This window comes from Bradyrhizobium sp. SZCCT0148, assembly GCF_018129985.1.
In the GTDB taxonomy this organism is placed as follows: domain Bacteria; phylum Pseudomonadota; class Alphaproteobacteria; order Rhizobiales; family Xanthobacteraceae; genus Bradyrhizobium; species Bradyrhizobium japonicum_H.
The window spans coordinates 1-113441 of record NZ_JAFCKT010000012.1 but is presented as its reverse complement, the minus strand read 5'-3'; the positions used below and the strand labels follow the sequence as shown (position 1 = coordinate 113441).

The following is a 113441-nucleotide window of genomic DNA, read 5'->3' as shown; positions in this document are numbered from 1 at the left end:
GCGCTTCCCCGCCACATCCCAGATTGGTGACAGCTATCAGGAGCCAGCCATGACCGACCCAACTTCCCTCTCCTCACTGTCGTCCGCGCTCGCGGATGTGGTGGCGCGCACCGCGCCCGCTGTCGTTTCCGTGCACTCGCATCGGTCCCGCGCCACCGGCTTTGCGTGGAAGCCGGGCCTGATCGTCACCGCCGACGAGGCATTGGCCGACGAGGGCGAGGTCGAGATCGGCCTGCCCGACGGCAGCCGCGCGGCTGCCACCATTGTCGGCCGCGACCACACCACCGATATCGCGCTGCTGCGCGCCGAGGTCGCGACGGCGCCGTTCAAGCTCGCCGCAACGGTCCCGCCACTCGGTGCGTTGGCGATCGTGGTCGCCACCCACCGCGACACGCCGAGTGCGGCACTCGGGATGGTGTCGGCGTCCGGCAGCGGCTGGCGCTCCTTGCGCGGCGGCGAGATCGATGCGCGGATCGAGCTCGACGTCCGCCTGCGCGGCAGCCAGCAGGGCGGGCTTGTGCTCAGCGCTTCGGGCGAAGCCCTCGGCATGGCCGTGCTCGGCCCACGGCGCGTGCTGGTGATCCCGACCGCGACCATCGAGCGCGTCGCGGCGCAGTTGGAGACGCGCGGTCGCATCGCGCGCGGTTATCTCGGCCTTGGGCTGCAGCCGGTCCGGCTCGACGACGGCGTCGGCGCGATGGTGATGAATGTCGACAAGGCCGGACCTTCGGCCGCCGCCGGCATCCGCCAGGGCGACGTGATCGTCGCGGTCAACGACCAGAAACTGTCGGGCGTGCGCGCGCTGTCGCGGACGCTGGGTCCTTCCAGCGTCGGCGCGGTGGTCGATGTCGCCGCACGCCGCGGCGGCGAGCCGGTCAGCTTCAAGGTCACGGTCGGCGAGAGGCCGGAGGCGTGAGCGAGGACAACGCACCGGAGATCGTGCTCGCTCTGGAGATCGACGATCCCGCGCTCGCCGGTCGCCTCGAGGCCTTGCTCGCCGGCGTCGCCGGGCTTCGCCTCGCCGTGTCGGGCGAGACCGCCGCGGCGACGATCGTCGCCCGCGATCCACGCGTCATGCCCGACGACATCGCGTTGACGCAGCGTGAGCTCGACGTTCTGGCGCTGATGGCCGAAGGCGCCTCCAACAAGATGATCGCGCGCCAGCTCGGCATCTCCGTGCACACCGTGAAATTCCACGTCGGCTCGCTGCTCGACAAGCTGGACGCCACCGGCCGCACCGATGCGGTCGCGCATGCGGCGCGCCGCGGCGTGATCGAGCTTTAGGCATCGCGCCTCACGCGCGCTTGCCGCCGTTCTTCTCGGCTGCGCGGCGCATGGCCTCGGCGAGCGCGCCGCCACCACCGGAGGAAGCCTCCTGCTTGCGCGGCGCCGACGACGTCATGCGGGCCGGGTTGCGCGCGCCGGCGTCGCGCTGCATGCCGGGGGCGTCCTTTTTAGCCCCGACCTCGTCGTCGAGCCGCAAGGTCAGCGAGATGCGCTTGCGGGCGACCTCGAAGTCCAGCACCTTGACCTTGACGATGTCGCCGGGCTTCACGACCTCGCGCGGGTCCTTGATGTAGGTCTTCGACATCGCCGAGATGTGCACGAGGCCGTCCTGGTGTACGCCGATGTCGACGAACGCACCGAACGCGGCGACGTTGGTGACGGTGCCCTCGAGGATCATGCCCTTCTTGAGGTCCTTGATCTCTTCGACGCCATCCATGAACACGGCGGCCTTGAAGGCCGGACGCGGATCGCGGCCGGGCTTCTCCAATTCCTTCAAAATGTCGGTGACGGTCGGAAGACCAAATGTCTCGTCGACGAAATCCTTCGGCTTCAAGGTGCGCACGATCTCGCTGGAGCCGATCAGCGCCTTGATGTCGCTCTTGGTCGCCGCGAGGATGCGGCGCACCACCGGATAGGCTTCCGGATGCACGCCGGAGGCATCGAGCGGATCCTCGCCGCCGAGGATGCGGAGGAAGCCCGCGCACTGCTCGAACGCCTTCGGCCCGAGCCGCGGCACCTCCTTCAGCGCCTTGCGCGACTTGAACGGGCCGTTGGCGTCGCGATGCGCCACGATGCTCTGCGCGAGGCCCGAGCCGACGCCCGACACGCGGGCGAGCAGCGGCGCGGACGCGGTGTTGACGTCGACGCCGACCGCGTTCACGCAGTCCTCGACCACGGCGTCGAGCGATTTGGCGAGCTTGGCCTGGCCGAGATCGTGCTGATACTGGCCGACGCCGATCGCCTTGGGCTCGATCTTGACGAGCTCGGCGAGCGGATCCTGCAGACGCCGCGCGATCGAGACTGCGCCGCGCAGGGTGACGTCAAGACCGGGCAATTCTTCCGAGGCGAACGCCGAGGCTGAATAGACCGACGCGCCGGCCTCCGAGACCACAATCTTGGTCATCTTCAGCTCGGCCAGCCCCTTGACGAGATCGCCCGCGAGCTTGTCGGTCTCGCGCGAGGCGGTGCCGTTGCCGATCGCGATCAGCTCGACCTTGTGCTTCATCGCGAGCCGGCCGAGCGTTGCGAGCGACTCGTTCCACTGCCGCTGCGGCTCGTGCGGATAGATCACGGCGGTATCGACCACCTTGCCGGTCGCATCGGTGACGGCGACCTTGACGCCCGTGCGATAGCCGGGATCGAGCCCCATGGTGACGCGGGTGCCGGCCGGCGCGGCCAGCAGCAGGTCGCGCAAATTCGAGGCGAACACGCGCACGGCCTCGGTCTCGGCGGCGTTCCAAAGCCGCATGCGCAGGTCGATATTGAGATGCACCTGGATCTTGGTGCGCCAGGCCCAGCGCACGGTGTCGATCAGCCAGCGGTCGCCGGCGCGCTTGAGGTCGGCGATGCCGAACCGCTTCATGATCTTCAGTTCATAGGCGCTGGGCACGCCCGGCGGCGGCGCCTCGGCTTCGGCCTGAATTTGCAGGTCGAGGATCTCCTCCTTCTCGCCGCGGAACATCGCGAGGATGCGGTGCGAGGGCAGCTTGGTCAGCGGCTCGGAGAAGTCGAAATAGTCGGCGAACTTCTCGCCTTCGGTCTTCTTGCCGTCGCGCACCTTGGAGGCCATGCGCGCATTGGTCCACATCTCCTCGCGGAGCGCGCCGATCAGATCGGCGTCCTCGTCGAAACGTTCGACCAGGATGGCGCGGGCGCCGTCGAGTGCGGCCGCGGCGTCCGCAACGCCCTTCTCGGCGTTGACGAAGGCTTCGGCCACAATCTTCGGATCGTTCGTGGGCTCCGCCATCAACTGGTTGGCGAGCGGCTCGAGGCCGGCCTCCTTGGCGATCTCCGCCTTGGTGCGGCGCTTCGGCTTGAACGGCAGATAGATGTCTTCGAGGCGGGCCTTGCTGTCGGCGGCGAGAATGGAGGCTTCGAGCGCAGCATCGAGCTTGCCCTGCTCGCGAACCGATTCGAGGATGGCCTTGCGGCGGTCCTCGAGCTCGCGCAGGTAACCCAGGCGCTCCTCCAGGGTACGCAGTTGCGCGTCGTCGAGCGCACCGGTCGCTTCCTTGCGATAGCGGGCGATGAAGGGAACCGTGGCGCCACCATCGAGCAACGCCACCGTCGCCTCGACCTGCTCGGGGCGAACCCCAAGCTCCTGCGCAATTTTCTGGTTGATATTGGCCACGGGAGATTCCTCTATCCAAGTACGCGACGCGGCGGCGAACCACCTGTAGCGGGACGCCGCTTATGGACCAACCGGGGTCGGTTCATCAAGGTACGAAGCAGCATCGTCGACAGGGGATTTTTTGTCGAGATGATGCGATCTCGCCACATTCGTGAGGACGCCACTGCTCTCGTGTCCCGGACGCGCTCGAGCGCGCGGCGACATCGGCTCCGGCTCTGCAGCCCACCCATCCGGACGATGCGGCGCATCGCCCGGCCACTGCGCTGCGTCGGGCGCAAGAGCGGAGAAGTTTGGGCCCCTCGCTCCGCGTCATTGCGACGAGCACTTGTGACGCAGCAATCCAGAATCCCTCCGCGGAGAGACTCTGGAACTTCCGCCTTGCTTCGACATGGCGGAGTACGAGGTCACAGCCTGCTTCTCCAAGTGACACTGTCATTCCCCGCGAAGGCGGGGAATCCAGTACGCCGCGGCCTCTCGATTCGACAACCGCCGGCTCGGCGTAATGGATCGCCCGGTCCATTTCGCGCGCCCCGGAATGGCGCGGAGTGTTGCACTTGACAGACGTCTTAGTTCTACGCCTGTTTGATCCCGCCGGGACCACCGAACTTCGAGGAACAGTCATGCCCACAACATCGGTCGGCGTCTTCAAGATCGCGACCAGGGGCCCCGGCGACGTTTCCGGCCTCATGAACTTGATCGCTTCAGGCGCGATCGATCCAGCCGCCATCCTGGCCATTCTCGGCAAGACCGAGGGCAATGGCGGCGTCAACGACTTCACGCGGGAGTATGCCGTTACGGCGCTGTGCACAGCGCTCGCGCCGAAGCTCGGCCTGACGCCACATGAGGTCGAGCAGCGTATCGCCTTCGTGATGTCGGGCGGCACCGAGGGTGTGCTCAGCCCGCACATCACGGTATTCACGCGCGGCGAGGCGGAGCGCCCGACGGGCATCTCCGGCAAACGGCTGAGCATCGGCATGGCGCACACGCGGGATTTCCTGCCCGAGGAGCTTGGCCGCTCGGCGCAGATCCATGAGACGGCGAAGGCCGTACAGGCCGCGATGTCGGATGCCGGCATCACCGATCCCGCCGACGTCCATTTCGTGCAGATCAAGTGTCCGCTGCTCACCAGCGAACGCGTCGAGGCGGCGACCGCGCGCGGCAACAAGACCGCGACGAACAGCTCGTACAGCTCGATGGCCTATTCGCGCGGCGCCTCCGCGCTCGGGGTTGCGGTGGCGCTCGGCGAGGTCACATCCGACATCCGCGATGAGGACGTGCTGCGGCGCTACGATCTGTTCTCAAGGGTTGCCTCGACCTCATCCGGAATCGAGCTCATGCACAACGTTGTCATCGTGCTCGGCAATTCCAACAGTTCAGCCAGCGAGTTCGTGATCGGGCATGCCGTGATGACCGACGCAATCGATGCGCCCGCTGTGGTGTCTGCACTGCAGAGCGTTGGCCTTGAGGCCTTCCTTGGGGTTGCACCGCAGGCAAAAGCAGGTCGCGAGCTCGTCAACATCTTCGCCAAGGCCGAGGCTTCGCCCGATGGCAGCGTGCGGGGCTCCCGCCACACCATGCTGGAAGATACCGACATCAGCTCGACACGCCATGCCCGCGCCGCGGTCGGCGGCTTGATCGCAGGCCTTGCAGGCACCGGAGTGGTCTATGTCTCCGGCGGCGCGGAGCATCAGGGGCCGGCCGGCGGCGGACCGGTTGCGGCGATCGCGCGACTGTCCTAATGCCCCGACCTCTCCGCCCGGCGCAACCCTGCCCCTCGTGCCGGCTCAGTTGATTCACGCGGTCCCTTGCTAAAAAGGTGACGCCGCACCTCAAGGGATCTGACTTCATGACTTTGCCGATGAGCTGGACTGAATGGGCGCAGCACGATGGCGTCGCGCTGGCGGGGCGAGTCCGCAAGGGCGAGCTGACGGCGAAGGAGCTGGCGCGCCAGGCAGCCGCCGGTGTCGCCAAGGTCAATCCGGCGCTGTCAGGCGTGGTGGAGCTGTTCGAGGACGTGATCGCCGATCCCGCGAAGGACGGCGCCAATCTCGCAGGTCCGTTCGCCGGCCTGCCGTTCCTGATGAAGGACCTCGGGCCGACCATGAAGGGCCGGCTCCAGGAAATGGGCTCGCTCTTGATGCGCGGCAATCGCGCCGCGGCCGATACGTTCCTCACCGGCAAATTCCGCCAGGCCGGCCTCAACCTGATCGGACGCACGACCACCCCGGAATTCGGCGTCTGCTCGTCGGCCGACAATCCCGCCGTCTACGTCACCCGCAATCCCTGGAATACCGACTACACCACCTGCGGCTCGTCGGCGGGCAGCGCGGCCATGGTCGCGGCCGGCGTGGTGCCGATCGCACATGCCACCGACGGCGGCGGCTCGATCCGCATTCCCGCCGGGGTCAACGGCAATATCGGGCTGAAGGTCTCGCGCGGCGTGTTCTCGCTGGCGCCGCACATGTCCGACCTCACCGGCCTCGTCTCGATCCAGGGCTGCCAGTCGCGCTCGGTGCGCGACACCGCCGCCTTCGTCGATCACGCCCGCGGTCCCGCGCCCGGCGAGTTCATGCCGTTCTGGACCACGGCGCAGCCCTATTCCGAGATGATCAAGCGCGATCCGTCCAAGCTGCGCATCGCGCTGTCCCATACCTGGGGCGACTACACCGCGACGCCCGAGATCGCCGCCGAGCTGGACAAGACCGGCCGCTTTCTCGAAGGCCTCGGCCATCACGTCGACTATGCCTTGCCTGAGCTCGATTTCCGCGCCGCGTTCGAGGCGCAGACGATGTGCTACATCAGCAATTTCGCGGTGGTGATCTCCAACATGCTCGCCGCGCGCGGGCTGGAAAGGCCACCGGAAGATCTGATCGAGCCCATGAACATCCGGATCTGGGAAGCCGGCCGGCACACGACATTCGCCGAGCGTGCGAAGATGCAGGGCGTGTTCAACACCACGTCACGCGGCTTCGGTGCCTTCTTCGAGCAGTGGGACGTGATCCTGACGCCGATCACCGCACTGCCGACGCCGAAGGTCGGCACCAGGGAATATCTCACCATCTCCGACAACCCTGATGTGCTCGACTGGTTCGGCAATCTCTGGCGCTTCTTCGCCTTCACCCCGCTGGCCAATCTCTGCGGCATGCCCGCGATTTCGATGCCGATGGCGGCGCAAGACCACGGTCTGCCGCTCGGCATCCAGGCGATCGCCAAGCAGGCCAATGACGGCCTGTTGCTGCAACTCGCCGCCCAGATCGAGCGCGCGCTCGACGGCAAGTGGAACGGCGGCAATACCGCGAAGGTGCATGTGACCAAGGCTTAGGCCGAAGCGGAGCCGCTCGCCTCAAACAGGCGTCCTTATTTCTGCAGTCATCCTGGAGACGCCCGCTTTGCGGGCTCCCTCAGGATGAGGTCTGGTTTCGCGGCGCTGTTGCGAAACCCGATCTCAATTCTTCATCGCCGGGATCTCCTCCGCCACCGGCTGCTTCTGGCCCTGCTGGTACATCGCCAGCGCCTTGTCGAGGGCTTCGCGCAGTGCAAGTGCCGCGGCCACGCTGCAACGCAGATGCGCGGTCTGGACCACGTCGACCCTGACGGCCGCGCCGACCGGCATCAGCAAATTCGCGGCGAGCTCGATCTGGATCGCGCCGTTGTGATGGCCGAAACAGGACGCGCCGTCGAAATAGATGATCGGCGCCCGCTCCGAGCTGGAGCTCGAAATGGTGACGGGCCCCTGGTTGTTGGCGGGCGTTTCGGGGTCGGCCATGGGCACTCCTTGGGGCTGGTCGGCGAACGAAGCGCTCACCATCGGTGCTTCGGCCTGCTCTGTCGAGGTCAAACCGGCCCGATCGGGGTCGATCCGGGTTTTGCGCGGCGCCCGACACTGGTCTAGAACGTCCTCATGAGCCCCATACCGACCACGCTTCCGTTCGAGGAACTCGCCGAAGCCATCAAGGGCCGCCGATCCGACTACGGCCAGATCAGCGGGTTGCAGCTCGACCGTTTCGCGCCAAGCGAGGCCTGGTCCAGCCTGCCCTATCGTCCCGTCTTCGTCGGCGACACCGAAACGGGCGTGCTGCATGGTGGCGTCGTCACCGCGATGCTGGACGAGAGCTGCGGCATGGCGGTGCAGCTTGCGCTCGACGGCACGAGCGCGATCGCAACTCTCGATTTGCGCATCGATTATCAGAAGCCGGCCACGCCAGGTCTAGACATCAAGGCGCATTCGGTCTGCTATCGCACCACGCGCTCGATCGCCTTCGTGCGCTCGACGGCCTACCAGGAGTCCGAGGACGATCCGGTCGCGACCGCGACCGCCTGCTTCATGATCGGCGCCAACCGCACCAACATGCTTGCCGATCGCAGGATGGACTTGCGCAGCATTCCGACGCTGGAGGCACCGGACGATCCGGACGGTCCGTTCGCGAACAGCCCGTTCGCGCGTGCGCTCGGTATTCGCGTCAATGACGACGGCACGCTGACGATGCCGTTCTCGCCGCAAATCATCGGCAATCCGATCCTGCCCGCGATCCACGGCGGCATGACCGGCGCCTTTCTCGAGACCACTGCGATCTTCGGCGTGAGGCGCGAGCTCGGCATCGCCGCGCTGCCCAAGCCGATCGGACTCACCATCAACTATCTTCGCTCCGGCCGCGCGCTCGACACCTTCGCCAACGTGTCGATCGTGAAGCATGGCCGGCGCATCGTTGCCTTCGAGGCGCGCGCCTGGCAGGACGATGCGGACAAGCCGATCGCCACCGCCTTTGGTCATTTCATGCTGCGCCCGACGCCCGGACGCGACGAGGAATAGGCCCATTTTGACTTGACGGCCGCAGTTCCGGCCACAACGATGGGACGTCCCCGCGAGAGGTATTGGATGCGGCATCCGCTCGACATCATCGCCATGTTCGCCGCACTCTGGCTGCTGGCCTCGATGATGCTCGACGCGCTGACACCGAAGGAACTGACCGCGATCATGATCGGCGTGGCGATCGGACCTGCGATGGTCATCACGGCCGTATTCTACTATTTGCGCTGTCCGCGAACGGACTTCGCGGTGATGTTCGCAGCACTCTGGCTCATCTCGGACATCGCGATCGCGTTCGTCTCGCCGACGCAGCTGCCGCATTTCCTGATCGTGCTCGGCTTCGTGCCGGCCTTGACGGTCGGCAGCGTGCTGCACTGGCAACGCTTCCAGCGCCGCCACGAGCAACCGCTGCCGGCGCCTTCGGTGAAGCGGGGTTAGCGCGGCAGGAGATTCGTCTTCGCGAGGTCGAGCACCTCGTCGCCGCGGCCGTTCATCACCGCGCGCAGCACCCAGAGACTGAAGCCCTTGATCTGCTCGGGCGTGATGGTCGGCGGCATCGAGAGTTCCTGCTTTGCGGTGACGACGTCGAGCAGCGCCGGCCCGTCATGGGCGAGCATCTCCTTGACGGCGCCGGGCAATTCGCCGGGGTCCTCGACGCGCTTGGCAAAGATGCCCATGGCGCGCGCCATCGCTGCGAAGTCCGGATTCTTCAGGTCGACATTGGTGTCGACGAAGCCCGCGGCCTTCATCTCCAGCGCAACGAAGCCGAGCACGCCGTTGTTGAAGACGACCACCTTCACCGGCAGCTTCTCCTGCGTCAGCGTGATCAGATCACCCATCAGCATGGTGAAGCCGCCATCGCCGGACAGCGAGATTACCTGGCGGCCGGGCTGGGCGGCCTGCGCGCCGATCGCCTGCGGCATCGCGTTGGCCATCGAGCCGTGCACGAATGAACCGATCAGCCGGCGGCGGCCGTTCATGTCGAGATAGCGCGCGGCCCACACCGTGGGCGTGCCGACATCGGCGGTGAAGACCGCATCGTCGGACGCATGGTCGCTGATGACCTTTGCGAGATATTGCGGATGGATCGGCTTGCTGCCCGGGGTACCCCTGGCGAGCGAATCCAGCCCCTCGCGCGCCTTCTTGTAGTGCGCGACGGCGTCGTCGAGATGCTTGCGCTGCGTCTTTGATGTCAGCAGCGGCAGCAGCGCTTCGATGGTGAGCTTGACGTCGCCGACGAGGCCGAGATCGATCTTGCAGCGACGTCCCAGATTCTCGGGACGAATGTCGATCTGCGCGACCTTCGCATCGGTGGGGAAGAACTGCTTGTAGGGGAAATCCGTGCCCAGCATCACCAGCGCGTCACAGGCATGCATGGCCGCGTAGCCCGAGGAGAAGCCGATAAAGCCGGTCATGCCGACGTCGTAGGGGTTGTCGTACTCGACATGCTCCTTGCCGCCGAGCGCATGGACGATCGGGCTCTTCAGCGATTCCGCCAGTTGCATCAGGGGCGCATGCGCGCCGACGCAGCCGCGGCCGCAGAACAGGGTGACGCGCTCGACGCCGTTGAGGAGATCCGCGAGCGCCTGCAGCTCGGCTGCCTCCGGCACCACCTTCGGCGCCGCCACGCTGAGGCCGCGCGTGGTCGACAGCGCGCGCTTGGGCGGGCTGCGGAAAGCGACGTCGCCGGGCATGGCGACGACGGCGACGCCGCGCAGACCGATCGCCGCGCGGATCGCGTTCTCCAGCACGAACGGGAGCTGGCTCGGGTCGGAGACCATCTCGCAATAATGGCTGCATTCACGGAACAGGTTCTGTGGATGGGTCTCCTGGAAATAGCCGCCGCCGATCTCGGACGAAGGGATCTGCGCGGCGATCGCCAGCACGGGAACGCGGCTGCGATGAGCATCGAACAGTCCGTTGATCAGATGCAGATTGCCGGGGCCGCAGGAACCCGCGCACACCGCAAGGCTTCCGGTCATCTCGGCTTCGCCCGCGGCGGCGAAGGCGGCGACCTCCTCGTGGCGGACATGGATCCACTCGATGGTGCCGCGGCGGCGCAATGATTCGGTCAGGGCGTTCAGGCTGTCGCCGACGATGCCGTAGATGCGCTTGACGCCGGCCTGTTCGAGCGTTGCCACGAACAGATCGGCCACGTTGTTGATCGCCATGTCGGTCTCCTGCTGTCGCCAGTCACACTGCGCGATACGTCACATCAGCATCGCGGGCAATATGAGGCACAATAGGTTATGACGGGTTCACGGCTAGTTTATCGTCCGTCAATCTTTCTGAATTGCCCGATCGTAAGCCGTGATTGTCGCCTTCGCGCGCGCGGCGACATCGGCCGCGCTCATGCCGGGCTTGTAGAGGCTGGAGCCGAGCCCGAAGGCGGTGACGCCGCCCTTGATGTATTCGGCAAAGTTCTGATCGGAGACGCCGCCGACGGCCGCGATCATCACGCCCGACGGCAGCACGGCGCGGATCGCGGCGATGCCGGAGGCGCCCAGCACGCTGGCCGGAAAGAACTTCAGGCCGGATGCGCCCGAGCGCGCGGCGAGCAGCGCTTCGGTCGGCGAGAACACGCCAGGCAGCGTGACCATGGCGTATTGATGCGCACGCACCAGCACCTGCGTGTCCACATTCGGCGAGACCATCAGCCTGCCGCCGACGTCGTTGAGACGATCGACATCCGCGGTGGCCAGCACCGTGCCGGCACCGATCAGCACGTCCGGAGGCGCCTGCTTCACCGCGGTTGCGATGGAGCGGAACGGATCGGGCGAATTCAGGGGGATCTCGATCGCGGTCATGCCGGCTTCGATCAGCACGCCGACGATCGCTTCAGTCTCCTCGGGCTTGACGCCGCGCAGGATCGCAACCAGCGGCCGCTTCATCGGCGGAAAGGGAATGCTCATCTCAAAGATCCTTTGATTTCCAGATCGCGGCAGCCGCCATGGACAGGCCGCGGCGAACGGCTTCATCCGCATCGACCGGATGAGCGTTGACCGACAGCGCCTCGAACGCCAGCCGGTACAGCACCGCAAGCCGCCCGGCGGCAATCAGCCTGATACCTGTTTGCGGCACGGAGCCGGAGAGTCCGGCCGCCAGCTCGACGCCGATCAACGTACCTGACAGCGCCTCGCGCGCCGCAGCCGGCGCGCCGCCGAACAGCAGCTGGCGCGACCGCGCGCTGAACAAATGATTGGCAACGAAGGCCGGCGCCTCGTATGCGGCTTTCACCGCCGCCTTGAAGCTCGCGATATCCTCGGCCTCGTCGGCGCCGGCGACCGCGAGCGACAGGATGGTCTCTTGCGAGACGGCGCTGAACAGTTCGCCGGTCATGAAAGTGGAGAAGCGTTCGACGACGCCGTCCTTCACCCGCACCCATTTCGAATGCGTGCCGGGCATGCAGACCAGCGCCTCGCCCATGGCCTCGAGGCCGAGCGCGCCGAGCAGCTGCGTTTCCTCGCCGCGCATGACGTCGGGCGCGCTAACGTCGCGCTGCGCGATGCCGGGCAGGATGCGGATGTCACGCGCTTGGCCCGGAACGCGCACGGCTTGCGTCAGGACGGCCGCGAGCGGTGCCGGCGTGTCGACATAGCCGGCCTCGACCCAGCCGGTTTTGGCGCCGGCCATGCCGCAGACCAGAACCGGCAGATGATCCGGCGCTTCGATCGCCGCGAGATGCGACTGCAGCACGGCCGGAAAGCCGGCCTTGGCGGCCGCCAGCATGCCCTCGCCGCTGCGACGCTCGGCCAGCACCTGGCCGGCACGATCAACCAGCCACAGCCGGAAGCTGCTGGTGCCCCAGTCAACCGCGACATAAGCGGGTTCGGTCATTCTCTCCTCGTCTCACGGCCGGGACGCTGTCTCGCGACAATGAGACGGCATCTTGGAGTCTGACGCCGGGATAACGGCTATTGCGCGGGCAAACCAGCCCTTTCTCTGCGATTTGAAGCCGCCCCGCACTGGCACAGCGCTTGCTCAACCGTCCCCGCTCAACTCCGTCAACGCGCGACAAGACGCGTCAACATCAGATGAGGAAACCCATGGAGATCGGCTATTTCACGATGCCTTCGCATCCGCCGGAGTGCGGCCTGAAGGAAGGACATGATTGGGACCTGCAGGTCCTGCGCTGGCTCGACGAGCTCGGCTACCAGGAAGCCTGGATCGGCGAGCACCACACCGCGCCCTGGGAACCCAATCCCACGCCGGACCTGCTGATCGCTCAGGCCTTGATGCAGACCAAGAACATCCGCATCGGGCCGGGCGGCTTCCTGCTGCCCTATCACCACCCGGCCGAACTCGCCAACCGCGTCGCGATGCTCGACCATCTCTCCGGGGGCCGGCTCAATTTCGGCGTGGCGGCGAGCGGTCTGCCGAGCGACTGGGCAATGTTCAACGTCGACGGCATGAGCGGGCAGAATCGTGACATGACCCGCGAGGCGCTCGAGATCATCCTGAAGATGTGGAGCGATCCCGCGCCCTGGACCTACAAGGGCAAGTTCTGGACGGTGACCAAGCCGGACACGATGTTCGACTTCCTCAAGCCGCACATCAAGCCGTTGCAGACGCCGCATCCGCCGATCGGCGTCGCCGGGCTGTCCAAGAACTCGGACACGCTGAAGCTTGCCGGCGAGCGCGGCTTCATTCCGATGAGCCTCAACCTCAACCCGGCCTATGTCGGCAGCCACTGGGACTCGGTCGAGATCGGGGCGGCCAAGACCGGGCGCAAGCCGAACCGTGCCGACTGGCGCCTCGTGCGCGAGGTGTTCGTCGCCGACACCGACGAGGAGGCCTGGAAACTCTCGACCGGCGACATGATGGGCCGGATGATGGGCGAGTACTTCCTGCCGCTGCTCGGCCATTTTGGCTTCAAGGACTATCTGAAGCACGCGCCTGATGTGCCCGATAGCGACGTCACCGTCGAATATTGCGCCAAGCGGAACTGGATCGTCGGCTCGCCGGCGACGGTCGCCGAGAAGATCGAAAAGATCTACGACGAGGTCGGCGGCTTCGGCGTGCTCTGCGTGTTCGGCTTTGATTACAAGCACAAGCCGGAAGCCTGGCACCACTCGCTCTCGCTGCTCAAGAACGAGGTGATGCCGCGCCTTGCGCATCTCGGCTCCGCAAAGAAGGCAGCTTGACGCTCGGCGGGTGCGGCGCGATCGTGCCGCACCCGCTTCTATTCTCGGAGATGTCCGCGTGACGGTCGACGCCAGTCCTTTCGACGCAAAGGATTTCAAGCAGGCGATGCGCCAATGTGCCGGAGCCGTGGCGCTTGTCACGGTCGGTGCCGAGCACGGCAAGCGCACGGGACTGACGGTAACTTCGGCCTGCTCGCTGTCGGATAGCCCGCCCTCGCTGATCGTCTGCGTCAACCGCAACGCCAGCGCGCATGCGCGCATCCGCGAGGAAAGGGCCTTTGCGATCAACTTCCTGCACGAGGACCACGCGGCGCTGGCGCTGACCTTCAGCGGCCAGAAAGGCGTCAACGGCGACGATCGCTTTGCCTTTGGCCAATGGACTCGCGGGGAAACCGGCGCCCCGGTGCTGACCGACGCGGTCGCCGCGTTCGACTGCGTGCTGGCGCAGGAATTCGAGACGACGACGCATTCGATCTTCGTCGGCGAGGTGCGCGGCGTGTCGCACGGCGCGGAAGCGACCCCGCTGATCTATCTCCGCAGCAGCTTCCACACGCCGCGCGAGATGCGCGGCACCGTCACGGTTGGCGATCTCGACTCGCGGCACCTGAGCTGGAGCGATTTTTCGTAATGAACGGCGCTCTCTTTTCTTCTCCCATCGTGGGGACAGAGATCGCTACTGCGCCGTCTCGATCCTCAGCTGCTTGATCTTCCGATAGAGCGTCGCGCGGCCAAGCTTCAGCGCGCGAGCGGCCTCCGTGACGCGGCCGCCGTGCTTGCGCAAAGCCTCGACGATCGTCGCGCGCTCGGCCGCTGCGAGATCAGGCTCTGCTCTCTCGCCAAACGGCGGCAGATCGAGATCGGCATCGGTGATCACCCCATCCTCCGCGGTGCAGCCGGCGAGCCGCAGCACGTGGCGGAGCTGGCGCATGTTGCCGGGATAGGAATAGGCCGAGAGCTGCGACCACGCTTCGTCCGAGACGCGGCAATTCGGCGCCTCCTCGCGCGCGATCTGGCGGATGACGTCGTCCCGGTCGGCGCGTTCGCGCAGGGCTGGCAGCCGCACCTCCAGGCCGCGCAGACGGAAATAGAGATCGGCGCGGAATGCGCCTTCTTCGGCCATGCGGCCGAGATCGCGGTGGGTGGCGCTGACCAGGCGGATATCGACGGCGACGGGCTTGAGCGCGCCGAGCGGCCAGACCTCGCGGTTCTCCAGCACCCGCAACAGCCGCGTCTGCAGCGCGATCGGCATGTCGCCGATCTCGTCGAGGAACAGCGTGCCGCCGTCGGCCTGCACGATCAGCCCCTTCGAGCCGTCGCGCCGCGCACCGGTGAAAGCGCCGGCCTCGTAGCCGAACAGTTCGGCGTCGATCAGGCTCTCCGGCATCGCCGCACAGTTCAGCGCGACATAATTGCCGCGCGCCCGGCCGCTCGCGGCGTGAATGGCGCGTGCGAACAAATCCTTGCCGACGCCGGTTTCGCCATACAGCAGCACGGGCAGATTGTGATCGCCTATGCTGCGGAGCCGCTTGACGCTTCTGATCAGCCCGGGATCGCGGCCTGCGAGCCTATGCAGCGCGTCGAAACGGTCGACAGGCGCATCGCGGCGCGGTGCAAGCGGGCGCGTCGAGGATCTTGCGCGCAGCGGCGGCGCAACATGACCCTGACCCAGCGCGCTGCCGTCGGCGCGGCGCAGCTCGACGGGCTCGTCAGCGCCGCGGCCTGCATGATGATCGAACTTGACGTAGCGCGACAGGTCGATCCCGGATGCGATCAGACCGTCGGTGAGGCCCAGCAATGCGCGCGCAGAGCGGCAGGCGCCGACGATGCGGCGGTCGTCGTCATAGGCGAGCAGACCGCTGCCGCCGTCGCCCGGCACGGTCGCGATCCAGGCGTTGCGGAAATGATCGCGGAAGATCGCGCCTTCCATGCGCCGGGTCGCCTCCATCGTCACCGCGAGCGCGAGCTGATGCGCAGCGCGCTCGAGATCCTCCCGGCAAGAGGTGATGTTGATGGCTCCGGCGAGGTGGCCCGCATGGTCGAACAGCGGCGCGACCGCGCAGGAGAACATGTGCCACTGCGCGCGAAAATGCTCGTCGCGGTGCACCAGGATCGGCTTCCGCTCGGCGAGGCAGGTCCCCAGACCGTTGGTGCCCTCGCAGGCCTCGGCAAAATTCGAGCCGGTGTAGATCTTCCAGTCCATGAACAGGCGCGCATCCGCCTCGCCCGGCAATCGGCTGAACAGCATGGTCGCGTTGGCGTCAGCGAGATTGACGCAATAGCCGGCGTCACGCAGCACGCGGGCGAGGTCATCGAGTTCGGGCGTAACCAGCCGGATCATCTCCTCCATCGGCTCGGCGACGTGGCGGATCTCGGCTTCGGTCAGCGTCTGCGGTGGCCCCTGCCGGGCGGGATCGAGCTTGTGGCTGATCAGGCATCGCCGCCAGGAGTTGGCGATTCGCGACGAGGCATCGACCTCGGCCACATGATTGGCGACGGACAAGACACGGGCGACATGGTTCGAGGCCGAAAGGCTGGCCATCGCGGACGTCTCCACCCTGTATTTTGTGCAAAGTCTGGCACCACGGGCGGCGATGTCAATCGGGAACCGGGTCGCAGCAATTGCTGCACTGCGCTCACCACGTATCGATGCACGGCCGCTTCTTCCCCGTCCGCGTCGGCGGCTTCGGCACCGACCGCAAGCCCGCCATGATCCAGCGCCGCGTCTCGGCGGGGTCGATGACGTTGTCGATCTCGAACACCGAGGCGATCGAGACCGCCTTGCCGTTGGCATAGAGCTCGGCGACCTTGTTGCGGTAATATGTCTCCCGCTCCTCGGGATCGGCGATCGCCTCCATCTCCTTGCGGAAGCCGAGACGGACATAGCCCTCCAGCCCCATGCCGCCGAACTCGCCGGTCGGCCAGGCCGCCGTGAAGAACGAGGCGTGGAAGCCGCCGCCGATCATCGATTGCGCGCCAAGACCGTAGCCCTTGCGCAGCACGATGCCGAACAACGGCACGGTGAGGCTCGCGCCAGTGACGAACATGCGCGAGACGTGGCGCACGATCGCGGTCTTCTCGGCTTCGGGGCCGACCATGAAGCCGGGCGTGTCGCACAGCGAGACGATCGGCAGATCGAAGGCATCGCAAAGCTGAAGGAAGCGCGCGGCCTTGTCGCCGGCATCGGCATCGATGGCGCCGCCGAGGTGACGCGGATTGTTGGCGATCAGGCCGAACGGCTTGCCCTCGATCCGGATCAGCGCGGTGATCATGCCGACGCCGTAGTCGCGGCGCAGCTCCAGCACGCTGTCCTTGTCGGCGACGAGATCGATCACGCTGCGGATATCGTAGACGCGCAGCCGGTTCTCGGGGATGGCCCGGCGCAGCAGGCGCTGATCGGCGGCCTGCCATTCCGTCACCGCGCCCTGGAAATAGGACAGGTATTTCTGCGCGGCTCTCGTTGCCTCCTCCTCGTCCTCGACAAGGATGTCGATGACGCCGTTCGGCGACTGGAACGAGACCGGGCCGACCTCGGCCGGATGATAGACGCCAAGGCCGCCGCCTTCGATCATCGCGGGGCCGCCCATGCCAATCGAGGCGTTCTTGGTCGCGATGATGACGTCGCAGCAGCCGAGCATCGCGGCGTTGCCGGCGAAGCAATAGCCGGAGACGACGCCGATGACTGGCACGAGGCCGGAGAGCCTTGCGAACTGCACGAAGGAGGGGCCGTCGAGACCGGTCATGCCGAGCCGGTCGGTGTCGCCGGGCCGGCCGCCGCCGCCCTCGGCATAAAACACCAGCGGCACGCGCCAGTCTTCAGCCAAGGTCAGCATGCGGTCGATCTTCTTGTGGTTCATGTGGCCCTGCGTGCCCGCGAGCACGGTGTAGTCATAGGCCACGACGATGCAACGCGCGCTCTCGGATCCGAACTTGTCGGCGTTGACGGTGGCAACGCCCATCACGAGGCCGTCGGCCGGCGTGTTCTTGATGAGATCGTCGAGCTTGCGGCGGCGGCGCTGCGCCGCGATCGCGAGGCTGCCATACTCCATGAACGAGCCGTCATCGACGAGCTGTGCGACATTCTCGCGCGCGGTGCGCTGGTTGGTGTTGCGGCGGCGCTCGACCGAGGTCGGACGGTTCGCATCCAGCGTGTTGGCCTGACGCGCGATCAGTTCGGCGAGATCAGGGCGGATGTAATCGAGGTCGATATCGGCTTCCGCGGCCGTGCTGTCGGCCGCGACGTCGAGAGGCTCGAGATAAAGGATCGCCTCGCCATGCATCAGCGTGGCGCCGTCGCCGGCAGCGAGTTTCATGACGCGGCCGCCCTGCTCGGCCATCACGAGATGCTCCATCTTCATGGACTCGATCACGGCGAGCTGCTGACCCGGGCGCACGATCTCGCCCTCCTTCACCTGAATGGTGACGATGGTTCCTTGCAGCGGTGCCGCGACCATCACAGTGCCTTCAGGCACCGCTTGCGCGACGTGCGTATCGGCGCCGTGCGCACCACCCCGCTCGGACGGGGCGAAATAGAGCGGCTTTGCCGCACCATCGGCGGCCTCGACGAGCCTTGCGATATTGCGATCGATGAAATCGGTCGCGATCCGGTTGGTCCTGAAATCGGGATGCGCCAGCACCGCCTGGAGGAAGGCGATGTTGGTGACAACCCCGTCGATCCGGAATTCGCGCAGGGCACGCGAGGCCTTTGCAACGACGTCGTGCCAGGCTTCGCCCGCCGTATGCACGATGACCTTTGCAAGGAGAGAGTCGTAGGCCGCGCTGGTCTTGTAGCCAGCGTAGCCAAAACTATCGACGCGCACGCCGGGCCCCGACGGCGGCTCGAACAATGCGAGCACGCCGCCGGTCGGATACGTCGCGCCCGTCTCGTCCAGCGTCTCCATGTTGACGCGGAGCTGCATGGCGTAGCCGCGGGGCTTCGGGATCGATCCTTGCGCCAGGCCGAGCGAGGCCAGCGTCGCGCCTGATGCGACCGCGAGTTGGGCGCGGACGAGGTCGAGCCCGAGCACTTCTTCGGTCACGGTGTGCTCGACCTGGAGCCGCGGGTTGGCCTCGATGAAGGCAAAACTGTCCTCGGCCGTGCCGTCGACCAGGAACTCGAAGGTGCCGAGATTGTCGTAAGCCGCCGCCGTCGCGAGCTGCTTCGCCGCCTCGATGATGCGGCCACGCAGGGAATCGCTCAGCGACGGGCTCGGCGCCACCTCGATCAGCTTCTGGTGCCGGCGCTGGATGGTGCATTCGCGCTCCCAGAGATGGGAGATCGCGCCATGGCGGTCGCCGATGATCTGCACCTCGATATGACGCGCCTGCCGGATCAACCGCTCGGCATAGACGCCATCGAAGCCGAACGCCGCCTTGGCCTCCGACCGGCAACGCGCATAGGCCTCCGCGAGATCGGCCGCGTTCTCCACCACGCGCATGCCGCGACCGCCGCCGCCGGCCATGGCCTTGATCACGATCGCCGCATTGCTGCCGAGCGAGGTGAAGAACGCCGCGATCTCCTCCAGCGAGGACGGCCCGCTGGTGCCGGCGATGATCGGCACGCCGCAGCGCTTTGCCAATTGCCGGGCCGCGACCTTGTCGCCGAACAGTTCGAGCGCCGTCACCTTGGGCCCGACGAAGGTGAGGCCTGCGTCGGCGCAGGCTTTTGCGAACGCTGCGTTCTCGCTGAGGAAGCCGTAGCCGGGATGCACGGCATCGCAGCCGACGCTCGTCGCGGCCTTCGCCACCGCCTCGATATCGAGATAGGCCCGGGCGCCGCGGCCGGGGATTTCGACGGCTTCGTCGGCCACCCGCACGTGCAGCGACAGCGCATCATCGGCGGGATGGATCGCAACGGTGGCGATGCCGGCATCGGCCGCCGCGCGTGCGATGCGGATGGCGATCTCGCCGCGGTTGGCGATCAGCAGTTTCTTGAACGACATCCAGCGGTCTCCGTGCCCGCAAGCATGCGGGTTGGCCAATTCGATGATCCTGCTTCATCACTTTAACCGCTGTCGTCAAGGCTGGGGAGCCGGTTGCGACCGCCGCTCCCGCAGGCCGGAATATCAGCCGGCCACACGCGCGGTGATGAGACCAATAATCCGCGCCACGGCAGACGGGATCGGTGCAATGATCGGCACCGTGAACATCGGCTGAAGGTGTCGCGCAGCCTCGCCAAGCGGCCCACCTCCGATGATCACGGCCTCGGCTCCGTCCTGCACGATGCAGGCTTCGGCTGCGCCGGCAAGGGCAGCGCGCAGCCGTTCCGGATCACGCATCAGTTCGTGCGGATCGCCATCGGCGAAGCGCGTGCCCGTATAGCGATGTTCCAATCCCAACGCCTGCGGCAAGGCGTCGATGTTCGCGCCGAGCCGCGGCGTCGTGGTCGCCACGCCGAAGCGGCGGCCGCCTTCAGCCGCTTCAAGCATCGCGGACTCGCCGATACCGACAGCAGGCAGATCCGTGCGGGCCTTGATCCCGGCGAGGCCGGGATCGCCGAACGCAGAAACGATGATGCCATCGCAGGCGCATCTCGCGGCCAGCGCGATCTCCTCGACCTCGCGCGCAGCCGCGTCCAGCGCATCCGCCGAAACGATCATGGGGGGAGCGCGTGTTGCCGTGGCGCCGACGATGTCGAAGCTGCCGGTAACTGCGGACCTCGCAATGGCGACCATCATCGCTGTGGTCGCCTCGAGGCTGTTCGGATTGACCAGGAGGATGCGACGACCCGACATGTCAGGCGCCGGCTCGCGAGCGCGCACCAATCTCCTTGAAGATCGCGGTGAGCTCGTCGACCTCGTCGGCGTCCTGCTTCGGCCGGATCCGCTGTTCCATCTCCTCGATGTGATGACGCATCGCATGGATCGCGCCCGCCTTGTCCCGGGCGAGGATCAACGCCCCGATGTCCGGGTGCGCGTCGGGCGAGCAATCCGGCTCGCCCGGCTGCTCGAACGTCGCGATCGCCAGCGACGTTCGCAGCATCAGCTCGCGCGACATGTCCAACAGAACGCGGTTGCCCGCAAGCTTGGCGACTAGGATATGGAACTCCGCCGTAAGCGACAGCGAGGCCCAGCGGTCGTTGCGATCGTGTCGCGCCTCCAGCTCCATGTGCGCCTTCAGCGCGGCCTTGCCGGACTTGTCCAGCCGGTCGACCGCCGCGGCGACCGCCGCGACCTCGATGATGCGGCGCGCGGCGAAGATGTCCTGCGCCTCCTCCCAGCTCGGCCGGTACACGAAGGCGCCGCGGTTGGGGATCTGCATCACCACCTTGCGCGAGCCGAGATGGGCGAGCGCCTGCCGGATGTGTATCCGCGTCGTGCCGAAGGCGGAAGCGAGCTTGTCCTCGCCGAGCTTGGCGCCCGGCTTCAGCCGCTTCTGGCTGATCGCGGTCAGAATGCCCTGGACCACCGGATCATCATCGACGCTGCGCGGATCGACGGCATCCGGCTCAACGCGCTTCGGCTCGACAGGCTTGGTCTTGCGCTTGAGAGGACGGCTTCGCTTCATGTCTCGCTTTTACAGGATTCCCGGCTGTTGCCGCAGCCCATTTTTTGGACAAAACAGCCGCCCTATCGTTTACAAAACAGACATTAAATTGGCGCCAATCTATGGCGCCATAAATTTTGCTAAGCGTCCCAGCATCTTAGCATGCAGCCCGCACTGGCACGGCGATTGCTAACCTTCCTTCCGCAGAACAATGCGAGGGATGGAGTTGACGTTGAGTGACGTGCGCGGACATTCGCTGGATCTGAAGGGTATCGGCCACGCTTTCGGCACGACTGTCGCGCTCGACGAGATCGAACTTGCCGTCGCGGCCGGAGAACTGATCGCGCTGCTCGGGCCGTCAGGCTGCGGCAAGACCACGATGCTCCAGATCATCGCCGGCTTCCTGCGCCCCTCCAAGGGCGAAGTTCGCTTCGACGGCGCGCGCGTCGAGCACATTCCCGCCAATCGCCGCCGCATAGGCATGGTGTTCCAAAACTACGCGCTGTTTCCGCATCTTAGTGTGTTCGAGAACGTCGCCTATGGATTGCGGGCGCGCAAACGGCCGAATGCCGAAGTTGCCGCGAAAGTCGAGCAGATGCTCGGGCTTGCCCAGATGGCGCAGTTTGCGCGCCGGCTGCCGGGCGAACTCTCGGGCGGACAGCAGCAGCGCGTAGCGCTGGCGCGCGCGCTTGCGATCGATCCGGGCCTCGTCCTGCTCGACGAGCCGTTCTCGGCGCTCGACAAGAATCTTCGTCTCGACATGCAGATCGAGATCAAGAGCCTGCTGAAGACCTTCGGCGTCACCTCCATCATCGTGACGCATGACCAGGAGGAGGCGCTTTCGATGGCCGACCGCATCGTCGTGCTCAACAAGGGACGCATCGAGCAGATCGACAGTCCGGATGCGCTCTACGACCGGCCGGCCAGCCTGTTCATATCGAGCTTCATCGGTCACACCAATTTGCTGCGCGGCGCCGTGACCGAGACCGATCGCGTGCTGCTGGACGCTGGTCCCGAAATCAACCTGGGGCGCTCCGCGCAACGCCGGCGCGGCACGGCGGTGACCATCTCGGTGCGGCCCGAGAACATCGCATTCGGCGCCGCCGACCGACCCGGCGCCATTCCCGTCACGATCCGCGCCACCGTCCCCCTCGGCGCGGTCAGCGTCACCGAGGTCCTGACGACGAGCGGCGAGGCCGTGAAGATCAGTCAGGCGCGTGCCGCGACAACCACGAAGGCGCGGGCCGGAGAGACGGCCTGGCTCGCGATCACCGACACCTCGCGCATCAGCATTTTCAGCACGCCGGCCGACGGCGTCCAGGACCATCAGCAAAGGAGTGTTTGACATGAGCCTATCCCGGAGATCGCTGCTCACCTCAGGTTCGGCCGCGCTCGCGGCGGCAAGCCTGGGATGGCCGACGTCGTCGCGCGCCGCGACCTCGATCGTGGCAACAACCTATCCCGGCAGCTTCGACGAGGCCTTCCGCGCCGTGGTCGGACCGGCCTTCAAGAAGACCAGCGACAGCAGCGTCACCTTTACGCCCCTGCTCGGTGTCGACCAGATCGGCAAGATCCAGGCCTCGCGCAATGCGCCGCCGTTCGACGTGGTGCTGTTCGACGAGGGCCCGCTGATCCCGGCGATCGCGAGCGGCGTGCTTGAGAAATTCCCGGCGGAACAGTCGAAATCCCTTGCCGACATTCCGAGCGCGTTCCGCCATCCCGACGGTTACGCCCCCGTCATCACCTGTCAGTTGATCGGCATCGCCTACAATCCGAAGAAGATCACGACGCCGCCGACCTCGTGGGAAGACCTTTGGAAGCCCGAGTACAAGGGCCGCGTCGGCATCACCGGGCTCGGCTCGAGCCTCGGCACCGCCTTCATGGTCGAGATCGCCAAACTCAACGGCGGCTCGGAGACCAATATCGAGCCGGCCTTCGACGCCATAAAGAAGCTGCTGCCGAACGTCGGCGCGATCGCGGCCTCGCCCGGCGCGCTGGCGGCGCTGTTTCAGCAGGGCGAGATCGATATCGCCTTCAACTTCTGGAACAACGTGGCGCTGCTCGCCGCCAAGGGCGTCGACATCGCCTTCGCCAAGCCGAAGTCGGGTGCCGTCGTGATCCGCACCAGCGCGCAGATCGTCAAGAACAACCAGGACCCGAAGCTGGTGCTCGACTATCTCGACACCGTGATGTCGGTCGCCGCGCAAAAGGGGCTCGAGGCCGCGCCCTGGGTGATGATGCCGACCAACGGCAAGGTGGCGCTGACCGGCGCGAACCTCACGGTGGCCAAGAGCGTCGACGACCTCGTCGCCAACAACGTGCTGCTCGACTGGACCAAGTTCCAGGCGATGCGCGGCGAATGGATCACCCGCTTCAGCAAGGAAGTGAAGATCTAGATGTCGCCGGCCGACACGACCGCGTCCAGACAGTTGCTGCCGGCCCTCCCGCTGGCAGCGCTGTTCTTCGCAGCCTTTGTGCTGCCGCTGACCGCACTCGTGCTGGTCAGCCTGTTTCGGGACCCGCAATTTTCCGACCTCTCCCTGGTCCAATATGTGCGATTCCTGTCCGATCCGTTCAGCCTCAAGGTGCTGTCGGACACGCTTTGGTTGGGAGCGGAGGTCGCTCTGGCGACGCTGGTCCTCGCCTATCCGCTCGCGCTCGTCTATGTCGCGAGCGGTCAGTTCATGCGCACCCTGATCACCTTCCTGATCATGCTGCCGTTGCTGACAAGCACGGTGGTGCGCACCTTTGCCTGGATCGTCATCCTCGGCCGCGACGGCATCGTCAACTCGGCGATGCTGTCGCTGGGGTTCTGGCAGGCGCCGGCGCGACTGCTCTACACATGGGAGGGCATGGTGCTGGCGCTGACGCAGATCCAGCTTCCCCTGATGGCGCTGCCTGTCATCAACAGCCTGCTGCGGCTCGACGGCAATCTGACGCGGGCTGCCGAGGGATTGGGGGCAAGCCGCGCCCGCATCTTCATCACCATCGTCCTGCCTCTGACGCTGCCGGGCGCCATCGCCGGCTGGCTGCTCGTCTTTGCCGCGGCTGCAACCGCCTTCATCACCCAGACGCTGGTCGGCGGCGGGCGCATCATCCTGATGCCGTCCTATATCTACCAGCAGGCCGTCGGCGTGCAGGACTGGCCGTTCGCGGCAGCGCTATCGCTGATCTTCACGCTGGCCGTGACCGGCATCGTCTTTGCCGTCGGTGCGCTCTCCCGCCGCTTCGTGCGAGGCGTCGATGCAGCGTAGTCTTGTCGACCGGGTCTATTCCGCCGTGGTCGGTACGATCACCGGCTTCGGCATGCTCCTGCTGCTGGCGCCGACGCTGATCGTGCTCGTCATATCCTTCACCGGCGGCATCACGCTGAAATTCCCGCCGCCGAGCTGGTCGCTGCGCTGGTATCTCGAGTTGCTGCGATCGCAGGAGATCATGGAGCCCGCCTTGACGAGCCTGAAAATTGCCGCGGCGGCGACAATCCTCTCCGCGGTGCTGGGCGGCGCGGCCGCGCTCGGGCTCGCACGGAGCAGGTTGAAGATCGCCCGCATTTTGGACGCGCTGTTCATGTCGCCGATGGTACTGCCCGCGATGGCCTTCGGCCTGTCGCTGCTGCTGGTCTTCAACCTGCTCGGCATCCGCCTGTCCGCGGCGACGCTCGTGCTCGGCCACACCGTCATTTGTGTGCCCTTCGTGATCCGGATGGTTGGGGCCTCCGTGCAGCAGCTCAATCCGGTGCTGATCACCTGCTCACTCAGCCTCGGCGCCAGCCGCTGGTACACGTTCCGCCGTATCACGCTGCCGCTGATCCGCCGCGGCATCGTCGCAAGCTGTTTCGTCGCGTTCCTGACCTCATTCGACAACGTGCCCGTCTCGCTGTTCCTGGCCGATGCCCGCACCGAGGTGCTGCCGATCAAGCTCTGGGCGATCCTCGAAGGCAGCCTCGACGTCCGGGTCGCCGCCGTCTCGGGCGTGATCGTGCTGGTGACGCTGGCCGGCCTGGTCTGCGCCGAAATCTTCGGCGGCATCAGCCGCCAAATCGGGAACCGATGATCATGCCCATCGAACGCGATCTCCGCGGATATGGACGGGCACGCCCGGATATCATCTGGCCCAACGGCGCCCGGGTCGCGGTGTCGCTCGTGGTGAATTTCGAAGAGGGCGCCGAGCTTGCGGTCGAGCAGGGCGATATCGAGACGGAGCGTTTTGGCGAGGTCGCTTCGACGTCGCCACCGGGGATCCGAGATCTCGTGCAGGAACAGGTCTTCGACTACGGCATGCGGGCCGGCCTGTGGCGTTTCCTCGACGCCTTTGCCGACGCGAATGTCCGCTCGACCTTCATGATGTGCGGCCGCGCCGTCGAGCGTGTGCCCGAGCTTGCGCGCGCCGTGATCGAAGCGGGACACGAGCCGGCGGTGCACGGCTGGCGCTGGTTGCCGCACGCGCGCTACGGCGACCCCGAGACTGAGCGTCGCGATATCGAGCGGACGCGCGACGTCATTGCCCATTTCACCGGCGTCACGCCGGCCGGCTTCATGTCGCGCGGCAGCCAAAGTTCCTGGACCCGCGATCTCCTGATCGATCTCGGTTTCGCCTATGACTCCAACGCACTCGACGACGACCTGCCCTATTGGAGCCGTTCGCCGCGAGGGTCGATGCTGATCCTGCCTTACGGCTTCGACACCAACGACATGAAGTTCTTCCATCCGAATGGTTTCGTGCAGCCGGAGCATTTTTCCGACTATGTCGGTGCCGGGCTTGCGACGCTGGTCGAGGAAGCCGAACGCGGCCGCTCCGCGATGCTGTCGATCGGCTTCCACCTGCGCATTTGCGGCCGGCCCGCGCGTTTCCGCGCCGTAAAGGCCATTATCGCGGAACTGGCGCGGCTCGACCGCCGCGTCTGGGTGGCGACACGGGCCGACATAGCTGCCCATTTCCGCAACGCCGTGCGTTAGGCCGCTTGCACGCCCGCGACGAAAGCACTGACCTCGTTGTCAAGTGAACAGTCCAGCGGCCGCCGAAGCGGAGCCGGCGCATTCGAATCTCAACCTCTTCAAATCTAGAAGCCCTCGATATCGCCCCTGCGAGCGTTGACTTGGAGAGAGCTCCGGCAGAACGATCGACGCTGACGATCGGCGCCGACGGTGGCGCGAGCAGCGAAGGTCCGGAGGCTTCATGCATCCATCGACATCATCAGGGTCTCTCGAGCTTCCAGCGCTCAGCGCCGCGGAGCGACTCTTCATCTGGGGATTTCGCGCCAAGGCACGCAGCGGAGGCGCCGTTCCGACCGCAGCCGACATCCAGGAGGTGTACGACCATTTCCGCGTCGGCGATGCCGTGCTTTCGCTGGAATCCATCATCGAGATCTTCGCCTGCACGGCCCACACCGCGATCGAAGTGCACTGCCCGACCTGTCCGCGCATGTCGGATAGCGAGCAAGGGATTCTGCATGCCATCGCCGCGGCACAACAGGATCGCATCGACATCGTGCGCGAACGGTTCGAGAGCTGGCTGCCGCCTGTCGGTGCCGATTGGGCGCTGGCGCCGGTGCGGGGGCTCGCCACGATCTTCCGCATGGCAGGCCTCATCCTGCCCGACCGCCAAGTGCGATCGTTCGACCATGACCGGACCATGGCGATGAAGAGCTGGCCGGTCGGAAGTCCGACATTGCACTGACGAGACCGTTCATGCCCCCCGATATCTGCGGTTCTGTGCCGGATGCCGGCCAATCGCGGCTCTGCCCGCTCCAGGCCGCGCTTGGAGCGCGCCCCTGCGTCGACAATTACGATGATTTCTGCCGCGTCGCGCTGTCGCTGTTCCGCTTCATCGGAGCGGCCTACGCCACAGGCACCTCGGATTGCTGGGAGGCCGCCTACCGCTTTGCCGACGAGGCGCCTGGCATTGCCGACAGTCCGCTGCTGGTCGCGCGCGTGGCCGCGCTGGTCAGAATCCTGCGCAGCGGCCGGCCATGCGAACTTTGCTTCATGCCGCCGTCCTGTCGTCGCCTGTCGAAGGACGAGACTGAACTGATGCGATTGCTGGCGGTCGCGCGTCGCAAGCAGCCGGGCGAGCTCGAATCCATCGTCTGTGCCTTCGTCGGCTCCGGCCAGGAAGCTGCCGCGGCGCGGGCGGTCACCGCGCTTGCGTTGTGCTGAGGCTTTGGCGGGTTCCGGGCGGCGCAGATCGGATCACTCGCCCGCGACGCACGCCGCCATGATGGCGTCGAGCTCGGCTTTCGAGAGCACGCCGAGCTCGGCGATGAACACGATCCGCGCGCGCGGCACGCCTGCCGCCGGCGCATCGCCCGGGGCCAGCGTGGCGCGACCGGCGGCGAATTGAAACACCATCTGGCGTCCCGGCTGCTCGACGGTTTCGAACAGGCCTTTGGCCCGGGCGAGTTTCGGCGCCAGTCTGCCGATGGCCTGCTGCAGGCGCGGCAGCGAGAGCGGCTGGTCCGAGGTCCAGCTCAGCGTCTCGAAGCGCTGCTCGGTCGGTCGCTTCGGGCCGGGATCGCGCGGCGCGGTCACGCGATCGACATTCGCGGGGAATAGCAGCGCGGACGGGATTTCGCCGTGGTTCGCATCGACCACCACGGCGGGGACGCGTTGCGCACGAATGGCCGCGCGCATCCTCGCACCGGCGCCTTCATCCGCCAGATCCAGCTTGGTCAAGGCCACGATATCGGCAACGCGCAACTGCGAACGCTGGAGGGCATCCTCGAGCGCCGCCGGTGGTGTTGCGGCATCGATCACGCACAGCACCGTCTCCAGCGGCGCCTCGCGCAGGATCACGGGGTCCATCAGGTTGCGGACGATGTCGGCGGGATCGGCGACGCCGCTGGTCTCGATGACGATGTGTTCGGGCTTCGGATCCCGCCGCAACAGCGTCGAGAGCGTGCGCAGCAGATCGCCTTCGAGCGTGCAGCAGATGCAGCCGTTGGCGAGACTGACCACACCGTCGCTGGCGCCCGCGATCAGCTCCGCATCGATGTTGATGGCGCCGAAATCGTTGACCACGGCGGCAATCCGCCGTCCCTGCGCATGCGCCAGCAGATGGTTCACCACCGTGGTCTTGCCCGCCCCCAGAAAGCCCGTCACCAGGAGAATGGGGACCGGCATGGGGTCAGCCCCCGACGACGGGGCGGCGCACCGGCTTGCCCGGCCGCGCCGCGACATCGAGAATGCCATCGGCGATCAATTGCTGACCACTGACCACGAGATGCCGCACGCCTTCGGACGGACGGTTCATCGCCGTGAAGGTGGCGCGGTCGGAGAGTTTTTCGTAGTCGAACACGACGATGTCGGCGTCGGCATCCTTCGCGAGCCGGCCCTTGGCACGCATCGCCGGCGTGCTCTGCGACAGGATTTCCGCCGGGATCAGGGCGCATTTGCGCACGCCTTCGAGCAGCGACACGGTCTTGCGCTCGCGCACCCATTCGCGGATGAAGCGGGTGAAGCAACCGGCCGAGCGCGGATGCGAGGTGGCATCGTCGGGCAGCGGCCAGGCATCGCCGGTGTAGGTCTTGCCGTCCGACGTCGTCCAGGGCATCGCATCGGAGGCGATCGCGCCGCCGGGATACAGCACCGACATGTCGAGCAGGTCGCGGTGATGCGAATTGTTCTCGATGTCGAGGATGTGCCAGAGCACCAGCGAGGACGGCTCTTCGGCTTGCGCCTTCAGGAGCTCCTCGCGGTCGTGGAAGCGATAGCCGTCGGTCACGCGCTGCACCGAATCGTAGCCGGTGCCGTTGCGCTCGACGAATTCGGGGTCGCTGAAGAAGGCGGCGGCCAGCACGGTCGAGCCGGTGCCGTAAGGATAGGCCTCGACCGTGATGGGCAGGCCCTGCGCCTGCGCTTTCGCGATCAGCACGCGGCAACGCTCGACATCGGTCTTGCTCGACGAGTTGAAATGGCAGATGTGCATGTGCGCGCCGGTGGCGCCGGCATAGCCGATCAGGCGGATATAGGCTTCCACGGCGCTTTCGGGGTCGATCCGCGACATGAAGGCGACATGGGTGAAGGTCGGCACGTCCTTGGCGGCGGCCAGCTGGCAGACCGCGGTCAGCTCCTGCACGCCGGCGCCCGGGGCGTAGGCATTGAGGATGCCGATGCCGATGCCGCCCTCGTCGAGGCCACGCCCGAGACGTTCGAGAACGCCCGCGACTTCCGCGTCGGTGGCCACATTGTCCATCCAGCGGCGATCGCGCATGGCGTTGCCGAACGCCTCCAGCGAGCTCTCGGCGTTAGAGCCCGTCATCGCGCCGATGCGCGCAAACGCCCAGTTGGTGGCGGCGCCGTAGTTCAGCACCCGGCCCTTCCTCGCCTGGCGCTCGTACCAGGACCCGACCGGCAGCACGCCAGCCTCGAGATCGAGCGTGGTCGTGACGCCGTCGAACGCCTGCATGCGGTCGGCCGGAATGGACTGGCCATGGGCGTGCAGGTCGATGAAGCCGGGCGCGACCACGAGGCCGGTGGCGTCGATCACCCGCTCGGCGCCGCCGAGGCCCGTGCCGACGGCAGCGATCTTCCCATCCACGACCGCCACGTCGCCGACGGCGTCCATCCCGCTCGCGGGATCCACCACCCGGCCACCGCTGATTACCAAACCGCTCATATCGTCACTCCAGGAAGGCAGAAAGCCGGTCCGTCTGAGGGACCGGCCACACCTCCATCAAGGCAGATTTTGGCGGCAACGACCACCTCCAGCGATGCCAAGGCGGCATGCACAACGACCCACGCCTTTTGAAGGACGCGCGATGGCTCCGCGGCATCATGGCCGGGCTGGTCCCGGCCATCCACGGAGGCGCCGTTGGGGGGAAAGAACGTGGATGCCCGGGACAAGCCCGGGCATGACGGCTACAGTCCGTCGAACCATGCCTTCCATTTCGGCACAGCGGTTGCGAATGTGCCGCGATGGGTCGTTGGGCCGGTGGAGACGGCTTCGACCGCGGGATTGCCGCTGCCGATCGCGCGCTGATAGGTCATGGCGAGCTGGCCCAGCCCGACGCTGATGGCCTCGTCGCTCTCGCCGTAATAGTTGCGGACCGGGCTCTTGACGATCCAGCGATACGCCTGGGTTTGCGCGACCAGGCGCCCGTAGGCCGATGCCGCGAAAAACTGCGGATCGAAATAGTCGGCGCGGATCAGCTTGTGCAGGTCGGTGGGGACGTCGGCCGGATTGAAGGGTTCGCGCATATAGGCCTTGCGCGACACGTCGTAATAGGCATCCGCGATCAGCGAGCGCGCGAGCCCCGGCACACCGTAATAGTTCTCGAAGGAGAACGCCGTCAGGATGAACAGCGAATTCACCCAACTCGCATCGTTCTTGCGCGGGAAATTGAGAAAGCCGTTGAGCGCCACGAATGCGTCGACCGGCGCGCTTGCGGTGGCGACGGCGTCGACCTTGACGCCCGATTGCTCGAGTTTCTCGAGCATGGCCATGGTCACGAACCCGCCTTGCGACCAGCCGGCGAGAAACAGTTTCGTCGTGGTGAGCTTGAGATGATCGAGCACGGCGCGGCTCGCCATCAGCATGTCGGAGGTCGCCTGCTGGTGGCTCGCCTTGACCATGTAGCCTTCCGGCTCCGACGACGTGCCCAGCCCGAAATAGTCGGCGCCGATCACGGCGTACCCTTGGCCGGCGAACTGGGCGATCATCAATTGCGTTTCCGGTGATTGCAGCGGAAACGAGGGGACCTCCTGCCTGCCGTAGACGGTGCCGTGCTGATACGACACCATCGGGAACGAGGTGCCGCTGTCCTCGGGGATCGCGAGCAGTCCGGAGGCGATCGTAGGCTTGTTGCCGCGCTCGGGCACGACGGAGGAAAAGGTCACGCGATAGAGCCGGACGGCGTTGCGCGCCGGGCTGTAAGTTGTGGTGATCCCGGCGAAGGCGGGCGTGTCGACCTGGAGGATCTTGTTGAGCTGGTCGGCATCCCAGCGCGCGATGCGCTGATATTCGATGCTGGCCGACAATTTGACGACCTGGCCTTCCTGAGCTTGGGCGGAAATCCCCGCGAGGAGCTGGACGAGAAGCAGGAGAGAGAGACGCCAAGCCGATGTCATGCAGGAGACCCGTCGCAAGAGACTTTGGAATGAGCAAGTGACAGGCCTAAGCGGGTTCGGTTGAGATTTTGTTGCACCTCTCCCCGCGCCAAGCTGGAACCGGACTGCCGAACCGTGCGCGATTGTCGCAGGTCGCCGAGGCACGCGGTTGCGGTCTCGCGGCAATGATTTGCCCGAGCTGTGCTCCTCGTCACACCCTCTCGAAAGACAGGGTGCAGGGAAGGCCGGGCGCCGGCTGGCACCCATAAAGACCCCCGTGCTGAACAGATGCACACGCCGTGCACAGGGGAGATGCAGGGCAGCCGATACCAGGCCTTCCCTGCGCGATGGTCTGACGGCCAGTATGCCGCGCTCTCCCGGGAGCCGAACTTTCCTTTTGGCCTCCCTCGCCATTCGAATTGACGATGCCGTTCGCCCGGTTGAGCTTGCGCATCTTCGAACAGCTTGACCGTGGCAACGACGGCCAGGACGACGCGGTTTTGCCGTACGCAGGAGCGCCGTTCGTCTTCGCGGGTCACGCGCGCTCACGAGGTTCTCTCGCCCTGCGCGCGCAAGCTCCGCCTTGACGCCGCCTGCGTCCACCGCAACTCCCAGCTCGCGTTCGAAACGACGTACGACCGCCCCTCAAGTGAGCTGGGATGGCCGACACATACGATAAAACCGAATTTCGGTAAAGTGGAATATTTTCGAAGAGAGGGGTTGACAGTGAATTGGGCTGTTCTGCCGACGAGGCAGCGACCGAGCGCTGGGATGTTTCGAGGGTGACGCGACAAAGCAGGCGCTTCGCACTTGGTGCGCTCTCCATTCGATCGACATCACGCACTGATCCGACGGTCGTCCGAACGCCGTGACGAACCGACCGCGAAGCCGCTCCGCCGTCTTCTCGCCTGCATTGTCATTCAGGGACTGGGCGGGGCGTTGTTTTTGGTGGGCAAGTTCCCAAAGGTTCCATGTGATCGTCAGATCTCTTCTGCAACGCGACTCCCGCCATGCTGTTTCGCGCCGCGCCATCCTGGGCGGACTTCTGTCGGCAGGGAGCGCCGTCGCTCTCGGCGGATGCTCCGGGCTGGGTGCGACCGGCGCGCGCTATGACGCGTCGTCGCTGTCAGCTGATCCCACAGTGCTCGTCGCCACCACGCGCAAGCCCGCGAGTGGCGGCCGCGCGAAACCCTGGTTCGGGCCGGAGCGTGGGACGGGCATGACGATCGCGCGAGCGAGGCTGGTGGCCCCGGACGAGAGCCGTCTGTCTCTCGCCTCGGTCGGAATCGGCGATTGGCGCCTCGACCGGGTCGAACCGGCGTCGGCCGATGCCGGCGAGCTCGCTGCCGAGACCGGCGGAGGCGACGTGCTGATCTATGTGCACGGCTTCAAGCAGACCTTCGAGACGGCAGTGCTGGATGCCGCCCATCTCTCGGACGGAATCCGATTCCGCGGCCGGACCATGGCGTTCTCCTGGCCCTCCAGGGCAGGATTGTTCGACTATGCCTATGACCGCGACAGCGCGATGTGGTCCCGCGACGAGTTCGAACGCGTGCTTTCCGCGCTGGTGTCGGCGCCAAGTGCGGGCGCGTGCACATCGTTGCCCACAGCATGGGAACCATGCTGACGCTCGAAAGCCTGCGTCAGCTCTATGCGAAATACGGCGACACGGTCACGGGCAAGATCGGCGCGGTGGTGTTTGCCGCGCCCGACATCGACATGGACGTGTTCTCTTCGGCGATCCAGCGCATTGGCCCGCTGGCCGGCAAGATCACCGTAATTGCGTCGACGAACGACCGCGCACTGGCGCTGTCGGGTCAGCTCGCCGGCGGCATGACGCGGGTCGGCGCGGCCGAAAAGGCCGTGATCGCGCGGCTCGGCGTGCGCGTGGTCGACGCATCAGCGGAAGGCTGGGGCATCGTCAATCATGATCTGTTCCTGTCGAACGCGGAAGTGCAGAAGGTGATCCGGCGATCGATCGATGGGACGACGGCTTGAGTGCGAGCGGCGGCGCCGCGTGACTTTAACGCAAAGTGATCAATGATTCCCAAGCGACCAACTACGGCGGCAATTTCCGCTCGGCGATGATCCGCACGGGCGGAAAGGCAACGCAGTCCGCCACGTCGAACAGCACTTCAATGCTGCGATCAAATGCCCGCGCAAAGGCCATCGCTTCATCGCGCCGTTCATCGGCGACGGCAGTACCGAGCGTGCAATGTGGCGTCCAGGCGCCGGGCCGGTAATGGGGACGGCAATGCGCTGGATCGATTGCCGCGCTGATGGCGCCGTGGATGCGATTCAGGGTGTCATCGGCCTCCGGCTCCGCCCAGAGAACGAGGGGAGCCCCTTCGAACCAGCGAATTCGTTTGAACGCGATCCGCAGTTGCCTCACGCCGGCAATGGCTGCCTGCATCACGTCCCACGCGGTCTTCTCATCGATCGCAGGTCCGTCATAGATCGCAAACGTAAAGTGCGGCCGGTACCTTAGGGCGCGCATCGATGGCTCGACCTCGAACGCGGCAACCTGATCCCACAGGCTCTGGATCTCATGGGCTGAATCGTCGTCGGCCCGGATATTGATCGCCAATGCCACAGGCTCACTCCTTGGACGGCACAATCAAATCGAGCCCCCTGTCTCGCCGGTCCGCCAACTGCGAGACTAACGCGGGCAGGCTGCGAGAAACCAGATGAATTCCCGTCGGAGTTTCAACTCCCCATCGAACCGACGACGCCTGGTCGTTAAGTGGGAGATGATCCGCGCGGTCGACGGCACGATGGCGTAAGAGAGCGCCTGCGCGGCGTCGCTCTACGCGATCAGACGCTGCACCAAGGCGGACTCGCTCGAATACGTCAGCAGCGCTTCGTGGGTCGCCCGGGTCACCCCGACATAGGTCAAGCGGACGCACTCCTCGACGGTCTCGCCGTGGCGGCCGAGCAAGCCTAGGCCGGCGATGGCGACGCAGGGAAACTCCAGTCCCTTCGCAGAATGCATGCTCAGGAACCGCACGGCCACCCGCTTGACCGAAACCCGGTTGCGATTGTCCTTGGCCATATCGATCGGCACGCCATGCTTGGCCAGGATCTGGGCGACTTTCCCTCCGATCCAGTGCTCCGGATAGAGACAGGCCAGCTGCGACCATTCGTAGCCGGCCTTTTTCCTGTCGAGAAACCATTCGGCGACGCAGTGTGCTTCTGCGTCGACGCTCACGCACCGTCGAACGTCCGGCTCCAGCCCTTGCCGGCCCGCATCTTCGGGCAACAGGATGGCGTGCTCGTCGTCGGCCGTCGTGCCTGGAGCGCCAATGACGTCGGCCGCGAAGCGGCGCGCGAAGGCAACGATCTGGGCCGTGTTGCGGTAGTTCACCTTCAACACGGTGGTCCTGCCCTTGGCTTCGATTCCGAGCTGGCTCCACACCGGGCGCTCCCGTCCTTTGTAGATGGCCTGAATGTCGTCGTAGACGACCATCAGCGCCTTGGTGCGCGGGTTCACCATCTTGGCCGCAAGCGCGAGCCATTGCGGCTCGAAGTCGTGGGCCTCGTCGATCAGGACGGCGTCGTATTGCTCCGCTGGAATATGCCCCTGATCCACCGCCTTCATGACCTCCGCGACGCTCGCAGCCAACCGTTCTGCATAGTCCGGATAGTCACGCTCTGACGGAGGTGCGATCCCGTAAGTCCGCAGCATCCGGTAGCACCAGGAATGAAAGGTGAGGACCTGCACACGATTCTCTACACCTCTGTTTTGCATCGCGTCCTCGAGCCGCCCGGCGATGCCATTGGCGTAACAGAGGATGAGCACGGGCTTTGCCGCCGCACGCGCCAGATATTCGGCTCGAAAAGCAAGGATCAGCGTCTTGCCCGATCCCGCGACGCCGCGAATGATGCGATGCCCTTCTCCCAGACTGCGCGCGAACTGCTCCTGGTGCAGGTCCATCACCGCAAGCGTACGGTCCGAGGGATCTGCCGCCGGCGCGTCGTCCAAGGGCAAAGCAATCTGTCGGATGCGAATCTCCGGAAAGAGCAGCGCGCGAAGCCGATCGAACTGCGGCATCGACAGAGGTTCTCCAAGACGCGGATGAACCATGTCCCACAATCTGGATCGGAATTCCTCAGGAGGTGAGCCCTCGGTCATTTCATCCTTGAACAGACAGAGATGCTCGGCCATCACCTCCTTGAGATTGGTCTGCTGGAATTGCTTGCGCGTGATGTTGGTAAAGACGGCCCCGAAGCCGAACGGTACGATGGGCTTACCCATGAAGCGATGACCGGGTGGAAACAGCAACTGCCCGTCCCGGTCCAGCGTGCGCACGACATCGAACGCATATCTGCGCGCCTGCTCGAGCGGATTGCTCTCTCGCACGATGCCACGACTGGTCAGCAGCTCGACCTTCGTCTTGTCCGCCGAAACGATCGTCTCCAGCCGCCAGTCCTTCACCTCGAGCACGAGCAGGCCGTTCGCGGGATGAATGATGATGAAGTCCGGATGCCGGTTGAGCGGGCCGACGGGGAGGTTGTGCCAGACGACGGCGTTCTCTTCGAGGAAGTCCTTGAGCCGTTCCGCGAGTCGGAGCTCCCCACGGCTGTCGAAGCGCGCGAAGCCCAGGCTGGGGATCAGGATTGCCATGTGACGACCGCGAGCACCATTGCGGACCGCCTTGCAAGGCTACATGCGTAGCATGGCGGTTTTACTCCAAGGCGGACATCGTCGCCTAGAGGATACAGGTTTTCAATGGCTTAGGATTTATCTGGCGCTCCCTAGGGGAATCGAACCCCTGTTTCAGCCTTGAGAGGGCCGCGTCCTAACCGCTAGACGAAGGGAGCGTGATGGCTAGCCAATAACCTCGAAATTTGTCCGCCGCAAGGACCCCGACCGGCCTTTTACGGCTCATTGGCGAATTTCAGCTTTCCGGCCGGCTTCAGGGTATGGGCGTCGAAGGTGCGGATCTCGACGACGCCGCCGACGTCCAGCGTGACCACGAGGCGGTCGCCGGCGAGGCCGGTCGAGACGATTTTGGCGCCCTTCGGCAGGATGGCGGTGACGTCGCCGGCGGGCTCGGCCGCCCTTCCCTCGGACTTGAAAAGGCGGTAGCCCACCGCGATCAGCACGGCGCAGATCGCCAGCGCCGTGGTCAACCCCGCGATCAGCATCATCCGCCGCACCCGCGCGAACAGCGCGGCCTGCTCGGGGCTCGGTTCGGGAACAGCGGTATCAGACGTCGTCATGGAAAAACTTGATCCTAAGGGTCTTGGCTCTGCGCAGAAGTTGGAGGTTGTCGTCGAAGGCAACGAGGGCTCGGCCCGGCTCGACCGCGTGCTGGCGGCACACCTCACCGACCTGTCGCGATCGCGGCTGAAAGCCCTGATCCTGGCGGGCGCGGTGAGCCTGAAGGCCGCCGCGATCCGCGACCCCGCTTATCACGTCACATCCGGCGATACGATCACAATCGACGTGCCGGAAGCGGCCCCGCCGGAGCCCAAGGGGGAGGATATCGCCCTCGATATCGTGTTCGAGGACGACGACATCGTCGTTCTCAACAAGCCGAAGGGGCTGGTGGTGCATCCCGCCGCCGGCCACGAGACCGGCACGCTGGTGAACGCGCTGATCGCCCATTGCGGCACCTCGCTCTCCGGCATCGGCGGGGTACGCCGGCCCGGCATCGTGCACCGGCTCGACAAGGACACCACGGGGCTGATGGTGGTCGCCAAGAACGACCTCGCCCATGCCTCGCTGACCGCCCAATTCGCCGACCACGGCCGCACCGGTGCGATGCGTCGCGGCTACATGGCCTTTGCCTGGGGCGTGCCGGGCCGCCATCGCGGCACCATCGATGCGCCGATCGACCGGCATCCGCATGCGCGCGAGAAGATGGCGGTGCGCCAGGGCGGCCGCGAGGCCGTCACGCATTGGGACATCCTGGAGAGTTTCAACGGGCGCGACGGCAAGCCGATCGCCACGCTGCTGGCCTGCGAGCTTGAGACCGGGCGCACCCACCAGATCCGCGTCCACCTCGCCCATATCGGCCACCCCCTGATGGGGGATGCCGTCTATGGCCCGCATTTCAAGACCAAAGCGAACCAGCTCGGTAGCGAGTCCCAAGGAGCCCTCGCCGCGCTTGGACGGCAGGCCTTGCACGCCTATTTGCTGGTATTGGAACACCCGCGAACCGGAGAATTACTCCACTGGGAGGCGCCTCTACCGGAGGATTTGCTTCTCCTGCAGCGCGCTCTGAAAGCGGCGCTATGACGCAGGAGCCTTAAGAAAAGCGTTACATTACAAAAAGTTATAGCTGCCACACGGGGACGTGACGTCAGCAATCCTTCCCTTTTTGGCCCCCGATGGGGTATATTGCGCCTGCGTTGGAAGTGACCAACGTGGAACATCGCAGCTACGGTCGGCTTTAACAAAGCGGTCGTCTGCCTGGCCCGCCGCTATCGGGGGCCTGAACCTTTGGAGGGCTTTCAGCATGGCCCGTACCGCTACTTTGCCGGTCCTCAACGGAGAATCCGGCCTCTCTCGTTATCTCGCCGAAATCCGCAAGTTCCCGATGCTGGAACCCCAGCAGGAATACATGCTCGCCAAGCGTTGGCGCGAGCATGACGATCGCGACGCGGCGCATCAACTCGTCACAAGCCACCTCCGTCTCGTGGCCAAGATCGCCATGGGCTATCGCGGCTACGGCCTGCCGATCTCCGAGGTCGTCTCGGAAGGCAATGTCGGCCTGATGCAGGCGGTGAAACGTTTCGAGCCCGAGAAGGGCTTCCGTCTCGCCACCTACGCGATGTGGTGGATCAAAGCGTCGATTCAAGAGTACATCCTGCGTTCCTGGTCGCTCGTTAAGATGGGCACCACTGCGAACCAGAAGAAGCTGTTCTTCAACCTGCGCAAGGCGAAGAGCAAGATCAACGCGCTGGACGAGGGCGATCTCCGCCCCGACCAGGTCAAGATCATTGCCAAGCGTCTCGGCGTCACTGCCCAGGACGTGATCGACATGAATCGCCGCCTCGGCGGCGACGCGTCGCTCAACGCACCGATCCGCGACGACGGCGAAGCCGGCGAATGGCAGGACTGGCTGGTCGACAATACGCCCAACCAGGAAGCCATGCTGGCCGAGCACGAGGAATATGACGAACGCCGTGACGCGCTGAACGGCGCCATGGGCGTGCTCAACCCGCGCGAACGACGCATCTTCGAGGCTCGCCGCCTCGCCGATGAGCCGATGACGCTGGAAGACCTCGCTGCCGAGTTCGGCGTGTCGCGCGAGCGCGTCCGTCAGATCGAGGTCCGCGCCTTCGAGAAGGTGCAGTCCGCGGTCAAGGGCACGATCGCAAGGGCCGAACAGGCCGCGCTGGAAGCCGCCCACTGAGCGGGGCGTTTCCGCGGAGAGACATTGGCGGATCGACAAGAGAGAAAAAGCCGGCGGCAACGCCGGCTTTTTTGTTGAATGTGATTTGCTGCATGTTCGCCAAGCGGCCTTCGCGACCTCTTGAACGCCTGTGACGGGTCGCCCGACACATGATGGTCGGGCTACATCCACAACAGCGGACACGCGCCGTGTCGATCATCCTGCAATCCACCGTCGGCGGCTTCTCCGCCCAGTTCATGCGCAAGCTGCGCTTGGTCGAGCAGGCGATGCGCGAGCATGGGCTGGAGCCGTCGGAGTTCGTGATTTCGAAGGATTATGCGGGCACGGCGACAATCCCGCTGATGGGCCCCTTTTTCTATAGCTACAGCGTGTTCTTCGGCGAGGAGCAATTCACCGTCATCGAACCGAACGACATGGTGTTTCTGGATTACTTCTTCAAACGCGTGCTCGCGGCCGACGAGCCGCCGGAATTGCCGCGACGGCCAGGTCTGATGCGGCGGTTCTTCGGCTGGATGGCGCAGCCGGTGTGAGATTGCGCTCGACGTGTCGCCGTTATCCTGCTTGTCCCGGCGCTGGGGCTGGTGTATGTGCTGCGCCCCGGCGCAATAGCGCGCCGCTTTGTTCACGCTCTTCAAGGGAGGCGGCATGAAGTTGAGATCGACACGTTCCGACCGCCGCCCTCTCGGGGTCGCCGGCAGCCGGCCATGAGCTGAACGCCGCTTCGCGGCTGTTCTTTCTATTCATTCAATCAAGTTGCGAGGGGCGTGACGCACGGCGTCGCGCCGTGTCGTCATGTATTTGCGGTTCGTTACACCGCTCATCCACCCGCACAGCCGCGTGGAGAGCGGCTTCTTCCGTGCGTCCTGGTATCTCGATCGAACCAACTGTCCCGACTGGATTCGGCACGAGCTATCGAACCAGTTCGACTGGTTCGGGCGACATCTGCCGATCCCTGGCCGTATCGCGCGGCACTTCAAGCGGCGCAATACGATCTGGGGCATTTGCTGGTTCGATCCTCAGGCCCGTGAGGCGGTCAGCCGCGCGCGCTATTGCGCCTGGCTGCTCGAGGAAGGCGGCCTGCCGGTGCGTGCGATCACGACGTCGAACCAGCGTGAAGTGATCTGGCGCGATGCGCATCAGATCGTCACGAAGCCTTCGGCTGACCTTCCCAAGGCGTTCGCCTGAACGGAGAATGCCTCGTTCACGCTGGCCGTTCGGCGCCGGCGGCTTCGGCCGCCGGTTGCCCGAACGCCGTCATTCACCCCACATCCGCGCCAGCGTTGCGAGCCAGCAGCCTTCGCAATAGCGGGCGTCTTTGTAGTCGATCCAGTTGTGGGCATAGACCTGATCGAGGGGAATGTCGTAGCGCGCGCGCAGCAGCTTCACGAGCACGCGCCACGCCGCGACCTGCGCGTCGGTCGGACCGGTCGTCACATCCGGGTAATTGCCGGCGAACTCGACACCGATCGAATTGTCGCGCACGACCCGCCGATAGGTCGTGCTGTTGTCGATGAACTTGTTGTCGTTGCGATTGGCGCCGTCGCCATGGGTCGGCACCAGATTTTCGGCGACCGCCCAATAGACCGTGCCGTCGGTCTCGACCCACACGGTGACGCCGCGCCGCGTCGGATTCTTCGACTGCTCCGCCGCCCCGCCGCGCGCCGAGCCCGCCGGCCCCTCGGTCTGATGCACGATGATGTGGCGCCAGGGTCTTGCGTTGCGGACGTCACCCCAGGGCGCCAGCCAGACCATCTTCAGGCCGAGAATGTCGGGCGTACCGGAGGCGCGTGCGAGCTTTGCGAACTCGGCATCCCCGGCAGCGGCAGGCGCGATCAGAAAGAAGGCGGCGAGAACGGCCGCGAGCAAGCGAGCAATCATCATGCGGGTCCAAAGGAGACCCAACCTAGCATGGTCTCAGGCGAAAATGCGCGCGGCCTCGCCCCGTCCGATCGGCTCAGGCGAGAGCGGCTGCGACGGATCGTAAATGGCAAAATCGTTCTTGCCGTTCTTCTTGGCGGCATAGAGGGCGTGGTCGGCATTGGCCATCAGGCGATCCGGGTAAGCGCCGATGCCGCGATCCCATTGCGCGACGCCGATCGAGATCGCGATCGGGATCTCGCTGCCGGTGCAGGTCTCGGCATCCTGGCGGCAGACCTCGAGCACGCGGCGGGCGATTGCGGCGGCCTCGCGCAGGGACGACGACGGCAGCACGACGCAGAACTCGTCGCCGCCGGTGCGGGCCAGCATATCGCCCGGCCGCAACCGCGTCTGCGCCATCAGGGTGAAGTGCTGCAGGCAGGCATCGCCGGCGGCGTGGCCGTGGGTGTCGTTGATGGTCTTGAAGCCGTCGAGATCGATCACCAGCAGCGAGAACGGCGCGCCGCTGCGCTCCGAACGGGCGCATTCCTCGGCGAGGCGCTGCAACAGATGCCGCCGGTTGGCGACGCCGGTGAGATCGTCGAGCAGCGCGAGGTCGGCGACCTCGGCCCGAAGCCGGTCCATCGCCATCAGCAGGAAGCCGAAATTGAGCGTCATCGTCAGGAACAGCAGCCCCAACACCATGACGGCATGGGTCTGGCCGCCGGCCTTTGCCGAGAGATCCTGGCCGAGCAGATTGCCGATGGTGCGGGCCACCAGGATCGCGATGATGGTGAGGATGACGATGCCGGACAGTCGCGCGCCCGGGCTGACGCGCCCTTCCTGCGGCGACAGCAGCAGACGCAGCGCCAGGACCAGCGGCAGGGCCTGACCGAGCGTGTAGCTGAGCATGCGCAGCTGCATGTGCTCGAAGCCGACCATGAAGACCACGACGCCGGCGAGGCTCAGGCCTCCCGTAATGGTCATCAGGCGCCATGAGACCGGGCGGCCATAGAAGCGCTGAATGCCCATGGCGGCGAGGCAGCTCGCGGCGATGACGCCGGCCGCGCCGAACATGAGCGGGAGGGGAGAGGAGACGAACAGTCGGACCAGCGCCGTCATCGCCCCGATCGCGCCGACAAAGGACGACGCCATCCAGAACCGCGCGGCGGCGAATTTCGGATAGGAGCGCGTCACGTAGGCCCAGATCACGCCGAGCGCCAGGAAGTTGACGACGAAGACGGTCCAGAGCGTCGGTATGTTCAGCATGGCGCGTGCGGTATGCGCAGCGTCACGCTCCCCGTCCCTGGTAGCCGACCGTCCATGACCCATCCCCGTTTTCTTGCGGGGAGGATGCGGTCGTTGCGCTTAATGGAGTCTCACCGCAACCTTCGAAAGTTCCGCCTTGGTTTTGGATTCATGAAGGGCGCGGGTTGTTGGGGGATCGTTAAGCCTATCGCCGGCGATGGTATCGCCGACGCCGTGATGCGGATTCGCGCTCCGAAATCACCCGAAAATGCATCTGAGCTGTGGATAACGCGATGACACGGATGTGACAGCGCGGGGCAGCGAGCTGCGAATCTGCTGAGCTTGTGGTCGAGGATGTTGCGAGGCTGGCCCTCCGCCGAGCATCCCTCGTGTCGCGTTTCACCATTAACCCTGAAGAGGATCCTATGGCTAAGAAAGCGAAGAAGGCTGTGAAGAAGAAGGCGAAGAAGGCCAAGAAGGCGGCGAAGAAGAAGTAACGAGCCTTCTTTTTCTTTGCCCGGGTGGAGCCTCGCTCCGCCCGGGCGTCGGGTCAGCGTTGCGAGTGTGTGAAGGTGGCGGGCGCGAGGCCCGCTTTTTTATTGGCTCGCTCGCAAGGGCCAATAGCGGCTGCACCTGAACGCACGCCTCGTCCTTCGAGACGACCGCCTCCGACGGTCTCCTCAGGATGAAGCTCAGCGGCACTGTGCCCGTTGAAGCAGCCGGTGCACACTCCGTCCTCATCCTGACGAGCCCGCCTAACAGCGGGCGTCTCGAAGGATGGCCGCAAGTGCAAATGCCTAGCCGCGAGCGACTTGCAGAAGAGCCTACCGCTCCGCAAAGGCCAGCTTGGCGCCGAGCGCGGCGAAACCGGCGGCGAAGCTGCGGCGCAGCCAGGCCATGACGCGCGGGCGGGAGATGACGTGCTCGCGCACCGAGGCGGCGCAGAGGCCGTAGACGACAAACACCGCAAGGGTCATCGCCATGAAGGCGCCGCTCAATTCCAGCATGCGCGCCAGCACATGGGCTTCGTCCGCGGCGATGAACTGCGGCAGGAAGGCGAGGAAGAAGATCGACAGTTTCGGATTGAGGATGTTGATGAGACAACCCGTGACGATGACGCGGCCGACCGAACGCTCGCTGATGTCGCCCTCGACCGCTAGCGCCCCCTGTTCGCGCAGCGCCTGCCAGGACATGTAGAGCAGATAAAGCACCCCGCCCCATTTCAGCGCGGCAAAGGCGAGCGCGCTGGTGTGGAGCACGGCGGCGAGCCCGAGCATCGCCGCCATCATGTGCGGGACGATCCCGAGCGTACAGCCGAAGGCCGCCGCGAGGCTGGCGCGCGAGCCGCGCGTCAGCGCCGCAGCCAGCGTGTAGAGCACGCCGGTACCGGGGGATGCGACGACGATGAGCGAGGTGAGCAGAAACGACCAGGACATGGCCGGACCATAGCAGGACGCCTCGCGGTGAGGAAGCTAGCTCGGGCGTGACGGGCCGCGAACGCTCACGTCCAGCTGCGCCAGCTCCGCTTCGCGCAGCACGTCGAGCGGGGCCCAGGGCTTGGCCCAGAACTTCGCGCCGTCGGGCAAGGGCTGCATCAGCGGACGGCCGGAGGTGACCACGACGTCGAGCCCGGGATTGCGGTGCTTGGCGACATGGGCGAGCTCGACGCCGGTCATGCGCCCCGCCAGCTGGACGTCGGTCATCATCAGGCACAGCGCGCCGGCGCTCTTGTCAAGCACGAGTTCGGCGGCCTCGGCGCTTTCGCACTGGATGACCTGGTAGCCGCTCTCTTCCAGAAGCAGGCTCAGCATCTCCCGCTGCATGGCATCGTCTTCAACGATCAGCGCAGTTGCGCGAAATGGCTGTGCCTGTCCCATGACCGTCTCCAATTTTTGCTTGAGTACATATGTTAAGGAGCCAATTCGCCTGCGGTTCGGTTCCATTCTGAAAAAATCTAAAGCATAGTTCCTCTCTCAGGGCTTGACCGGGGACGAACATGACTGCAATTCGCGGCGCTGCCGCCATTACGGGTGCTGCAAGCGGCATCGGCCGCGCACTGGCCTTCGAGCTTGCGCAGCGCGGCTGCGATCTCGCGCTGGCCGACCGCGACGAAGCGGGGTTGAAGACGCTGGCAGCGGAGATCGGTTCGACGCGCAAGGTCAGCATCCACCGCGTCGACGTCGGCGAGCCCGACGACATTGCCCAGTTCGCGAATGAGGCGACCTCCGCGCATCCCGCGCTCGGCATCGTCGTCAACAATGCCGGCGTGGCGCTGATGGGCTCGTTCGAGGAGATCGACCAGGCGCAGATGGACTGGCTGTTCGACATCAATTTCTGGGGCGTGGTGCACGGCACGCGCGCCTTCCTGCCGCATCTGAAGACGAGAAGCGAGGCGCACATCGTCAACCTCTCCTCGATCTTCGGCATCATCGCCCCGCCCGGCCAATCGGCCTACGCGGCGGCGAAATTCGCGGTGCGCGGCTTCTCCGAGAGCGTGCGACACGAGCTCGCAGTGGCGGGCAGTCCGGTCAGGCTGTCGGTCGTGCATCCCGGCGGCGTCGCCACCGCGATCGCGCGTAACTCGCGCACCGGGGTCGGCGTCACCGACAATTCCCGCCGCGCGCAATCGATCGAGCGGTTCGAGAACGCGGCAAGGACCACGCCGAAGGATGCCGCGCTGCGCATCATCAGGGGTATCGAGAAGAACGAGCCCCGCATCCTGATCGGCAACGACGCCCGCTTCATGGACCTGTTGCAACGCTTCCGCCCCGCAACCTATTGGGCGCCGCTGCAGCGGAAGCTGGAGAAGATGGCGAAGGGGACGGCGAAGTAGCCGTGGAGCGACGGCATCGCGTCTCACTTAGCTGTCATTCCCCGCGAAGGCGGGGAATTCAGTACGCCGCGCCTTCTCGATTCTGGCCGCACCGTCTCTGGAACACTGGATCGCCCGCCTTCGCGGGCGATGACGCCGGGTATCTGACCCTCACTGCCCCGCCAGCCGATCTGCGAAATAGCCGATGGTCTTGCGATACACCACCGCCCTGTTCCACTCGCGCATCGCTTCGAAATTGGCGGTGCCTTCGCCGTAGGGCTGGCCCATCTTGAAGCCGTTGGTGTGGAGCAGATTCGCGGTCGAGGCGAGCACGTCGGGGATGCTGTGGCGGAGATCGACATGGCCGTCGCCGTCGAAATCGACGCCGTATTTGATGTAGGACGACGGCAGGAACTGGGTCTGGCCGATCTCGCCCGCGAAGGCACCGATGAGGTCGCGCAGCGGCAGGTCGCCGCGCTGTACGATCTTCAGCGCAGCGAGCAGCTCGCCCTGGAACAGATCGGTGCGGCGGCAATCATGCGCGAGCGTCGCCAGCGTGCGGACCACCGGCATCTTGCCGATGTCGCCCTTGCCGAAATCGCTCTCCAGTCCCCAGATCGCGACCAGGATGTAACGGGGCACGCCGAACTGTTGCTCGATGCGCGAAAGCAGCGCGGCGTGGCGCTGCAATAGGGCGCGACCGCCATTGATGCGGCCGGGGCCGACGCGGGTCGAGACGTATTGCTCGAAGCTCTTGTTGAAGGTGTGACGCTGACGCCGGTCGAAGGCGAGCACCGCAGGATCGGGAGTGACGCCGCTGAGCGCCGTATTGGTCACGCTCGCCGAGACGCCGGCGGCCTGCGCCTCCTGCGCCATGCTGGCGACGAAAGCGTTGAAGTCGCCGCCGCAGCGCGCGGCCTGAGCCGACCCGCCGGCCAGACAAAGAACGGACGCGGCGGCGAGAAGCAGTCTCAGCATGTGGAGCAATCCTATGAGGGAAAATCGTCGCTGCGAAGCAGCGCGCGGATCATGCCCGGGAAAGCAGGGAGCGTCAAAGCACCAGACTTGATCCGCATCAAACTGTCTCAGTTCCTGCTTTCTAAACTGAGACGACAGGAGCCGCCCAGGAGCACCACATGACCGGAATTACCTTGAGCACCGAGCAGATCCGCAAGGCCCCCGCAGCCGTGCGGCAATGGATCGAGCAGGAGGTGATCAATTCGCTCGGCCTTGCGGCGCCCCGCGCGGCCGTGACCATCCCGCCCCAGGCCTCCCATCTCGTCGCCTGCAGCGTGGAGGACGTCGCCGGCGTGCTCGAGCACATCAGGGGCGTACTGCCGGCCGTCAACGTACTGTTCGAACTCGGCCGTCCCGGCATCAGCTTCGGCCAGCCCGCGGTGATGACCTTCCGCCTGATGGACATCCTGCATCACACCCGCCTGCACGATGTCGGCGAGGCCATCACCTGCCTGGAGATGATCAACCAGGCACTGATCGAGGTGAAGAAGGACCCATCGGTGCGGTTCTGCGGTTTCGACAACGAAGGCCACTGCCTGATCGTCCCGCAGACGCAAGCGAGCATCGCAACGCTCTGGCAGACCCTGATGGAGCGCCAACAAGCGGCGCAGGCGCGCGCGGCTGCCGAGCGCGCGGCGCCGGCGGCGTGAGGTTTCCCACCGCTCGTCATTCCGGGCGCGCGCAGCGCGAACGACGATGCTCAATTGCGCATCTGAAGATCCACCAAGCGACAGGGACGGTGGCACAATGGATTCTCAGGTGCGCAATTGCGCACCATCGCTCGCGCTGCGCGCGCCCGAATAACGAATGAGAGGGTCTGCGCCTTATGATATCGTTGCCTTCGTCGCACTATCAGTCACCGTATTGAGCACCGATGCACCAGCAGCAGCCTCAACTTCGCCCTACCCTCCTCCGCATCCCGCTGTTCCGCCTGCTCGCCATCAACCTCGCGATCGGCGCCTGCGCCGCGGCGCTTCTGGTCGGCGGCCTGCTCTGGCTGAACCCCGGGCGCCTGCGCGAGCTGATCTTCGCCGACAGCTCGCCCGGCATTGCGCTCGCGCTGCTGCTTGCTTCCTTCCTGATCACGTTCGGCTCGGCCGCGATGGGCAGCGCGATCATGGCGCAGGGACGCAACGAGGACGCCGGCAGGAGCGGCGGACACGGGTCGCGGCTCGCCGTGCAGGAGGTGGCGCGACACACGTGGCCAAAATGATGCGCGCGCCGAGAAGCGTGAGGCCCGCTTACATATGCTAGCTCACATCATCTTCTCGTAGGCGGGAAGATGTGCAGGCTGGTGCGTCTTTCGACACGGCGCGCCACGCACGTTGCATTGCGTGGGCCGGCAGGATGAACAAATTCGTTTGACGGCCGAAGCAATTGCTTCAATGTGAATCGAAGCCGCGTGCAGCAGCCGACGCATATCTGATCCGCCCGCTGCGACATCGACGCCGCCATGATTTACTTGCCATCGCAGGGCGCCTTCTATAGCCTTCTATTTTAGGTTGTCGCCCCGCCAGCCCCGGGCGACGCTGAAGACCAAAAATAAACGGCGGGCTTCGGCCCGCCGTTTATTGAAGCGAGGGTCTTCCATGCAGCGGATCGGCGGCCCCGGCTCCGCGCCGACCCCGGCGACGCGCAAAGTCATTTGACTGCGGCCCTCCAATCGACGACAAGCCGCCATGGCCAAAAAACCCGGAACCAACCCCAAAGGCGAATTCGCCTTCTTCAACGTCTTCTATAAGGACGATTCCCAACGCTCCAACCGCCGCGTTCCCTCGGAACTGCTCGGCGGCCTCGACGGCGACGAACCCGCCCGCGCGTTCATCATGGAGCAGGACCGCGAGATCGCCGAAAAGAGCGGCAAGCCCGCGCTCGAGATCAAGCGGCTCGAGCGCGTCGGGGTGAAGAAGAAGTAGGCCTTCAGCTTCATTCACGGCAAACAAAAACGGCGGGCCTGGGCCCGCCGTTTTCGTTTTGAAGGATGCTCGGATCAATTATCCAGGAAGCTCCGCAGCTTCCTTGACCGCGACGGATGCTTCAGCTTCCGCAGCGCCTTCGCTTCGATCTGACGAATACGCTCTCTCGTCACGCTGAACTGCTGGCCAACTTCTTCCAGCGTGTGGTCGGTGTTCATGCCGATGCCGAAGCGCATGCGGAGCACGCGTTCTTCGCGCGGCGTCAGAGACGCCAGCACGCGCGTGGTGGTTTCGCGCAGGTTCGACTGGATCGCGGCGTCGATCGGCAGGATCGCGTTCTTGTCCTCGATGAAATCGCCGAGATGTGAATCCTCTTCGTCGCCGACCGGCGTCTCCAGCGACAGCGGCTCCTTGGCGATCTTGAGGACCTTGCGGACCTTCTCGAGCGGCATGCCGAGCTTTTCGGCGAGTTCTTCCGGAGTCGGCTCGCGGCCGATCTCGTTGAGCATCTGGCGGCTCGTGCGCACGATCTTGTTGATCGTCTCGATCATGTGCACGGGGATGCGGATGGTGCGGGCCTGGTCGGCGATCGAGCGCGTGATCGCCTGCCGGATCCACCATGTCGCGTAGGTCGAGAACTTGTAGCCGCGGCGGTACTCGAACTTGTCGACCGCTTTCATCAGGCCGATGTTGCCTTCCTGGATCAGGTCGAGGAACTGCAGGCCGCGGTTGGTGTACTTCTTGGCGATCGAGATCACGAGACGGAGGTTGGCTTCCACCATCTCCTTCTTGGCCTGGCGTGCTTCGCGCTCGCCCTTCTGCACGGAGTGCACGATCTTGCGGAACTCGATGATCTCCAAGCCGGTCAGCGCAGCGAGCTGATGCACCTCGTGGCGAAGGTCCTTGATCCGGTCCTTCTCGTGATGGACGAAATTCTTCCAGCCCTTGGCCGAAAGCTTCGAGACACGGTTGAGCCAGCGCGGATCGAGCTCCGAGCCGGTGTAGTTGCGCAGGAAGTCCTCGCGCGCGACGCCGTGGCTGTCGGCGAGACGCATCAGCCGGCCCTCGTACGAGACGAGGCGCTTGTTGATGTCGTAGAGCTGCTCGACCAGTGAATCGATACGCGCCTGGTTCAGGCGCAGCGATTTCACCTCGACGATGATCTCGTCCTTGAGCTTGCGGTACTTGCGCTCCTGGTGCGGCGACAGCGAGGGCCCGTGCGAGGTGCTCTCGAGCTGGTTCTGGATGTCCTGCTCCTGCAGCTTGCGGAGCTTCTTGTAGCTGTCGGCGATCTTGTCGAAGATCTCGACCACTTTCGGCTTGAGCTCGGCCTCGATCGCCGCAAGCGACATCTGGTTCTCGAACTCGTCGTCCTCGTCCATGTCGGCTTCGGCGGCGGACTCGGCCGGATCCTTGGCCTCGCCACCCGGGCTGCCGCCCGGAGCGGATTGCCCGGCGCGGAACGGGGTCGGCGCCGGCGGCGCGGCGGGCGGGGCGACATGCGCGGGTGCGCCAGTCGCGGCGGCCTGGCCGCCCTCGGCGGACGCTTCACCGTTCTCGCCGGTGGGACCCGCGATCATCGCATTGTTCATGCCGGCCTTGGCGTCGGGGCCGGCATAGGTCGCTTCGAGATCGATGATGTCGCGGAGGAAGATCTTTCCTTCGTTCAATTCGTCGCGCCAAATGATGATGGCCTGGAAGCTCAGCGGGCTTTCGCACAGACCTGCGATCATCGCCTCGCGGCCGGCTTCGATACGCTTCGCGATCGCGATTTCGCCTTCGCGGGAGAGCAGCTCGACCGTGCCCATCTCGCGCAGATACATGCGCACGGGATCGTCGGTGCGCTCGCCCGGCTCGCTCTTCTTGACTTCGGTGACGGCCTTCTGCGTGACCTCGACGAGCTCGTTGTCGGTCTCGTCCTCGCCGCCCTCGTCCTTGTCCTCTTCGCCTTCGCTATCGTCGGCTTCGGTGACGTTGATGCCCATATCCGAGAGCATCGACATGATGTCCTCGATCTGCTCGGGCGAGGTCTGGTCGGACGGCAGGACTTCGTTGAGCTGATCGAAGGTCACGAAGCCGCGCTTCTTGGCCTGCTTGATCATCTTCTTCACTGCCGCGTCGGACAGATCGAGCAAGGGAGACGGCGCGTCCTGGGAGTCCTTCTCCGGCGCGTCCGCTGCCTTGTCGTCTTTTTCCTTGTCCTTCGCCTGCAGCGTCTTTGCCTTGGTGGCCATCCATTGCTCCTAAACGCGCTTCATGCAGACGGTTGCCACGCCCGCGTGAAATCACTTGAACCTGTTGCTCGACGCTCTCGCTTCGCCAGATCTCGACACGGAAAGGGCGGCGCGCATATCTCTCGCCACCCCGACCCTTCTCTCGCCGGATTTGCCTAACGCTTCGTGAGCCTCTTTGTCGCAGCGGATGCAGGTGAAGTGCCAACAGCGATTGCGCGGATTCATTCCTGACGCGTCTGTTCTGCCTGCGGCCGCCTGGGGGCCAAAGTGCTACAAGACCGTTAAGCCTCGATTAACCCTGTTTTTGCCGCCAAACCTTGGATTTGGCGAGTCTTTTAGCGGTTCCAGCCTCGGCCGTCCGCATGATTCTTTCCTCACACGCTCTTCTGGAACCGGCCCGACAGCTCGCCAAAACCCTCGATCAGGGCCTCGGTGCCGTCGACCTCGGCCAACCGAGCCTTCACATCACGCAGCCACGCCATATTGGCCTCGCTGGGATCGTCCCCCAAGGCCAGTTCGGCGTCCTTCAGCTCTCTAAGTAGTGAATGGTACTGCCGATGCAAGGCAACCAGCTGGTGCCAGGTGGCGAGAACGTCGTCGGGAGCCGCGCCCTCGCGGGCGCCCCACACGGCCTGCGTCGTGATCCCATTCTCAACCCTTTGGAGAACTTGAGAAAATCCGCCCTTGGCGAGGTCGCTGCGCATCTTTTCGGCGAGCTCGCCGGGGTCCGGGGAGTGGTGATGATCGTTGGCAAAGGCGGCGATGATGCCGGCCCGGAGTTTGTGGGCCTCGGGATGGGCTAGCTCCAGGGCGGCGACCTCCTCGAGGTGGTCGTGCAGCAGCCAGGGGTGATTCATCAGAATTTGCAGGATCAGAGCCTCCCGACGGGAGATGGCGCTGCGCTGGCCGCGCATGATCGGGCTCGCCGCCAGCTGAGGACTCGCCGCCTGATAGGGGCCTGACGGTAGCGGGGTGGGCCCCGGCGGGCCACGGCGCGCTCCACCAAATCCCTGGCCACCGAATCGATTCGCGCCGCCCGCAGCCCGGAGCTGGAATTGGCGGCCGCCGAGACCCTGGCGGAAATTGCCCCGGCCGCCGAAGCCGCCACGCCCGCCCTCGGGGGCAAAGGCGCGCTGCAGCCGCTCGACGAAATCGTCGCGGTAGTAGCGCCGCACCACCTCGTCGCGGATCCCGTTCGCGAGCTCCTTGATGCGTGCCTCCAGCGCGGCGCGGCGCTCGGGGGTGGCGAAATTGCCGCCTTCGAGCTCGCGCGACCAGAGCATCTCGGCAAGCGGCTTCGCCGCTGCGATGACGTCCTCGATGGCGCCGCGGCCGCCCGAGCGCACGAGATCGTCGGGATCCTGCCCCTCCGGCAGCAGCGCGAAACGAAGGCTCTTGCCGGGTGCGAGGAAAGGCAAGGCAAGGTCGGCGGCACGATAAGCCGCCTTTTGGCCGGCGCGGTCGCCGTCGAAGCAGAGGATCGGCTCGTCCGCCATCTTCCAGAGCAGCGCGAGCTGGTTTTCGGTCAGCGCGGTGCCGAGCGGCGCGACGGCGCCGGCAAAACCTGCAGTGACCATGGCGATGACGTCGACATAGCCCTCGACCACGATCAGCGCGCTGCCGTCATGGGTGGCTTTGCGCGCGGTCTGGTGGTTGTAGAGATTGTCGCCCTTGTGGAAGAGCGGCGTTTCCGGCGAGTTCAGATACTTGGCCGGGACGTCCTTCTCCAGCGCGCGCCCGCCGAAAGCAATGACGCGGCCGCGCAGATCGGTGATCGGAAACATCACGCGATCGCGGAAGCGGTCGTAGGGTACGGGAATGTCCTCGCCCGCCACCAGCAGGCCGGTCTCGACCATGTCCTCGACGGACACGCCGAGCTTGCCGAGATGCTCCTTCAGCGCGAAGCGATCGGGCGAGGCATAGCCGAGGCGGAACTGCAATTGCGTCGCCGGCGAAATGGCGCGGTCGGCGAGATAGCCGCGCGCCTTGGCGCCGACGCGCGAGGCCAGCGTTTCCGCGAAATAGGTCGCGGCCAGATCCATGACGTCATGCAGCGTGCGGCGGCGCTGCTCCTGCCGCGCCGCATCCGGCGTCACCGCCGGCAGCGCCAGGCCCGCCATGCTGGCAAGCCGCTCGACCGCCTCGCCGAACGGCAGGCCGTCGGTCTCCATCAGGAAGCTGATAATGTCGCCGTGCTTTCCGGAGGAGAAGTCATGGTAAAAGCCCTTCTGGTCGTTGACGTAGAAGGACGGCGTCTTCTCCTGCTGGAAAGGCGACAGCCCTTTCCACTCCCGCCCCGCCTTCTTCAGCTTGACGCGCTTGCCCACGACTTCGGAGACCGAAAGCCGGGCCCGAAGCTCGTCGAGGAATTGGGGCGTGAAGCGCATGGGGTGAGTTGAGCCGAGCGTTTGAGTCGGGCGAACGATCAGGGATATAGGTGCGGCCAGGCTAAAGGTTAGGTTTGTCGGGCTTATACGCGCTGTTCACAGCCCCCTCCGTCATTCCGCGGCGAGCTATGATGTGCGATCTCACGTCTGAGAACCATTTGTCCCGGTTTTCCGTCCGGGAGATGGATTCCGGGCCCGCCCCTTCAAGGCACCGCGAAGGACGAGCCCCTTGAACCCGCCCCGGTTCCACGCTTCCATAGCCCCATGTTCAGGACCTTTCGGGGCGGCCATAGCGGGGGCTGGCGGGTGATTTCGGTTGCACCCGTGACGGGCGAGCCCCTGCCCTTCATGCCGGCGCTGTCGGTGACTGACAGCGAGGCCGTCTCGTTGCCGCTGGTGCCCTCGCGCAACGCCTGGCGGCTGGTCGGCGCCCCCAGCAGCTTGCGCTACACCGAGCGGGCCGAGAAGCAGCAGCTGACCGCCGTGCAGGCCGGGCTCGGCCGGCTGGAAGCCACCAGCGCGGCATTGATCCCGATCCGCAAATCGCAAGCGTGGTGGGACCTGACCCAGGAAGAGCGCCGCAGGATCTTCGAGGACAAGTCGCACCACATCGCCGGCAGTCTTCGTTTCCTGCCCGCGATCGCACGCCAGCTCTATCACAGCCGCGACCTCGGCGAGCCCTTCGATTTCCTGACCTGGTTCGAATTCGCCCCCGCGCACGCCTCGCTGTTCGAGGAGCTGGTGGGGATGCTGAGGCGGACCGAGGAATGGAGCTACGTCGAGCGCGAGGTCGACGTGCGCGTGGTGAAGGAAGTGCTGTAGGCTTAGTGATCGAGAAACCGCCCGGACTCGATGATCGGGAAACCGGTGACGGGCCAGTTGTAGACGTAGGTCCAGGCCTTCTCGGCGGCGCCATCGGGCAGCGTCACGTCGACCAGCTCTCGCAGATATTCGGTCGGCTCCGGAAAGCCCTCGCCGCAGGCCTCGTACATGTCGAGTTCGCCCAGCAGCTCGTCAGGCACGCGCATCCGGAACAGCTCGCCGTGGACGATGTCGGAGGCTGCCCCCGACGGCAGCAGGCCCGGATAATGCTTCACCAGGACCAGCCGGCCGCGGCAGGTCGCTGCGCCCAGGAAATCCGCATGTCCCGCAAGCAGCCGGGCCATCGGGTGGTCGAAGCCGCGCATCAGGGTGCCGTAGACGAAGAGGCGATCGGAAGTCATGCTGTTCTAACGTTGCGACGTCGTTGCAATGGCGTTACTCCGTTTAGACACGTAATCGTTTCATAGGCAATCAGGATGGACCTGCAAACGGCCGAGGCGGCCGATCGACTGCTCGGCGAGGGCGACACTCCGCCCGTGCACGAGGTGAATGCGGCGGGGCCTTCGCCCTTCCTGCTCACTGCGGATCACTACGGACGGATGCTGCCGCACGCGCTGGGCGATCTCGGCATCGCGGAGAGCGAACTTGTCAGGCACATCGGCTGGGACATCGGCATTGCCGGCGTCGCCGAGCGACTCGCAAAGCTGCTCGATGCGCATCTGATCGCACAGCGCTATTCGCGGCTGGTGATCGACTGCAATCGCCCGCCCACCGCAGCAAGCTCGATTCCCGTGATGTCCGAGGCTACCGCGATCCCGCGCAACGAAGGGATTTCGGACGGCGAGCGCGCGGCACGGCGGCGCGAGATTTTCGAGCCCTATCACAATCGCATCGAGGCCGCGATCGACCGCCGCATGCATGACGACCGGCCGACGGTGCTGGTCTCGCTACACAGTTTCACGCCAGTCTATGCCGGCGTCGCGCGACCCTGGCACATCGGCGCGCTCTACAACCGCGACACCGTGCTGCCGCAGCTGCTGCTCAAGCATCTGCGCGCAGAGGGCGACCTCGTCGTCGGCGACAACGAGCCCTATGCGGTGAACGACCTCACCGACTACACCATCCCCGTGCACGGCGAAGGGCGCGGCCTCGTGAGCACCGGCATCGAGATCCGGCAGGATCTGATCACGGACCAGTCCGGCCAACAGCAATGGGCCAAGCGGCTGGCGCGGATCTTCGCCGAGATCGAGGTGGAGCTGCGGGCGGAGCGGCTGGTCATCTAGCCGCCGCGTGTGGCGACGAACAACGCCAGCGCCGCGAAAATCGCGGCGATGCCCCACAGCACGAAAGCCATGCGGCCGTCGCCGCGGGCGTCGAGCGTGGCTTCCGCCGGATTTGCGGGATTGACGCGGACCTCGACGGTCGCGCCGTCCTGGTAGCGCGCCATGAGCCTTCGCAGCATCTCGTCGGAGGCATCAGGCGTTCCCGCCGCGACGCGCGCGCATTCATTGGTGTAGCTGACGTTCTGATACTGATAGGTGTAGGTCACCCGCCTGCCGAACATCTCGGTGCCGCGCCGCTCGCCCGGTTCGCTTGCCCGGCGATAGTCTTCGATCCCCGACAGCTTGATGGTGCCAGGCACCACCGGCCAGCGTGTCGCCATCGACGCCTGTCTGTGCACCGCATACCCCATCAGCGCGATGACCAGGCCGAAGGCGGCAAAGGCGACCACGAGGCCTGCAAGATCGGGCCGTCCGACGTGGTTCGAGAGATAGGCATAAGTCTGGTTGAAGCCGAAGGCCGATCCGAACACGACGCCAAGCACGATCACCGTGCCGATGCCGAGGCAGCCCCACAAGCCTTTGGGCAGGTCGCGCTCCAGCACGGCCTGATCGGGATGGCGCGGATTGTAATAGACGGTCACGACGCTGCCGGCCGGATATCTTGCGAGCCGCTCGGCGACCTGGAAATTACCGAGGTCCTCACCGATCGAGATGCGGTTGCAGCGCAGCTTCCGCCCGCCGACCGAATATTCGTAAGTCACGTTCGCGAAATTGCGGCGCTCGAGGCGGGAGCCCCCCTCGCGATCGTCGTCGAAAACCTTGACGTCGCGCAACTCGGCGACCGAGGTCACGACCTTGCCCGGCGCCTGCGGCCAGTTGCGCGCCTCGCGCACCTGCCAGGTCTTGACGATGGCAGCAACCAGGATGAGCCCGAGCGGCGCAAGCAACATCGCATAGACGAACCCGGGGAGATCCGGCACGGCAACTTCCTTCGTCGGCGGCAATGCCCGATTGGACGCATTGCGGCCGCGAAGGGTTCAAGCCGGGACCGGCCTTGCAGCGGTTATTTTGCCCGCGTCAGCGCCAGCCATATGCCGCCGCCGATCATGAAGCCGCCGGAGATACGCGACATCATGCGGGTACGGCGAGCCGAGAAGAATTTTCGCGCGCGGCCTGCCGCGATGGCGTAGAGCGCATCGGTCATCACGGCGGTGACCATGAAGGTCGCGCCCAGCAGGGCGACTTGCGGAAAGTGCGGCTGGTTCATGTCCATGAACTGCGGGATGAAGGCGCCGAAGAACACCAGCACCTTCGGGTTCGACAGCAGCACCAGGAAGCCCTGCAGGAAGAAGCCGCCGCGCGGCGGCAACGGCGGCTCGTCGACATTGACGCCCTCGACCGGCGCCCAGATCAGCTTGATGCCGAGCCAGACCAGATAGGCAGCGCCCGCAAACCGCACCCAGTCGAACCAGTAGCCCATGGTCGCCATCAACGAGGTCAGGCCGACCGCGACGATGCCGATGACGATGGCAAGCCCGGCTTGCGCGCCCGCCACATTGGTGAGCGCGGCACGCGTGCCGTGACGCAGGCCGTTGGCGATGACGAGGGTGACGATCGGCCCCGGCAGCAACGCCAGCGCAATGCAGGCGGCGAGGAAGGCGAAATAGGCTTGCATGGACATCATGGGGAGGACTCGGCTCGTGGCGGCTTGCGGGTATTAATGCATGGGACGGGCGGGAACGGAAGCTGGATGAGCGCAACGTCTACGCCTCATCACGGGTGTCATCCCGCCTTCGCGAGGAATGACAAAGGAGAATGCGGTCGCGGGCATACGGCATCGACGCCTCATCGCCTCGCTCTGCATCGTCAATTCCTCGGCAGCCCGGCGGCGGCGCGTGCCGCCCCGGTCAGCTCCAGGATATGCAGGCCGGTATTGGCGCGGTCGACGATGTAGATGTAGCCGCGGTCGTCGGTCTCGACATTGTTGGTCTGGATCGCGACCTTGCAGCGCTCACCGCCCTCGATCGGGATGCAGCGCTTGTCGGTCGCGGCCGTGATCGAAGGAATGAAATGGCCGACTTCCTTCGGGTGATAGGGATCGCGGATGTCGAGCGCGCGCACGCCGGCATTGAAGAAGGCGATGAAGGCCATCTTCTTGTAATAGACCGGCGCCATGCTCTCGTTGGAGGAATGCGCGCCGAACCGGCCGCCGCGCTGGCAGAACCGCCCGCTAGCCTCCGGCACGGTGTAGCTCGAGATCATCATCGGCCGCGTCTCGGTGGTGACGTCGGCGAACCACACCATCTGCCGCGCCTCCCCGCATTCGTTCAGGATGGCTTCGTTCACGATCATCACGATGTCGCGGGTCTTGCCGTCCTTGTCCTCGGCGAATTCGGCGATGGGCATGTCGAGCATCGGAAACGTCGTATGCGCGCCGTTGAAGGCCGACATCCGCAGGCGCGAAATCTCGGGATAGCGCAGATTGTCCGGCGTCGGCTCCTTCGCCCCGCTCAGCAGCTTGTCGCGGTCGACGATCTGCAAGAGGCCGTCCGTGTCGGTGCCGTAACCGAAATAGACGCGGTTGCCATTGGGCCCGGTCGAGATCGGCCCGTGCAGCTCGGTCGGCACCGCGCCGGTCGAACCCGGCTCCTGACCGGGCAGTCCGAAGTCGCGGATCTTCTGCGGGCGCGCCGGATCGGAGAGATCGTAGATCTGCGTCATGCGCCGGGTGCGCCAGTCCGGCGCGCCCGAGACCAGATAGGCAATGCCGGTGTCGCATTCCCACCAGCTCTTATGCGTGTCCTTCAGGCCGCCGATGCGCGTGATGAGCACCGGGCTGGCGGGATCGCTGACGTTCCAGATTTCATGCGCCTCGCTGCCGAAGGTGCGCAGCATGTAGACCGCGTTGGGCTCGCCTTTCGGCAACGCCTTTCCGTCGCAGACCCGCACCATCTGCGCGCCGCCGGATTCGTACTTGCCTTCCTGTCCCGGCAGATGCCGCAGATATTTCGGACGCGCGGGATCGGTGACGTCGACGATGGAGGTTCCGTTCGGCTCGGCCTTTCCCGTCATCGGATTGAAGGGCGCGGGCACATCATCGGTGCCGCCGTGATGGCCGATATAGGCGATCCAGCGATTGCCCTGGTGATGGATGGTCGGCTGATAGGCGCTGCGGGCCTGGAGATCGTTGCTGCCGACGAGCTTCATGTTGGAGGCTTCAGGCGGTGCGCCGACGGTTTGCTGCTGCGCCTCGGCCGCGGTGCTGCACGCGAAGAGAACGAGGGCGGCAGCAGTCAAGACGCAGCGGACCATCAATGTCTCCCGGAACCCATCTGTGCTGGCTGAGCTTCAACGGTAACACAGCCGAATGCGTACGCCAAAGACATCATCTTGACGTGCAACCATTTGGTTGTCTATTATGCCGATCATGGATGAGGTCTTCAAAGCGCTCGCCGATGCGTCACGACGATCGCTGCTCGACAGGCTTCACGCCAGGAACGGCCAGACGCTGAACGAGCTCTGCGACGGCCTTGCAATGACGCGGCAGGCCGTGACCAAGCACCTTGCGATTTTGGAGGAGGCCAATCTCGTCACCACCTTCAGGCACGGCCGCGAGAAGCTGCACTACCTCAACCCGGTGCCGATCCATCAGATCGGCGAACGCTGGATCAGGAAATTCGAGCGCGGCAAGCTGGCCGCACTCAGCGAGTTGAAACGCCAGTTGGAGAAGCGTGATGAGTAAGCCGGAATTCGTCTATGTGACCTACATCGAGACCACGCCGGAAAAGCTGTGGGAGGCGCTGACGTCGAGTGAATTCACCAGGCAATACTGGTTCGGCGCCGAGGTCCGCTCCGACTGGAAAGTCGGCTCACCCTTTGCGCTCACGCTCGATGGCGAGGTCACCGACTCCGGCCAGATCCTCGAAGCAGATCCGCCGCGGCTTCTGTCCTACAGCTTCAAGCACCGGAAGTTCGAAGAATTGCGCGGCGAGCCGATCTCGCGCGTGGTCTTCACCATCGAGCCGTTCGGCGCGCTCGTGCGCCTGACCGTGTTGCATGACGGCTTCGTCGAGGGCGGCAAATATCTCGGCGCCGTCTCCAATGGCTGGCCGGCGATCCTGTCCGGGCTCAAGAGCCTGCTGGAGAGAGGCAAAGTGCTCGCCATTCCGCGCGCCGCGCTCAACAAGGGATTCGACGCAAAATGAACCTCGACCAATTCAAGCCGCTCACGGTCTACACCATCTACATCGCGTCCACGCCGGAGAAGGTCTGGGCGGCGCTGACCTCGGCCGAGTTCAGCCGTCAATACTTCTCGGGTTTTGCGGTGGAGATGGAGCCGAAGCTCGGCGGCAGCTTCATCGTGCGCGCGCCTGACGGCTCCGAGCATATCTCCGGCGAAGTCTTCGAATACGATCCGCCGAAGAAGCTCACCGTGAGCTGGAACGTCAATTGGCCCGACCTCGTCGCGAAGCTCGGCGCCACACTCGTCACCTACGAGATCGAGTCCGCAGGCGAAGCCGTCCGCCTGACCATGAGCGAACGCCACGACCGCGAGCTCGGCGACGACATCCTCGAAGGCGGTCGCACCGGCTGGCCCGCGATCCTGTCGGGGCTGAAGAGCCTGCTGGAGACGGGCACGGCGCCGCAGATCAAGATGGCACCGCCAGCGCGGATGCTGGCGGCGCTGAAGGCGATGGGGATCAAGACGCCGTAGCGTCCGGAATCTGTACCCTCACCGCTTCTTCTTCACAGGAGGCTGAATCTCGTCGATCCTGCGACGGCAATCCCCTTCCGAATCGTGCGGGCCCGAGACAAAGGTCCCGCTGACCTTGATGGCGTACCAGCCTGACTCCACGCCGAGCCGAAGTGCTTCGTCTGTTTTGACCTGGCGTGGCGAGAGAGCTTGTATCGGTTGAGTTTGCATCGGTGCTTTCGGTTGACGTTCGATCTCATATCGAACGAATGTGGAAATCTGTAACGCAGCCGTGGACGAGCCACGCCGCATCCAACTTGCTCGTAGGAACGGGCAATACCCGCAAAGATCGCCGTGACGACGGCGTGACGAACAGGCTCCGCCGGTGCGAGGAATGAGCCTCCGCGCGTGCAGCGTCGTGGCGCCACCTGTGCGCAGAGACGACCGCTCTTTCCGACATTCACGCACCGTGCGCGCAATCGCGGCAATTAGCTATCGTTTTCTCGTTCGCGCCGCGCTTTTGAGGTGCCAAATGCCGCTCCCGATCGAATAGGGCCGTGGAAGCCTTGTGTTCGACCGCTTCGTAGCCATCTTGAGAGCTCAGCCAAGGGAAAGTATTCGTATGAAGCTCCGCGTCGGGTTCGAGATGCTGTACGAGTTCCCGCAGCCGACGCCCATGATCATGGTGCTGGGCACGCACTTCACGCGCGCCTCCGACGTGATCGTGCCCGATCTGCTGACCACCAGCCCCGCCGTGACCATCAGTCCCTATCGCGACCTCTTCGGCAATTGGTGCAGCCGCCTCGTGGCGCCGGCCGGCAATTTCCGCCTTTTCGGAGACGGCGTCGTTCGCGACGGTGGCCTTCCCGACCCCGTGTTTCCGGAAGCGTGTCAGCATGCTGTCGAAGCGCTGCCAGCCGATACGCTGGTCTATCTGCTCGGCAGTCGCTACTGCGAGACCGATCGCCTGTCGGATATCGCATGGAAATTGTTCGAGCGGACGCCGCCCGGCTGGAAGCGGGTTCAGGCCATCTGCGATTTCGTTCATCGCCACATCACGTTCGGTTATGAGCACGCGCGCGCCACGAAGACGGCCCGGGAAGCTTACGACGAAGGCAAGGGCGTGTGCCGCGACTACGCCCATCTCGCCATCACATTCTGCCGCTGCATGAACATCCCGGCGCGTTATTGCACCGGCTACCTCAGCGACATCGGCACGCCGAAGCCCTGGGCTGCGGGAGATTTCGCCGGCTGGTTCGAGGCCTATCTCGGCGGAAGCTGGCACATGTTCGATCCGCGCAACAACACGCCGCGGATCGGCCGGGTGCTGATCGCGCAGGGACGCGACGCCTCCGACGTCCCCATCACTCAGACCTTCGGTCCGAACAAACTGCTCAATTTCAAGGTATGGACCGACGAGGTCGTCTGATGACGGACAGCACCGCCGCGCTCAGCGCCGACGAATTTGCGTCGCTAACCGAAATCGGCAAGGGCGAGGCGCAAGGCGACATTCCGCAGGCGCACGGCGAGCGCCTGGTCAACCTGGGTTATGTGATCAGGCGGCTTGGCGAACTCGAACTGACCTCCTCCGGCATTCGTCGCCTGGCAGCCGGCCAATAGTGCGCCGCCGCGACATCCGCCTCCCCTCTTACGCCACCGGCGCCACCAGCCGCCGATAGAGATGCCATGTCGCATGGCCTAGCACCGGCAGCGTTACGACCAGCCCGAGAAAGTACGGCAGCGCCGAGACGATCAGCAGCATCACGATCACGGCGGCCCATGTGATCATCGGCAACGGACTCGTCACCACCGCCCGCACGCTCGTCACCATCGCCGTCACGAAATCGACATCGCGGTCGAGCAGCAGCGGAAACGACACCACGGTCAGCGAGAACAGGATCAGCGACAACACCGCACCGACGGCATTGCCGATGCCGAGGAACAGCAGGCCTTCATTCGTGGTCAGCACCACGGTCATGAATTCCTGAAGGCTGGAGAACGAGGCGTGCAGACCGAGCAGCAGCGCGATCAGGAGCCGCACCTGGTACATCCAGACCACGAACACGAATAACGTCACGAACGCCATCCAGCCGATCTCGCTGCGCGAGCGCACGGCGGACCAGATCGCACCGAAGGAGACCGGCTCGCCGCGCTCACGGCGGCGGCTGATCTCGTAAAGGCCGATCGCCACGAACGGTCCGATCAGGGCGAAGCCTGCCGCCAGGGGATAAACGAGATAGACCATGCCGAAGGCCGTGAAGCACAACATGATGGCGATTCCGCCGGCGGCGTAGAGCCCGCCGAAGCAGAGACCGTAGAACGGCAGCGCCTGGAAATCGCGCAGGCCCTCGACCAGCGCCTCGGCGATGTCGGTCGCCGCGACGGGACGCACAACCGGATCGACCTTGCCCGAGATGGACATCAGCTTCCTCCACACGTCGGCGCGATCTTTCGTCGCGCGCTTGTAAGATATTAGCTCCGCCGCGCGCCGGCGCAACTTGATGCCGGCCGGCACGAGGCGTCGCAGCGAGGCGACAATGCTCGCGGTGCGAAATGCTTGACCGGTGGTGCATTTTGCCGCCAATGGCTATGGACTGGGCAGACGATCGTGCCGCAAATTGTACCTCCGAGCAGATACGCCTGAGAGCGGACCGCCTCACCGATGAGCCTGCGTACCCGGTTACTGATCCTCGTCATCGCCGCCATGCTCGTACCGGCAATCCTGGTCGGGCTGCGCTTCGTGCAGAATCGGGCCAGCGAAATCGACGCGGCGCTGGCCAATCTGGCCGCGTCCGCCGACGACATCGCCGCCGACCTCGACGAGAAGATCCAAGGCACCGCCCAGCTTCATTATGGGCTCGCCCGCGCCCGCGATCTCGACACGCGCGACAAGGCGGCGTGCTCGGCGTTTCTGTCCGATGTCCGCGAAGAATATCCGCAGTTCACGGGTATCCTGACCATCGATCCCGACGGCAGCCTGTTCTGTGACTCGCTGCGAACCAACCGCACGCTCGACCTGAACGACCGCGGCTATTTCAAACAGGTCAAGGGGCTTACGGGCGTCGTCGCGGTGGAGCCGGTGTTCGGCCGTCTCACCGGGCTTTCGGTGCTCCAGATCGCCTATCCCGTGCGATCGGAGACGGGCGCGCTGAAGTTCGTGCTGCTCGCGTCCTTCAACCTCAACAAATTCGTGGAGTTTCACGACAAGCGGCTGCTCGCCGAGAAGGACATCCTGCTCGTCGACGCCAAGGGGACAGTCCTGGCCGCCCCCAAAGGCGGCGGCTGGAGCGAGCCCGTCGGTGGGTCGATTGCCGGCTCCGACCTGTTTCGGTTTGCGGCAGCGCCCGATGGCGAGCCATTCCGGGAGATTACCGACCGCGAGGGCCGCACGCAGATCTGGGGTGTCGCCCGCTCGCCGTCGGTCCGCAAGGCCGGCCTCTACATCCTGGTCGGACGCTCCAAGGACAAGCTGGTCGCGGCGGCGAACCGCCGGCTGTACGAGGACGCGGCGATTCTCGGACTGGCCTCGCTGCTCCTGCTCGCCGGCCTGTGGATCCTCACGACCATGAGCATCGGCCGCCAAGTCGGGCGGCTCGCCACGATGGCGAAGAGGCTGGGGCGCGGCGATCTCAGCGCGCGCATTCCCGAGCCCCATCCGGGCGGCGAACTCGGCGGGTTGATGAACCTGCTCAACAGCACCGCCCAGTCACTCGAACAGCAGCGCGCCGCCATCGCCGATCTCAGCCACAAGCTCAGCCAGTCCCAGAAGATGGAAGCCATGGGCCAGCTCACCGGCGGCGTGGCGCACGATTTCAACAATCTGCTGACCGTCATTCTCGGCAATTCGGAGCACCTCGCCGACAGGCTTGCGGGCAACAAGGAATTGCGCCGGATCGCCGACGACATTGCCACCGCCGCCGAGCGCGGATCCGACCTGACGCAGAGCCTGCTCGCCTTCGCGCGCAAGCAGCCGCTGCGGCCGCGCGAGATCGACATCGCCGAGCAGGTGACCGGCATGAAGCAGCTGCTGCGCCGGACCCTGGGCGAGCACATCGAATCCAGCTTCACCTTCGCACCCGATCTCTGGCTCGCCAGCGTCGATCCCGGCCAGTTGGCGACCGCCGTGCTTAACCTCGTGCTCAACGCGCGCGATGCGATGCCCGACGGCGGCAAGCTGACGGTCGAGGCGGCCAACGCATCGCTCGGCACGTCCGATCTCGACGTCAATGGCGAGCCGAAGCCCGGCGACTACGTCATGCTGGCTGTGACGGATACCGGAGCCGGGATGAGCAGCGATGTCTTGGGACGCGCGTTCGAGCCGTTCTTCACCACCAAAGAGGTCGGCAAGGGGACCGGCCTCGGCCTGAGCATGGTCTACGGATTCGTGCAACAATCCGGCGGACTCGTGCAGATTCAGTCCGAACAGGGAGAGGGCAGTACCATCAGGCTGTTCTTTCCCCGTCTCGCGACACCGCCGGGCGAGGACCCGCGCCCTCCGCAGGCGACTGTCACACACGTGGGACACGAGACCATCCTGCTCGTCGAGGACGACGACATGGTGCGAGCCTATGTCGAGAACGAGCTCAGGGCGCTGGGTTACCGGGTCATCGCGACGTCGAACGGACCCGCAGCGATCGAGGTGCTGCGCCAGCCCGAGGACATCCAGTTGCTGTTCACCGACGTCGTGATGCCCGGCGGCATGTTCGGGCCGGAGCTTGCGAGGCAGGCAGCCGAGCTTCGGCCTGATCTCAAGGTGCTCTTCACCTCCGGCTACAGCCATGATCCGGTCAAGACGCCGGACGGACTCAACGCCCGCATTCTGACCAAGCCGTTCAAGCGTCAGGAGCTTGCCGCGATGCTCAGAGCCGCGCTCTCGGAGCCGTCGCGATGAATTCACCTATCTGCAACGGGGAGAGCTGATCCAGTGTCGCAAGCTAGCCCTTCGCCCGCAGCTCGCGCCGCAGCACCTTGCCGGTCGCCGTCATCGGCAGCGTCTCGGCAAACTCGACGAAGCGCGGATATTCATGCGCGGCGAGCTGCACCTTGACGAACTCCTGAATCTCGCGCGCCAGCGCGTCGGTGCCGGTAAAGCCCGGACGCAGCACGATCCAGGCCTTGATCGACTCGGTGCGGATCGGATCAGGAATGCCGACCACCGCGGCCATCGCCACCGAGGGATGTTTCATCAGCGTATGCTCGATCTCGGACGGACCGACACGATAGCCGGCGGTGGTGATGACGTCGTCCTCGCGGCTGACGTACCAGAAATAGCCGTCTTCGTCCTGCACGCCGAGATCGCCGGTGAGCAGGAATTCGCCGGCATATTTCTTCGCCGTCGCCTCCGGATTGCGCCAGTATTCCAGCATGGTGACCGGGCACGGCTGGCGCACGCCGATGATGCCGCGCTCGCCGCGCGGCAATTCCTCGCCCTTGTCGTTGACGATGCGAACGTCGAAGCCCGGCGTCGCCTTGCCCATCGATCCCGGGCGGATCGGGAACAAATTGGAGTTGCTGCCGATCACGAGATTGCACTCGGTCTGGCCGAACACTTCATGTGCATCGATGCCGAAAGTCTCGCGCACCCAGCCGAGCAGCTCGCCGCCGAGAGACTCGCCGCCGGTGAAGATGCTGCGCAGCCTGACGCCCGGATGCTTCACGCCGGCCTGTCGCATCAGCTTCAGCGCGGTCGGCGGCAGAAAGACGTTGCGGACGCCGAGGTCGGCCATCATCTGCATCGCCGCCTGCGGTTCGAATTTTCGCGCGCGATGGCCGACCAGAGGAATGCCGTGATACCAGAATGCGAGCAGGCCGTTGACGAGGCCGCCGATCCAGGCCCAGTCCGCCGGCGTCCACATGAGATCACCGTGCCTGGGCAGGAAGTTGTGGCACATCTCGACATTGGGCAGATGGCCGAGCACGACGCGGTGGGCATGCAGCGCGCCCTTTGGATTACCCGTCGTACCCGAGGTGTAGATGATCAGCGCGGGATCATCGCATGAGGTGTCCACGCGCGCGAAATCGGACGAAGCGGCCTTCAGCGCGTCCCAGAACGATGTCGTGCCGGCGGGCGCGCGCTCGCCGACGACATAGACATTCTTCAACTCCGGCAGGCGGTCGCGGATCTTGGAGAGCTTCTGCCAACCGCCCTCGTCGGTGACGATGGCCTTGGCTTGCGAGTTCGACAGGCGGAATTCCAGCGCGTCCTCGCCGAATAGCGCGAACAGCGGGATCGAGATCAGGCCGGAGCGGAACGCCGCCATATGCGCAACCGGCAACTCCACCGATTGCGACAGGAACACCGCGACGCGGTCGCCGCGGACCAGCCCATCCGCCTTCAGCACATTGGCAAAGCGCCGCGAAGCTTCGGCGACCTCGTCGAAGGTGGTGCGGCTGGTCGCACCGTTCTCGTCGACATAGATCAGCGCCAGGCGGCCGGTGCCGTCGGCATGCCGGTCGCAGCATGCCTCCGCCATGTTGAAACGCTCAGGAATGTCCCAGCGGAAATTGCGGACGAGCTCGTCGTAGGTCTTGGCTTCGGTGAGCATGGCTTGGTCGTTTCCCAGCAACTCCGTCAGGGCCGGGCTTGTCCCGGCCATCCACGTTCTTCTTGCTTTGGCGACACTCTAAAGCCGTGGATGTCCGGGACAAGCCCGGGCATGACGGCCGAGCGCGTAGCTACCGCAACGTCGCAAAGAACTTCCTGACATCGCGCAAGAACAGCTCGGGCTGCTCGAACGCGGCGAAATGGCCGCCCTTCTCCATCTCGTTCCAATGGGTGATGTGAGGGAAGTTCGGCTCCATCCAGCGCCGCACCGGCGTGATGATCTCCTTGGGAAATACGGCAACACCGGTCGGCACGTTCACCTTCGGTGTGGTGCGGCGTTTGCCAAAGCTTTCCCAGTAGAGCCGCGCCGAGGAAGTCGCGGTCTCCGTCGCCCAATAGAGCATGACGTTGTCGAGCAGCTCGTCACGGGTGAAAATGTTTTCGGGGTGGCCGTCGCAATCGGTCCATGCCCAGAATTTCTCCAGGATCCAGGCCGCTTGTCCGCTCGGCGAATCCGTCAGCGCGTAGCCGAGCGTCTGCGGGCGCGTCGACTGCTGCTTGGAGTAACCGGAGTCGAGATCGACATAATGCTTGAGGCCGGCGAGCGCGCGCTTCTCCTCCGCCGTCGGCTCGCCCTCCACCTTCGGCGTTGCGTTGAAGGCCAGAGTGATGTGGATGCCGGCGCAATGAGCGGGGTCCTGCGCGCCAAGCGATGTCGTCACCGCCGAGCCCCAGTCGCCGCCTTGCGCGCCATAGCGCGTATAACCCAGCCGGTCCATCAGCTTGGCCCAGGTCGCGGCGATGCGGTCGACGCCCCAGCCGGTGGTCCTGGGCTTGGCCGAGAAGCCGAAGCCCGGCAGGGAGGGACAGATCACGTGAAACGCATCGACGGGGTTGCCGCCATGCGCGGCCGGATCGACCAGCGGCGAGATCACCTTCTGGAATTCGACGATCGAGCCAGGCCAGCCATGTGTGATGATCAGCGGCAGCGCCGATGGCTCCTTCGAGCGCGCATGGATGAAGTGGATGTCGAGCCCGTCGATTTCGGTGGTGAATTGCTCAAAGCGATTGAGTTTCGCTTCGCGGGCACGCCAGTCGTAGCCACCAGCCCAGTAGGTGCAGATGTCCTGGATCCATTGCAGCGGCGCGCCCTGGCTCCAGTCGTCGACCAGCTCCGCCTCCGGCCAGCGGGTGCGGGCGAGACGCGACTTCAAATCGGAGAGGGTGTCGTCGCTGATGGCAATGCGGAATGGTTTGATGGCAGTCATCGGTTGCCTCCCCTTGTTCTTCTTGTCATTCCGGGGCGCGCGCAGCGCGAGCCCGGAATCCATTGATCAACAGAGATGGCGGCGTGACAGATTCCGGCATCGACGCCGAGCGTCGCCCCGGAATGACGACCTAGCTCGACAGCGCCGCCTTCACCAAGCCGCTGGCCTTCCCGAAATCCATCTGCCCGGCGTACTTCGCGCGCAGCACCGCGATCACCTTGCCCATGTCCTTCATGCCGGCGGCACCCGTCTCGGCGACCGCATCCGCGATCGCCTTCTTCACCTCGTCCTCGGCCATCTGCTTCGGCAGGTATGCCGAGATCACCGCGATCTCCTCGCGCTCCTGGGCTGCGAGCTCGGCGCGGCCGCCTTTTTCGTAGAGCTCGACCGACTCCTGCCGCTGCTTGATCATCTTCTGGAACACGCCAAGCAGATCGGCGTCCGAGAGCGGCGGCTTGCCCTGCCCGCGCGCGTCGATGTCTGCGTTCTTGATGGTCGAATTGACCATGCGCAGCGTGGACAGCTTGCGCTCGTCCTTGGCCTTCATGGCCTCCTTGACCGCATTGTTGATGTCGTCGCGCAACATGATCGTGATCCCTGTGAGTATCCGACGCCTGATCTAGGCCGTTCGCGGCCTTCAGACAACTAGCTTCCAAGCCATTCGGAGAGCGCGCGCACCGTCGCTTCCGGCTGTTCCGGCTGCGGCAGGTGTCCGCAGCGATCGAGGATCACGAGCCTTGCGCCGGGGATGCCCTCGGCCATCTCCTTCGAAAGCGCATTCGGGATGGTGCTGTCGGCATCGCCCGTGAGCACCAGCGTCGGGCATTTGATCGTTGCAAGCGTCGAGCGCGAATCCACCCGTGCGATGATCGCGGTCTGCTGCCGCAGATAGCCCTCCACGCCGACATCCTCATCCTGCGCATGCACCAGCTTGAGGATGTCGGAATCGTCGCGCCGTGACGGATGCACCAACTCCGGAAAGCTCTCCTCGCGGATCGCGCGAAGCTCGCCGCGTTTTGCGCGCTCCATCAGGCCGCGGCGGCGCGCGGTCGCCTCCGGCGTGTCGGGCCGCGCCTGGGTGTTGATCAGCGCGAGCTTGATCACCCGCTCGGGCGCCTGGCGCATGATCTCGAACGCGATGTAGCCGCCCATGGAATGGCCGGCGAGTGCAAAGCGCGGCGGCGCCTCGCTCAGGATGCGGCGGGCGATCGCCGCCATGCTGTCGTCGCGGATATGGTTGGCGACCATGACCGGGCCGAACCGCCATAGCGCCGGGATCAGGGGGGCATAGATCCGGGCCGAGGAGGCCAGCCCCGGAACCAGCACAATCGGGGTCGTCGGGTCCATTATTGCCTCGCAAGCCCGGGAATTTGCCGGAAATTGTGCGACCGAGCTTAAGTGCCGGGGACGGCCTGTCAAATATGCAAAAACGCATGTGAATCCGCCCTCTCCCGCTTTGACGGCAGCCCGCGCGAGGACTATGAAACGCGCTCATGACACAACATGACAACGATACCGCCTGGCCGGACCATAAACCGACCGCGCTCCTCGTGCTTGCCGACGGCACGGTGCTCGAAGGCTTCGGTCTCGGCGCCGAAGGCCACGCCGTCGGCGAGGTCTGCTTCAACACCGCGATGACCGGCTATGAGGAGATCCTCACCGATCCCTCCTATGCCGGCCAGCTCATCACCTTTACCTTCCCGCATATCGGCAACGTCGGCACCAACGACGAGGATATCGAGACGGTGAACATGGCGGCAACGCCGGGCGCGCGCGGCGTGATCCTGCGCACCGCGATCACCGATCCCTCCAACTATCGCGCCACCAAGCATCTCGACGCCTGGCTGAAAGCGCGCGGCATCATCGGCCTCTCCGGCATCGATACGCGTGCGTTGACCGCGCTGATCCGGTCAAAGGGCATGCCCAACGCCGTGATCGCGCACGCCAAAAACGGCGAGTTCGACCTGCATGGCCTGAAGGAAGAAGCGCGCGAATGGCCCGGCCTCGAGGGCATGGACCTCGTGCCGATGGTGACGAGCGGCCAGCGCTTCACCTGGGACGAGACGCCCTGGCTGTGGGACAAAGGCTTTGGCCGCCAGGACAAGGTCGAGTTCAACGTCGTCGCCATCGACTACGGCATCAAGCGTAACATCCTGCGCTTGCTCGCCGGCGTCGGCTGCAAGGTGACGGTGGTGCCGGCGACGACTTCGTCGGAAGACATTCTGGCAATGAAGCCGGACGGCGTGTTCCTGTCCAACGGTCCGGGCGATCCGGCCGCGACCGGCAAGTATGCCGTGCCCGTGATCCAGGACGTCATCAAATCGGGCACGCCGACCTTTGGCATCTGCCTTGGTCACCAGATGCTCGGCCTCGCCGTCGGCGCGAAGACGAAGAAGATGCACCAGGGCCATCACGGCGCCAACCATCCCGTCAAGGACGAGACCACCGGCAAGGTCGAGATCACCTCGATGAACCACGGTTTTGCCGTGGATGAGGCCACGCTGCCGAAGGGCGCGACGCAGACCCACATCTCGCTGTTCGACGGCTCCAATTGCGGCATCCAGCTCGACGGCAAGCCCGTGTTCTCGGTGCAGTATCATCCCGAGGCCTCGCCCGGTCCGCGCGACTCGCACTATCTGTTTCAGCGCTTCGCCGAATTGATGCGGCAGAAGAAGAGCGCTTAGGACGCAAGACCGCCCGGCGGATCAATCCGCCGGGGCCCGCCGTCACGGACGCATGAACATGAAGTCCGTGTCGGGATCGCAGTTCTCGGCGATGAAGCGCAGCTCGGCCTGAATGTCGGCGATCGACCGCGTCTCCAGATATTTCGAAATCACGAGACTGAGCAAAGCGCGGCAAACGGCTTCGTGCCCGAGGCCGGAGGTCTCCGCCTCGGCAACGGCCGCCGAAAAATGGCGCTGCGCAACGTCGGATGCGTACATGACGTTCCCTTTTTCTTTCGCTCGATGTGCGTGCCCGCCATTGGCCGCGCGTGCCTTGATCTCCGTCAATCCGGCTCGCGGACCGGCAGGAACAAACCGGGCGAGCATCGTCTTTATTTCGTGACCGTTGTGACCGGAGCCCCGCCATGTCTGCCGTCCGAGACAACGCCGAGCCGCTCGCCATCGTGTTCGAAGACGACGGGCTCGTGCCGAACAACATCCTTCCCTTCCTGGTCTATCAGGACGCGGTGAAGCTCGATCCCGCGCGACCTGAAGAGTCCATCGAAGATCTGTTCGCGGCAAACGGCTGGGGTGGCACATGGCGCAACGGCGTCTACGACTATCTGCATTATCACGCGACGGTTCACGAGGTGCTCGGCGTCGCGCGGGGAAGTGCTCGCGTCCGCTTCGGCGGCGACCACGGCCAGGAGCTCGAGATCAAGGCGGGTGATGTCGCGATCCTGCCAGCCGGCACCGGACATCAATGCATCAGGGCGAGCGACGATTTCTGCGTGATCGGCGCCTATCCGCCGGGCGGCAAGATGGAGATCACGCGCGCAACGCCGGAGAACCACGCCAGGGCGCTGAAGACGATTCCAGAGGTCGCGATGCCGCCGGCCGATCCGGTGACGGGAAAAAATGGAGCGTTGCCGAGATTGTGGCGAGCGGTAGCTACAAGCGCGGTGCCGTAGGGTGGATTAGCGCAGCGTAATCCACCTTTTCTGTTGCCGCGGTGAAAGACGTGGTGGGTTAGGCCTCGGGCTAACCCACCCTGCACATCCCACTACGCTTCGTTGCCGCCTTCCTGGCGCGTCGCCTCGAACAGGAACCACGTCCGGCGCTCGGTCTCGTCGATGAAGTTCTCGAGGAGGCTGGCGCTCGCCACGTCTTCGGCCTTGTCGCAGACGTCGTGCGCCTTGCGCATCGCGGCGGCGACATGCTTGTTGTCCTGCATCAATTCACGCAGCATCTCGCGCGGCGGGACGTAATCCTCGTTGTTGTCCTTGATGGTCTGGAGCTTTGCGATCTGGCTGATCGACTTCAGCGTGGTGCCGCCGATCTTGCGGACGCGCTCGGCGAGCTGGTCGGTGGTGGCGAAGATCTGGTCGGACTGCTCGTCGAGCAGCAGATGGTAGTCGCGGAAATGCCGGCCGCTGATGTGCCAGTGGAAATTCTTGGTCTTCAGATACAGCGCAAACGCGTCGGCCAGAAGCACGTTGAGCGCCTCCGAGACCTTCTTGACCCCGTCGGGCGACAGATCGGTGGGGGTATCGAGATCGGGCGAGACCTTGTTGCTGGTTTTGCTCACGGGGGACCTTCCTGTTAGGACGCGGACATTGACGGCGCGCCGTCGCACCCCTAACGCAAGGCGGGCAGCGCGGTTCCAAGATAGGAACCTCCGGGCGGGATACCATGGACGATTGGATCGATTATTACGACTCGACGCACACGATCTATGTCAGCAAGCTGCATCGCGACTTGCATTTCCAGATCATCGCCCGGGACATCATCGGCTACATCCCCTCGCCGGAGGCGACCGTGCTGGACTATGCCTGCGGCGAAGCGCTGTCGGCAAGCCAGGTGGCATCGGCTTGCGGCAAGCTGATCCTCGCCGAGCCCGCACCCGGCGTGCGCGGCAGGCTGATCGCGCGGTTTGCCCCGAACACGAAAATCCGCGTCCGCTCGCTCGACGACGTCCGCAAGATGCAGGACCAGTCGATCGACCTCGTCGTGATGAACTCGGTCGCGCAATACATGTCGCCCGACGAACTCGATGCCGCGCTCCGCACCATCAGGCGATTGCTGACGCCTTCCGGCAAGCTGGTGCTCGGCGACATCCTCCAGCCCAATGTCGGCATGTTCAGGGACGTCATGGCCCTGCTCGGCTTCGGCCTGCGCCACGGTTTCCTGAAGGACGCGCTGGTCGGTCTGATCAGCACCGCGCTGTCCGATTATCGTCATCTGCGCACGCGTATCGGGCTGCAGCGCTACAGCGAGGAGGAGATCACCGCGAAGCTGAGAGCGGCGGGGTTCGCGGTCCAGCGCGCCCACACCAATATCGGCCATAATCGCTGGCGCATGACCTTCATGGCGCGACCGCCGCTGGTTCGTTAAGCATAACAATCAGCCGTTGTGGCTTGTCTCACTGCAATCGGACATGATCGCCGTGGCCCGGTGGCGGAAGCGTCTACGCGAGGGCGGTGCAACGCTCTTCATCCTGGTTCAAATCCAGGCCGGGTCTCCACGCTTCGCCCTGCGGGGCTACGCGTGGCGCAGCCACACTTGACCCGAAGCGTTCCGGTGTAGCTGGAGCGCAGCCGGACTGCTCGCTCGAACCTCAACCCGCTTGAACCACGTCCCCCTCCGGCAGCAACTGAAGCCGCGCGGCATCCTTGCTCGCGGATTTGATCACCGCATCGAGCAGGCCGGGAAAACGCGCATCCAGATCCTCGCGGCGCAGCCGCATGAAGCGGTTGGTGCCGGCCACCCGCGTCAGCATCAGACCGCATTCGCGCAGCTTGGCGAAATGGTAGGCGAGGTTGGACTTGCCCGCGAGGCTGTAGAAATCGCCGCAGCAAAGCTCGCTGCTGACATGTTCCTGCCGGGCGAGCTGGTAGACGATCGCCAGTCGGATCGGATCGCTGAGGCAATCCAGAACCATCGGCAATTCGATCTGTTCACGGGTGGGATGAAGGGGTGTGCGGCTCATGATCCGGGAAACATAGCGAAGCGGCCGTAATGTTCAATAGTTCTTGAACCAATTGACAGGGATCCTCACACCCAATAGTTCAATAACCGTTGAACATAGGGATATCGTCCGATGAGCGTATTCTGGCTGGCCTTGGCGGCCTTCGCGATTGGCACCGAAGGCTTTGTGATTGCGGGACTTTTGCCAAGCATTGCATCTGATCTGCAGATTTCGGTCGCGGCCGCCGGGCAGTTGGTCACCGCCTATGCCCTCACCTACGCCGTGGGTTCGCCGATCCTGGCGGTGTCGCTGAACAATATCGACCGCCGCACCGTGCTGGCGCTGGCGCTGACCACCTTCATCGCCGGCAACCTCGCGGCCATGGTGGCCTCCAACTACGCCTTGCTACTGGTTTCGCGGATGCTGATGGCGCTGGGGTCCGGCCTGTGCATGCCGACGGCACTCGCCGTGTCGGTCGCGATCGCCTCGCCCGAACGGCGCGGTCGCGCCGTGGCGCTGGTGACCTCGGGCCTGACGGTGGCGACCGTCATCGGCGTCCCCATCGGCAATCTCGTCGGCAGCCTGTTCGGCTGGCGCGCGACGTTTGCCATGGTGGCCCTGATCGGCGCGGTCGCACTCGTCGCCCTCCTGTTCGGCCTGCCCCGCGGCTTGCCGCGCAACACGGCCTCGCTCGGCGAACGCCTGGCTGTGGCGCGTCACGGCCATGTCCTGACCGCGCTCGTGATCACGATCCGGTGGGCGCTCGGCGGCTTCACCGTGTTCACCTATTTCGCGGTCCCGCTGCATGGGCTGGGCTTCGATGCCTCGCAGATCAGCCTTGCCCTGCTGGTGTTCGGCGGCGCCGCCGCGATCGGGAACATGCTTGGCGGCTCCCTGGCCGACCGGCTGGGGACGCTGACGACCGCCGCCCTCGGGCTCGCCGGCATGGCCAGCGCCCTCGTCCTGCATTCCCTGGTCCTGAAGCTGATGCCCGGACAGGCGCATTATGCGGTGCTGGGCACCATCTTCCTCTGGGGCATCTCCGGCTGGGCATTCTATCCGGCCCAGGTTGCCAGCATCATCCGGATCGAGCCGCAGGCGTCGATGATCGCGCTGTCGCTCAACGCCTCCGCCATGTATCTCGGCTTCGCCATCGGCGGGGCGCTGGGCGGCGCGGTGCTGGCCACCCTGTCGCCGACCGACCTGGGCTGGATCGGCGGATCGAGCGTTGCGGCCTCACTTCTGGTGCATCTCGCCCGCGGCTGGCAGGCCCGGCCAAAACCGTTCAAAATTGCCGGTTGATGGGCGTTTTTCGGGGTTTCGCCGCTCCGGAATCTGGTCTAAGACCCACCCGCGCGCGAGGGAGACCCCCGCGCTCTCGGCCTCAGGGGACGCGCGGCAAGCGCGCCCTTTTTTTGTGCCCAAATTCCAGTCTGGCGAGAGTTGATGCCCAAACGAACAGACATCACCACCATCCTGATCATCGGCGCCGGTCCCATCGTGATCGGCCAGGCCTGCGAGTTCGACTATTCGGGCACCCAGGCGGTGAAGACGCTGAAGCAAGAGGGCTATCGCATCGTCCTCGTCAATTCCAATCCGGCCACGATCATGACCGATCCGGAATTGGCCGATGCGACCTATATCGAGCCGATCACGCCAGAGATCGTCGCCAAGATCATCGAGAAGGAACGTCATGTCATTCCGGGCGGCTTCGCGCTGCTGCCGACCATGGGCGGCCAGACCGCGCTGAACTGCGCGCTGTCGCTACGCCAGCAGGGCACGCTGGAAAAATTCGACGTCGAGATGATCGGCGCCACCGCCGACGCGATCGACAAGGCGGAGGACCGCCAGCTGTTCCGCGAGGCCATGACCAAGATCGGGCTCGAGACGCCGAAGTCTCGGCTCGCCAACGCCTCCGCCCTGAAGAAATCCTTCCGCGAGAAGTACCAGGCCGAACGCGCGAAGGCTTCCGGCGCAGCGCTCGAGGAGCTGGAACGGCAGTGGGCGCTGGGTGAGAGCGACCGCCGCAAGCGCTATCAGGAATACGCGATGGGACAGGCGATGATGGCGCTGTCCGAGATCGGACTGCCCGCGATCATCCGCCCCTCCTTCACCATGGGCGGCACCGGCGGCGGCATCGCCTACAACAAGGAAGAGTTCCTCGACATCATCGAGCGCGGCCTCGATGCGTCTCCGACCAACGAAGTGCTGATCGAAGAATCCGTGCTTGGCTGGAAAGAGTACGAGATGGAGGTGGTGCGCGACAAGAACGACAATTGCATCATCGTCTGCTCGATCGAGAACCTCGATCCGATGGGCGTGCACACCGGCGACTCCATCACGGTCGCGCCGGCGCTGACGCTGACCGACAAGGAATACCAGATCATGCGCGACGCCTCGCTGGCGGTGCTGCGCGAGATCGGCGTCGAGACCGGCGGCTCCAACGTGCAGTTCGGCGTCAATCCCGAGGACGGCCGCATGGTCGTGATCGAGATGAATCCGCGCGTGTCGCGCTCCTCCGCTCTGGCTTCGAAGGCCACCGGCTTTCCGATCGCCAAGGTCGCGGCGAAGCTCGCGGTCGGCTACACGCTCGACGAAATCGCCAACGACATCACCGGCGGCGCCACCCCGGCTTCGTTCGAGCCGACCATCGACTACGTCGTCACCAAGGTGCCGCGCTTCGCCTTCGAGAAATTCCCTGGCGCCTCCACCACGCTGACCACGTCCATGAAGTCGGTCGGCGAGGTCATGGCGATCGGCCGCACCTTCCAGGAAAGCCTGCAGAAGGCGCTGCGCGGGCTCGAGACCGGGCTCACCGGCCTCGACGAGATCGAGATCGAGGGTCTCGGCCGCGACGACGACAAGAACGCGATCCGCGCCGCGCTCGGCACGCCGACGCCGAACCGGATTCTCCAGGTCGCCCAGGCCATGCGGCTTGGCTGGTCGAACGAGGAGATCTTCAACTCCTGCAAGATCGACCCCTGGTTCCTCAGCGAGATGCGCGGCATCGTCGACATGGAGGAGAAGGTCCGCAAGAATGGCCTGCCGGGCAATGCCTTCGGCATGCGCACGCTCAAGTCCATGGGCTTCTCCGACGCGCGGCTTGCCGTAATCGCGCAGACGACCGAGGCCGAGGTGACGGCGAAGCGCCACGCGCTCGGCGTTCGCCCGGTCTACAAGCGCATCGACACCTGCGCGGCCGAATTCGCCTCGCCCACCGCCTACATGTATTCGACCTACGAAGCGCCCTTCGCGGGCGCCCCGGCGGACGAGAGCACTCCGTCCGACAAGAAGAAGGTCATCATTCTCGGCGGCGGCCCGAACCGCATCGGCCAGGGCATCGAATTCGACTATTGCTGCTGTCACGCCTGCTTTGCGCTGCATGATGCCGGCTACGAATCCATCATGGTCAACTGCAACCCGGAGACGGTGTCGACCGATTACGATACCGCCGACCGGCTCTATTTCGAGCCGCTCACCGCCGAGGACGTGCTGGAGATCATCGCCAAGGAGCGCAGCAACGGGACGCTGCACGGCGTGATCGTGCAGTTCGGCGGCCAGACCCCGCTGAAGCTCGCGCGTGCGCTGGAAGCCGCCGATGTGCCGATACTCGGCACCTCGCCCGACGCCATCGACCTCGCCGAAGACCGCGACCGCTTCAAGCGCGTGCTCGACAAGCTGCGTCTGAAGCAGCCCAAGAACGGCATCGCCTATTCGGTCGAGCAGGCTCGCCTTGTCGCGACCGATCTCGGCCTGCCGCTGGTGGTGCGCCCGTCCTATGTGCTCGGCGGCCGCGCCATGCAGATCATTCGGGAGGAAAACCAGCTCAGCGACTATCTGCTCGGCACCCTGCCGGAGCTGGTACCGGCCGACGTCAAGGCGCGCTACCCGAACGACAAGACCGGGCAGATCAACACGGTGCTCGGCAAGAACCCGCTGCTGTTCGACCGCTACCTCTCCGATGCCACCGAGATCGACGTCGACTGCCTCTGCGACGGCAAGGACACATTCATCGTCGGCATCATGGAGCACATCGAGGAAGCCGGCATCCATTCCGGCGATAGCGCCTGCTCGCTGCCGCCGCACTCACTCGACGCCAAGATGATCGAGGAGCTGGAGCGGCAGACCCGCGAGCTCGCCCTCGGCCTCGACGTCGTCGGCCTGATGAACGTGCAGTACGCCATCAAGGATGGCGACATTTACGTGCTCGAGGTCAACCCGCGCGCCTCGCGCACGGTGCCCTTCGTCGCCAAGGTGATCGGCACGCCGGTCGCCAAGATCGCCGCGCGCATCATGGCCGGCGAGAAGCTCGCCGACTTCAAGCTGAAGAAGGCGGACTTCAAGCATGTCGGCGTGAAGGAATCGGTATTCCCGTTCGCTCGCTTCCCGGGCGTCGATACCGTGCTTGGTCCCGAGATGCGCTCGACTGGCGAGGTCATGGGCATCGACCGATCCTTTGCGGTTGCGTTCGCCAAGAGCCAGCTCGGCGGCGGCACGCGGGTGCCGCGCAAGGGCACGGTGTTCGTCTCGGTGCGCGAGAGCGACAAGACCCGCATCGCCGAGGCCGTCCGCGAATTGCATTCGCTCGGCTTCAAGGTGCTGGCGACATCGGGCACGGCGCGCTTCCTGACCGACCAGGGCATCCCCACCGAAAAGGTGAACAAGGTGCTGGAGGGGCGGCCGCATATCGTCGACGCCATCACCAATGGCGACGTCCAGCTCGTCTTCAACACCACGGAAGGCCCGCAGGCGCTCGCCGACAGCCGATCGCTGCGGCGCGCGGCCCTCTTGCATAAAGTACCGTATTACACCACTCTTTCGGGGGCCGTGGCGGCCGCGCAGGGCATCCGCGCCTATCTCGGCGGAGACCTTGAGGTACGTACCCTGCAGAGCTACTTTTCGGAAACCTGATCGCGAGCGGCAGGCTGGGCCTCGAGGGGCTAAGCCATCCGCTAAGTGACTGGCAAGGAAGCCACAATGGCCGGAGGAACTGTCCGGCCATGGTGGTTGTTCTGTTCCGGCGCCAAGCCCACATAACGTTCCGGTGGCCGCCGTGTTCAGCGCCGGGAATACCGACGAATCAAGGTTTCCGCGCCCGCTGTTTGTGGGGGGCGCGTGACCGAAGGACGAGAGAAGAGATGGAAAAGGTTCCGATGACAGCGGGCGGCTTTGCCGCGCTCGGGGAAGAATTGAAGAAGCGCCAGTCCGAGGACCGTCCGCGCATCATCGAGCATATCGCTGAGGCGCGGTCGCACGGAGACCTGTCGGAGAACGCGGAATATCATGCCGCGAAGGAAGAGCAGTCCCACAATGAAGGCCGCATCGCCGAGCTCGAGGACAAGCTTGCGCGCGCCGATATCATCGACATCTCGAAACTGTCCGGCGACACCATCAAGTTCGGCGCCACTGTGACGCTGGTCGACGAGGACACCGAGAAGAAGACGGTGTGGCAGATCGTCGGCGAGGTCGAGGCCGACGCCAAGAAGGGCCGCATCTCCATCACCTCGCCGCTCGCCCGCGCGCTGATCGGCAAGAAGAAGGGTTCGACCGTCGAGGTCAACGCTCCCGGCGGCGCCAAGGCGTATGAGATCACCAAGGTGGAGTGGCGGTAAGCATTTGCCGCTGCGCCGACGTTCGAAAAAGGCCGCGCCCAGCGCGGCCTTTTTGTTTCGGCGTGTTGCTTGCGTGAGCAGCGCTCTCTCCTCGTCATTGAGCGAAGCTAAGCAATCCAGACTGTCGCCGCGGAAAGATTTGGATTGCTTCGCTGCGCTCGCAATGACGGTGTGTGGAGCAGCAGCCGTGCCTACTCCGGTGTCCCGAGCGCGGCGCAGCACATCGTGACGCTGCGCAGAACCGGAACCGAGCAGGCGGCACGACACGTGGTGACATGGGCCCCGGCTCTGCAGCGCATCACTTCGTGCTGCGCAGCGTCCGGGGCACCGAACCGCCTTACCTCCGCCCCTTCACATCCAGCGGGACGGCTGCCTCGTACTTCGAATTATGCAGCACCAACGATGTCCGCACATTCCGCACGTGCGGCGCGGCGGTGAGATGGGTGACGAAATCCTGGAAGGTCGCCATGTCGGGGGCGACGCATTTGAGGATGAAATCGACCTCGCCCGAGAGCATCCAGCATTCCCGCACCAGAGGCTCGGCGCGGACGAACTCCTCGAAGGCGCGCAAATCCGCCTCGGCCTGACTGGACAGGTGCACGGCGGCGAACACGGTGACGTCGAAGCCGAGCTTGCGGGCGTCGAGCAGGCCACGATAACCGTGGATGTAGCCCTCCTCCTCCAACGCCCGGACGCGGCGCAGACAGGGCGGCGGCGAGATGCCGACCCGCTTGGCTAGCTCGACATTCGTGATTCGACCGTCGGCCTGAATTTCGGTGAGAATTTTCAGGTCGATCTCGTCTAGGTTCCGCGACACGTGATTGGAACTCCTGGCCTTTGCGGCGGTATTGGTGGGTTTCTTCGCAATCCTCATAGCCAGTCCGCGCGCGTAGCGCAATTTTATTGCGCGTGCAGCGCAATCGACTTTTGTTCCCTGTTGGAAAAATCCGCCGAGAGGGAATGCAATTCTTGCATAGCTCACCAGAAGGCTTAGATTAGCTCTGATATTTCAGCGCCTCCGCGAGGCCTCCCGGCACGTTCCGCGCCCGCGCTGCGAATCCCCCGTGAAAGGCGTCCGTCGAAATGTCCGCTCCTGTCCATGCAAAGGTCGTCATTATCGGCTCCGGCCCCGCCGGCTACACTGCGGCGATCTACGCCGCGCGGGCGATGCTCGAGCCGATCCTGATCCAGGGCATCCAGCCGGGCGGCCAGCTCACCATCACCACCGATGTCGAGAACTATCCGGGCTTCGCCGACGTGATCCAGGGCCCCTGGCTGATGGAGCAGATGGAGAAGCAGGCGGTGCATGTCGGCACCAGGATCATCTCCGACCTGGTGATCAAGCTCGACACCTCGCAGCGGCCGTTCCGCCTCACCTGCGACTCCGGCGACGTCTATCTCGCCGACGTGGTGATACTCGCCACAGGCGCCCAGGCACGCTGGCTCGGGTTGCCGTCCGAAGTCAAATTCCAGGGCGGCGGCGTGTCGGCCTGCGCCACCTGCGACGGCTTCTTCTACCGCAACAAGGAGGTCGTGGTGGTCGGCGGCGGCAATACCGCGGTCGAGGAAGCGCTGTATCTCACCAATCATGCCTCTCAGGTCACCATCGTGCATCGCCGCGATCACTTCCGGGCCGAGCGCATCCTGCAGGAGCGTCTGTTCAAGCACCCGAAGATCCAGGTGATCTGGGACAGCGCCGTCGACGAGATTTGCGGCACCGAGAATCCCAACAAGGTCACCCATGTCCGCCTCAAGAACGTCAAGACCGGCGCGCTGACGGATTTGAAGACCGACGGCGTCTTCATCGCCATCGGCCACGCACCGGCGACCGAGCTCGTGAAAGACCAGATCAAGCTCAAACCGTCGGGCTATGTCGAGGTCGCCCCGAACTCGACCGCCACCTCGGTGCCCGGTCTGTTCGCCGCGGGCGACGTGGCCGATGAAACCTATCGCCAGGCCGTCACGGCCGCCGGTCTCGGCTGCATGGCAGCTCTCGAGGCCGAACGTTTCTTGGCCCTGCGCGCCAGCGAGCGCGCAGCAGCGGAATAAAGATCATGCCTCGAACACGCGACGGATTTACGGATATGGACTGGGACAAGCTGAAGGTGTTTCACGCAGCGGCGGAAGCTGGCAGCTTCACGCATGCGGGCGAGCAGCTCGGCCTGTCGCAATCGGCAGTGTCGCGCCAGGTCTCGGCGCTGGAACAGGAGCTTTCGGTCTCGCTGTTCCACCGCCATGCCCGCGGCCTGATCCTCACCGAGCAGGGCGACCTATTGTTCCGCACCGCGCATGACGTGTTCATGCAGCTTCAGGCGGCGCGCGCCAAACTGACCGACAGCCGCGAGCGGCCGAGCGGCGACCTCAAGATCACCACCACCCCCGGCGTCGGCATCAACTGGCTGATCCCGCGGCTCGGCGAATTCACCGCGCTCTATCCGGAGATCCGGATCTCGCTGATCGTCACCGACGAAGAGCTCGACCTGTCGATGCGCGAGGCCGACGTCGCGATCCGCACCCGCAAGCCGACGCAGCCGGATCTCATCCAGCGCAAGCTGTTCGCGATGGGCTTCCACGCCTATTGCTCGCCGGAATACATCAAGCGCTTCGGCACGCCGCGCACGCTCGAAGAGCTCGACTCCCACCGCATCATCACGCTCTCGGACGGCAACTTCGCGCCGCATCTGCAGAACCGCAACTGGCTGGTCGAAGCCGGACGCAACGGCTCGGGCCCGCGCGAAGCCTATTTCAGGGTCAACAACATTCTCGGTCTGGTCCGCGCCTGTCAGCAGGGTCTCGGCATCGCCGCGCTGCCCGACTACCTCGTCGAGGAACAGAGCAAACTCGTGCAGCTGTTCGGCGAGTCGGATTCGATCCAGCTCGATACGTATTTTGTCTATCCCGAGGAGCTGAAGACGGTCGCGCGCGTGCAGGTGTTCCGCGACTTCGTGGTCAGCAAAGCGCAGCGCTGGCCGTCCTGATTTCCGCATGACTGACATGCGGCCTCGGCTGTTGCTGCGGGCCGCTCGTCAAGCTCATACTGTTTGCACGCTGAGCCTTCGCGTTGCGCATTTGTCCCCCTCCTCCAGTGGCGCGGGAGTTCAGTAATCCCTCTTGGAAGGTGATTGTGTCGGCCTCACGTGGCCAATACCTTAAGCCGGGCTCTCTGGGCCCGGCTTTTTTTCGTTCAAATTCGCCGTCGCCCTCCGCGTGTATTGACAGTTCCAGGCATACCCCGCATCATTTGCAAATGATCACGAAGTCGTGCGCAATCTCGTCGAAGGCGATCGCCTCGAAAAAAGGCCCCCACCCGGGGACCTCGGAGTTTTGCGCGCGCTAGACCGACTTCGTCATCGCTGCAACCCCGAAAACCCCGCCGCCTGGACGGGGTTTTTTCATGTGCCCTCCGTCTCAGGTTTCCCGAGAAGGAGATGGAAACATGACCGGACTTGAAGATCATTTGCACGGGCTGTGGCTGCCGCTGGTGACGCCGTTTCAGGGTGGCGCGCTTGACGAGCGATCGCTGCGGCGGCTGACGCGACACTACAGCACGCAAGGCATCGACGGCTTCATCCTGGGGGCGACCTCCGGCGAAGGCATGACGTTGCGCGAGGCCGAGCTGGAACGTCTCGTCGCCATCGTGCGTGACGAGATGGCCGCGGGCGGGCGCACCTTGCCGATCTGCCTCGGACTATCAGGCGCGGACACCTCGCGGCTGCAGGATCGTCTCGACGAGACCGCGGACTGGCCGATCAACGGCTACCTGATCGCAAGCCCCTATTATGTGCGGCCCTCGCAGCGCGGATTGCTGGCGCATTTCGAGACGCTTGCCGATCACGCAGCCTGGCCGCTCGCGCTCTACAACATTCCCTACCGCACCTCGGTGAACATCACCAACCAGACCATGCTGCGTCTGGCCGAGCATCCGAACATCGTCGGCCTGAAGGATTGCGGCGCGAGCCGCGAGCAATCGATCGCGCTGTTGCGCGACCGCCCGAAGGCATTCCGCGTGCTCACCGGCGAGGACGCCAACTATTTCGAGGCGCTCGGCGACGGCGCCGACGGCGGCATCGTGCTGTCGGCCCATGTCGAGACCGCGACGTTTGCGGCGGTGTATGCCGAAATGAAGCGCGGCAACCACGACGCGGCGCTGGCGCGCTGGCACGAAGTCGCTGATCTGACGCGGCTGCTGTTCACCGAACCGAGCCCGGCGCCGGCGAAGTACTGGCTGTGGCGATCCGGCCTGATCGACAGCCCCGAGGTGCGCCTGCCGATGGTGGAAGTGAGCAGCGAGCTCGCCGCCGCGATCGATCGCGAGATCGAGCGGCGGGCGAAAGTCGCTGCGTAATCTCTCCACGCGCGCGGCGTTCCCTTTCCCCTTGCGGGAGAGGGACAAGCGCCGCCCTTGGTTAACCGCGCCCCAACGGCCTTCGCTGCCGCCGCATGGCGCATCCACGGCTCGTTTACGCAATCGCGCCTATCGTTTCCTGCAGGACTTCTCACGAGGGGCTCACCATGGAGCATCGCAACCGGCCGACGGCCGCGCAGCAATTCGCGCCGGCCGATCTTTTTGAGGGAATTCTCGTCGTCTCGTCGTTCGGATTCTGGGCTGTGATGCTCGGCCTGATGCCGGTGCTGCTGTTCCGCGTCTGGCTTGCGTGAAGCGGCGCCTCGCGCGGATGGTTAAGCCGGGGTCACAAATGCGCTCAAAATGCGAGCGGGATTGCCAGCCGGAATTTTAAAACATCCGGTCTATGGTCACGCCCAAGCGAAGAAATCGCGGGGGGCATTTGTGAATAGTCATAACGAAGTGGCGTCGCATTACGACGCCGGTGAGCAGAGCTTTACCACCGAGGACATTCTCTGGGCCGTCGGCATCTGGTCGGTGATCCTGACGCTGTCGCCGGTCATCGTGTTCTACATGCTGATGGTGGCGTAGCTCTTCTTCAGCAGATCCTGGAAACGCAAAACGCGCGGACAGTCCCGCGCGTTTTTCGTCCGGGGAATGATTTATAAAAAATTATGCAGCCTGCTTGTGCATTGCGCCGGACGCCGACGCCGTTCCGCGAATGGCCTTGACTGAACGCTCGATCGCCGCCCACAGCCTTGCAATTTCCTGAGCCGCACGACTCTCGGCCTGATATTCCCGTGCGCCTTCGCCGTGGCTCAACGCCATCAGCAGATCCGAACGGTTGGTGATCTGGCCGCCCCACACCGGAGCCCGGAACTTCGCCAGCGCTTCGCGGGCGATGGTGACGATCGGGCTTTCGGACTCGTCGCGGCGCGCCGGGGCACCGTTGAGCACGACCGCGTAGGGCTTGCGCGCGGCGCGGCACATCTGGATGGTTTCCTGCACCGCGTTGACGTCGAACACGCCCGGACGCGCCGGAATGACCACCATCGTCGCGTTCCTGATCGCGTCGTCGACGACGGCCGAGAGGTTCGGCGGCGTGTCGATCAACACCCATTCATAACCGTCGCGCTTGGCAGCGGAGACGATACCGCTGACGGAGTTCACGGCCGCCTTGATCGGCGGTTCGTTGGTGCCGCGCAGCTTGTGCCACAGCGTCAGCGAGCCCTGCGGGTCCGCGTCCACGAGCATGACCTGCTTGCTCGCCTTTATCTGTGCGGCAAGATGTGCGGCGAGGGTACTCTTGCCCGAGCCGCCTTTACGCGATGCGAAAACAATAACGTTCATACCTTCGGCCTCCAGATTGACCCCAGACCGCGAAAATGAATCACCACGCTGATTCGTGAAAGAAAAATTTATCGAGGGTTGCGTTACGGCCACGAAATAACAAGGCGTGTTGGCTTTTGAGTCACACTGCAACGCAGGACGAGACGCCAACTGCAGCGAAACACCGGTCGCACACGCATCTGAGCGTTTCTTGAGCAGCCCAGCGCGGCGAAGCGGGATGCAACCTTCCCGGGCAAACCTTGATCCGCCCTCTTTCAATGCCGCGTTCGTAATTGCCGCAGGCAGACGCACGGCTCACGCGAACAAAAGGAGTCCGCGGGCTGGCGCGGAGCTTGATGGCCGTCGATGAACAAAGGTTTCGGAAAGGGAACGCGGATGCCCTCAGCCGTCGGTGGTCTTTTTCTTCTTGGCCGCCGGCTTGGTGCTCTTCTTCGCGGTCTTGGGCGCGATGTTGGTCGGCCTGCCGGCGCGGGCCTCGCCGGGCTCGGGTCCGCGGCGGAAGAACACCGCGCATTGCGGCGACAGCTGCGCCTTCTTCCTGATCATGCAGGCGGTGATGGCGTCGACGTTCGGAACGAACTCGCCGCACAGCCGCATCGCATCCGGCGAGCAGGCCTGCTGCTCCTCCTGAGTATAGGCGAAGCCGGTACCGGGCTGGATCAGCACGGCCAGGGCCATCCCCAGGGTTGCAGCAGCCAAGGATGTCTTGAAGCGAAGCGCCGGCATCGATACCCCCACATGTCGAGTCGGAGGGAATAGTGGGTGAACGGCGGTTCGTTGGCAACGAGGGGGGACGCGAAAGCCGCGACGTGTGCGGTCTCGGCAACAGGGTGGGCAGCCTTCCCCCCCAGGAGAGCGGGGCGCGACCGCGAGCACAGACCCACCCAACGCAAAATTTGCGAAAACAACCCCATGCACAGTAGCCAAGTCCCGGTAATGCTTAGGTATTTCCCCGCAACTTTTAGGATTTTACGAAGTCGAATTTGACTCGTCGGGCAAAACGGGGGCATGATGCCATCATCAAAAAGATGCGCGTGGGGTGGTCGGCCTGTCTCCTGCGCTGGTCGAACAGCGCACGAGGGGAAGCGATTGCATGGCAGGGAATGAAGCGGAGCTGCCGCTGGCGGGCGTTACGGTGGTCTCGCTGGAGCAGGCGATCGCGGCGCCGCTGGCGAGCCGCCACCTGGCGGACTGGGGCGCGCGCGTGATCAAGATCGAGCGGCCAGGCGCAGGCGACTTCTGCCGCGACTACGACCAGGTGATGAACGGCATGTCGAGCCAGTTCGTCTGGACCAACCGTTCCAAGGAAAGCCTCGCCATCGACATCAAGAGCGAGGACGGCCGCAAGGTGCTCGATGCCCTTCTGCCGCAGGCCGACGTGTTCATCCAGAACCTCGCGCCCGGCGCCGCCGAGCGGCTCGGCCTCGATGCGGCATCGCTGCTTCGGAAGCACCCGCGCATCATCGCCTGCGACGTCTCGGGCTATGGTACCGGCGGTCCCTACAGCGACAAGAAGGCCTATGACCTGCTGGTGCAGTGCGAGGCGGGCGTGCTCGCCATCAACGGCACCGAGGCGGAGCCGGCCAAGGTGGGGCTGTCGGTGGTCGACATCGCCACCGGTATGTACATCCTCAACGGCGTGCTGATGGCGCTGTATCGCCGCGAGCGCACCGGCAAGGGCACGGCGTTCCAGGCCTCGCTGTTCGACTCCATCACGGACTGGATGAGCTATCCCGCCTTCTACACCCACAGCACGGGGCGCCCGCTGCCACGCACCGGCGCGAAGCATGCGACCATCGCGCCCTACGGGCCGTTCCGGGTCGGCGACGGCAACACCATCTTCTTCGGCATCCAGAACGACCGGGAATGGCGATCGCTGTGCCGCGTCGTGCTCGGCGACGCCGGCTTCGCCGATCATCCGAGCTTCCGCACCAATCCGCTGCGCATGCAGAACCGCGACGAACTGCAAGGGCATATCGAGCGGCGCTTCGCGTCGATGATGAGCGAGGAGGTGCTGCGGTTGCTGGACGAGGCTTCGATCGCCAACGCGCATCTGAACTCGGTCGAGGCGTTCCTGGAACATGAACAGCTCCACACGCGATCCCGCGTGCAAAGCGTGGGATCCCCGTGCGGACCGGTGATGAGCTTCCTGCCGGCGCTGACCATTCCGGGCGTCAAGCCGCGGATGGATCCGGTGCCGGATGTGGGCGAGCACAACCAGGCCATCCTCGGCGAACTCGGCCTGGCGAAGGACGCGTGACGATGACACAGCAACGACCAACGCGGGCCACCCTCGCCGTCCCTGCGCATCGCGCCCGTCTTGTCGCAAAGGCTGCGGCCTCAGCGGCGGACGCGGTGTTCATGGATCTCGAGGACGCGGTGCCGCCGTCCGAGAAGAGCTTCGCGCTGCACGAGGCCGTCCAGGCGCTCGCCTCGCTCGACTGGGGCCACAAGCGTGTCACGGTGCGGATCAACGCGGTCGACAGCCCCTTCATCGCCGGGGAGATCCGCGCGCTGGCGGCGCTGCCGCGGCTGGATGCGGTGATCGTGCCGAAAGCGGAACGCATGAGCGATATCGTTGCAATCGCCGATCAGCTCCGTGCCGCCGCGCCCGATCGCGCCGCGCCGGTGGCGCTGGACTTGCTGATCGAGACCGCGCTCGGCCTCGTCAATGTCGACGCGCTCGCCGCGTGTCACGACAGCGTCGCGGCGCTGCATCTCGGCGTCGGTGATTTCGCGGCGTCGATCGGCGCCCGCTCCTCCGACATCGGCGTGTCGCCGGATGGCTACCGGCTCGTGGGATCGGCGCAAACCGGCTACGCCTCCGCCCCGCTCGATCTGTTCGCTTATCCGATGATGCGCGTGCTGGTGGCCGCGCGGGCGTTCGGCCTGATCGCCATCGACGGCCCCTGCGGCGCGTTCCGCGATGCAAGGTTGACCGAAAGCGCTGCGCAAAAGGCCGCGGCGATGGGGTTTGACGGCAAGCAGGTCATTCATCCCGACCAGATCGAGCCGACGCTGCGTGCGTTCATTCCATCGGCCGACGAACAGGCGCAGGCGCGCCGGATCGTCGAGGCCATGGAGCAGGCGGAGGCGCAGGGACAGGGCGCGGTGACGCTGGACGGCAAGATGATCGACTATGCCAATGTGCGGATGGCGCGCCGGATCATTGGCCTGGGGTCGTAGCGGCGATGTCGCGGCCACATCGCCCGCTTGGCGGTCTCCTTATGATGAGGCTCCGCGGCAATCGAGCCTGTTGAAACGAGCGCAACGCACCCGGTTCTCATCCTGAGGCCTGCCAAAGCCGGGCGTCTCAAAGGATGGCCGCGCGGCGGCGCCAGATGCGAGGCCGGTGATCACGGCCCCCGCAACACGAGCCGGCCGAGCAGCGCCGCAAGTTCGCTTTGCCTGGATATGCCGAGCTTCTGGAAGACGCGCTTCAACACGTTGCGCGCCGTCTCTTCCGCAATCCCGAGCCGGCCGGCAGCCTGTCTCGGTGGAACGCCCGAGCCCACCAGCGAGGCGATCCTGGCCTCCCCGAGCGTCAGGCCCAGGATGTCCCGCACGATGGCGGGATCTGGAGGCTCGGCGGATTTCAGCTCGATCGCAAGCACGATCGCGCGCGTGCGGGTCAGGAAGTGGCTGTCTGAAAGTGCGCCGGCGGTGATCGGGAGCAGGTAGATGACGAAACGCCGGCCTGTGGCACCCGCCTCGACGAGAATGGGTCTCGGCTCGGCGAGCAGATCGCGCGCCTCGGCGCGAAGCGTTTGCGTCATGGCGGTCTCGAACGGCGCCCGGCCGGCCGCCATGCGAACGCGCAGACGATCGTTCACGAGGTCGAACACCTCACCGTAAAGGCTCTCCCCAATCGGATTGGCGAACAGCACTCGCGCCGACGAGTCCAGCGCGAAGACGCCGATGCCGATCCGCGCGAGGGCGTCGCCAAGGCCGAGATTGGCCAGTTCGGTATCGAGCAGCCTGATCGACAGCCGCAACGATTTCTCGGCATGGCGCCCGAGCGTCCCGATCAGCTCCAGCTCGGCCTCGGAGAATTGCGGCTTGGCGAAGCCTCGCTGCACGCTGAGCGCCACGAGGATCCGTGGGTCCGGTGACACCCCGATCGAGCCGAACCAGCCCAGACCGTGCTTCGCAAGGAATTCCCTGCTGAAGGGATGGTTGAGGTAGGCGTCGTCGATCGGACCGATGTGTCGATCGGTGAAGGGCTCTCCGCTGACGTAAAGGCCGGACGAGACGCAACGTTCGGCCTTGAAATCCTGCTGCGCCCAACGCGTCCCATAATCGGCGAGCGCCGCCGCGAGGCTTTCGGAGGCGATGGCGCCGAACGCTCCGTCGTCCCTCCGCCATTGCAGGATCGCGCCGGCATCATCGAAGCAGTCGGCGATCTTGCCAAGAGCGGACGGCCAGAGTGACGGGCTCGCTGCCGTATCGTAGATCGCTTCGACGGCAGCAAGGAGACGGTCGGCGGCGAGGGCCATGGGGTTCCGATGATGAGACAATGTGTTCACGTTACACGAGATTGCCTCCCGGCAATTGCCGTTCTGACGCTTTCCGGGATTTCTCCCGAATTTCTGAAAAAGGGATCGGTTACGGTGGCGGTGCACAAATTGTCTTTGATCGGCCTTGCGGCTAACGTGCGTTTTGCAGTGCGGGGGTGCACTGTCACCGTCTTCGGGGCACGGTGACGCTGGAAGGTTGATGATCGACGATGCCGATGTGGGCAACGCACACGGGGATCATCGAGCCAGGGTTGTAGGGGCGCATGGCTACGCTGTTGATCGTTGCACCGGTGTTCGCGTTGATCGCGGCCGGCTATGCCGCGGTGCTGTTTCGCTTTGTCTCGGAGGGCGCGCACAAGGGCATCAGTGAATTCGCCTTCAGCATTGCGATCCCCGCCCTCCTCTTCCGCACCATCGTCGTCTCGGAATTCCCCGACGTCAGCCCCTACCGGATGTGGGGCGCCTATTACGGCGCGCTGGCGCTGACCTGGATCGCGGCCCTGGCGCTCTCCGCGCTGCTGCGAGCGCGGCGCGAGGACCGCGAGGACGGCGTCGTGTTCGCGATCGGCTCGGTCTACGGCAACATCGTGATGCTCGGCATTCCCCTCGTGCTTTCGGCACTCGGCAACGAGGCCGCCGGCCCGATGGCTCTGATCCTGTCGGTGAAAACGCCGCTGCTCTGGCTCTGCGGCATTTTGCAGATGGAGCTGGTCAGCAGGAAGCGCACCGGCTCGGCCTTCTCGGTGATCCGCCCCGTGCTCGCCGACCTCGTTCGCAATCCGCTGATGATCGCGATCGGCTTCGGCGTGATCTGGCGCTTCACCGGTTCCGGCCTCACACCCGTCGTCGACCGCACCATCGAGCTGCTCGCGCAGGCGGGCTCACCGACCGCGCTGGTCGCGCTTGGCATCAACCTGTTTCGCTTCGAGGTGAAGGGCGAGAAGCTGAGCATCCTGGCGATGTGCGCGCTGAAGCTCGCGGCCATGCCGGCAGCCGCGTTCGTGCTGACCAGGCTGCTCGACCTGCCAGCGGTCGCTGCCGGCGTCGTCGTGCTATTTGCGGCGATGCCGACCGGAGCAAACGCCTACATCTTCGCGGTGCAGTATCAGCGGCTGGTGAACCCGGTGTCGGGCGCGGTTGGGCACGCTGCTGGCGGCGATGACGCTGCCGGTGGTGGTGTGGACGGTGGCGGCGAGATAGCGCGTTCAGGATTGCGCGCCAAGGCCCGCGGACACGCCACGCGGCCCTGGAGGCAATCGACTTCGATCAGCGCAGGCCGATGAACGACAGCACCGCACCGACCACAACGACGAGTCCAACCAGATAGATAATCCCGTTCATGTCTCAGCTCCCTTGCTTCATCCTGCCGCAGTCCAACACGCAAGGGGCCGAAAAGGTTCGCCTCTACTCTCAGCTGTTTTCTGCCGGCATCACGGAACGAAAGCTGACAATCCCGCCGGCGCCCCGCGCCATCGTCCGATCGCCTGCCATTTTGCCTTTGCACGCAAAGGTCGCTAAGCTGCCCTGATACGTGTTGCAGGGAGGGTGACATGGCAAGCCGCGAAGACATGCTCGCATTGATCAAAGACGCCTATGCCGCGCGCGATGGCGCCGACACCGACAGGCTGGTGACTGCCTTCCATCCCGAGGGCGCCTTCACCCTGATGGGCGACAAGAACGCGCTCGAATTGACGGGACGGATGGAGGGCCACCCGACGCTGCACGCGGCCTTCACGCAATTGACCGCCGGCTTCGGCTTCGAAGGCCGAGAGATCCTCGCCGAACTGGTGGATGGCGATCGCGTCGCCATCCATTGCCGCGTCAATGTGCGATACCACCCGACGGGAAAGACGGTCAGCACCGAGATTCTGGACCTGTTCAGATTTCAGGACGGCAAGATCGCGGAGCTGATCGAGTTTGCCGATACGGCGCTGATCAAGGCGATGATGGGGTGAGGGGCGGGCCTGCGCAAGGTTCGTGCATTGTCACCGGCATTCCGATGACGGCCGAACGGGCTATTGAACGCGCCGGCCCGCGCGCCAGGCCATTTCCCAGAAGTCTGCCTCGAGCCGGGTGGCTTCCTTGAAGATCGCAACCAGCTCGGCCTCGCGGGCCGGCGTGGCGTAGCGATCGGCGAGATGCTCCATATGTGCCTGCGCCTTGGCAGCGACCTCCTGGTACGGCGCGCCGGCATATTCGGCGATCCAGACGCGATAGGCATTCGTCGCAGCGTCCGCACCGGGCAGCGCGGCGAGCCGCGTTGCGATCTCCGCGTACCCGATCACGCAAGGCGCAAGCGCCACCTTGAGCGCCAGCAGATCGCCGCGCATGCCGGCGTCGAGCACGTAGCGCGTATAGGCCAGCATCTCGGCCGCCGGAGGAGCCTGTTCGAGGTCGGCCGGAGACAGGCCCCAATCGGCACAAAGGTTCACATGCAGGTTCATCTCGACATCGAGGATGGCCGACAGGCCGGCCGCGGCTTCACGCATGTCGGCAAGGCTGGGCGACTTGTAGACCGCGAGCGCGTAGGCGCGCGCAAACTCGATGAGGAAGAGGTAGTCCTGGACCAGGTAATGACGAAACGCAGCTTCGGGGAGCGAGCCGTCTGCCAATCCGTTCGTGAAGGGATGCTCGGTGTAGGCCCGCCACTCAACGGATGCTGCTGTCTTGAGGCGGTCGAAGAAGGTCACGATGCTTTGGCCGGGGGTTGGGTGTCGATGAACGTCTCTAGCGCGCTACCGATAGCGCATAGCGGGCTGACGAGCTATGGCCGCGGTACAAATTGGCCTTGAGCGGGGTCGCGGATAGGAAACGCGGCGCGTCGAGATGTATATTCCGTCATCTTCAGCAGCGATGCTCAATTTTGGATCGGTGGGCTCCCTCTCTTCGCGAGCAGCGGAATGGCCTTCGTCCGAGAGGCGTCGGCAAGAGCGCAAGACAAGAACGCCGTGATCCTGCGCTTTTTTTGCCGACCGCTGTTTCTACACAGACCGACTGACGCGGCTGCCGGGCATGCCGAACACGATCGCTTGCGGCCGCGCTAATTCGCCGCCTTGATGATCATCTCGGAGACCTCTTTCGGGAACGACAGCATCACGACGTGACTCGAGGGCAGCTCGACCGCCGTCGCCTTGGCCGCTTTCACCTGGTCCCGCTCCATCTCCGGCGGAATTATCGCATCATTTGCCGCGACGACCATGAAAGTCGGCTTCTCACGCCAAGCAGGCCGGCTGATCGGAGCGGTCAGCGTCCTGATGTGGAAGGGCCCCTGGGTCGCCGCGACGACGGCCTGTTCATTCGGCGGAAGGTCGGCCGCGAAAAATTTCCGGATTCCTTCGTCGCTGATCGTGAGATAGCCGTCCGGGTCCTTGACGAAGTCCTTCAAGCTCTCTGGATCAGGATATTTCGAGGCGGCGCTTTTCACCGACTCGCCTTTGTCAGGCGCGTAGGCCGCCACATACACGAGCGATTTGACCTTCTCGTCATTTCCCGCCTCGGTGATGACAGCCCCGGCCCAGGAATGGCCGACGAGAACCACAGGACCTTCTGCATTCCGGATCGCCCGCTTGGTCGCGGCAACGTCGTTGTCCAATGAGTCGAGCGGATTCTGGACGGCAATGACCTTGAGCCCGGCCTTTTCGAGATACGGAATGACTTTCCCCCAACTCGACCCGTCCGCGAACGCGCCATGGACGAGGACCGCAGTCTTGGCTTTCTGCTCGGCAGCCGACACCGGATGGCCGACGGCCATCATCGCAGTCAGGACGCTCAGGCCGATCGCGGTCTTGCAGGATCTCATAGCAAAATTCCTTCATCTGGCGGAGGTCTCGGTATTGCCGCTTCCGCAATCGGCACGAGACAATCGAGGGCTGCAAGCGACCGCCCAATGATCAGCACTCGGCCTCGGCGCAGATGTCAGCGCGCACGCAGACCGGCCGTTGCGAGCATCGCCAGGGATTCGCATTGCCTCGAAACGTCGGCCACGAAGCAAATCATTGTCGTGATCGTCCCGTCGAGCCGCAGTCCGTGCCGCCAGTAGATGCATCCGGCCGGGATAAAGCCAGTTAAAAGAGGTAAAAAGCTTGGTGCCGAGAAATTGGGCCGGCCGCCATTGGCGTCGTCGCGCACGCGAGCGCTTAACTCCGCATGCGCCGGATCATCGTTCGCAGACGCCGATCGCGCGTTTGGCACGAGGTGTCTGGAGCTTATCGCCAAAGTGATCATCGCGGAGTTGGAGTAACCGACCAGCATCGCACCAACCCGCACGTCGGCTGACATGATCTTCAGAGGATGAACGAGCGGCGCGCCGCTTGGCGATCGAAGAAATCGATGAGAAGGCCACCAACAGTTGTAGATGATTATTCGGTTTGAGCCGGGTCAGAACTCTGTTGAGAACATCGACGTCCCGCCAAGTTGGCTCGTATCGCAGGACCACGTTAGTCGACGTCCAGTACGGGGATTGGATTTGGTGTGTGCGTGAATTACTGCGCTGGAGACATGCTCCTCTGACAGCGCCGCTGGTAGAGCGATAATGGGAAGTCCGGCGGAAGTCGTGCCCTGCAATGCAATTCTGGTGCGGATTGCAAAAAGCGTCCGACACCCAAGTTGCTACCTAAACGGCGCGAACAGACCGGGCACGAAGCTATCTGGGCGAATTGGTTGGTACAGTTGGGTGGGCTCGAACCACCGACCTCCTGTTCCACAGACAGGCGCTCTAACCAACTGAGCTACAACTGCATCCTTGCGAGCCGCCTTGGGCGCCTGAACGGGCCGTCGACCTAAGGGGCTGGACGGGGCGGAAACTAGGTGCAACGGCCGTTTTTGGCAAGGCCGCAAACGGACGAAAAACCGGGGTAAATCACCTTCAGCGCAATGAAATCGGGCTTGATGGCGACCGAAGCGAGGTTGCGGTCGCCTCGGCTGCCTGGCGGCGACACCCCCGTGGGGAGAGAGCCCTCTCCCGGCCTCTCCTGCAAGCGGGAGAGGCGAAGAAAGAACCCGGGCCTTGCGACCCGGGTTCTCTCATTCAAACCTGCCTCACCGCTCAGGCGGCGGGCGGCATGTACTTCGAGGCGCTGGCCTTGATCGGCTCGGCGGTCTCGGCGGCGACGCGCTGGGTGAGCTCGACGAGCTCCTTGGCCTGGGACTGCAAGGTCTCGAACTGCTTGCGGGTGTGGCCGGTCCACAGCTCCAGCGCTTCCGTCGGCGACTTCAGGCCGAACAGCTGCTGGGCGAAGTCCAGCTGCGCGCTGGTGTTGGCCTTCATGAATTCCACCAGCTTGGCGGTGTACTCGCTCGCGCCCTTGGAGGCGGAGGTGAACACGGCCTCGACGGTGCCGTTGTGGGTCTCGGCGGCGTCCTTGAACTTGGCGTAGCTCTCGCGGGCCTGCGCGGCGCCCTTTTCGGCGAACGCACGCATCTGCTCGGGAACCTCGAACGGAATGATCGAGGCAGAAAACGGATCAGTCGCACCTGTCATGGTTGTCCCTCACGCTAATTGAAAAAATGGAGTGAGCCTTCTGGCGCGCCCGCCGGCCAACCGGGGCCTTGTCTCAGCATTGAAAACTGGCGGGAACGAAGACTGGAAACGCGAAACAAACGAGATGGCTCGTCCAGTGCCCAGCATTATGACTGCCTATCATGTCAACATTGTGCAGCGCAACGCGCCAACAGGGTGCGGTGCGAAATTTAATCTAGGTTAGGATGAGGTTCCGGTATGGGGGAACCGGGGGTTGAAGGTGCATCCCATGGGCGGCATAGGGGCTTGCGCACCGGAATCACGTCGGAGATCGCCTCTCCCGAATCCCTTGGATGAACCGGGCAGCGGCTTGCGGGGTTGGCCGGATTAAGGTTATCGCGGCTTAGGGCCTCCGCCGGGGCGCGAGGCCGTGGACCTGCCCGCGGGCGCGGGCGATACTAACCCTTTCTTAAGGCTGTCATTCCCGGCAGCCGCCAGCTTCACGCGCGAGACACAGCCGGTCGGATGACGAGTTCGGATTTCCAGTTGCGAGGTGTGGGCGATCCCCGGCTGGCCGTGCATGCGACCTCGCCGCTCGCGACCTGGCTGTGGGCGATCGACGGGACGCGCGTGCTGTGGGCCAATCCGGTCGGCGCGAGACTGTTCGGCGCGGCGAATGGCTCGGTGCTGGCGGAGCGGAGGTTCGGCCCGGCGGACGGCCATCGCCGCCAGATCGCCCGGCTCGCCCGGCAGTTGCCGGCCAACGGCACCGTGCGGCTCGAACGCCTGCGCGGCTTCGGCGCCCGGCTCGGCACGCTGATGACCTGCGCCTGCGCCCGGATCGACTTTGCCGATGGCGGACATGCGGTGCTCGTCACCGCGATGGACCCGGCCTTGCGCACCATGCCGCTGGTCGAGCGGCTGCATCGCCTGGTCGAAGGCGTGACGATGCCGATGGCGGCGTTCGCGCCCGACGGCCTGTTCGTCGGCGCCAGTGCGGCCGCCCGCGCCCTGCTCGGCTTTCGCGATCTCGGCGAAGCGGGCCTCGAGCAGGCGCGCAGCGATGCGCTTCGCGACGGCCGCGCCGAGACGCCGATCGGCATCGGCCAGATGGTGCTGCAGCGGGTCGGCCGAGGCGCCGATGTCGGCCTGGTCGCACTGATCGAGCCTGCCGCGCAGATGGCGTCGGAAACAGCCGTGCCAGAGAAGACGCCCGAGGTCGCGGCAAGCGACGTGCCGGTCGATCCCGCGCCGGAGACCGAGGAAATGCCAAGCGAGCCGCCGCCATCGCAGGATGCGCAGGCCGGCATCGCCCTGTTCGACGCCTTCGCCGAGCCGGTCGAGACAACAGCGGCCGCAGCACTGCCATGGGGCGAGGCGGCGGCCGAGATCGCAACGGACGAGCCAGCCGCCGTGGATCCGGTCGCGGAGACTGTGCCCGAGCCGGAGCCGGATGCGCACGAGCAGAGCGCTGATGCTGCGCCCAAGACTCCGGTTGAAAATCCGGCTCAAGCCATCGTGTCGCCGCAGGCTGCGCCGATCACATCGGGCATGGTGAAGCCGCCGTCGGGCCAGGACTTGTCCGGCCGGGATTCGTCGGGCCATGAGCCGCCCGCACCGCGTCAGCATCCGCTGCGCTTCCTCTGGCAGATGGATGCAGAGGGCCGCTTTGTGCTCCTTTCCGACGACTTCATCCACCTGATCGGCGCGCGTACCGCGGCAAGCTTCGGCCGCCCGTGGCGCGACATCGCCGCGCAATTGTCGCTCGATCCTGATGGCCGCGTCGCAGAGGCGCTTGCCAGCCACGACACCTGGGCCGGGATCACCGTGAACTGGCCGGCCGACGGCGGCGAGCATCTGCCGGTCGAGCTCGCGGGCCTGCCGGTCTACGATTCCTCGCGCAACTTCGCCGGCTTCAAGGGCTTTGGTGTCTGCCGCGATCTCGACGCGCTCAACCGTCTGGACGCGCTGAGGCGTTTCGAGCTGATGGCCGAGCCGCCGGCGCAGCACGCCCCGCCGGCCGACCCGGTCGCGCCCGAGCCCGAACCCGAGCCCGAGCCAGAGCCGGTCGCGGAGGCGCCGCCGCCGCCGATCGAGCCGCCTGCAGGCGAGCCCGAACCTGAGCCGACATCCGAACCTGAACTGCCAGACTCCACCAGCGACGCGAATTCACACCCAACCGATCCGGACAGACACGTGGAAACGCCAGTCGAAACCCCTCCGAATGTCGTGCCGTTCCGCCCGCACGGCGATGCCAGATCATCAGGTGATCCGAGATCGCCGACGCTGACGCCGGTCGAGAACAGCGCGTTCAACGAGCTCGCCCGGCAATTGTCCGAACGCCTCGAACGCGAGCGCGAGACGATCGCCACCGAGGCCGCCGCGCCCGTGGTGGACACCACCACCGAGCTGCCGGCGCCCGAGCCCGAGCCGCCGCACGCGCCGGCCGAATGGCTGACCGAGCCCGCGCCGCCGGCGCGCGGCGCCAGCGCGCGCGACCGCGCCCTGCTCGACCTGCTGCCGACGGGCATCCTGATCTATCGGCTCGACCGGCTGCTCTACGCCAACCCGGCGTTTCTCGCGCGCATGGGCTATTCCGGCCTGAGCGCGCTGGAGGACGCCGGCGGGCTCGACGCGCTCTATGTCGAACCCGGCGTGTCCTCGGCCAGCAGCACCTCGCAAGCCGGCACGCCCGTCACGATCAGCACGACGCTCGCGACCGGCGAGCAGCCGCTTGCAACCACGGAAGCACATCTGCACACGATCGACTGGGACGGCGAGAGCGCACATGCGCTGATCTGCGCTTTGCCGCAGGCGGCGCCCGTCGTCGCCGAGACGATCGTTGCCGAATCCGTCGTCGCGGAATCATTCCCCTTCGCACCCGAGCTGGACTCGCCTGCCGGCGAAGCCGAGGCCGAAGACCTCGCCGCGATCCTCGACACCACGGCCGAGGGCATCGTCATGTTCGACGCCGAGGGCAACATCCACGCCTGCAACCGCAGCGCCGAGGCGCTGTTCGGCTATGACGGCGAAGCGTTGCTCCAGCAGAATCTGGTGACGCTGTTCGCGCCGGAGAGCCAGCAGATCGTCACCGACTATCTCGACAGCGTGAAGAGCCAGGATATCGCGAGCCTGCTCGACCACGGCCGCGAGGTGCTGGGACGCGAGAAGAAGGGCGGCGTTCTTCCGCTCGCGATGATCATGGGCCGCACGCGGCCCGACGGCCCGAACTTCTTCGCCGTGTTCCGCGACTTGTCGCAGAGCAAGAAGGGCGAGAACGAGCTGACGCAGGCCCGCCACCTCGTCCACGACGCGGCCAACGCCAAGGCCGACATGCTGGCGCGGATCAGCCACGAGATCCGCACGCCGCTCAATGCCATCATCGGCTTTGCCGAGGTGATGATCTCGGAGCGCTTCGGCACGCTCGGCAACGATCGCTACGGCGAATATATCAAGGACATCCGCGCCTCCGGCGAGCGGGTCATCGCCATCATCGACGATCTGCTGGAGCTGTCGCGGATCGAGACCGGCAAGCTCGACCTGACCTTTGCGAGTCTGAACCTCAACGACCTCGTCGAAGCCTGCGTGACCGTGATGCAGCCGCAGGCCAATCGCGAGCGCATCATCATCCGCACCTCGCTCGCGCATGCGCTGCCGCAGGTCACGGTGGACGCGCGCGCGATGCGGCAGATCACCATGAATTTGATCTCGAACTCGATCCGGCTCGCCAGCGCCGGCGGCCAGGTCATCGTCTCGACCGCGCTGTCCGACCGCGGCGAGATCGCGCTTCGCATCCGCGACACCGGCCATGGCCTTTCCGAGCGCGAAGTCGCCGCAGCGATGGAGCCGTTCCGGACCCCGCCGCCCGGCGATGCCGGCGACAGTGCGGCGTTGAGCCTGTCGCTGACCAAGGCCCTGGTCGAAGCCAACCGCGCCCGCTTCAACATCAAGAGCGCGGGCCACGGCACGCTGATCGAAGTGGTGTTCGCGCCGGTGACGGCGGGGGCGTAGCATTCACCACAAGCTCGTCATGCCCGGGCTTGACCCGGGCATCCACGTTCTTTGTACGGCGAGTAAGACGTGGGAGGCCGGGTCAAGCCCGGCCATGACGACACGACGCGATCACGCCGCGCGCACCGTCTCCAGGAACCTGCCTACCTCGATCTTCAGCCGGTTGCTGTCGTTGGACAGCGACTTCGCCGCGGAGAGCACCTGCGAGGACGCCGAGCCGGTCTCGGTCGCGCCCTGCCGCACGCTGCTGATATTGGCGCTCACCTCCGTGGTGCCGGCCGCCGCGTTCTGCACGTTGCGCGAAATCTCGCTGGTGGCGGCGCCCTGCTCCTCCACGGCGGCTGCGATGGTCGACGAAATCTCGGACAGCCGCTCGATGGTGCCGCCGATGGTCCTGATAGCGCCGACCGAATCCTCCGTCGCAACCTGGATGCTGGAAATCTGCTGACCGATGTCGCCGGTGGCCTTCGCGCGGTCTGCTCGGCCAGCGCCTTCACTTCCGAAGCCACCACGGCGAAGCCGCGCCCGGCTTCACCGGCACGCGCGGCCTCGATGGTCGCGTTCAGCGCCAGCAGATTGGTCTGGCCGGCGATCGCGTTGATGAGCTCGACCACGTCGCCGATGCGCGCGGCCGCCTTGGACAGCTCGCCGACGCGGTCGTTGGTCTGCCCGGCCTGGCTGACGGCCTCGCCGGCGAGGCGCGCGGAGGCCTGCACCTGCCGACTGATCTCGTTGACGGACGCCGTTAGTTCCTCGGCGGCCGAAGCTACCGACTGCACGTTGGTCGCCGCCTCTTCGGACGCCGCCTCGACCAGCGTGGCGAGCTCGCTCGAACGGCCGGCCGTCGTGGTCAGCGACGTCGCCGACGCCTCGAGCTCGGTCGCGGCCGACGACACCGCCTCGACGATCTGGCCGACCGCCCGCTCGAAATTGTCGGCCATCCGGATCATGTCGCCGCGGCGAAGGTCGGCCGCGAGCTTGTCCTGCCTGATTTTCTCCTCGGCTTCGTCGCGCGCCTTCTGCTCGGCATTGACCTTGAACGTCTCGACGGCCTGCGCGATCTCGCCGATCTCGTCGGGACGGCCGAGCCCGGGCAGCACGATGGCGAAATTGCCATTGGCGAGCTCGATCATCGCCGCCCGCATCGCCGACAGCGGCTTGGAGACCGAGCGGCCGATGAAGATGCCGAGGCCGAGCACGCTGGATGCGATCAGCGCGATCGCGACGCCGATCCACCATTGGATGCTGTCGCGCTGGGCATCGTTCAGCCGGTCGGCTTCAGCGCGGATCTGGTCGACCGATGTCGACACCTGCTCGATGACGGGCTCGACGGCGGAGAAGGCCTCCGACATCGCCTTCAATTCCGTCGCCAGAGTCAGTGCAGTCTCCATCCAGGCGAAGAAGTCACGCTGGTAGTCGGCGAGCTTCTGGCGCAACTCGGCCTTCGCATCGCCGGGGATGGAGGGGTCGTCGAGGCCGGTCAAAAACTCGGCCGCGCGCTTCCTGATGTCGTCGCCGTATTTGGCGTCGCGGCGCAGCATGAAGTCTTTCTCGTGCCGGCGCATCATCAGCATCGTCACTTTGAGCGACGGATTCCGAAGCTCATCGACCTTGGTCTCGATGCCGTGGACCGAGGCCCGCAAGCGGCCTTCGAGACCGGACTTTTCGTCGAGCCCGAGCCGCTGTCTCTGCTCCACCACCGCGGCGAAACGGGCCTGATAGGTCTTCAGCGATGCTGTCATCGCGTCGATCCTCGCGACCAACTCGGGCTTGCCGAGGGCCGAAATCCCGGCGCGAAGCTTTTCGATATCGAGGGAGGCCTGCTGGCTGATCTCGGCCTGGCGCTGCGCCTTGGCCGGCTCGCTGCGCAGGAGGAAGTCCTTCTCGGCGCGCCGCCCCTCGAGCAGCTCGACCGCGATCCTGCTGTTCAGCTCCTGGATTGCGCGCGCATTCTCGGCGGCGTTGCGATAGACCGCCATCGCGTTCTCGCCATAGAGATGGATGCCGCCGATCAGGACGACCCCAACGACGCCGACGATGCCGATCGCGGTGATTTTGTGCGTGAGGCGCAGGGAGAGCAATCGCATCTGACGAATACCCGATGGTGGCAGATACGGTTGATGAAGCGATAATGAGCAAAAACTTCCGTTAATATCCGGACACGTATTAATACGTGTACCTGCCCAACAATTCGCCTCTATTCACGTTCGAGTGCATACCTATGGCCTATTGCCGATTTTTCCCAACAGGAACCGAATGGCCTGTCGCGGCTTAAAGGCACACTTGCTTGACCCCACTTGTTTTCTCCTCACCTGCCCTTCCGCCATGACCCAGCCTCTCAACGACTCCTGGTCCTGATGCCCGGCCGAGCGAAATCAGCGGCGACCAAACCTGCACCCGTGACGCGGGCTGCGAGTGACGCCCAGCGGAAGCCGCTGCCCTCCGGTGCGGGCGCGCGCATGAATGCCCGCATCGTACTTGCTCTGGCGCTGGCCGCGCTCGGCCTGTGGACGGCAGCCGGCTTTCTGCCGGCGCTGATCTGGGCCGCAATCCTCGCAACGACCCTGTGGCCGCTCTACACCACGTTCGCACAACGCATCACATCCGGCCCTTCCACCGCGGCCGCCCTGATCTTCACGCTCATCGTCGCGCTTGTGCTGTTCACTCCGATGGCACTTGCGATCTATCAAATCGCCGAACAGGGCGACGTGCTGGTCAGCTGGGTGAAGCGTGCCGGCGAGAGCGGGGTTGAAGTGCCCGACTGGCTTGCCCGCCTGCCGATCGCCGCCGAGAGCCTGCAACAATGGTGGCGCAACAATTTGTCGGATCCCAAGGCTGCCACGGCCTGGCTCAAGACCATCAACATGGACGACGCGTCGAACCTGCTGCGGACGTTCGGCGCGCAATTGCTGCACCGCCTGTTCCTGATGTTCTTCTCGCTGGTTGCCCTGTTCGTCCTGCTCCGCAACGGCCGCCTGCTCGCAAGCCGCTTTCTCGAGACGTGCGACAAGCTTTTCGGCGAAGCGGGCGAGGGTTTGATGGAGAAGATGGTCCATGCCACGCGCGGGACCGTCAACGGCACCGTCCTGGTCGCGGCCGGCGAAGGCCTGCTGATCGGCGTCGGCTACCTGATCGCCGGCGTCCCCAATGCCATCATCTTCACAATCCTCACCACGGCGTTGGCAATGCTGCCGTTCGGCGCCTGGGCCGCCTTTACCGCCGCAGCGCTGCTGCTGGCCTCGAGCGGCGGCAGCGGGGTCGCAGCAGCAGCCGTCTTCTTCTGGGGGGCGATCGTGATGTTCGCCGGGGATCATTTCGTCTGGCCCACCCTGGTGGGCGATTCCGCACGGCTGCCGTTCCTGCTCGCTTTCGTCGGAATCTTCGGCGGCCTGGCCGCGTTCGGCTTGATGGGCCTGTTTCTGGGCCCGGTCATCATGGCGGCATTGATGGTGGTGTGGCGCGAGTGGATCTTCCGACCTGTCGTCAGCGATACCGCAGCTTGATCCGGCGCGGGCGCTTTTGCGCCGCGCCGGATCGTTGCAAGCCTCAGCTGTAGATCTCGAACAGGCCGGCGCCGCCCTGGCCGCCGCCGATGCACATCGTCACCACGCCCCACTTGGCCTTGCGGCGCGCGCCTTCCTGCAGCAGGTGGCCCGTGCAGCGCGCACCCGTCATGCCGAAGGGATGCCCGATCGCGATCGAGCCGCCGTTGACGTTGTACTTGGCGGGATCGATGCCGAGTTTGTCGCGCGAGTAGAGGCACTGGCTGGCGAAGGCTTCGTTGAGCTCCCAGAGATCGATGTCGTCGATCTTCAGGCCATGACGCTTCAACAGCTTCGGCACCGCGAAGATCGGGCCGATGCCCATCTCGTCGGGCTCGCAGCCAGCAGTCGCCCAGGCGACGAAGCGGCCCATCGGCTTGAGACCGCGCTTCTCGGCGTCCTTGGCTTCCATCAGCACCACCGCTGCGGCGCCGTCGGAGAGCTGGCTGGCATTGCCGGCAGTGACGAACTTGCCCGGGCCCTTCACCGGCTCGAGCTTGGCAAGCCCCTCCAGCGTGGTCTCGGGCCGGTTGCACTCGTCGCGGTCGACGACGTAGTCGACGATGCTCTCCGCCTTGGTCGCCTTGTCGACGACCTTCATCTTCGTATTCATCGGGACGATCTCGTCCTTGAACTTGCCGGCCTGCTGCGCCGCCGCCATGCGGCGCTGGGATTCCAGCGAATACTCGTCCTGGTATTCGCGGCTGAGCTTGTAGCGCTCGGCGACGATGTCGGCGGTGTCGATCATCGCCATGAAGATGTCGGGCGCAACCTTGAGCAATTCGGGATCGATCGATTCCTTCGGCGTGCCGCCGCCGGGCATCGAGATGCTCTCGACGCCGCCTGCGACGATGCAGTCGGCACCGTCGGAACGGATCGAGTTGGCGGCCATCGCGATGGTCTGCAGCCCCGAGGAGCAGAAGCGGTTCACCGAGACGCCGGCCGTGGTCTTCGGCAGGCCGGCGAGCAGCGCGGCCTGGCGGCCGATGTTCGGCGCGCCATGGGCGCAATTTCCGAGATAGCAGTCCTCGACATAGTCCTTCTCGACGCCGGCGCGCTTCACCGCGTGCTTGATGGCGTGGGCCGCGAGCGACATCGGCGGCGTGATGTTGAACCCGCCGCGGCCGGCTTTTGCGAGGCCCGTGCGCGCATAGGAAACGATGACGGCTTCACGCATGTGTTTCTCCCTTGTCGAACGATTCTGAACGGAGCGTGGATACGAGGCGTTCTGGGCGCCATTGGTACACAAAGAATGCAGGCTACGGAAAACAAAAACGCCGCCTCCGGTGAGGGAGGCGGCGTTGTTCCGCGGGTCGGAATATGTCCGTGACAGTCGCCAGCGAGCCCCACTCTGCCCGCTCACCGTGCCACCTCTCCCCAGCGGGGAGAGGTGAAGGATTAGAACGTCAGCGCCTTGGCCTGCTTGACCTGCGGCAGTGCCTGCACCTTGGCGAGCAGATCGGCCGGCACCGCACCATCGACCTCGACGAGGGCGATGGCATCGGCGCCGGGGGCGACGCGACCGAGATGGAAGGTGGCGATGTTGAGCTTGGCATCGCCCAGCAGGCTCGCGAACTTGCCGATGAAGCCCGGCTTGTCCTCGTTGGTGATGTAGATCATCGACTTGCCGAATTCGGCGTCGACACGGATGCCCTTGATGTCGACGAGCCGCGGCTTGCCGTCGGTATAGACGGTGCCCGAGACCGACCGCTCCTGCCGTTCGGTGGTGACCGTGACGGTGATCAGGCTCTCGTAGTCGCTCTGGGCGGCGCGGACGATCTCATCCACCACCATGCCGCGTTCCTTGGCGACAACAGGCGCGGAGACCACGTTGACCTCGCCCAGCATCGGCCGTAGCAGGCCCGACAAGACGGCAGAGGTGATCGCCTTGATCTTCATCTCGGCGACCTGGCCCTCGTAGGTGATCTCGACCTTGAGGATGCCGCTCTCGGTAAGCTGTCCGGCGAACGAGCCGAGCTTCTCGGCGAGCGCGATGAACGGCTTCAGCTTCGGCGCCTCTTCGGCCGTGATCGAGGGGAAGTTGACCGCATTCGAGATCGCGCCGGTGAGCAGGTAGTCCGACATCTGCTCGGCGACCTGGAGCGCGACGTTCTCCTGCGCTTCGGTGGTGGATGCACCGAGATGCGGCGTGCAGATCACGTTGGGATGACCGAACAGCACGTTCTTGGTCGCGGGCTCCTCGACGAAGACGTCGAAGGCGGCGCCGGCGATGTGCTTGGAATTGAGCGCATCGACCACCGCCTGCTCGTCGACGAGGCCGCCGCGTGCGCAGTTGATCAGGCGCACGCCCTTCTTCATCTTCGCGATGGCGGAAGCGTCGATGATGTTTTTGGTCTTCTCGGTCAGCGGCGTATGCAGCGTGATGAAGTCGGCGCGCTTGAGCAGATCGTCGAGCTCGACCTTCTCGACGCCGATGTCCTTGGCGCGCTCCGGCGACAGGAACGGATCGAACGCGATCACCTTCATGCGCAGGCCGAGCGCGCGGTCGGCGACGATCGAGCCGATGTTGCCGCAACCGACGACGCCCAGCACCTTGCCGGTGATCTCGACGCCCATGAAGCGGTTCTTCTCCCACCTGCCGGCCTGGGTCGAGGCGTCGGCCTGCGGAATCTCGCGGGCCAGCGCCAGCATCAGGGTGATGGCGTGCTCGGCGGTCGTGATCGAATTGCCGAACGGCGTATTCATCACGATGATGCCCTTGGCCGTAGCGGCGGGAATCTCGACATTGTCGACGCCGATGCCGGCGCGGCCGATCACCTTCAGCTTGGCAGCCTTCTCGAGGATCTTCGCGGTTGCCTTGGTCGCGGAGCGGATCGCAAGGCCGTCGTAATTGCCGATGATCTCGGCAAGCTTGTCCTTGTCCTTGCCGAGGTTGGGCTGGAAGTCGACCTCGACACCGCGATCCTTGAAGATCTGGACGGCAGCGGGCGAAAGCGCGTCGGAAATGAGAACTTTGGGTTTGGTCATGGGAATGATCCGTGGTGCGAGGTGCAGTTACGGAGCGTCATCCGCGGGCAAAAGCGCGAAGCGCGTTTTCGCGCTGGAGACCCGCCGATCCAATCTTTTCGATGGATGGCCGGGTCAAGCCCGGCCATGACGAGATGAGGTGACGAGCGAAGCTTGCTTACGCTGCCTTGGCGAGCTGCGCCTTGGTCTCGGCGAAGGCCCAGTCGATCCACTGCGTCAGGATCTCGACGTCCTTGGCCTCGACGGTGGCGCCGCACCAGATGCGCAGGCCGGCCGGCGCATCGCGATAGTATGCGAAGTCGTAACCGGCGCCTTCCTTCTCGATCAGCGCGACCAGCTTCTTCGAGAACTCCGCCTGGGCGTCGTCGGAGAGCGAGGTGATCGCGGGATCGGTGAACTTCAGGCACACCGAGGTGTTGGAGCGGATCGCGGCGTCCTTGGCCAGGAAGTCGATCCACGGCGTCTTCGCCTTCCAGTCGGCGAGCACCTTGGTATTGGCATCGGCACGTGCGATCAGCGCCTTGAGGCCGCCGATCGACTTGGCCCAGTTCAGGGCGTCGAGATAATCCTCGACGCAGAGCATCGACGGCGTGTTGATGGTCTCGCCGACGAAGATGCCCTCGTTGATCTTGCCGCCCTTGGTCATGCGGAAGATCTTCGGCAGCGGCCAGGCCGGCTTGTAGGTCTCGAGCCGCTCCACCGCGCGCGGCGAGAGGATCAGCATGCCGTGCGCGGCTTCGCCGCCGAGCGCCTTCTGCCAGGAGAAGGTGACGACATCGAGCTTGGCCCAGTCCAGCGGCTGCGCGAATGCGGCCGAGGTGGCGTCGCAGATGGTCAGGCCTTCGCGGGTCGCGCTGATCCAGTCAGCGTTCGGCACGCGCACGCCGGAGGTGGTGCCGTTCCAGGTGAAGACCACGTCGCTGTTGGGATCGACCTTGGAGAGGTCGGGAATCTCACCGTAAGCCGCATTCAGCTTGGTGACGTCCTTGAGCTTCAATTCCTTGACGATGTCGCTGACCCAGCCCTCGCCGAAGGACTCCCAGGCGAGCGTGGTGACGGGCCGTGCACCGAGCAGCGACCACAGCGCCATCTCGACCGCGCCGGTATCCGACGCCGGCACGATGCCGATGCGATAATCGGCGGGCACTTCAAGCACTTCGCGGGTCAGATCGATCGCGAGCTTGAGCTTGGTCTTGCCGACCTTCGCGCGATGCGAACGGCCGAGGGCTGCGTCCTTGAGATTCTGGGCATTCCATCCGGGGCGCTTGGCGCAGGGGCCGGAGGAAAAATGCGGCACGTTCGGCCGCGCAGCGGGCTTCGCTACAGTCATATTCTACCCTTCCAGATAGTAAGCCTCCCGTTGGGGGGAGGTGTCCCGCCGCGGCTGATACGGGAAACGGGAAGAGTCGTCAAGGAAGTTCCGAGACCTCACGCGCCAGTGATGGCTCATCCGGTGCAATAGCGGGGGATTCCACCGCGCCAAGCGCGTTGAGCAAGCCGGTGGCTTCGGTGATCAACTGCGCAGCACGGCGGCGGCTGCCGACCTTCAAAATGCATTTGTCATTGGCCTGCACAACGTAGTCGTTGCCGACCTTGATCATCGAATAGCTTGTCATCGAAATCCCCGAACCGACAGAGCCCGGTTTGCAGACGCTGCGTAGCACCGTTCGTTCCCGGTTCCACGTGAACGAGGGCTGGGTAGTTTACCCACTCTTAATATGAACGAACGCGCGATCCGATTCCGCTGATCGCGCAACCCTCGCGAGGTGCTGCCTCAAAAGCGGACAGTCATGCCGACATGGCTCGATGAAAATCCGAGCCGCTTGTAGAAGCGCTGCGCGTCGACGCGGCTCGCATGCGTCAACAATTCGACCAGATTGCAGCCGCGCGCCTTCGCTTCCGCGATCGCCCATTGCACCAACCGCTCGCCGATGCCGCGACTGCGACAATCGGCAGCAACGCGAACGTCTTCGAGCAGGCCGCGCACGCCGCCCTGCGAGCTGATGCCCGGCAGGATCGCGAGCTGCAGGCAACCGACCACCCTGCCCTCGCTCTCGGCAACCACGAGCGCGAGATTCGGATCGCGCTCGACCCGGGCGAAGGCGTCGTAGTAGCCGGCAGGCAACGGATCCTCGACGCGTTCGCGCGCGCGGCCGAGATGATCGTCGGCAAGCATCGCCACGATTGCCGGAACGTCGTCGCGGCGGGCGCGGCGAATGGAGACGGATTCGGCGTTCATGTCAGACAAACTCCAAGCTCAGCGCGCCGGCGGGAGGCCGAGAAATGCTTCGACCTCGCCGATCCAGCGGCGGAGAGCGGCATAACTGCCGAGATCGAAGCCGCCTTCATGTGCCACGCGGGTATAGGCGAGCAGCGAGACGTCGGCGAGCGAAACGTCTTCGCCGGCGAAGAAGCGGCTGGCCGAAAGATGCTGCTCCATGCGGTCGAGCGCCGCATAGCCGCGCTTGACCTTGTCGGGGTCGAGCTCGGATGCGTCCTTGCCGAGATAAACGAGGAGAAAGCGGCATACCGCGATATAGGGCTCGTGGCTGTATTGTTCCCAGAACAGCCATTCGTCCATCTTGGCCGCCGTAAAGGCGTCGCGCGGAACGAGCGCGCTGTCGCGGGCGAGATAACGGATGATCGCGTTGGACTGCGCCAGCGAGCGGCCGTCGTCGAATGCGACGGCGGGCACCTGGCCGGCGCCGTTCATCTTCAGGAATTGCGGCGTGCGCGTCTCGCCCTTGCGGGTGTCGATCTCGATCCACTCATAGGGCAATGCGAGATGATCGCAGACCCATTTCACCTTCAGGCAATTGCCGGAATTGCTGTCGCCGTAGATCTTCATCGCTGCCGCCCCGCATCTGGAACGACAGAGCATCAGGGCTCGCGGGCGCTGTCAATCGGCGCCATGCGCGCCGGTCAGAACTTGTAGCCGAGCCCGGCTCGGACGGAATTGACGTTCGACTCGATGTCCGACGTCACCCGCTGGTATTCGTATTCGGCACGGAGGAACAGGCCGCCCACCACCATGACGTCGACGCCGAGGCCGGCGGAGTATCCATAGACCAGCTTGCTCTTGCTCGCGAACGTGGTCGCCGGCAGCACCGGCGACGGAGACGCCGAAGCGTAGCGATCGACGGTCTGGCTGCCGACACCGCCGCCGATGAAGGCATAAGGCAGGAAGCATCCCCAGGCATAGCCGGCCCGCGCGCGCAGCGATCCGAAGTCGGAGACGCCGACCACCGCGGATGTCGCGGCGGTGGCAACGAGGACATTGAAGGCGTTGTACGTCTGTCCTACCGAGCTCGACGTCGACTTGAAGCCACCGTGAATGTAGTTCGCCTCGATACCGAGCACGACATCGTCCCATTGCCCGTTATAGCCGGCGAACGCGCCATAGCCGGCGCTGTTGCTGTGCGCGAACGCGAGCGATTGCCAGTTGTAGGCCGGCCCCGGCGAAACGAAGGTCGACTGGATATCGCTGTTGATGCCGGGAGAGACCTTCGACGTGATCGCGCCGTACTCGCCCTGGCCGCCGACATAGTAGCCCTGCCAGTTAACCCTGGCGTTGCTCAGCCCGTCCGTGACGCTGCCGCGCAGGATCGGCAGATCCGGCATGTCGGCCGCATGCGCGGCAGACACCGTCCCCAACATCACCGCCGCCAACAAAAGCCCACGCATCGCAACGCTCCATCGAACTCGAACTTTCACCCGTGATCATGGCTCGTTAACCTTAACCAATGGTTGCGTCGGGCACTTTCATCGCTGTTCGCCATGAAAAATACGCACAGCAAAACGGCGCGGGATGATCCCGCGCCGTTAAGAAGTCTTAACCGATCAGTTTGTCGATCAGCCCTTGGTGACGAGCGGCGGCATATAGGCCGGCGGGCTGTTGAGATCCCAGCGCACGCCGATCTTGACGTCGTGCGAGGTAATGTCCCTGATCTTGATCGAGGTGGGGCCGGAAGCGCTGTTGTCGAACAGGCGGTAGTTGCCGGGCGCACCGTCGCCGAGGTTCATGTAGCTGTAGGCCAGTTCGACGGTGAAGCCGGGATTGACCTTGTAGGCGAGACCGGCGTGGGCGGCCCAGGCCAGGTTCCACTTTCCGTTGTCGGCGAAGTAGGCGACGCTGTTGTTCAGACCGGGGCTGTACGACACGCCGTCGTCGCGGAAGCCGCTGATCTTGTTGTAGGAGCCGCCGACACCGGCGCCGATGAACGGGGTGATGCACCACCAGGTGCCGAGGTCGACGTAGGCGTTGGCCATCACGACCCACTCGGACTTGCTGCCGGTGTAGTTGTTGACGCCGACGAAGCCGGGGCCGACGACGTTGTCGCTGCCGTGCATATTGGATTTGCCGCGATACTGGCCGATCACGTCCGCGCGGAACCAGTTGTTGAAGCGATAGCCGACGCCGAGATCGAACAGTCCCGCCGAGTCGAAGCCGAGGCCCTCGGTCGACTTCGAATACCCCGCCGGCAAGGCGCTCTCGATGCGCTTCGCGCTCTGGTTGGTCATGCCGACGTCGCCGCGCAGATACCAGCCGCCGAAATCGGCGGGCGGAGCCGGCGGCGCGTACATGGGAGGGGGAGCCGCGATCGGCATGTCGGCGGCGAACGCCATCGACGAGATCAGGGTTGCCGCACCCGCGGCAAGGAGAGACTTAACGCTACGCATTGGCTTCGTCCTTTTGGCCGGTGAGGCAAACACGCAGGCCTCACGTTCTGGAAACTCACGAAGCGGACGATGCCAGCAAATGTTTAAGCGCCACTTAACCCTAATTTTTAAGGTTGATTTTTCCTGACTGCACGCGCGCATGGACGGCAAGCGTTGCAAAAATGCAGCGCCTCGCCGCAATTGCTAACGATGCGTAAAGCCGCAATGCAGCGGAGGAGATTCCGTTAACGCACGTGCCGCGGCAGTTTGGGCAGGAACACCGCAAGCAGGCCGATCGCGGGCAAATAGGCGCAGACCTGGTAGACGAACTCGATCGAGGTGTGGTCGGCGAGCTTGCCGAGCACGGCGGCGCCCAAGCCACCGATGCCGAACGCAACGCCGAAGAACACGCCGGAGATCATTCCGAACCTGTGCGGCACCAACTCCTGCGCGAACACGATGATCGACGACGTCGTCGAGGAGATGATCAGGCCGATGACGACTGAGAGCACTGCGCTGCCGACGAGCCCGGCATAGGGCAGCGCTAGCGTGAACGGCAGCGCGCCCAGGATCGAGATCCAGATCACGATCTTGCGGCCGAAGCGATCACCCAAGGGACCGCCCAGAAACGCCCCGACCGCGTTCGCCGCGAGAAAGATGAAAAGGTACATCTGCGCGGCCTGCGTCGACACGCCGAACCGGTCGATCAGGTAGAAGATGTAATAGCTCGACAGGCTCGAGACGTAGAGCTGCTTCGAGAACAGCAGCGCCACCAGCACGAGTAGCGCAATCACAACGCGACGCGAGCTCGGTGCGTCGGGATGGGCCTGCATCGCCGCCGTCTTCTTCGCCTTGATCTGCGGCGCGTACCAGCGGCCGATGCGCCAGAGGATGAGGATCGCGAGGAACGCGATCGAAGAGAACCAGGCGATGCTACCCTGCCCGAACGGCACCACGATCAACGCTGCCAGCACGGGCCCCATCGAGGTGCCGAAACTGCCGCCGAGCTGAAACACCGATTGCGCAAAACCGTAGCGCCCGCCGGAGGCCAGCCGCGCGATGCGCGCGGACTCCGGATGAAACACCGCCGAGCCGAGGCCGACCAGCGCGGCGGCCACGAGAATGACGAGATATTGGTGCGCGGCGCTGAGCAGCAAGAGGCCGAAGAAGGTCGAGGCCATGCCGATCGCCAGCGAATAAGGCTGCGCCTTCTTATCGGTGTAGTGGCCGACCACCGGCTGTAGCAGCGAGGCCGTGAACTGGAAAGCCAGCGTGATCATACCGATCTGCGCGAAGTCGAGCGCGTAGGTGTCCTTCAGGATCGGATACACCGAGGCGATCAGCGATTGCATGGTGTCGTTGAGGAAGTGCGAGAAGCTGATGCCGGCGAGCACGGGCCCGGCGGCCTTCGCAGCAACAGGCGCCACGTCGCTGACGACGACGGGCTCGGTCAGCGTTTCCTCGGAGACGACGACAGGCTTGTTCAATGGCGCATCCCGGCGCGGCAGATTGCCGCGACTTGCTCAATACGATGCAGGCGGCGGTGGAGCCACCATCAATCGCAAATGGCTGGGATGCGCTCTCCTGCCCCTCTCCCTTCAGAAGGGGAGAAGAAAGAATTCAGGCGGCCGCCTGACCCAGCGCGGAGACGATGGTGTCGACGACGTCCTCGACCAGGATGCGGTCCTCGCCCTCGCCCATGACGCGGATCACGGGCTCGGTGCCGGAGGAGCGGATCAGGAGGCGGCCGTGGCCGTTGAGGCGCTTCTCGCCGTCGGAGATCGCCGATTTGACGTCGGAATCGTCGAGCGGCTTGCCGCCCTTGTGGCGGACGTTCTTGAGGATCTGCGGCAGCGGATCGAAGCGGTGGCAGACCTCCGATACCGGCCGGCGCAGCTTCTGCACCACCGCCAGCACTTGCAGCGCAGCGACGAAGCCGTCGCCGGTGGTGGCGTAGTCGGACAGGATGATGTGGCCCGACTGCTCGCCGCCGAGATTGTAGCCGCCGTTCAGCATCTGCTCGAGCACGTAGCGGTCACCGACGGGCGTGCGCACCAGATCGAGCCCCTGCCCTTTCAGGAAGCGCTCGAGCCCGAGATTGGACATCACGGTGGCGACGATGCCGGGACGCGAGAGGCGGCCGTCTTCCTTCCAGCTCTGCGCGATCACCGCGAGCAACTGGTCACCGTCGACGACATGGCCGCGCTCGTCGACCAGGATGACGCGGTCGGCGTCGCCGTCCAGCGCGATGCCGATGTCGGCGCGCATCTCGCGCACCTTCCGCGACAGCGCTTCCGGCGAGGTCGAGCCGCAATCCTTGTTGATGTTGAAGCCGTCGGGCTCGACGCCGATCGGCACCACGTCGGCTCCCAGCTCCCACAGCGCTTCGGGCACCACCTTGTAGGCAGCACCATTGGCGCAATCGATCACGACGCGCAGGCCATCGAGCGAGAGGTCGCGCGGCAGGGTACGCTTGGCGAATTCGATGTACCGGTCATGCACGCCGTCGATACGGCGGGCGCGGCCCAGACTCGCACTTTGTGCGAGCCTCTTCTCGATGGGCTCGTCGAGCAGCTGCTCGATCTGTTTCTCGACGTCGTCGGAGAGCTTGAAGCCCTGCGGACCGAACAGCTTGATGCCGTTGTCCTCGAACAGATTGTGCGAGGCCGAGATCATCACGCCGAGATCGGCGCGCATCGACTTGGTCAACATCGCGACCGCCGGCGTCGGCATCGGCCCAACCAGCAGCACGTCCATGCCGACCGAGGTGAATCCGGCGACCATGGCGTATTCGATCATGTAGCCGGAAAGACGGGTGTCCTTGCCGATCACGACCCTGTGGCGGTGGTCACCGCGCTGAAACGCAAGCCCTGCGGCCTGGCCGACCTTGAGCGCGAGCTCCGGCGTGATCAGTCCGTTGGCGCGGCCCCGAATCCCGTCCGTCCCGAAATATTTGCGGCTCATATCGTCCCCCAAGCAACAACCAGGGGATCCCCTCGACAACCACGGGCTGCCCGAACGGGACCCGCATCCCTGATTTGCTGGGGTCTTATAATGCTTGCGCGGCTAACTTGGCTTCAAAAAATATGATGAATCATTACGGAACCGGCGGGCCCGCCTATTCGGTAAGATATTGTTAATACTGTATTTCCTTCCTACCGCGCCGAAACAGGACGGAACCTGCTCTAATCGCTGCGCTTCACATGGCCGTCGCCGCGGCTCGGAGCCGGCTGGGTGACGTTGACGGGGTCGGAGCCGGGAAAGGTCTCTTCCAGCCCCTCTTCCAGGGCTTGCTCGAGATCATGCTTCTCCTTGATTTCTTCCGGCGAAGGTCCGGCGTGCGGCTTCGTCATGACGCCCTCCTGCAAAACGGTCTGCAAACGGATTTGGCTGTGCAGCCAACCATGCTAGATGACCCCGAAATCTTTCGATGCAAGACTCTGGGTAGAAGACGGGCCGGGGAACGATCATGAAGCATATCACCTGTATCGACGATCTTCGCGCGCTGCATAAGCGCCGTGTGCCGAAGGCGTTCTTCGATTATTGCGACCGCGGCTCCTATGCCGAAGAGACGTTGCGGGCCAACCGCGAGGACATGCAGGCGATCAAGTTCCGCCAGCGCATCCTGGTCGACGTTTCCAGGCGCGACACCTCGACCACGATCCTCGGCGAGGCCTCGACCATGCCGCTGATGCTGGCGCCCGTCGGCCTGCTCGGCATGCAGCATGGCGACGGCGAGATTCACGCCTGTCGCGCCGCGCAGGCGGCCGGCATCCCGTTCACGCAATCGACCATGTCGATCTGCTCGATCGAGGACATCGCCGCCAATGTCGAGAAGCCGTTCTGGTTCCAGCTCTACGTCATGAAGGACCGTGGCTTCATCAAGGAATTGATTGAGCGCGCGATGGCGGCCAAGTGCAGCGCGCTGGTGCTCACCGTGGATCTCCAGGTGATCGGCCAGCGCCACGCCGACATCAAGAACGGCATGACGGTGCCCCCGGAGTGGTCGCTGTCGAAACTGCTGGACTTCGCCAGCAAGCCGAGCTGGGTCTCCGGGGTGCTGCAAGGCAAGCGTCGCACCTTCGGCAACATCGCCGGCCACGTGAAGAATACCGAGGATCTCAATCGCCTCGCCGAATGGACGGCCTCGCAGTTCGACACCTCGCTGAACTGGAAGGACGTCGAGTGGGTCCGCAGCATCTGGCCGGGCAAGCTCATCATCAAGGGTATCCTCGACGTCGAGGATGCCGAGGAAGCCGCCAAGACCGGCGCGCAGGCCCTCGTCGTCTCCAACCATGGCGGCCGTCAGCTCGACGGCGCGCCGTCCTCGATCGAGGTTCTGCCCGAGATCGCGGATGCGGTCGGTGACAGGATGGAGATCATGTTCGACGGCGGCATCCGCTCCGGCCAGGACGTGATGCGTGCGCTCGCGCTCGGCGCAAAGTCCTGCATGCTCGGCCGCGCCTACGCCTATGGCCTCGGCGCCGGCGGCCAGGCCGGCGTCGCCAAGGCGATCGACATCATCCAGAAGGAACTGCTCACCACCATGGGCCTGTGCGGCGTCAACCGGATCGACGAAATCGACGACCACGTCATCGCGATGTGACGCATCGAGGCGCGAAACGCGGGCTTCGATCAGCACCGTCGTCCCGGCCAGGCGGAGCTGCAGGCAACGCGCTAGCGTTGCCTAGGACGTGGACTCAAACCGCACCCATAGGCGGGTTGCGGCTAACAATACGGCGGCCAGGAAATTGCGAGCGGTCTTGTCGT

The 113441-nt window shown here is 65.0% G+C and carries 102 protein-coding genes, 3 tRNA genes and 2 pseudogenes; 51 read left to right on the top strand and 56 right to left on the bottom strand.

What is annotated here, in order from left to right:
- Positions 1–49: 49 nt before the first annotated feature.
- Both JQ580_RS27255 and JQ580_RS27250 read left to right on the top strand, forming a co-directional pair.
- Positions 50–916, top strand: a complete 867-nt coding sequence (locus tag JQ580_RS27255; RefSeq protein WP_212283421.1) for a S1C family serine protease — start codon at positions 50–52, stop codon at positions 914–916.
- A complete protein-coding gene (locus JQ580_RS27250) occupies positions 913–1284 on the top strand; it encodes a response regulator transcription factor (protein WP_106948981.1) in 372 nt (123 codons plus the stop codon). Before JQ580_RS27255 ends, JQ580_RS27250 begins: the two co-directional genes overlap by 4 nt.
- Before the next feature lie 10 nt (positions 1285–1294).
- On the opposite strand, the gene JQ580_RS27245 is transcribed toward JQ580_RS27250, so the two are convergent.
- Positions 1295–3637 carry a Tex family protein gene (locus tag JQ580_RS27245; RefSeq protein WP_212283419.1) on the bottom strand — a complete coding sequence of 781 codons (2343 nt, stop codon included), beginning with the start codon at positions 3635–3637 and terminating at the stop codon, positions 1295–1297.
- Positions 3638–4257: 620 nt separating this feature from the next.
- Between JQ580_RS27245 and atzD the strand changes: the two genes are divergently transcribed.
- Both atzD and JQ580_RS27235 read left to right on the top strand, forming a co-directional pair.
- Positions 4258–5376, top strand: coding sequence for a cyanuric acid amidohydrolase (atzD, locus tag JQ580_RS27240; RefSeq protein WP_212283417.1), 1119 nt, complete (start codon positions 4258–4260; stop codon positions 5374–5376).
- Positions 5377–5483: 107 nt separating this feature from the next.
- Positions 5484–6959, top strand: coding sequence for an amidase (locus JQ580_RS27235; RefSeq protein ID WP_212283414.1), 1476 nt, complete (start codon positions 5484–5486; stop codon positions 6957–6959).
- 123 nt (positions 6960–7082) lie between these two features.
- On the opposite strand, the gene JQ580_RS27230 is transcribed toward JQ580_RS27235, so the two are convergent.
- Complete coding sequence (locus JQ580_RS27230) at positions 7083–7403, bottom strand: hypothetical protein (RefSeq protein WP_212283412.1); 321 nt, start codon at positions 7401–7403, stop codon at positions 7083–7085.
- A gap of 135 nt (positions 7404–7538) precedes the next feature.
- Between JQ580_RS27230 and JQ580_RS27225 the strand changes: the two genes are divergently transcribed.
- Both JQ580_RS27225 and JQ580_RS27220 read left to right on the top strand, forming a co-directional pair.
- Positions 7539–8447, top strand: a complete 909-nt coding sequence (locus tag JQ580_RS27225) for a PaaI family thioesterase (RefSeq protein ID WP_212283410.1) — start codon at positions 7539–7541, stop codon at positions 8445–8447.
- A gap of 66 nt (positions 8448–8513) precedes the next feature.
- Positions 8514–8882 (top strand): hypothetical protein, encoded by a 369-nt coding sequence (locus JQ580_RS27220; protein WP_212283408.1) that lies wholly within the window; start codon positions 8514–8516, stop codon positions 8880–8882.
- On the opposite strand, the gene poxB is transcribed toward JQ580_RS27220, so the two are convergent.
- The 3 genes from poxB to JQ580_RS27205 all read right to left on the bottom strand — a co-directional run bounded on the left by poxB (position 8879) and on the right by JQ580_RS27205 (position 12281).
- Complete coding sequence (poxB, locus tag JQ580_RS27215) at positions 8879–10615, bottom strand: ubiquinone-dependent pyruvate dehydrogenase (protein ID WP_212283407.1); 1737 nt, start codon at positions 10613–10615, stop codon at positions 8879–8881. The genes JQ580_RS27220 and poxB overlap by 4 nt on opposite strands.
- A 108-nt stretch (positions 10616–10723) precedes the next feature.
- On the bottom strand, positions 10724–11356 hold the full coding sequence (locus tag JQ580_RS27210) for a 2-dehydro-3-deoxy-6-phosphogalactonate aldolase (protein ID WP_212283405.1): 633 nt from the start codon (positions 11354–11356) through the stop codon (positions 10724–10726).
- A 1-nt stretch (position 11357) separates the two neighbouring features.
- Positions 11358–12281, bottom strand: a complete 924-nt coding sequence (locus tag JQ580_RS27205; RefSeq protein ID WP_212283403.1) for a 2-dehydro-3-deoxygalactonokinase — start codon at positions 12279–12281, stop codon at positions 11358–11360.
- 209 nt (positions 12282–12490) lie between these two features.
- On the opposite strand from JQ580_RS27205, the gene JQ580_RS27200 reads away from it, so the two are divergent.
- Together JQ580_RS27200 and JQ580_RS27195 are read left to right on the top strand one after the other, a co-directional pair.
- Positions 12491–13588: an LLM class flavin-dependent oxidoreductase gene (locus JQ580_RS27200; RefSeq protein WP_212283523.1), complete on the top strand. Its 1098-nt coding sequence runs from the start codon at positions 12491–12493 to the stop codon at positions 13586–13588.
- 58 nt (positions 13589–13646) lie between these two features.
- Positions 13647–14216, top strand: a complete 570-nt coding sequence (locus JQ580_RS27195; RefSeq protein ID WP_212283401.1) for a flavin reductase family protein — start codon at positions 13647–13649, stop codon at positions 14214–14216.
- 45 nt (positions 14217–14261) lie between these two features.
- Here JQ580_RS27195 and JQ580_RS27190 read toward each other — a convergent pair whose 3' ends face one another.
- The 4 genes from JQ580_RS27190 to JQ580_RS27175 form a co-directional block, all read right to left on the bottom strand.
- A complete protein-coding gene (locus JQ580_RS27190; RefSeq protein WP_212283399.1) occupies positions 14262–16127 on the bottom strand; it encodes a sigma-54-dependent Fis family transcriptional regulator in 1866 nt (621 codons plus the stop codon).
- A gap of 94 nt (positions 16128–16221) precedes the next feature.
- Positions 16222–19527: an acetyl-CoA carboxylase family protein gene (locus JQ580_RS27185; RefSeq protein WP_212283397.1), complete on the bottom strand. Its 3306-nt coding sequence runs from the start codon at positions 19525–19527 to the stop codon at positions 16222–16224.
- A 123-nt stretch (positions 19528–19650) separates the two neighbouring features.
- On the bottom strand, positions 19651–20319 hold the full coding sequence (locus JQ580_RS27180) for an aspartate/glutamate racemase family protein (RefSeq protein WP_212283395.1): 669 nt from the start codon (positions 20317–20319) through the stop codon (positions 19651–19653).
- A 1-nt stretch (position 20320) separates the two neighbouring features.
- The gene (locus tag JQ580_RS27175; RefSeq protein WP_212283393.1) at positions 20321–21091 is read right to left on the bottom strand and encodes a GntR family transcriptional regulator; all 771 of its coding nucleotides are present in this window, start codon (positions 21089–21091) and stop codon (positions 20321–20323) included.
- A gap of 199 nt (positions 21092–21290) precedes the next feature.
- On the opposite strand from JQ580_RS27175, the gene JQ580_RS27170 reads away from it, so the two are divergent.
- The 7 genes from JQ580_RS27170 (at position 21291) to JQ580_RS27140 (ending at position 27225) form a co-directional block, all read left to right on the top strand.
- On the top strand, positions 21291–22415 hold the full coding sequence (locus JQ580_RS27170) for an ABC transporter ATP-binding protein (RefSeq protein WP_212283391.1): 1125 nt from the start codon (positions 21291–21293) through the stop codon (positions 22413–22415).
- A 1-nt stretch (position 22416) separates the two neighbouring features.
- Entirely contained in the window at positions 22417–23466 is a 1050-nt protein-coding gene (locus JQ580_RS27165; RefSeq protein WP_212283389.1) for an ABC transporter substrate-binding protein, read from the top strand.
- Positions 23467–24324, top strand: a complete 858-nt coding sequence (locus JQ580_RS27160; RefSeq protein ID WP_212283387.1) for an ABC transporter permease — start codon at positions 23467–23469, stop codon at positions 24322–24324.
- Positions 24314–25123, top strand: a complete 810-nt coding sequence (locus JQ580_RS27155) for an ABC transporter permease (RefSeq protein ID WP_212283385.1) — start codon at positions 24314–24316, stop codon at positions 25121–25123. The genes JQ580_RS27160 and JQ580_RS27155 overlap by 11 nt, the downstream gene beginning before the upstream one ends.
- A 2-nt stretch (positions 25124–25125) precedes the next feature.
- Positions 25126–26025: a polysaccharide deacetylase family protein gene (locus JQ580_RS27150; RefSeq protein WP_212283384.1), complete on the top strand. Its 900-nt coding sequence runs from the start codon at positions 25126–25128 to the stop codon at positions 26023–26025.
- A gap of 220 nt (positions 26026–26245) precedes the next feature.
- Positions 26246–26746: a hypothetical protein gene (locus JQ580_RS27145; RefSeq protein ID WP_212283383.1), complete on the top strand. Its 501-nt coding sequence runs from the start codon at positions 26246–26248 to the stop codon at positions 26744–26746.
- A gap of 11 nt (positions 26747–26757) precedes the next feature.
- On the top strand, positions 26758–27225 hold the full coding sequence (locus JQ580_RS27140; protein WP_212283381.1) for a hypothetical protein: 468 nt from the start codon (positions 26758–26760) through the stop codon (positions 27223–27225).
- Positions 27226–27258: 33 nt separating this feature from the next.
- Here the strand turns inward: JQ580_RS27140 and JQ580_RS27135 are convergent, their stop codons facing one another.
- From JQ580_RS27135 to JQ580_RS27125, 3 genes are all read right to left on the bottom strand, one after another.
- Complete coding sequence (locus JQ580_RS27135) at positions 27259–28188, bottom strand: CobW family GTP-binding protein (RefSeq protein WP_212283379.1); 930 nt, start codon at positions 28186–28188, stop codon at positions 27259–27261.
- Positions 28189–28192: 4 nt separating this feature from the next.
- Positions 28193–29683 carry an amidohydrolase family protein gene (locus JQ580_RS27130; protein WP_212283378.1) on the bottom strand — a complete coding sequence of 497 codons (1491 nt, stop codon included), beginning with the start codon at positions 29681–29683 and terminating at the stop codon, positions 28193–28195.
- A gap of 242 nt (positions 29684–29925) precedes the next feature.
- Positions 29926–31134, bottom strand: coding sequence for an alpha/beta hydrolase family protein (locus JQ580_RS27125; protein WP_212283376.1), 1209 nt, complete (start codon positions 31132–31134; stop codon positions 29926–29928).
- Positions 31135–32086: 952 nt separating this feature from the next.
- On the opposite strand from JQ580_RS27125, the pseudogene JQ580_RS27120 reads away from it, so the two are divergent.
- Positions 32087–33111 (top strand): annotated as a pseudogene (locus JQ580_RS27120) (alpha/beta hydrolase).
- A 61-nt stretch (positions 33112–33172) separates the two neighbouring features.
- Here the strand turns inward: JQ580_RS27120 and JQ580_RS27115 are convergent.
- From JQ580_RS27115 to JQ580_RS27100, 4 genes are all read right to left on the bottom strand, one after another.
- Positions 33173–33706, bottom strand: a complete 534-nt coding sequence (locus tag JQ580_RS27115) for a 2'-5' RNA ligase family protein (protein ID WP_212283374.1) — start codon at positions 33704–33706, stop codon at positions 33173–33175.
- Between the two features lie 213 nt (positions 33707–33919).
- The gene (locus tag JQ580_RS27110; RefSeq protein WP_212283372.1) at positions 33920–35737 is read right to left on the bottom strand and encodes a UvrD-helicase domain-containing protein; all 1818 of its coding nucleotides are present in this window, start codon (positions 35735–35737) and stop codon (positions 33920–33922) included.
- 122 nt (positions 35738–35859) lie between these two features.
- Positions 35860–35934 (bottom strand) — tRNA-Glu (locus tag JQ580_RS27105).
- A gap of 57 nt (positions 35935–35991) precedes the next feature.
- Positions 35992–36336, bottom strand: a complete 345-nt coding sequence (locus JQ580_RS27100) for a hypothetical protein (protein ID WP_212283370.1) — start codon at positions 36334–36336, stop codon at positions 35992–35994.
- Between JQ580_RS27100 and JQ580_RS27095 the strand changes: the two genes are divergently transcribed.
- The 4 genes from JQ580_RS27095 to JQ580_RS27080 all read left to right on the top strand — a co-directional run bounded on the left by JQ580_RS27095 (position 36227) and on the right by JQ580_RS27080 (position 39662).
- Positions 36227–37357 carry an RluA family pseudouridine synthase gene (locus tag JQ580_RS27095; RefSeq protein WP_409363233.1) on the top strand — a complete coding sequence of 377 codons (1131 nt, stop codon included), beginning with the start codon at positions 36227–36229 and terminating at the stop codon, positions 37355–37357. The genes JQ580_RS27100 and JQ580_RS27095 overlap by 110 nt on opposite strands.
- A gap of 220 nt (positions 37358–37577) precedes the next feature.
- Positions 37578–38477 carry an RNA polymerase sigma factor RpoH gene (gene rpoH, locus JQ580_RS27090; protein WP_212283367.1) on the top strand — a complete coding sequence of 300 codons (900 nt, stop codon included), beginning with the start codon at positions 37578–37580 and terminating at the stop codon, positions 38475–38477.
- A gap of 188 nt (positions 38478–38665) precedes the next feature.
- Entirely contained in the window at positions 38666–39007 is a 342-nt protein-coding gene (locus JQ580_RS27085) for a hypothetical protein (RefSeq protein WP_212283365.1), read from the top strand.
- 262 nt (positions 39008–39269) lie between these two features.
- Positions 39270–39662, top strand: coding sequence for a hypothetical protein (locus JQ580_RS27080; protein WP_212283363.1), 393 nt, complete (start codon positions 39270–39272; stop codon positions 39660–39662).
- Positions 39663–39731: 69 nt separating this feature from the next.
- On the opposite strand, the gene JQ580_RS27075 is transcribed toward JQ580_RS27080, so the two are convergent.
- The 4 genes from JQ580_RS27075 to JQ580_RS27060 form a co-directional block, all read right to left on the bottom strand.
- Complete coding sequence (locus JQ580_RS27075; RefSeq protein ID WP_212283361.1) at positions 39732–40358, bottom strand: peptidoglycan recognition protein family protein; 627 nt, start codon at positions 40356–40358, stop codon at positions 39732–39734.
- 33 nt (positions 40359–40391) lie between these two features.
- The gene (locus JQ580_RS27070; protein WP_212283359.1) at positions 40392–41603 is read right to left on the bottom strand and encodes a GGDEF domain-containing protein; all 1212 of its coding nucleotides are present in this window, start codon (positions 41601–41603) and stop codon (positions 40392–40394) included.
- Between the two features lie 803 nt (positions 41604–42406).
- On the bottom strand, positions 42407–43018 hold the full coding sequence (locus tag JQ580_RS27065) for a LysE family translocator (protein WP_212283357.1): 612 nt from the start codon (positions 43016–43018) through the stop codon (positions 42407–42409).
- 36 nt (positions 43019–43054) lie between these two features.
- Positions 43055–43459 (bottom strand): response regulator, encoded by a 405-nt coding sequence (locus JQ580_RS27060; protein WP_212283355.1) that lies wholly within the window; start codon positions 43457–43459, stop codon positions 43055–43057.
- Positions 43460–43578: 119 nt separating this feature from the next.
- On the opposite strand from JQ580_RS27060, the gene JQ580_RS27055 reads away from it, so the two are divergent.
- Positions 43579–44415 (top strand): SDR family NAD(P)-dependent oxidoreductase, encoded by an 837-nt coding sequence (locus JQ580_RS27055; protein ID WP_212283353.1) that lies wholly within the window; start codon positions 43579–43581, stop codon positions 44413–44415.
- 150 nt (positions 44416–44565) lie between these two features.
- Here JQ580_RS27055 and JQ580_RS27050 read toward each other — a convergent pair whose 3' ends face one another.
- Entirely contained in the window at positions 44566–45372 is an 807-nt protein-coding gene (locus JQ580_RS27050; protein ID WP_212283351.1) for a lytic murein transglycosylase, read from the bottom strand.
- Positions 45373–45530: 158 nt separating this feature from the next.
- On the opposite strand from JQ580_RS27050, the gene JQ580_RS27045 reads away from it, so the two are divergent.
- The 3 genes from JQ580_RS27045 to JQ580_RS27035 all read left to right on the top strand — a co-directional run bounded on the left by JQ580_RS27045 (position 45531) and on the right by JQ580_RS27035 (position 47327).
- On the top strand, positions 45531–46061 hold the full coding sequence (locus JQ580_RS27045) for a hypothetical protein (protein ID WP_212283349.1): 531 nt from the start codon (positions 45531–45533) through the stop codon (positions 46059–46061).
- 224 nt (positions 46062–46285) lie between these two features.
- Positions 46286–46624, top strand: coding sequence for a hypothetical protein (locus JQ580_RS27040; RefSeq protein ID WP_212283347.1), 339 nt, complete (start codon positions 46286–46288; stop codon positions 46622–46624).
- A 466-nt stretch (positions 46625–47090) separates the two neighbouring features.
- The gene (locus JQ580_RS27035) at positions 47091–47327 is read left to right on the top strand and encodes a hypothetical protein (protein ID WP_212283345.1); all 237 of its coding nucleotides are present in this window, start codon (positions 47091–47093) and stop codon (positions 47325–47327) included.
- 74 nt (positions 47328–47401) lie between these two features.
- Here JQ580_RS27035 and rpoD read toward each other — a convergent pair whose 3' ends face one another.
- Together rpoD and dnaG are read right to left on the bottom strand one after the other, a co-directional pair.
- Positions 47402–49561: an RNA polymerase sigma factor RpoD gene (gene rpoD, locus JQ580_RS27030; RefSeq protein ID WP_212283343.1), complete on the bottom strand. Its 2160-nt coding sequence runs from the start codon at positions 49559–49561 to the stop codon at positions 47402–47404.
- A gap of 374 nt (positions 49562–49935) precedes the next feature.
- The gene (dnaG, locus tag JQ580_RS27025; protein WP_212283341.1) at positions 49936–51948 is read right to left on the bottom strand and encodes a DNA primase; all 2013 of its coding nucleotides are present in this window, start codon (positions 51946–51948) and stop codon (positions 49936–49938) included.
- Positions 51949–52212: 264 nt separating this feature from the next.
- Between dnaG and JQ580_RS27020 the strand changes: the two genes are divergently transcribed.
- Positions 52213–52770, top strand: coding sequence for a chlorite dismutase family protein (locus JQ580_RS27020; protein WP_212283339.1), 558 nt, complete (start codon positions 52213–52215; stop codon positions 52768–52770).
- 2 nt (positions 52771–52772) lie between these two features.
- Here JQ580_RS27020 and JQ580_RS27015 read toward each other — a convergent pair whose 3' ends face one another.
- The gene (locus JQ580_RS27015; RefSeq protein WP_212283337.1) at positions 52773–53171 is read right to left on the bottom strand and encodes a gamma-glutamylcyclotransferase family protein; all 399 of its coding nucleotides are present in this window, start codon (positions 53169–53171) and stop codon (positions 52773–52775) included.
- 75 nt (positions 53172–53246) lie between these two features.
- On the opposite strand from JQ580_RS27015, the gene JQ580_RS27010 reads away from it, so the two are divergent.
- Complete coding sequence (locus JQ580_RS27010) at positions 53247–54053, top strand: N-formylglutamate amidohydrolase (RefSeq protein ID WP_212283335.1); 807 nt, start codon at positions 53247–53249, stop codon at positions 54051–54053.
- Here JQ580_RS27010 and JQ580_RS27005 read toward each other — a convergent pair.
- The 3 genes from JQ580_RS27005 to JQ580_RS26995 all read right to left on the bottom strand — a co-directional run bounded on the left by JQ580_RS27005 (position 54050) and on the right by JQ580_RS26995 (position 57365).
- A complete protein-coding gene (locus JQ580_RS27005; RefSeq protein WP_212283333.1) occupies positions 54050–55033 on the bottom strand; it encodes a DUF3592 domain-containing protein in 984 nt (327 codons plus the stop codon). The two genes, JQ580_RS27010 and JQ580_RS27005, sit on opposite strands and share 4 nt — an antisense overlap.
- Before the next feature lie 83 nt (positions 55034–55116).
- Positions 55117–55737, bottom strand: a complete 621-nt coding sequence (locus JQ580_RS27000; protein WP_212283331.1) for a LysE family translocator — start codon at positions 55735–55737, stop codon at positions 55117–55119.
- 182 nt (positions 55738–55919) lie between these two features.
- Entirely contained in the window at positions 55920–57365 is a 1446-nt protein-coding gene (locus JQ580_RS26995; protein WP_212283329.1) for an LVIVD repeat-containing protein, read from the bottom strand.
- A 115-nt stretch (positions 57366–57480) separates the two neighbouring features.
- Here JQ580_RS26995 and JQ580_RS26990 point away from each other — a divergent pair, with 115 nt between their 5' ends.
- The 5 genes from JQ580_RS26990 (at position 57481) to JQ580_RS26970 (ending at position 60366) form a co-directional block, all read left to right on the top strand.
- A complete protein-coding gene (locus JQ580_RS26990) occupies positions 57481–57795 on the top strand; it encodes an ArsR/SmtB family transcription factor (RefSeq protein ID WP_212283521.1) in 315 nt (104 codons plus the stop codon).
- Positions 57788–58258, top strand: a complete 471-nt coding sequence (locus JQ580_RS26985) for an SRPBCC family protein (protein ID WP_212283327.1) — start codon at positions 57788–57790, stop codon at positions 58256–58258. Before JQ580_RS26990 ends, JQ580_RS26985 begins: the two co-directional genes overlap by 8 nt.
- Positions 58255–58767: an SRPBCC family protein gene (locus JQ580_RS26980; RefSeq protein WP_212283325.1), complete on the top strand. Its 513-nt coding sequence runs from the start codon at positions 58255–58257 to the stop codon at positions 58765–58767. The genes JQ580_RS26985 and JQ580_RS26980 overlap by 4 nt, the downstream gene beginning before the upstream one ends.
- Positions 58768–59368: 601 nt before the next feature.
- On the top strand, positions 59369–60175 hold the full coding sequence (locus tag JQ580_RS26975; protein WP_212283323.1) for a transglutaminase-like domain-containing protein: 807 nt from the start codon (positions 59369–59371) through the stop codon (positions 60173–60175).
- A complete protein-coding gene (locus JQ580_RS26970; RefSeq protein ID WP_212283321.1) occupies positions 60175–60366 on the top strand; it encodes a hypothetical protein in 192 nt (63 codons plus the stop codon). Before JQ580_RS26975 ends, JQ580_RS26970 begins: the two co-directional genes overlap by 1 nt.
- A gap of 28 nt (positions 60367–60394) precedes the next feature.
- Here the strand turns inward: JQ580_RS26970 and JQ580_RS26965 are convergent, their stop codons facing one another.
- Positions 60395–61168 (bottom strand): DUF2189 domain-containing protein, encoded by a 774-nt coding sequence (locus JQ580_RS26965; protein ID WP_212283319.1) that lies wholly within the window; start codon positions 61166–61168, stop codon positions 60395–60397.
- 240 nt (positions 61169–61408) lie between these two features.
- On the opposite strand from JQ580_RS26965, the gene JQ580_RS26960 reads away from it, so the two are divergent.
- Entirely contained in the window at positions 61409–63637 is a 2229-nt protein-coding gene (locus JQ580_RS26960) for an ATP-binding protein (protein ID WP_212283317.1), read from the top strand.
- 43 nt (positions 63638–63680) lie between these two features.
- Here JQ580_RS26960 and JQ580_RS26955 read toward each other — a convergent pair whose 3' ends face one another.
- The 4 genes from JQ580_RS26955 to JQ580_RS26940 all read right to left on the bottom strand — a co-directional run bounded on the left by JQ580_RS26955 (position 63681) and on the right by JQ580_RS26940 (position 67905).
- Complete coding sequence (locus JQ580_RS26955) at positions 63681–65291, bottom strand: acyl-CoA synthetase (RefSeq protein ID WP_212283519.1); 1611 nt, start codon at positions 65289–65291, stop codon at positions 63681–63683.
- 130 nt (positions 65292–65421) lie between these two features.
- Positions 65422–66558: an epoxide hydrolase family protein gene (locus tag JQ580_RS26950; protein ID WP_212283316.1), complete on the bottom strand. Its 1137-nt coding sequence runs from the start codon at positions 66556–66558 to the stop codon at positions 65422–65424.
- 130 nt (positions 66559–66688) lie between these two features.
- A complete protein-coding gene (locus JQ580_RS26945) occupies positions 66689–67144 on the bottom strand; it encodes a GatB/YqeY domain-containing protein (RefSeq protein WP_212283314.1) in 456 nt (151 codons plus the stop codon).
- Positions 67145–67203: 59 nt separating this feature from the next.
- Entirely contained in the window at positions 67204–67905 is a 702-nt protein-coding gene (locus JQ580_RS26940; RefSeq protein ID WP_212283312.1) for an alpha/beta fold hydrolase, read from the bottom strand.
- A gap of 146 nt (positions 67906–68051) precedes the next feature.
- On the opposite strand from JQ580_RS26940, the gene carA reads away from it, so the two are divergent.
- Entirely contained in the window at positions 68052–69242 is a 1191-nt protein-coding gene (carA, locus tag JQ580_RS26935) for a glutamine-hydrolyzing carbamoyl-phosphate synthase small subunit (protein ID WP_212283310.1), read from the top strand.
- A gap of 42 nt (positions 69243–69284) precedes the next feature.
- On the opposite strand, the gene JQ580_RS26930 is transcribed toward carA, so the two are convergent.
- Positions 69285–69500, bottom strand: a complete 216-nt coding sequence (locus tag JQ580_RS26930; RefSeq protein WP_094895092.1) for a hypothetical protein — start codon at positions 69498–69500, stop codon at positions 69285–69287.
- A gap of 146 nt (positions 69501–69646) precedes the next feature.
- On the opposite strand from JQ580_RS26930, the gene JQ580_RS26925 reads away from it, so the two are divergent.
- The gene (locus tag JQ580_RS26925) at positions 69647–70192 is read left to right on the top strand and encodes a cupin domain-containing protein (protein ID WP_212283308.1); all 546 of its coding nucleotides are present in this window, start codon (positions 69647–69649) and stop codon (positions 70190–70192) included.
- A gap of 92 nt (positions 70193–70284) precedes the next feature.
- Here JQ580_RS26925 and JQ580_RS26920 read toward each other — a convergent pair whose 3' ends face one another.
- Positions 70285–70809 (bottom strand): Dps family protein, encoded by a 525-nt coding sequence (locus tag JQ580_RS26920; protein WP_212283306.1) that lies wholly within the window; start codon positions 70807–70809, stop codon positions 70285–70287.
- Positions 70810–70913: 104 nt separating this feature from the next.
- Between JQ580_RS26920 and JQ580_RS26915 the strand changes: the two genes are divergently transcribed.
- Positions 70914–71615: a class I SAM-dependent methyltransferase gene (locus tag JQ580_RS26915; RefSeq protein ID WP_212283305.1), complete on the top strand. Its 702-nt coding sequence runs from the start codon at positions 70914–70916 to the stop codon at positions 71613–71615.
- 54 nt (positions 71616–71669) lie between these two features.
- A tRNA-OTHER gene (locus JQ580_RS26910) sits at positions 71670–71745 on the top strand.
- A 93-nt stretch (positions 71746–71838) separates the two neighbouring features.
- Here JQ580_RS26910 and JQ580_RS26905 read toward each other — a convergent pair.
- Positions 71839–72210, bottom strand: coding sequence for an ArsR/SmtB family transcription factor (locus JQ580_RS26905; RefSeq protein WP_212283303.1), 372 nt, complete (start codon positions 72208–72210; stop codon positions 71839–71841).
- Positions 72211–72321: 111 nt separating this feature from the next.
- Here JQ580_RS26905 and JQ580_RS26900 point away from each other — a divergent pair, with 111 nt between their 5' ends.
- From JQ580_RS26900 to greA, 3 genes are all read left to right on the top strand, one after another.
- On the top strand, positions 72322–73491 hold the full coding sequence (locus JQ580_RS26900; RefSeq protein WP_212283301.1) for an MFS transporter: 1170 nt from the start codon (positions 72322–72324) through the stop codon (positions 73489–73491).
- Positions 73492–73635: 144 nt separating this feature from the next.
- Entirely contained in the window at positions 73636–77100 is a 3465-nt protein-coding gene (gene carB / locus JQ580_RS26895; protein ID WP_212283299.1) for a carbamoyl-phosphate synthase large subunit, read from the top strand.
- Positions 77101–77327: 227 nt separating this feature from the next.
- Positions 77328–77801, top strand: a complete 474-nt coding sequence (greA, locus tag JQ580_RS26890; protein WP_007596674.1) for a transcription elongation factor GreA — start codon at positions 77328–77330, stop codon at positions 77799–77801.
- 337 nt (positions 77802–78138) lie between these two features.
- On the opposite strand, the gene JQ580_RS26885 is transcribed toward greA, so the two are convergent.
- Complete coding sequence (locus JQ580_RS26885; protein ID WP_027547667.1) at positions 78139–78618, bottom strand: Lrp/AsnC family transcriptional regulator; 480 nt, start codon at positions 78616–78618, stop codon at positions 78139–78141.
- A 266-nt stretch (positions 78619–78884) separates the two neighbouring features.
- Between JQ580_RS26885 and trxB the strand changes: the two genes are divergently transcribed.
- The 5 genes from trxB to JQ580_RS26860 all read left to right on the top strand — a co-directional run bounded on the left by trxB (position 78885) and on the right by JQ580_RS26860 (position 82737).
- Positions 78885–79850 carry a thioredoxin-disulfide reductase gene (trxB, locus tag JQ580_RS26880; protein WP_106949044.1) on the top strand — a complete coding sequence of 322 codons (966 nt, stop codon included), beginning with the start codon at positions 78885–78887 and terminating at the stop codon, positions 79848–79850.
- A 5-nt stretch (positions 79851–79855) separates the two neighbouring features.
- Positions 79856–80779, top strand: coding sequence for a LysR family transcriptional regulator (locus JQ580_RS26875; protein ID WP_026201990.1), 924 nt, complete (start codon positions 79856–79858; stop codon positions 80777–80779).
- 458 nt (positions 80780–81237) lie between these two features.
- The gene (locus tag JQ580_RS26870) at positions 81238–82146 is read left to right on the top strand and encodes a 4-hydroxy-tetrahydrodipicolinate synthase family protein (protein ID WP_212283297.1); all 909 of its coding nucleotides are present in this window, start codon (positions 81238–81240) and stop codon (positions 82144–82146) included.
- A gap of 167 nt (positions 82147–82313) precedes the next feature.
- Positions 82314–82460, top strand: a complete 147-nt coding sequence (locus JQ580_RS26865) for a hypothetical protein (protein WP_212283295.1) — start codon at positions 82314–82316, stop codon at positions 82458–82460.
- Between the two features lie 130 nt (positions 82461–82590).
- Positions 82591–82737, top strand: coding sequence for a hypothetical protein (locus JQ580_RS26860; protein WP_212283293.1), 147 nt, complete (start codon positions 82591–82593; stop codon positions 82735–82737).
- A gap of 81 nt (positions 82738–82818) precedes the next feature.
- Here the strand turns inward: JQ580_RS26860 and JQ580_RS26855 are convergent, their stop codons facing one another.
- Together JQ580_RS26855 and JQ580_RS26850 are read right to left on the bottom strand one after the other, a co-directional pair.
- Complete coding sequence (locus tag JQ580_RS26855) at positions 82819–83496, bottom strand: ParA family protein (protein ID WP_151644041.1); 678 nt, start codon at positions 83494–83496, stop codon at positions 82819–82821.
- A 381-nt stretch (positions 83497–83877) separates the two neighbouring features.
- A complete protein-coding gene (locus tag JQ580_RS26850) occupies positions 83878–84222 on the bottom strand; it encodes a hypothetical protein (protein ID WP_212283291.1) in 345 nt (114 codons plus the stop codon).
- A 367-nt stretch (positions 84223–84589) separates the two neighbouring features.
- Between JQ580_RS26850 and JQ580_RS26845 the strand changes: the two genes are divergently transcribed.
- Together JQ580_RS26845 and JQ580_RS26840 are read left to right on the top strand one after the other, a co-directional pair.
- Positions 84590–85756: a CaiB/BaiF CoA transferase family protein gene (locus JQ580_RS26845; RefSeq protein ID WP_212283289.1), complete on the top strand. Its 1167-nt coding sequence runs from the start codon at positions 84590–84592 to the stop codon at positions 85754–85756.
- Between the two features lie 2 nt (positions 85757–85758).
- The gene (locus JQ580_RS26840; RefSeq protein ID WP_212283287.1) at positions 85759–86682 is read left to right on the top strand and encodes an HpcH/HpaI aldolase/citrate lyase family protein; all 924 of its coding nucleotides are present in this window, start codon (positions 85759–85761) and stop codon (positions 86680–86682) included.
- 170 nt (positions 86683–86852) lie between these two features.
- Here JQ580_RS26840 and JQ580_RS26835 read toward each other — a convergent pair whose 3' ends face one another.
- A complete protein-coding gene (locus JQ580_RS26835) occupies positions 86853–87992 on the bottom strand; it encodes a helix-turn-helix transcriptional regulator (protein ID WP_212283285.1) in 1140 nt (379 codons plus the stop codon).
- Between the two features lie 284 nt (positions 87993–88276).
- Here JQ580_RS26835 and JQ580_RS26830 point away from each other — a divergent pair, with 284 nt between their 5' ends.
- The gene (locus JQ580_RS26830; RefSeq protein WP_249134457.1) at positions 88277–89296 is read left to right on the top strand and encodes an AEC family transporter; all 1020 of its coding nucleotides are present in this window, start codon (positions 88277–88279) and stop codon (positions 89294–89296) included.
- A gap of 267 nt (positions 89297–89563) precedes the next feature.
- Positions 89564–89968 (top strand): nuclear transport factor 2 family protein, encoded by a 405-nt coding sequence (locus tag JQ580_RS26825; RefSeq protein ID WP_212283283.1) that lies wholly within the window; start codon positions 89564–89566, stop codon positions 89966–89968.
- A gap of 60 nt (positions 89969–90028) precedes the next feature.
- Here JQ580_RS26825 and tenA read toward each other — a convergent pair whose 3' ends face one another.
- From tenA to JQ580_RS26800, 5 genes are all read right to left on the bottom strand, one after another.
- Positions 90029–90703 carry a thiaminase II gene (tenA, locus tag JQ580_RS26820; protein ID WP_212283281.1) on the bottom strand — a complete coding sequence of 225 codons (675 nt, stop codon included), beginning with the start codon at positions 90701–90703 and terminating at the stop codon, positions 90029–90031.
- 350 nt (positions 90704–91053) lie between these two features.
- Positions 91054–91812 (bottom strand): alpha/beta fold hydrolase, encoded by a 759-nt coding sequence (locus JQ580_RS26815; RefSeq protein WP_249134456.1) that lies wholly within the window; start codon positions 91810–91812, stop codon positions 91054–91056.
- A 116-nt stretch (positions 91813–91928) separates the two neighbouring features.
- The gene (locus JQ580_RS26810) at positions 91929–92291 is read right to left on the bottom strand and encodes a hypothetical protein (RefSeq protein WP_212283279.1); all 363 of its coding nucleotides are present in this window, start codon (positions 92289–92291) and stop codon (positions 91929–91931) included.
- A gap of 382 nt (positions 92292–92673) precedes the next feature.
- A tRNA-His gene (locus JQ580_RS26805) sits at positions 92674–92750 on the bottom strand.
- A gap of 307 nt (positions 92751–93057) precedes the next feature.
- The gene (locus tag JQ580_RS26800; protein ID WP_212283277.1) at positions 93058–93492 is read right to left on the bottom strand and encodes a phasin; all 435 of its coding nucleotides are present in this window, start codon (positions 93490–93492) and stop codon (positions 93058–93060) included.
- A gap of 504 nt (positions 93493–93996) precedes the next feature.
- Here JQ580_RS26800 and JQ580_RS26795 point away from each other — a divergent pair.
- Positions 93997–97482, top strand: coding sequence for a PAS domain-containing sensor histidine kinase (locus JQ580_RS26795; protein ID WP_212283275.1), 3486 nt, complete (start codon positions 93997–93999; stop codon positions 97480–97482).
- Positions 97483–97593: 111 nt separating this feature from the next.
- Here the strand turns inward: JQ580_RS26795 and JQ580_RS26790 are convergent.
- Positions 97594–99569: pseudogene (locus JQ580_RS26790) on the bottom strand (methyl-accepting chemotaxis protein).
- A 372-nt stretch (positions 99570–99941) separates the two neighbouring features.
- Here JQ580_RS26790 and JQ580_RS26785 point away from each other — a divergent pair.
- Positions 99942–100985: an AI-2E family transporter gene (locus JQ580_RS26785; protein ID WP_249134455.1), complete on the top strand. Its 1044-nt coding sequence runs from the start codon at positions 99942–99944 to the stop codon at positions 100983–100985.
- A 43-nt stretch (positions 100986–101028) separates the two neighbouring features.
- Here the strand turns inward: JQ580_RS26785 and JQ580_RS26780 are convergent, their stop codons facing one another.
- From JQ580_RS26780 to JQ580_RS26730, 11 genes are all read right to left on the bottom strand, one after another.
- Positions 101029–102201 (bottom strand): thiolase family protein, encoded by a 1173-nt coding sequence (locus tag JQ580_RS26780; RefSeq protein WP_212283271.1) that lies wholly within the window; start codon positions 102199–102201, stop codon positions 101029–101031.
- Between the two features lie 221 nt (positions 102202–102422).
- Positions 102423–104012, bottom strand: a complete 1590-nt coding sequence (gene serA, locus JQ580_RS26775; protein ID WP_212283270.1) for a phosphoglycerate dehydrogenase — start codon at positions 104010–104012, stop codon at positions 102423–102425.
- 157 nt (positions 104013–104169) lie between these two features.
- A complete protein-coding gene (locus JQ580_RS26770; protein ID WP_212283268.1) occupies positions 104170–105342 on the bottom strand; it encodes a phosphoserine transaminase in 1173 nt (390 codons plus the stop codon).
- Between the two features lie 79 nt (positions 105343–105421).
- A complete protein-coding gene (locus JQ580_RS26765) occupies positions 105422–105628 on the bottom strand; it encodes a hypothetical protein (RefSeq protein WP_212283266.1) in 207 nt (68 codons plus the stop codon).
- Positions 105629–105786: 158 nt separating this feature from the next.
- On the bottom strand, positions 105787–106251 hold the full coding sequence (locus JQ580_RS26760; protein ID WP_212283264.1) for a GNAT family N-acetyltransferase: 465 nt from the start codon (positions 106249–106251) through the stop codon (positions 105787–105789).
- Positions 106252–106269: 18 nt separating this feature from the next.
- On the bottom strand, positions 106270–106860 hold the full coding sequence (locus JQ580_RS26755) for a glutathione S-transferase family protein (protein ID WP_212283262.1): 591 nt from the start codon (positions 106858–106860) through the stop codon (positions 106270–106272).
- A gap of 74 nt (positions 106861–106934) precedes the next feature.
- The gene (locus tag JQ580_RS26750) at positions 106935–107696 is read right to left on the bottom strand and encodes an outer membrane protein (RefSeq protein WP_212283260.1); all 762 of its coding nucleotides are present in this window, start codon (positions 107694–107696) and stop codon (positions 106935–106937) included.
- Between the two features lie 168 nt (positions 107697–107864).
- Positions 107865–108692 carry an outer membrane protein gene (locus tag JQ580_RS26745; protein WP_212283258.1) on the bottom strand — a complete coding sequence of 276 codons (828 nt, stop codon included), beginning with the start codon at positions 108690–108692 and terminating at the stop codon, positions 107865–107867.
- 224 nt (positions 108693–108916) lie between these two features.
- Positions 108917–110158, bottom strand: a complete 1242-nt coding sequence (locus tag JQ580_RS26740; protein WP_283813993.1) for an MFS transporter — start codon at positions 110156–110158, stop codon at positions 108917–108919.
- A gap of 133 nt (positions 110159–110291) precedes the next feature.
- Complete coding sequence (gene glmM, locus JQ580_RS26735) at positions 110292–111635, bottom strand: phosphoglucosamine mutase (RefSeq protein ID WP_106949063.1); 1344 nt, start codon at positions 111633–111635, stop codon at positions 110292–110294.
- Between the two features lie 221 nt (positions 111636–111856).
- On the bottom strand, positions 111857–112024 hold the full coding sequence (locus tag JQ580_RS26730; protein ID WP_212283256.1) for a hypothetical protein: 168 nt from the start codon (positions 112022–112024) through the stop codon (positions 111857–111859).
- Between the two features lie 116 nt (positions 112025–112140).
- Here JQ580_RS26730 and JQ580_RS26725 point away from each other — a divergent pair, with 116 nt between their 5' ends.
- Entirely contained in the window at positions 112141–113277 is a 1137-nt protein-coding gene (locus tag JQ580_RS26725; protein ID WP_212283254.1) for an alpha-hydroxy acid oxidase, read from the top strand.
- The last annotated feature ends 164 nt before the right edge of the window (positions 113278–113441 follow it).

What these genes read in the sequence shown, in the direction of transcription:
- JQ580_RS27035 (WP_212283345.1), top strand. Translation starts at nt 47,091, where the DNA reads ATGGCCAAAAAACCCGGAACCAACCCCAAAGGCGAATTCGCCTTCTTC.
- JQ580_RS26745 (WP_212283258.1), bottom strand. Translation starts at nt 108,692, where the DNA reads ATGCGTAGCGTTAAGTCTCTCCTTGCCGCGGGTGCGGCAACCCTGATC.
- JQ580_RS27050 (WP_212283351.1), bottom strand. Translation starts at nt 45,372, where the DNA reads ATGCTGAGACTGCTTCTCGCCGCCGCGTCCGTTCTTTGTCTGGCCGGC.
- JQ580_RS26965 (WP_212283319.1), bottom strand. Translation starts at nt 61,168, where the DNA reads ATGTCCATCTCGGGCAAGGTCGATCCGGTTGTGCGTCCCGTCGCGGCG.
- JQ580_RS26900 (WP_212283301.1), top strand. Translation starts at nt 72,322, where the DNA reads ATGAGCGTATTCTGGCTGGCCTTGGCGGCCTTCGCGATTGGCACCGAA.
- JQ580_RS26950 (WP_212283316.1), bottom strand. Translation starts at nt 66,558, where the DNA reads ATGACTGCCATCAAACCATTCCGCATTGCCATCAGCGACGACACCCTC.
- JQ580_RS26725 (WP_212283254.1), top strand. Translation starts at nt 112,141, where the DNA reads ATGAAGCATATCACCTGTATCGACGATCTTCGCGCGCTGCATAAGCGC.
- JQ580_RS27140 (WP_212283381.1), top strand. Translation starts at nt 26,758, where the DNA reads ATGCCCCCCGATATCTGCGGTTCTGTGCCGGATGCCGGCCAATCGCGG.
- JQ580_RS27170 (WP_212283391.1), top strand. Translation starts at nt 21,291, where the DNA reads ATGGAGTTGACGTTGAGTGACGTGCGCGGACATTCGCTGGATCTGAAG.
- JQ580_RS27150 (WP_212283384.1), top strand. Translation starts at nt 25,126, where the DNA reads ATGCCCATCGAACGCGATCTCCGCGGATATGGACGGGCACGCCCGGAT.
- JQ580_RS27100 (WP_212283370.1), bottom strand. Translation starts at nt 36,336, where the DNA reads ATGACGACGTCTGATACCGCTGTTCCCGAACCGAGCCCCGAGCAGGCC.
- JQ580_RS27020 (WP_212283339.1), top strand. Translation starts at nt 52,213, where the DNA reads ATGTTCAGGACCTTTCGGGGCGGCCATAGCGGGGGCTGGCGGGTGATT.
- JQ580_RS27000 (WP_212283331.1), bottom strand. Translation starts at nt 55,737, where the DNA reads ATGATGTCCATGCAAGCCTATTTCGCCTTCCTCGCCGCCTGCATTGCG.
- JQ580_RS26825 (WP_212283283.1), top strand. Translation starts at nt 89,564, where the DNA reads ATGGCAAGCCGCGAAGACATGCTCGCATTGATCAAAGACGCCTATGCC.
- JQ580_RS26835 (WP_212283285.1), bottom strand. Translation starts at nt 87,992, where the DNA reads ATGGCCCTCGCCGCCGACCGTCTCCTTGCTGCCGTCGAAGCGATCTAC.
- JQ580_RS26875 (WP_026201990.1), top strand. Translation starts at nt 79,856, where the DNA reads ATGCCTCGAACACGCGACGGATTTACGGATATGGACTGGGACAAGCTG.
- JQ580_RS27185 (WP_212283397.1), bottom strand. Translation starts at nt 19,527, where the DNA reads ATGTCGTTCAAGAAACTGCTGATCGCCAACCGCGGCGAGATCGCCATC.
- JQ580_RS26850 (WP_212283291.1), bottom strand. Translation starts at nt 84,222, where the DNA reads ATGCCGGCGCTTCGCTTCAAGACATCCTTGGCTGCTGCAACCCTGGGG.
- JQ580_RS27070 (WP_212283359.1), bottom strand. Translation starts at nt 41,603, where the DNA reads ATGCTGAACATACCGACGCTCTGGACCGTCTTCGTCGTCAACTTCCTG.
- JQ580_RS26930 (WP_094895092.1), bottom strand. Translation starts at nt 69,500, where the DNA reads ATGTACGCATCCGACGTTGCGCAGCGCCATTTTTCGGCGGCCGTTGCC.
- JQ580_RS26750 (WP_212283260.1), bottom strand. Translation starts at nt 107,696, where the DNA reads ATGCGTGGGCTTTTGTTGGCGGCGGTGATGTTGGGGACGGTGTCTGCC.
- JQ580_RS26760 (WP_212283264.1), bottom strand. Translation starts at nt 106,251, where the DNA reads ATGAACGCCGAATCCGTCTCCATTCGCCGCGCCCGCCGCGACGACGTT.
- JQ580_RS27220 (WP_212283408.1), top strand. Translation starts at nt 8,514, where the DNA reads ATGCGGCATCCGCTCGACATCATCGCCATGTTCGCCGCACTCTGGCTG.
- poxB (WP_212283407.1), bottom strand. Translation starts at nt 10,615, where the DNA reads ATGGCGATCAACAACGTGGCCGATCTGTTCGTGGCAACGCTCGAACAG.
- JQ580_RS26970 (WP_212283321.1), top strand. Translation starts at nt 60,175, where the DNA reads ATGACGGACAGCACCGCCGCGCTCAGCGCCGACGAATTTGCGTCGCTA.
- carB (WP_212283299.1), top strand. Translation starts at nt 73,636, where the DNA reads ATGCCCAAACGAACAGACATCACCACCATCCTGATCATCGGCGCCGGT.
- JQ580_RS27175 (WP_212283393.1), bottom strand. Translation starts at nt 21,091, where the DNA reads ATGAAGCGAAGCCGTCCTCTCAAGCGCAAGACCAAGCCTGTCGAGCCG.
- JQ580_RS26780 (WP_212283271.1), bottom strand. Translation starts at nt 102,201, where the DNA reads ATGCGTGAAGCCGTCATCGTTTCCTATGCGCGCACGGGCCTCGCAAAA.
- JQ580_RS26800 (WP_212283277.1), bottom strand. Translation starts at nt 93,492, where the DNA reads ATGACAGGTGCGACTGATCCGTTTTCTGCCTCGATCATTCCGTTCGAG.
- JQ580_RS27205 (WP_212283403.1), bottom strand. Translation starts at nt 12,281, where the DNA reads ATGACCGAACCCGCTTATGTCGCGGTTGACTGGGGCACCAGCAGCTTC.
- JQ580_RS27235 (WP_212283414.1), top strand. Translation starts at nt 5,484, where the DNA reads ATGACTTTGCCGATGAGCTGGACTGAATGGGCGCAGCACGATGGCGTC.
- JQ580_RS27060 (WP_212283355.1), bottom strand. Translation starts at nt 43,459, where the DNA reads ATGGGACAGGCACAGCCATTTCGCGCAACTGCGCTGATCGTTGAAGAC.
- JQ580_RS26990 (WP_212283521.1), top strand. Translation starts at nt 57,481, where the DNA reads ATGGATGAGGTCTTCAAAGCGCTCGCCGATGCGTCACGACGATCGCTG.
- JQ580_RS27075 (WP_212283361.1), bottom strand. Translation starts at nt 40,358, where the DNA reads ATGATGATTGCTCGCTTGCTCGCGGCCGTTCTCGCCGCCTTCTTTCTG.
- JQ580_RS26770 (WP_212283268.1), bottom strand. Translation starts at nt 105,342, where the DNA reads ATGACTGTAGCGAAGCCCGCTGCGCGGCCGAACGTGCCGCATTTTTCC.
- JQ580_RS27135 (WP_212283379.1), bottom strand. Translation starts at nt 28,188, where the DNA reads ATGCCGGTCCCCATTCTCCTGGTGACGGGCTTTCTGGGGGCGGGCAAG.
- trxB (WP_106949044.1), top strand. Translation starts at nt 78,885, where the DNA reads ATGTCCGCTCCTGTCCATGCAAAGGTCGTCATTATCGGCTCCGGCCCC.
- JQ580_RS26975 (WP_212283323.1), top strand. Translation starts at nt 59,369, where the DNA reads ATGAAGCTCCGCGTCGGGTTCGAGATGCTGTACGAGTTCCCGCAGCCG.
- JQ580_RS26980 (WP_212283325.1), top strand. Translation starts at nt 58,255, where the DNA reads ATGAACCTCGACCAATTCAAGCCGCTCACGGTCTACACCATCTACATC.
- JQ580_RS26815 (WP_249134456.1), bottom strand. Translation starts at nt 91,812, where the DNA reads ATGAGATCCTGCAAGACCGCGATCGGCCTGAGCGTCCTGACTGCGATG.
- JQ580_RS27040 (WP_212283347.1), top strand. Translation starts at nt 46,286, where the DNA reads ATGCACCAGCAGCAGCCTCAACTTCGCCCTACCCTCCTCCGCATCCCG.
- JQ580_RS27125 (WP_212283376.1), bottom strand. Translation starts at nt 31,134, where the DNA reads ATGACATCGGCTTGGCGTCTCTCTCTCCTGCTTCTCGTCCAGCTCCTC.
- JQ580_RS27045 (WP_212283349.1), top strand. Translation starts at nt 45,531, where the DNA reads ATGACCGGAATTACCTTGAGCACCGAGCAGATCCGCAAGGCCCCCGCA.
- JQ580_RS27080 (WP_212283363.1), top strand. Translation starts at nt 39,270, where the DNA reads ATGTATTTGCGGTTCGTTACACCGCTCATCCACCCGCACAGCCGCGTG.
- JQ580_RS27065 (WP_212283357.1), bottom strand. Translation starts at nt 43,018, where the DNA reads ATGTCCTGGTCGTTTCTGCTCACCTCGCTCATCGTCGTCGCATCCCCC.
- JQ580_RS26925 (WP_212283308.1), top strand. Translation starts at nt 69,647, where the DNA reads ATGTCTGCCGTCCGAGACAACGCCGAGCCGCTCGCCATCGTGTTCGAA.
- JQ580_RS26940 (WP_212283312.1), bottom strand. Translation starts at nt 67,905, where the DNA reads ATGGACCCGACGACCCCGATTGTGCTGGTTCCGGGGCTGGCCTCCTCG.
- JQ580_RS27015 (WP_212283337.1), bottom strand. Translation starts at nt 53,171, where the DNA reads ATGACTTCCGATCGCCTCTTCGTCTACGGCACCCTGATGCGCGGCTTC.
- JQ580_RS26905 (WP_212283303.1), bottom strand. Translation starts at nt 72,210, where the DNA reads ATGAGCCGCACACCCCTTCATCCCACCCGTGAACAGATCGAATTGCCG.
- JQ580_RS27110 (WP_212283372.1), bottom strand. Translation starts at nt 35,737, where the DNA reads ATGGCAATCCTGATCCCCAGCCTGGGCTTCGCGCGCTTCGACAGCCGT.
- JQ580_RS27180 (WP_212283395.1), bottom strand. Translation starts at nt 20,319, where the DNA reads ATGTCGGGTCGTCGCATCCTCCTGGTCAATCCGAACAGCCTCGAGGCG.
- JQ580_RS27155 (WP_212283385.1), top strand. Translation starts at nt 24,314, where the DNA reads ATGCAGCGTAGTCTTGTCGACCGGGTCTATTCCGCCGTGGTCGGTACG.
- JQ580_RS26945 (WP_212283314.1), bottom strand. Translation starts at nt 67,144, where the DNA reads ATGTTGCGCGACGACATCAACAATGCGGTCAAGGAGGCCATGAAGGCC.
- JQ580_RS27225 (WP_212283410.1), top strand. Translation starts at nt 7,539, where the DNA reads ATGAGCCCCATACCGACCACGCTTCCGTTCGAGGAACTCGCCGAAGCC.
- JQ580_RS26960 (WP_212283317.1), top strand. Translation starts at nt 61,409, where the DNA reads ATGAGCCTGCGTACCCGGTTACTGATCCTCGTCATCGCCGCCATGCTC.
- JQ580_RS27200 (WP_212283523.1), top strand. Translation starts at nt 12,491, where the DNA reads ATGGAGATCGGCTATTTCACGATGCCTTCGCATCCGCCGGAGTGCGGC.
- JQ580_RS26865 (WP_212283295.1), top strand. Translation starts at nt 82,314, where the DNA reads ATGGAGCATCGCAACCGGCCGACGGCCGCGCAGCAATTCGCGCCGGCC.
- JQ580_RS27165 (WP_212283389.1), top strand. Translation starts at nt 22,417, where the DNA reads ATGAGCCTATCCCGGAGATCGCTGCTCACCTCAGGTTCGGCCGCGCTC.
- JQ580_RS27130 (WP_212283378.1), bottom strand. Translation starts at nt 29,683, where the DNA reads ATGAGCGGTTTGGTAATCAGCGGTGGCCGGGTGGTGGATCCCGCGAGC.
- JQ580_RS27255 (WP_212283421.1), top strand. Translation starts at nt 50, where the DNA reads ATGACCGACCCAACTTCCCTCTCCTCACTGTCGTCCGCGCTCGCGGAT.
- JQ580_RS26755 (WP_212283262.1), bottom strand. Translation starts at nt 106,860, where the DNA reads ATGAAGATCTACGGCGACAGCAATTCCGGCAATTGCCTGAAGGTGAAA.
- JQ580_RS27145 (WP_212283383.1), top strand. Translation starts at nt 26,246, where the DNA reads ATGCATCCATCGACATCATCAGGGTCTCTCGAGCTTCCAGCGCTCAGC.
- glmM (WP_106949063.1), bottom strand. Translation starts at nt 111,635, where the DNA reads ATGAGCCGCAAATATTTCGGGACGGACGGGATTCGGGGCCGCGCCAAC.
- JQ580_RS27055 (WP_212283353.1), top strand. Translation starts at nt 43,579, where the DNA reads ATGACTGCAATTCGCGGCGCTGCCGCCATTACGGGTGCTGCAAGCGGC.
- rpoH (WP_212283367.1), top strand. Translation starts at nt 37,578, where the DNA reads ATGGCCCGTACCGCTACTTTGCCGGTCCTCAACGGAGAATCCGGCCTC.
- JQ580_RS27210 (WP_212283405.1), bottom strand. Translation starts at nt 11,356, where the DNA reads ATGAGCATTCCCTTTCCGCCGATGAAGCGGCCGCTGGTTGCGATCCTG.
- JQ580_RS26955 (WP_212283519.1), bottom strand. Translation starts at nt 65,291, where the DNA reads ATGCTCACCGAAGCCAAGACCTACGACGAGCTCGTCCGCAATTTCCGC.
- JQ580_RS26855 (WP_151644041.1), bottom strand. Translation starts at nt 83,496, where the DNA reads ATGAACGTTATTGTTTTCGCATCGCGTAAAGGCGGCTCGGGCAAGAGT.
- JQ580_RS26985 (WP_212283327.1), top strand. Translation starts at nt 57,788, where the DNA reads ATGAGTAAGCCGGAATTCGTCTATGTGACCTACATCGAGACCACGCCG.
- JQ580_RS26730 (WP_212283256.1), bottom strand. Translation starts at nt 112,024, where the DNA reads ATGACGAAGCCGCACGCCGGACCTTCGCCGGAAGAAATCAAGGAGAAG.
- JQ580_RS27230 (WP_212283412.1), bottom strand. Translation starts at nt 7,403, where the DNA reads ATGGCCGACCCCGAAACGCCCGCCAACAACCAGGGGCCCGTCACCATT.
- JQ580_RS26765 (WP_212283266.1), bottom strand. Translation starts at nt 105,628, where the DNA reads ATGACAAGCTATTCGATGATCAAGGTCGGCAACGACTACGTTGTGCAG.
- JQ580_RS26810 (WP_212283279.1), bottom strand. Translation starts at nt 92,291, where the DNA reads ATGTCAGCCGACGTGCGGGTTGGTGCGATGCTGGTCGGTTACTCCAAC.
- JQ580_RS27190 (WP_212283399.1), bottom strand. Translation starts at nt 16,127, where the DNA reads ATGGCCAGCCTTTCGGCCTCGAACCATGTCGCCCGTGTCTTGTCCGTC.
- greA (WP_007596674.1), top strand. Translation starts at nt 77,328, where the DNA reads ATGGAAAAGGTTCCGATGACAGCGGGCGGCTTTGCCGCGCTCGGGGAA.
- JQ580_RS26840 (WP_212283287.1), top strand. Translation starts at nt 85,759, where the DNA reads ATGACACAGCAACGACCAACGCGGGCCACCCTCGCCGTCCCTGCGCAT.
- JQ580_RS27160 (WP_212283387.1), top strand. Translation starts at nt 23,467, where the DNA reads ATGTCGCCGGCCGACACGACCGCGTCCAGACAGTTGCTGCCGGCCCTC.
- atzD (WP_212283417.1), top strand. Translation starts at nt 4,258, where the DNA reads ATGCCCACAACATCGGTCGGCGTCTTCAAGATCGCGACCAGGGGCCCC.
- JQ580_RS26785 (WP_249134455.1), top strand. Translation starts at nt 99,942, where the DNA reads ATGAATGCCCGCATCGTACTTGCTCTGGCGCTGGCCGCGCTCGGCCTG.
- JQ580_RS26845 (WP_212283289.1), top strand. Translation starts at nt 84,590, where the DNA reads ATGGCAGGGAATGAAGCGGAGCTGCCGCTGGCGGGCGTTACGGTGGTC.
- carA (WP_212283310.1), top strand. Translation starts at nt 68,052, where the DNA reads ATGACACAACATGACAACGATACCGCCTGGCCGGACCATAAACCGACC.
- JQ580_RS26830 (WP_249134457.1), top strand. Translation starts at nt 88,277, where the DNA reads ATGGCTACGCTGTTGATCGTTGCACCGGTGTTCGCGTTGATCGCGGCC.
- rpoD (WP_212283343.1), bottom strand. Translation starts at nt 49,561, where the DNA reads ATGGCCACCAAGGCAAAGACGCTGCAGGCGAAGGACAAGGAAAAAGAC.
- JQ580_RS26995 (WP_212283329.1), bottom strand. Translation starts at nt 57,365, where the DNA reads ATGGTCCGCTGCGTCTTGACTGCTGCCGCCCTCGTTCTCTTCGCGTGC.
- JQ580_RS26870 (WP_212283297.1), top strand. Translation starts at nt 81,238, where the DNA reads ATGACCGGACTTGAAGATCATTTGCACGGGCTGTGGCTGCCGCTGGTG.
- JQ580_RS26795 (WP_212283275.1), top strand. Translation starts at nt 93,997, where the DNA reads ATGACGAGTTCGGATTTCCAGTTGCGAGGTGTGGGCGATCCCCGGCTG.
- JQ580_RS26915 (WP_212283305.1), top strand. Translation starts at nt 70,914, where the DNA reads ATGGACGATTGGATCGATTATTACGACTCGACGCACACGATCTATGTC.
- serA (WP_212283270.1), bottom strand. Translation starts at nt 104,012, where the DNA reads ATGACCAAACCCAAAGTTCTCATTTCCGACGCGCTTTCGCCCGCTGCC.
- JQ580_RS27010 (WP_212283335.1), top strand. Translation starts at nt 53,247, where the DNA reads ATGGACCTGCAAACGGCCGAGGCGGCCGATCGACTGCTCGGCGAGGGC.
- dnaG (WP_212283341.1), bottom strand. Translation starts at nt 51,948, where the DNA reads ATGCGCTTCACGCCCCAATTCCTCGACGAGCTTCGGGCCCGGCTTTCG.